Annotated in this window: 110 protein-coding genes and 4 pseudogenes (1 of these 114 running past the window's edge); 62 read left to right on the forward strand and 52 right to left on the reverse strand. The window is 66.3% G+C overall.

Translation table 11 applies throughout. The annotated features are described in order from the left end of the window. Nucleotides 1–211 precede the first annotated feature (211 nt). The 5 genes and pseudogenes from ACIBCK_RS16315 (at nt 212) to ACIBCK_RS16335 (ending at nt 5,564) form a co-directional block, all read left to right on the forward strand. The gene (locus tag ACIBCK_RS16315) at nt 212–430 is read left to right on the forward strand and encodes a transposase (protein WP_399390717.1); all 219 of its coding nucleotides are present in this window, start codon (nt 212–214) and stop codon (nt 428–430) included. A 374-nt stretch (nt 431–804) separates the two neighbouring features. Beyond that, nucleotides 805–3,402: a CHAT domain-containing protein gene (locus tag ACIBCK_RS16320; protein WP_399390718.1), complete on the forward strand. Its 2,598-nt coding sequence runs from the start codon at nt 805–807 to the stop codon at nt 3,400–3,402. A gap of 4 nt (nt 3,403–3,406) precedes the next feature. Continuing rightward, nucleotides 3,407–3,883 carry a hypothetical protein gene (locus ACIBCK_RS16325; protein ID WP_399390720.1) on the forward strand — a complete coding sequence of 159 codons (477 nt, stop codon included), beginning with the start codon at nt 3,407–3,409 and terminating at the stop codon, nt 3,881–3,883. 192 nt (nt 3,884–4,075) lie between these two features. Next, nucleotides 4,076–4,891, forward strand: a pseudogene (locus tag ACIBCK_RS16330) (IS5 family transposase). A 73-nt stretch (nt 4,892–4,964) separates the two neighbouring features. Then, a complete protein-coding gene (locus ACIBCK_RS16335) occupies nt 4,965–5,564 on the forward strand; it encodes an SMI1/KNR4 family protein (protein WP_399390722.1) in 600 nt (199 codons plus the stop codon). Between the two features lie 45 nt (nt 5,565–5,609). Here the strand turns inward: ACIBCK_RS16335 and ACIBCK_RS16340 are convergent, their stop codons facing one another. From ACIBCK_RS16340 to ACIBCK_RS16360, 5 genes are all read right to left on the reverse strand, one after another. Further along, nucleotides 5,610–6,350, reverse strand: a complete 741-nt coding sequence (locus ACIBCK_RS16340) for a DUF6082 family protein (protein WP_399390723.1) — start codon at nt 6,348–6,350, stop codon at nt 5,610–5,612. Further along, complete coding sequence (locus ACIBCK_RS16345) at nt 6,347–6,553, reverse strand: hypothetical protein (RefSeq protein ID WP_399391498.1); 207 nt, start codon at nt 6,551–6,553, stop codon at nt 6,347–6,349. The genes ACIBCK_RS16340 and ACIBCK_RS16345 overlap by 4 nt, the downstream gene beginning before the upstream one ends. Then, the gene (locus ACIBCK_RS16350; protein WP_399390725.1) at nt 6,523–7,041 is read right to left on the reverse strand and encodes a DUF6879 family protein; all 519 of its coding nucleotides are present in this window, start codon (nt 7,039–7,041) and stop codon (nt 6,523–6,525) included. The genes ACIBCK_RS16345 and ACIBCK_RS16350 overlap by 31 nt, the downstream gene beginning before the upstream one ends. Beyond that, nucleotides 7,034–7,198, reverse strand: coding sequence for a hypothetical protein (locus ACIBCK_RS16355; RefSeq protein WP_399390727.1), 165 nt, complete (start codon nt 7,196–7,198; stop codon nt 7,034–7,036). Before ACIBCK_RS16355 ends, ACIBCK_RS16350 begins: the two co-directional genes overlap by 8 nt. Before the next feature lie 242 nt (nt 7,199–7,440). Next, entirely contained in the window at nt 7,441–8,367 is a 927-nt protein-coding gene (locus tag ACIBCK_RS16360) for a hypothetical protein (protein WP_399390729.1), read from the reverse strand. A gap of 155 nt (nt 8,368–8,522) precedes the next feature. Here ACIBCK_RS16360 and ACIBCK_RS16365 point away from each other — a divergent pair, with 155 nt between their 5' ends. Next, the gene (locus ACIBCK_RS16365) at nt 8,523–8,870 is read left to right on the forward strand and encodes a hypothetical protein (protein WP_399390731.1); all 348 of its coding nucleotides are present in this window, start codon (nt 8,523–8,525) and stop codon (nt 8,868–8,870) included. Nucleotides 8,871–9,052: 182 nt separating this feature from the next. On the opposite strand, the gene ACIBCK_RS16370 is transcribed toward ACIBCK_RS16365, so the two are convergent. Genes ACIBCK_RS16370 through ACIBCK_RS16385 form a run of 4 tightly spaced genes read right to left on the reverse strand, consistent with a single transcriptional unit; the run spans nt 9,053 to nt 13,758 of the window. Beyond that, nucleotides 9,053–11,059 carry an ABC transporter ATP-binding protein gene (locus tag ACIBCK_RS16370; RefSeq protein WP_399390733.1) on the reverse strand — a complete coding sequence of 669 codons (2,007 nt, stop codon included), beginning with the start codon at nt 11,057–11,059 and terminating at the stop codon, nt 9,053–9,055. A gap of 26 nt (nt 11,060–11,085) precedes the next feature. Further along, nucleotides 11,086–11,766, reverse strand: a complete 681-nt coding sequence (locus ACIBCK_RS16375) for a PolC-type DNA polymerase III (protein ID WP_399390735.1) — start codon at nt 11,764–11,766, stop codon at nt 11,086–11,088. Further along, nucleotides 11,763–12,812 carry a phosphotransferase enzyme family protein gene (locus tag ACIBCK_RS16380; RefSeq protein WP_399390737.1) on the reverse strand — a complete coding sequence of 350 codons (1,050 nt, stop codon included), beginning with the start codon at nt 12,810–12,812 and terminating at the stop codon, nt 11,763–11,765. Before ACIBCK_RS16380 ends, ACIBCK_RS16375 begins: the two co-directional genes overlap by 4 nt. Nucleotides 12,813–12,870: 58 nt before the next feature. Further along, entirely contained in the window at nt 12,871–13,758 is an 888-nt protein-coding gene (locus ACIBCK_RS16385; protein WP_399390738.1) for a phosphotransferase, read from the reverse strand. A gap of 460 nt (nt 13,759–14,218) precedes the next feature. Here ACIBCK_RS16385 and ACIBCK_RS16390 point away from each other — a divergent pair, with 460 nt between their 5' ends. Together ACIBCK_RS16390 and ACIBCK_RS16395 are read left to right on the forward strand one after the other, a co-directional pair. Next, a complete protein-coding gene (locus tag ACIBCK_RS16390) occupies nt 14,219–15,595 on the forward strand; it encodes a helix-turn-helix domain-containing protein (RefSeq protein ID WP_399390740.1) in 1,377 nt (458 codons plus the stop codon). Further along, entirely contained in the window at nt 15,537–16,238 is a 702-nt protein-coding gene (locus ACIBCK_RS16395) for a 2'-5' RNA ligase family protein (protein WP_399390742.1), read from the forward strand. Before ACIBCK_RS16390 ends, ACIBCK_RS16395 begins: the two co-directional genes overlap by 59 nt. On the opposite strand, the gene ACIBCK_RS16400 is transcribed toward ACIBCK_RS16395, so the two are convergent. The 4 genes from ACIBCK_RS16400 to ACIBCK_RS16415 form a co-directional block, all read right to left on the reverse strand. Then, a complete protein-coding gene (locus ACIBCK_RS16400; RefSeq protein WP_399390743.1) occupies nt 16,213–16,704 on the reverse strand; it encodes a LuxR C-terminal-related transcriptional regulator in 492 nt (163 codons plus the stop codon). The two genes, ACIBCK_RS16395 and ACIBCK_RS16400, sit on opposite strands and share 26 nt — an antisense overlap. Nucleotides 16,705–17,003: 299 nt before the next feature. Further along, nucleotides 17,004–18,530 carry an amino acid permease gene (locus ACIBCK_RS16405; protein WP_399390745.1) on the reverse strand — a complete coding sequence of 509 codons (1,527 nt, stop codon included), beginning with the start codon at nt 18,528–18,530 and terminating at the stop codon, nt 17,004–17,006. A 73-nt stretch (nt 18,531–18,603) separates the two neighbouring features. Further along, nucleotides 18,604–19,545: a hypothetical protein gene (locus ACIBCK_RS16410; RefSeq protein ID WP_399390747.1), complete on the reverse strand. Its 942-nt coding sequence runs from the start codon at nt 19,543–19,545 to the stop codon at nt 18,604–18,606. Nucleotides 19,546–19,757: 212 nt separating this feature from the next. Further along, nucleotides 19,758–19,952 (reverse strand): hypothetical protein, encoded by a 195-nt coding sequence (locus ACIBCK_RS16415; protein ID WP_399391500.1) that lies wholly within the window; start codon nt 19,950–19,952, stop codon nt 19,758–19,760. 1,042 nt (nt 19,953–20,994) lie between these two features. Here ACIBCK_RS16415 and ACIBCK_RS16420 point away from each other — a divergent pair. From ACIBCK_RS16420 to ACIBCK_RS16470, 11 genes are all read left to right on the forward strand, one after another. Further along, entirely contained in the window at nt 20,995–21,738 is a 744-nt protein-coding gene (locus ACIBCK_RS16420) for a hypothetical protein (RefSeq protein ID WP_399390749.1), read from the forward strand. A 4-nt stretch (nt 21,739–21,742) separates the two neighbouring features. Next, entirely contained in the window at nt 21,743–22,408 is a 666-nt protein-coding gene (locus ACIBCK_RS16425; RefSeq protein ID WP_399390750.1) for a dTMP kinase, read from the forward strand. Then, entirely contained in the window at nt 22,405–23,280 is an 876-nt protein-coding gene (locus tag ACIBCK_RS16430; protein WP_399390752.1) for an isocitrate lyase/phosphoenolpyruvate mutase family protein, read from the forward strand. Before ACIBCK_RS16425 ends, ACIBCK_RS16430 begins: the two co-directional genes overlap by 4 nt. Before the next feature lie 92 nt (nt 23,281–23,372). Continuing rightward, complete coding sequence (locus ACIBCK_RS16435; RefSeq protein ID WP_399390754.1) at nt 23,373–23,834, forward strand: NUDIX domain-containing protein; 462 nt, start codon at nt 23,373–23,375, stop codon at nt 23,832–23,834. Between the two features lie 2 nt (nt 23,835–23,836). Then, nucleotides 23,837–24,514 carry a TylF/MycF/NovP-related O-methyltransferase gene (locus tag ACIBCK_RS16440; RefSeq protein ID WP_399390756.1) on the forward strand — a complete coding sequence of 226 codons (678 nt, stop codon included), beginning with the start codon at nt 23,837–23,839 and terminating at the stop codon, nt 24,512–24,514. 51 nt (nt 24,515–24,565) lie between these two features. After that, nucleotides 24,566–25,441 (forward strand): NAD(P)-dependent oxidoreductase, encoded by an 876-nt coding sequence (locus tag ACIBCK_RS16445; protein WP_399390758.1) that lies wholly within the window; start codon nt 24,566–24,568, stop codon nt 25,439–25,441. Further along, nucleotides 25,438–26,355: a nucleotidyltransferase domain-containing protein gene (locus ACIBCK_RS16450; protein ID WP_399390759.1), complete on the forward strand. Its 918-nt coding sequence runs from the start codon at nt 25,438–25,440 to the stop codon at nt 26,353–26,355. The genes ACIBCK_RS16445 and ACIBCK_RS16450 overlap by 4 nt, the downstream gene beginning before the upstream one ends. Before the next feature lie 35 nt (nt 26,356–26,390). Continuing rightward, nucleotides 26,391–28,265, forward strand: a complete 1,875-nt coding sequence (locus tag ACIBCK_RS16455) for a radical SAM protein (RefSeq protein WP_399390761.1) — start codon at nt 26,391–26,393, stop codon at nt 28,263–28,265. Then, nucleotides 28,262–28,975 carry a 2OG-Fe(II) oxygenase gene (locus ACIBCK_RS16460; RefSeq protein WP_399390763.1) on the forward strand — a complete coding sequence of 238 codons (714 nt, stop codon included), beginning with the start codon at nt 28,262–28,264 and terminating at the stop codon, nt 28,973–28,975. The genes ACIBCK_RS16455 and ACIBCK_RS16460 overlap by 4 nt, the downstream gene beginning before the upstream one ends. An 83-nt stretch (nt 28,976–29,058) precedes the next feature. After that, nucleotides 29,059–29,220, forward strand: a complete 162-nt coding sequence (locus tag ACIBCK_RS16465; RefSeq protein WP_399390765.1) for a hypothetical protein — start codon at nt 29,059–29,061, stop codon at nt 29,218–29,220. Between the two features lie 96 nt (nt 29,221–29,316). Then, nucleotides 29,317–30,228 carry an aKG-HExxH-type peptide beta-hydroxylase gene (locus ACIBCK_RS16470; RefSeq protein ID WP_399390766.1) on the forward strand — a complete coding sequence of 304 codons (912 nt, stop codon included), beginning with the start codon at nt 29,317–29,319 and terminating at the stop codon, nt 30,226–30,228. A 43-nt stretch (nt 30,229–30,271) separates the two neighbouring features. On the opposite strand, the pseudogene ACIBCK_RS16475 reads toward ACIBCK_RS16470, so the two are convergent. Beyond that, nucleotides 30,272–30,415: pseudogene (locus tag ACIBCK_RS16475) on the reverse strand (amino acid--tRNA ligase-related protein); the annotation flags it as partial. A 788-nt stretch (nt 30,416–31,203) separates the two neighbouring features. Here ACIBCK_RS16475 and ACIBCK_RS16480 point away from each other — a divergent pair. Genes ACIBCK_RS16480 through ACIBCK_RS16495 form a run of 4 tightly spaced genes read left to right on the forward strand, consistent with a single transcriptional unit; the run spans nt 31,204 to nt 34,607 of the window. Next, on the forward strand, nt 31,204–32,415 hold the full coding sequence (locus ACIBCK_RS16480; RefSeq protein ID WP_399390768.1) for a JmjC domain-containing protein: 1,212 nt from the start codon (nt 31,204–31,206) through the stop codon (nt 32,413–32,415). After that, on the forward strand, nt 32,349–33,203 hold the full coding sequence (locus ACIBCK_RS16485) for an aldo/keto reductase (RefSeq protein WP_399390770.1): 855 nt from the start codon (nt 32,349–32,351) through the stop codon (nt 33,201–33,203). Before ACIBCK_RS16480 ends, ACIBCK_RS16485 begins: the two co-directional genes overlap by 67 nt. After that, a complete protein-coding gene (locus ACIBCK_RS16490; RefSeq protein ID WP_399390772.1) occupies nt 33,200–34,051 on the forward strand; it encodes a hypothetical protein in 852 nt (283 codons plus the stop codon). Before ACIBCK_RS16485 ends, ACIBCK_RS16490 begins: the two co-directional genes overlap by 4 nt. Beyond that, on the forward strand, nt 34,038–34,607 hold the full coding sequence (locus tag ACIBCK_RS16495) for an HD domain-containing protein (RefSeq protein ID WP_399390773.1): 570 nt from the start codon (nt 34,038–34,040) through the stop codon (nt 34,605–34,607). Before ACIBCK_RS16490 ends, ACIBCK_RS16495 begins: the two co-directional genes overlap by 14 nt. A 5-nt stretch (nt 34,608–34,612) precedes the next feature. Here the strand turns inward: ACIBCK_RS16495 and ACIBCK_RS16500 are convergent, their stop codons facing one another. Beyond that, complete coding sequence (locus ACIBCK_RS16500) at nt 34,613–35,080, reverse strand: NUDIX hydrolase (protein ID WP_399390775.1); 468 nt, start codon at nt 35,078–35,080, stop codon at nt 34,613–34,615. After that, nucleotides 35,067–35,837: an XRE family transcriptional regulator gene (locus ACIBCK_RS16505; RefSeq protein WP_399390777.1), complete on the reverse strand. Its 771-nt coding sequence runs from the start codon at nt 35,835–35,837 to the stop codon at nt 35,067–35,069. The genes ACIBCK_RS16500 and ACIBCK_RS16505 overlap by 14 nt, the downstream gene beginning before the upstream one ends. Nucleotides 35,838–35,933: 96 nt before the next feature. On the opposite strand from ACIBCK_RS16505, the gene ACIBCK_RS16510 reads away from it, so the two are divergent. The 5 genes from ACIBCK_RS16510 (at nt 35,934) to ACIBCK_RS16530 (ending at nt 40,247) form a co-directional block, all read left to right on the forward strand. Continuing rightward, a complete protein-coding gene (locus ACIBCK_RS16510) occupies nt 35,934–36,632 on the forward strand; it encodes an HAD family hydrolase (protein ID WP_399390778.1) in 699 nt (232 codons plus the stop codon). A 365-nt stretch (nt 36,633–36,997) separates the two neighbouring features. Next, nucleotides 36,998–37,426 carry a helix-turn-helix domain-containing protein gene (locus tag ACIBCK_RS16515; RefSeq protein ID WP_399390780.1) on the forward strand — a complete coding sequence of 143 codons (429 nt, stop codon included), beginning with the start codon at nt 36,998–37,000 and terminating at the stop codon, nt 37,424–37,426. A gap of 307 nt (nt 37,427–37,733) precedes the next feature. Further along, nucleotides 37,734–38,966 carry a helix-turn-helix domain-containing protein gene (locus tag ACIBCK_RS16520; RefSeq protein WP_399391502.1) on the forward strand — a complete coding sequence of 411 codons (1,233 nt, stop codon included), beginning with the start codon at nt 37,734–37,736 and terminating at the stop codon, nt 38,964–38,966. A gap of 29 nt (nt 38,967–38,995) precedes the next feature. Continuing rightward, complete coding sequence (locus ACIBCK_RS16525; protein ID WP_399390781.1) at nt 38,996–39,526, forward strand: flavoprotein; 531 nt, start codon at nt 38,996–38,998, stop codon at nt 39,524–39,526. A 478-nt stretch (nt 39,527–40,004) separates the two neighbouring features. Then, nucleotides 40,005–40,247 (forward strand): helix-turn-helix domain-containing protein, encoded by a 243-nt coding sequence (locus ACIBCK_RS16530; protein ID WP_399390783.1) that lies wholly within the window; start codon nt 40,005–40,007, stop codon nt 40,245–40,247. Between the two features lie 108 nt (nt 40,248–40,355). Here ACIBCK_RS16530 and ACIBCK_RS16535 read toward each other — a convergent pair. Continuing rightward, nucleotides 40,356–40,513: pseudogene (locus ACIBCK_RS16535) on the reverse strand (phytanoyl-CoA dioxygenase); the annotation flags it as partial. Between the two features lie 464 nt (nt 40,514–40,977). Between ACIBCK_RS16535 and ACIBCK_RS16540 the strand changes: the two are divergent. Next, nucleotides 40,978–42,162, forward strand: coding sequence for a hypothetical protein (locus tag ACIBCK_RS16540; RefSeq protein ID WP_399390785.1), 1,185 nt, complete (start codon nt 40,978–40,980; stop codon nt 42,160–42,162). Further along, nucleotides 42,159–42,656: a hypothetical protein gene (locus ACIBCK_RS16545; RefSeq protein WP_399390786.1), complete on the forward strand. Its 498-nt coding sequence runs from the start codon at nt 42,159–42,161 to the stop codon at nt 42,654–42,656. Before ACIBCK_RS16540 ends, ACIBCK_RS16545 begins: the two co-directional genes overlap by 4 nt. A gap of 366 nt (nt 42,657–43,022) precedes the next feature. On the opposite strand, the gene ACIBCK_RS16550 is transcribed toward ACIBCK_RS16545, so the two are convergent. From ACIBCK_RS16550 to ACIBCK_RS16570, 5 genes are all read right to left on the reverse strand, one after another. Continuing rightward, nucleotides 43,023–43,343 (reverse strand): hypothetical protein, encoded by a 321-nt coding sequence (locus ACIBCK_RS16550; RefSeq protein WP_399390788.1) that lies wholly within the window; start codon nt 43,341–43,343, stop codon nt 43,023–43,025. Nucleotides 43,344–43,410: 67 nt separating this feature from the next. Continuing rightward, nucleotides 43,411–43,620, reverse strand: coding sequence for a hypothetical protein (locus ACIBCK_RS16555; RefSeq protein ID WP_399390790.1), 210 nt, complete (start codon nt 43,618–43,620; stop codon nt 43,411–43,413). Then, nucleotides 43,617–44,666: a major capsid protein gene (locus tag ACIBCK_RS16560; protein WP_399390792.1), complete on the reverse strand. Its 1,050-nt coding sequence runs from the start codon at nt 44,664–44,666 to the stop codon at nt 43,617–43,619. The genes ACIBCK_RS16555 and ACIBCK_RS16560 overlap by 4 nt, the downstream gene beginning before the upstream one ends. Next, nucleotides 44,663–45,091 carry a head decoration protein gene (locus ACIBCK_RS16565; RefSeq protein WP_399390794.1) on the reverse strand — a complete coding sequence of 143 codons (429 nt, stop codon included), beginning with the start codon at nt 45,089–45,091 and terminating at the stop codon, nt 44,663–44,665. The genes ACIBCK_RS16560 and ACIBCK_RS16565 overlap by 4 nt, the downstream gene beginning before the upstream one ends. A 120-nt stretch (nt 45,092–45,211) precedes the next feature. Further along, a complete protein-coding gene (locus ACIBCK_RS16570; protein WP_399390796.1) occupies nt 45,212–45,883 on the reverse strand; it encodes a hypothetical protein in 672 nt (223 codons plus the stop codon). Nucleotides 45,884–46,151: 268 nt separating this feature from the next. Here ACIBCK_RS16570 and ACIBCK_RS16575 point away from each other — a divergent pair, with 268 nt between their 5' ends. Then, complete coding sequence (locus tag ACIBCK_RS16575) at nt 46,152–46,718, forward strand: hypothetical protein (RefSeq protein ID WP_399390797.1); 567 nt, start codon at nt 46,152–46,154, stop codon at nt 46,716–46,718. Between the two features lie 15 nt (nt 46,719–46,733). Here ACIBCK_RS16575 and ACIBCK_RS16580 read toward each other — a convergent pair whose 3' ends face one another. The 12 genes and pseudogenes from ACIBCK_RS16580 to ACIBCK_RS16635 form a co-directional block, all read right to left on the reverse strand. Next, nucleotides 46,734–48,503 carry a hypothetical protein gene (locus tag ACIBCK_RS16580; protein ID WP_399390799.1) on the reverse strand — a complete coding sequence of 590 codons (1,770 nt, stop codon included), beginning with the start codon at nt 48,501–48,503 and terminating at the stop codon, nt 46,734–46,736. Nucleotides 48,504–48,625: 122 nt separating this feature from the next. Next, on the reverse strand, nt 48,626–49,540 hold the full coding sequence (locus ACIBCK_RS16585) for an HNH endonuclease (RefSeq protein ID WP_399390801.1): 915 nt from the start codon (nt 49,538–49,540) through the stop codon (nt 48,626–48,628). 222 nt (nt 49,541–49,762) lie between these two features. Further along, entirely contained in the window at nt 49,763–51,310 is a 1,548-nt protein-coding gene (locus ACIBCK_RS16590) for an AAA family ATPase (protein WP_399390802.1), read from the reverse strand. Between the two features lie 63 nt (nt 51,311–51,373). Then, complete coding sequence (locus ACIBCK_RS16595; protein WP_399390804.1) at nt 51,374–52,948, reverse strand: N-6 DNA methylase; 1,575 nt, start codon at nt 52,946–52,948, stop codon at nt 51,374–51,376. Beyond that, on the reverse strand, nt 52,945–54,252 hold the full coding sequence (locus ACIBCK_RS16600; RefSeq protein WP_399390806.1) for a hypothetical protein: 1,308 nt from the start codon (nt 54,250–54,252) through the stop codon (nt 52,945–52,947). The genes ACIBCK_RS16595 and ACIBCK_RS16600 overlap by 4 nt, the downstream gene beginning before the upstream one ends. 104 nt (nt 54,253–54,356) lie before the next feature. After that, nucleotides 54,357–57,947 (reverse strand): DEAD/DEAH box helicase family protein, encoded by a 3,591-nt coding sequence (locus ACIBCK_RS16605; protein WP_399390808.1) that lies wholly within the window; start codon nt 57,945–57,947, stop codon nt 54,357–54,359. A gap of 224 nt (nt 57,948–58,171) precedes the next feature. Continuing rightward, nucleotides 58,172–59,710, reverse strand: coding sequence for a terminase large subunit domain-containing protein (locus ACIBCK_RS16610; RefSeq protein WP_399390810.1), 1,539 nt, complete (start codon nt 59,708–59,710; stop codon nt 58,172–58,174). Continuing rightward, nucleotides 59,697–60,239 (reverse strand): hypothetical protein, encoded by a 543-nt coding sequence (locus ACIBCK_RS16615; protein ID WP_399390812.1) that lies wholly within the window; start codon nt 60,237–60,239, stop codon nt 59,697–59,699. Before ACIBCK_RS16615 ends, ACIBCK_RS16610 begins: the two co-directional genes overlap by 14 nt. Nucleotides 60,240–60,366: 127 nt before the next feature. Next, nucleotides 60,367–61,890, reverse strand: a pseudogene (locus ACIBCK_RS16620) (methionine--tRNA ligase). Nucleotides 61,891–62,305: 415 nt separating this feature from the next. Then, nucleotides 62,306–62,824 carry a hypothetical protein gene (locus ACIBCK_RS16625; protein WP_399390814.1) on the reverse strand — a complete coding sequence of 173 codons (519 nt, stop codon included), beginning with the start codon at nt 62,822–62,824 and terminating at the stop codon, nt 62,306–62,308. Between the two features lie 13 nt (nt 62,825–62,837). Beyond that, complete coding sequence (locus ACIBCK_RS16630; protein WP_399390816.1) at nt 62,838–64,277, reverse strand: ParB N-terminal domain-containing protein; 1,440 nt, start codon at nt 64,275–64,277, stop codon at nt 62,838–62,840. Continuing rightward, nucleotides 64,274–64,942 (reverse strand): ParB/RepB/Spo0J family partition protein, encoded by a 669-nt coding sequence (locus tag ACIBCK_RS16635; protein ID WP_399390817.1) that lies wholly within the window; start codon nt 64,940–64,942, stop codon nt 64,274–64,276. Before ACIBCK_RS16635 ends, ACIBCK_RS16630 begins: the two co-directional genes overlap by 4 nt. Before the next feature lie 304 nt (nt 64,943–65,246). On the opposite strand from ACIBCK_RS16635, the gene ACIBCK_RS16640 reads away from it, so the two are divergent. The 16 genes from ACIBCK_RS16640 (at nt 65,247) to ACIBCK_RS16715 (ending at nt 87,703) form a co-directional block, all read left to right on the forward strand. Further along, nucleotides 65,247–66,857 (forward strand): DUF2397 domain-containing protein, encoded by a 1,611-nt coding sequence (locus ACIBCK_RS16640; protein ID WP_399390819.1) that lies wholly within the window; start codon nt 65,247–65,249, stop codon nt 66,855–66,857. Next, a complete protein-coding gene (locus tag ACIBCK_RS16645; RefSeq protein ID WP_399390821.1) occupies nt 66,854–68,038 on the forward strand; it encodes a DUF2398 family protein in 1,185 nt (394 codons plus the stop codon). Before ACIBCK_RS16640 ends, ACIBCK_RS16645 begins: the two co-directional genes overlap by 4 nt. Next, entirely contained in the window at nt 68,035–72,354 is a 4,320-nt protein-coding gene (locus ACIBCK_RS16650) for an SbcC/MukB-like Walker B domain-containing protein (RefSeq protein WP_399390822.1), read from the forward strand. Before ACIBCK_RS16645 ends, ACIBCK_RS16650 begins: the two co-directional genes overlap by 4 nt. Further along, nucleotides 72,347–73,546 carry a TIGR02679 domain-containing protein gene (locus ACIBCK_RS16655; protein ID WP_399390823.1) on the forward strand — a complete coding sequence of 400 codons (1,200 nt, stop codon included), beginning with the start codon at nt 72,347–72,349 and terminating at the stop codon, nt 73,544–73,546. The genes ACIBCK_RS16650 and ACIBCK_RS16655 overlap by 8 nt, the downstream gene beginning before the upstream one ends. A gap of 684 nt (nt 73,547–74,230) precedes the next feature. Next, the gene (locus ACIBCK_RS16660; protein ID WP_399390825.1) at nt 74,231–74,560 is read left to right on the forward strand and encodes a hypothetical protein; all 330 of its coding nucleotides are present in this window, start codon (nt 74,231–74,233) and stop codon (nt 74,558–74,560) included. 33 nt (nt 74,561–74,593) lie between these two features. Further along, a complete protein-coding gene (locus tag ACIBCK_RS16665) occupies nt 74,594–74,905 on the forward strand; it encodes a pore-forming ESAT-6 family protein (RefSeq protein ID WP_361843230.1) in 312 nt (103 codons plus the stop codon). Between the two features lie 84 nt (nt 74,906–74,989). Further along, complete coding sequence (locus ACIBCK_RS16670; RefSeq protein ID WP_399390827.1) at nt 74,990–75,382, forward strand: DUF6507 family protein; 393 nt, start codon at nt 74,990–74,992, stop codon at nt 75,380–75,382. Next, on the forward strand, nt 75,379–77,724 hold the full coding sequence (locus ACIBCK_RS16675) for a hypothetical protein (protein ID WP_399390829.1): 2,346 nt from the start codon (nt 75,379–75,381) through the stop codon (nt 77,722–77,724). Before ACIBCK_RS16670 ends, ACIBCK_RS16675 begins: the two co-directional genes overlap by 4 nt. Before the next feature lie 20 nt (nt 77,725–77,744). Then, a complete protein-coding gene (locus ACIBCK_RS16680) occupies nt 77,745–78,206 on the forward strand; it encodes a hypothetical protein (RefSeq protein ID WP_399390831.1) in 462 nt (153 codons plus the stop codon). A 16-nt stretch (nt 78,207–78,222) separates the two neighbouring features. After that, a complete protein-coding gene (locus tag ACIBCK_RS16685) occupies nt 78,223–78,672 on the forward strand; it encodes a hypothetical protein (protein WP_399390832.1) in 450 nt (149 codons plus the stop codon). An 85-nt stretch (nt 78,673–78,757) separates the two neighbouring features. After that, nucleotides 78,758–79,048 (forward strand): hypothetical protein, encoded by a 291-nt coding sequence (locus tag ACIBCK_RS16690; protein WP_399390833.1) that lies wholly within the window; start codon nt 78,758–78,760, stop codon nt 79,046–79,048. 31 nt (nt 79,049–79,079) lie between these two features. Next, nucleotides 79,080–80,444 carry a type VII secretion integral membrane protein EccD gene (gene eccD / locus ACIBCK_RS16695; RefSeq protein WP_399390835.1) on the forward strand — a complete coding sequence of 455 codons (1,365 nt, stop codon included), beginning with the start codon at nt 79,080–79,082 and terminating at the stop codon, nt 80,442–80,444. Between the two features lie 227 nt (nt 80,445–80,671). Beyond that, nucleotides 80,672–81,595: a type VII secretion protein gene (locus tag ACIBCK_RS16700; protein ID WP_399390837.1), complete on the forward strand. Its 924-nt coding sequence runs from the start codon at nt 80,672–80,674 to the stop codon at nt 81,593–81,595. After that, complete coding sequence (eccCa, locus tag ACIBCK_RS16705) at nt 81,592–85,605, forward strand: type VII secretion protein EccCa (protein WP_399390839.1); 4,014 nt, start codon at nt 81,592–81,594, stop codon at nt 85,603–85,605. Before ACIBCK_RS16700 ends, eccCa begins: the two co-directional genes overlap by 4 nt. Continuing rightward, nucleotides 85,602–87,020, forward strand: a complete 1,419-nt coding sequence (locus tag ACIBCK_RS16710) for a DUF6177 family protein (RefSeq protein WP_399390841.1) — start codon at nt 85,602–85,604, stop codon at nt 87,018–87,020. The genes eccCa and ACIBCK_RS16710 overlap by 4 nt, the downstream gene beginning before the upstream one ends. Before the next feature lie 47 nt (nt 87,021–87,067). Next, on the forward strand, nt 87,068–87,703 hold the full coding sequence (locus ACIBCK_RS16715; protein WP_399390843.1) for a hypothetical protein: 636 nt from the start codon (nt 87,068–87,070) through the stop codon (nt 87,701–87,703). A gap of 140 nt (nt 87,704–87,843) precedes the next feature. On the opposite strand, the gene ACIBCK_RS16720 is transcribed toward ACIBCK_RS16715, so the two are convergent. The 13 genes from ACIBCK_RS16720 to fabG all read right to left on the reverse strand — a co-directional run bounded on the left by ACIBCK_RS16720 (nt 87,844) and on the right by fabG (nt 94,185). Continuing rightward, the gene (locus tag ACIBCK_RS16720; RefSeq protein WP_399390845.1) at nt 87,844–88,110 is read right to left on the reverse strand and encodes a hypothetical protein; all 267 of its coding nucleotides are present in this window, start codon (nt 88,108–88,110) and stop codon (nt 87,844–87,846) included. Beyond that, nucleotides 88,111–88,341 (reverse strand): hypothetical protein, encoded by a 231-nt coding sequence (locus ACIBCK_RS16725; protein WP_399390847.1) that lies wholly within the window; start codon nt 88,339–88,341, stop codon nt 88,111–88,113. A 155-nt stretch (nt 88,342–88,496) separates the two neighbouring features. Then, nucleotides 88,497–88,817, reverse strand: a complete 321-nt coding sequence (locus ACIBCK_RS16730) for a VRR-NUC domain-containing protein (protein ID WP_399390848.1) — start codon at nt 88,815–88,817, stop codon at nt 88,497–88,499. After that, nucleotides 88,814–89,092: a hypothetical protein gene (locus ACIBCK_RS16735; RefSeq protein WP_399390850.1), complete on the reverse strand. Its 279-nt coding sequence runs from the start codon at nt 89,090–89,092 to the stop codon at nt 88,814–88,816. Before ACIBCK_RS16735 ends, ACIBCK_RS16730 begins: the two co-directional genes overlap by 4 nt. A gap of 202 nt (nt 89,093–89,294) precedes the next feature. Beyond that, nucleotides 89,295–89,486, reverse strand: coding sequence for a hypothetical protein (locus ACIBCK_RS16740; protein ID WP_399390852.1), 192 nt, complete (start codon nt 89,484–89,486; stop codon nt 89,295–89,297). 17 nt (nt 89,487–89,503) lie between these two features. Continuing rightward, entirely contained in the window at nt 89,504–89,770 is a 267-nt protein-coding gene (locus ACIBCK_RS16745; protein WP_399390854.1) for a hypothetical protein, read from the reverse strand. 34 nt (nt 89,771–89,804) lie between these two features. Then, on the reverse strand, nt 89,805–90,047 hold the full coding sequence (locus ACIBCK_RS16750) for a hypothetical protein (RefSeq protein WP_399390856.1): 243 nt from the start codon (nt 90,045–90,047) through the stop codon (nt 89,805–89,807). 411 nt (nt 90,048–90,458) lie between these two features. Further along, nucleotides 90,459–90,749 (reverse strand): hypothetical protein, encoded by a 291-nt coding sequence (locus ACIBCK_RS16755; RefSeq protein ID WP_399390858.1) that lies wholly within the window; start codon nt 90,747–90,749, stop codon nt 90,459–90,461. Nucleotides 90,750–90,788: 39 nt separating this feature from the next. Continuing rightward, nucleotides 90,789–91,148: a hypothetical protein gene (locus ACIBCK_RS16760; RefSeq protein ID WP_399390860.1), complete on the reverse strand. Its 360-nt coding sequence runs from the start codon at nt 91,146–91,148 to the stop codon at nt 90,789–90,791. Between the two features lie 27 nt (nt 91,149–91,175). Further along, complete coding sequence (locus ACIBCK_RS16765) at nt 91,176–91,400, reverse strand: hypothetical protein (protein ID WP_399390862.1); 225 nt, start codon at nt 91,398–91,400, stop codon at nt 91,176–91,178. Beyond that, nucleotides 91,397–91,723, reverse strand: a complete 327-nt coding sequence (locus ACIBCK_RS16770) for a hypothetical protein (RefSeq protein ID WP_399390864.1) — start codon at nt 91,721–91,723, stop codon at nt 91,397–91,399. Before ACIBCK_RS16770 ends, ACIBCK_RS16765 begins: the two co-directional genes overlap by 4 nt. Nucleotides 91,724–91,846: 123 nt before the next feature. Continuing rightward, the gene (locus ACIBCK_RS16775; protein WP_399390866.1) at nt 91,847–92,809 is read right to left on the reverse strand and encodes a ParB/RepB/Spo0J family partition protein; all 963 of its coding nucleotides are present in this window, start codon (nt 92,807–92,809) and stop codon (nt 91,847–91,849) included. 644 nt (nt 92,810–93,453) lie between these two features. Continuing rightward, a complete protein-coding gene (gene fabG, locus ACIBCK_RS16780) occupies nt 93,454–94,185 on the reverse strand; it encodes a 3-oxoacyl-ACP reductase FabG (RefSeq protein WP_399390868.1) in 732 nt (243 codons plus the stop codon). Nucleotides 94,186–94,532: 347 nt separating this feature from the next. Here fabG and ACIBCK_RS16785 point away from each other — a divergent pair, with 347 nt between their 5' ends. Then, nucleotides 94,533–95,321, forward strand: a complete 789-nt coding sequence (locus ACIBCK_RS16785) for a helix-turn-helix domain-containing protein (RefSeq protein WP_399390870.1) — start codon at nt 94,533–94,535, stop codon at nt 95,319–95,321. A 311-nt stretch (nt 95,322–95,632) separates the two neighbouring features. Here the strand turns inward: ACIBCK_RS16785 and ACIBCK_RS16790 are convergent, their stop codons facing one another. Both ACIBCK_RS16790 and ACIBCK_RS16795 read right to left on the reverse strand, forming a co-directional pair. Next, a complete protein-coding gene (locus tag ACIBCK_RS16790) occupies nt 95,633–96,535 on the reverse strand; it encodes a recombinase family protein (protein WP_399390872.1) in 903 nt (300 codons plus the stop codon). Nucleotides 96,536–96,854: 319 nt separating this feature from the next. Then, nucleotides 96,855–97,040, reverse strand: coding sequence for a DNA-binding protein (locus tag ACIBCK_RS16795; protein ID WP_399390873.1), 186 nt, complete (start codon nt 97,038–97,040; stop codon nt 96,855–96,857). 198 nt (nt 97,041–97,238) lie between these two features. Here ACIBCK_RS16795 and ACIBCK_RS16800 point away from each other — a divergent pair, with 198 nt between their 5' ends. From ACIBCK_RS16800 to ACIBCK_RS16840, 9 genes are all read left to right on the forward strand, one after another. Next, nucleotides 97,239–98,927: a tyrosine-type recombinase/integrase gene (locus tag ACIBCK_RS16800; protein WP_399390874.1), complete on the forward strand. Its 1,689-nt coding sequence runs from the start codon at nt 97,239–97,241 to the stop codon at nt 98,925–98,927. Between the two features lie 212 nt (nt 98,928–99,139). After that, on the forward strand, nt 99,140–99,889 hold the full coding sequence (locus tag ACIBCK_RS16805; protein WP_399391504.1) for a GntR family transcriptional regulator: 750 nt from the start codon (nt 99,140–99,142) through the stop codon (nt 99,887–99,889). Between the two features lie 141 nt (nt 99,890–100,030). Continuing rightward, entirely contained in the window at nt 100,031–101,032 is a 1,002-nt protein-coding gene (locus ACIBCK_RS16810; protein ID WP_399391506.1) for a sugar ABC transporter substrate-binding protein, read from the forward strand. Between the two features lie 125 nt (nt 101,033–101,157). After that, on the forward strand, nt 101,158–102,141 hold the full coding sequence (locus ACIBCK_RS16815) for a sugar ABC transporter substrate-binding protein (protein WP_399390875.1): 984 nt from the start codon (nt 101,158–101,160) through the stop codon (nt 102,139–102,141). Continuing rightward, a complete protein-coding gene (locus ACIBCK_RS16820) occupies nt 102,138–103,199 on the forward strand; it encodes an ABC transporter permease (RefSeq protein WP_399390877.1) in 1,062 nt (353 codons plus the stop codon). The genes ACIBCK_RS16815 and ACIBCK_RS16820 overlap by 4 nt, the downstream gene beginning before the upstream one ends. After that, entirely contained in the window at nt 103,196–104,026 is an 831-nt protein-coding gene (locus tag ACIBCK_RS16825) for an ATP-binding cassette domain-containing protein (RefSeq protein ID WP_399390878.1), read from the forward strand. Before ACIBCK_RS16820 ends, ACIBCK_RS16825 begins: the two co-directional genes overlap by 4 nt. A gap of 141 nt (nt 104,027–104,167) precedes the next feature. Further along, nucleotides 104,168–105,325 carry an ROK family glucokinase gene (locus tag ACIBCK_RS16830; RefSeq protein ID WP_399390880.1) on the forward strand — a complete coding sequence of 386 codons (1,158 nt, stop codon included), beginning with the start codon at nt 104,168–104,170 and terminating at the stop codon, nt 105,323–105,325. Between the two features lie 4 nt (nt 105,326–105,329). After that, nucleotides 105,330–105,968, forward strand: a complete 639-nt coding sequence (locus ACIBCK_RS16835; RefSeq protein WP_399390882.1) for a sugar kinase — start codon at nt 105,330–105,332, stop codon at nt 105,966–105,968. A gap of 53 nt (nt 105,969–106,021) precedes the next feature. Beyond that, entirely contained in the window at nt 106,022–107,320 is a 1,299-nt protein-coding gene (locus tag ACIBCK_RS16840) for a sulfite oxidase (RefSeq protein ID WP_399390883.1), read from the forward strand. Nucleotides 107,321–107,356: 36 nt separating this feature from the next. Here the strand turns inward: ACIBCK_RS16840 and ACIBCK_RS16845 are convergent, their stop codons facing one another. Together ACIBCK_RS16845 and ACIBCK_RS16850 are read right to left on the reverse strand one after the other, a co-directional pair. Next, nucleotides 107,357–108,295, reverse strand: coding sequence for an ornithine cyclodeaminase family protein (locus ACIBCK_RS16845; protein WP_399390885.1), 939 nt, complete (start codon nt 108,293–108,295; stop codon nt 107,357–107,359). A gap of 30 nt (nt 108,296–108,325) precedes the next feature. Beyond that, nucleotides 108,326–108,700, reverse strand: a complete 375-nt coding sequence (locus tag ACIBCK_RS16850; protein ID WP_399390887.1) for a DUF3662 domain-containing protein — start codon at nt 108,698–108,700, stop codon at nt 108,326–108,328. Between the two features lie 217 nt (nt 108,701–108,917). Here ACIBCK_RS16850 and ACIBCK_RS16855 point away from each other — a divergent pair, with 217 nt between their 5' ends. Further along, nucleotides 108,918–109,415 (forward strand): DUF1360 domain-containing protein, encoded by a 498-nt coding sequence (locus ACIBCK_RS16855; RefSeq protein WP_399390889.1) that lies wholly within the window; start codon nt 108,918–108,920, stop codon nt 109,413–109,415. A gap of 102 nt (nt 109,416–109,517) precedes the next feature. On the opposite strand, the gene ACIBCK_RS16860 is transcribed toward ACIBCK_RS16855, so the two are convergent. Then, complete coding sequence (locus tag ACIBCK_RS16860; protein ID WP_399390891.1) at nt 109,518–110,711, reverse strand: aromatic acid exporter family protein; 1,194 nt, start codon at nt 110,709–110,711, stop codon at nt 109,518–109,520. A 227-nt stretch (nt 110,712–110,938) separates the two neighbouring features. Between ACIBCK_RS16860 and ACIBCK_RS16865 the strand changes: the two genes are divergently transcribed. The 4 genes from ACIBCK_RS16865 to pcaC form a co-directional block, all read left to right on the forward strand. Beyond that, the gene (locus ACIBCK_RS16865; RefSeq protein ID WP_399390893.1) at nt 110,939–111,184 is read left to right on the forward strand and encodes a DUF6479 family protein; all 246 of its coding nucleotides are present in this window, start codon (nt 110,939–110,941) and stop codon (nt 111,182–111,184) included. 263 nt (nt 111,185–111,447) lie between these two features. Continuing rightward, on the forward strand, nt 111,448–112,632 hold the full coding sequence (locus ACIBCK_RS16870; protein ID WP_399390895.1) for a zinc-dependent alcohol dehydrogenase: 1,185 nt from the start codon (nt 111,448–111,450) through the stop codon (nt 112,630–112,632). Between the two features lie 237 nt (nt 112,633–112,869). Further along, nucleotides 112,870–114,411 carry an alpha/beta hydrolase gene (locus ACIBCK_RS16875; protein ID WP_399390897.1) on the forward strand — a complete coding sequence of 514 codons (1,542 nt, stop codon included), beginning with the start codon at nt 112,870–112,872 and terminating at the stop codon, nt 114,409–114,411. 239 nt (nt 114,412–114,650) lie between these two features. Beyond that, nucleotides 114,651–115,343, forward strand: partial view of a 4-carboxymuconolactone decarboxylase gene (gene pcaC / locus ACIBCK_RS16880; protein ID WP_399390899.1) — the 5' portion only. The gene runs 606 nt beyond the window's last position; only the first 693 of its 1,299 coding nucleotides appear in the window; its start codon is at nt 114,651–114,653; its stop codon lies off the right edge, out of view.

The raw sequence follows: 115,343 nt of genomic DNA on the forward strand, positions 1-115,343 counted from the left end.
ACCAGTTCACGGAGACGGACAGGCTGGTCGTGGTCGACGCCCACAGCAATGTCGGGGAGGTTGGCGTGTCCCGACTGTGCGGAGGTCTCCCGGCGCGGGTGCACATGAGCCGAAGCACGATAGTTGTCACATAGGCAGGCTTGTAGTCACCAGCGAGGCTGCGGGCCATAGGTGCGACCCCCATGGGTCCGTCTTCAAAGATCATCGAGTGATGGATCACGGTGGGGTGATACGTCGACATGAACCCACCGAGCACGAGGGGGAGTTACTCGCTCCCCTCATACCGCGGGCCGCGACAGGCCGTCCGCGTGTGGAGGACCGGCAGGTCGTCAACGGGATGGTCTACAAGATCCGGACCGGGATCTCCTGGCGCGACCTGCCGGAACGCTACGGCCCATGGCAGACGGTCTACTGGGCAAGATCCGTTTGAAGGCGGACCCTAGAGATGGCGGCTCCCAGCCTGGTGTAGCGGCTCATCGGGCGTTTGACACAGCAGAGGCTGAGGCGCAGGCCGGGCATGAGGTGGTCCAGGAGGCACGGCCGAGCTGCTGACCAGGTGATGGTGAAGCTTGTGCGGTCGGGTGTGGTTGCGATGGCGTGGTGAGGGGCTCCAGTTGATGAGGCGCTGATGCCGAGCGCCTCCCTGACCAGCCGCTGCCGTCGCGATCGGAGGGGCACGCATCTGCTGCCCCATTGATGTCCGCAGCCATTGACTTCAACGGTGATTGGTGGTTCACCAGCGAAATGCGTCGGCCTGCAGTAAATTCCTCGTAGCATCAAACAGGAGGGTGAGGTCAACGGAATGTGTCTCTGATCAAACGGCTTTCCACTGCCCGCGCCCTGCATCGGGCGATTTCCACCGCGTCTGTGCTCTACGACAACCAGCAGTACGAACAGGCGTCAGAAGCCGCCGGACAGGCTGCTCAGTTGGCTGCCTCCGTAGGTCGCCCCAACCGGGCCGCACTCGCGTGGACGTTGCAGGCAAGAGCCTGTCAAGCATTGGGCGATGCGGAATGGCGTGAGCCGCTGGGTCATGCGCTGCGCCAATTATCCGGAATCGATTCGGCGGACCGCCCTCTGGCCGAGTGGTCAGCACGCATGGTGGAAGGTTCCGGACTCATCTCGGAGCAACGGGTGGATGAGGCCGCCCGGGCGTACACCGACGCGATCAACGCGGCAACTCAGCTGATCAGAAGTCAGGGGCGAACCTTCGCCGACCATGCATACCACTGCGTCGACCAGGCCAAGCTCAACCTCGCGGTCCTCGAACACTGGAAAGGTGACGTCAGTACGGCCCTGGCGATCTGTACTACGGTGATCGAGTCGTCACGGCATCGTAAGGACGGCCCTGTCTTTCTCTACGGTCTCGTGGGTCGGGCCTCCATTCAAATACTTTTGGAGGAGTACGAAGACGCCGCTGACTGCATGCAGACGTTCTTCCGCTACTTACCGCAAACGGATTTCAGCGGCACCCATCCCATCGCGACCATGACTATCGTCCTGCGAGCGGCCGTGGAATACGCCAAGGGCCAGGCGCTCGCAGGGTCGTTGGACGAGGCGATCGACAGCCTTGAGCAGGCTTGCGAACTGGCCAAAAGCGTCCCAGGGGCCGCAACAGCCAGGGCGGACACGCTCACCGTGCTGGGACGTGCCTATCTTGACTCGGGCCAGGCTGATCGCGCTGTGGAAGCCAGCCGGACGGCCGTTAGCCTGGCCACGTCCGATCCGCTGGTCGCCGCTGATGCCCAGGTAGTACTGGGCACAGCCCTCTTCTGTGGCGGGCAGGCCAAAGCTGCCTGCCAGGCAGTGCGTGACGGGTTAGACCGTATGCATGGCGTGGACGCCCCTATGGTACGGCTGCAACTCCTGGCGCTCGACGCGGAAATCTGCACCTCGGTTGGCCGACACGACGAAGCCGTGGTGCTGATCCGCGAAGCCGTTGGTCACCTCGCCCTGGCCAGCGGAAGAACCGGCAAAACGGACCACCGGCAGCGCCTGCTGTCCGGCCAGAAGGACTACCACCAGCGATTCCTCGACATGGCGGTGACTGCGGCGGAAGCAGGAGCGCCGAATGCCGGCCGCGCGGCTCTGGAAGCCTCCGAGGCGGCGCGAGAGGACACCCTGGCCGCGCTACTGAGGCAGACTTCCCACACGCTTCATCCGCGACTCGCGGAACTTCTCGGCCAGATTGATCGCCTGAGCGACCTCACTCGCGAACGTCCGGCATCGACCACCAACGAAACGTCAGCCTTCGGGCCTCCTATGGAATATTGGCACAAGCGCCTCGGGGAACTACAGGCCGAGTTGGGCCACATGGTGTCCGTCGAGTTCTCTCGCCTGTACGTGCCCGTACCGTTGGACGCCGACACCCTGATCAGCGCGGCGGGCAGTGCCGCGATCCTGATGGTTACAGCGACCAACAACGGCTCGGGAGGCCTGGCCGGAGTCGTGTCCTGGTCGGTCCCCGGGCTCGATCCGGGCGTTCGTCGTTTCGCGCTTTCCGTCAAGGAGACCCGAACCCTCGAGTCGATCATGTCCAATGGTCACGCCAGACTCACAGAGCATTGGGATGAGGTCCGCTCAGCAGTAGCTGCGCAGCTCATACCCACACCACTGCGCGACTGGCTCCTGAGCGGCACCTCGGTTCGCGAGCTGGTCACCGTCGCCGACGACACCTTGCGTGCGCTCCCAGTGGCGGCACTTCCACTTTCGGCCGATACGGTCGTAGCCGATCACGCCGCCGTCAACCGGCTCCCACTGCTCCGACTTCTGCTGCACAACAGGACCACAACAATGGTTCGCTCTCCGGCCGCCCGACCACGCGTGGTCGCATACTTTAACGTCGACGAACTCCCGGGAAGCATTGAAGAGCAACGAACGCTGAATGAGCTCGCGTCTGCCGGAACAATAGAACTCACGTTGATCCATCAAGCAGAGGAACTAGCTGAAGTTCTTGAACATTACAAGCCCGATGTTCTCGTGCTCTCCACTCACGGCAAAGGCCGAGGATTGGAATACGAGTTCACGTTCTTCGACGGACGCCCTCTGCTCTGCGCAGACCTGCTCGGACTACCGCTCCCCCCGTTCTTCTTCGCTGCTGCCTGCAGTTCCGGTTCCGATGCAGGTGCCGATCCAACCGGCCTGATCGCCACCGCTCTGGCGACCGGCTGCTCGGCGATCGCGGCCGGAGCTTGGCTTCTTCCCGACCGATCGACAGCGAAGATCCTCAAGGCCGTGTACGGCGCCCTCGCAACATCCGGCCGACTTGTCAGACACATCAATGACGCCGTGCGGGCCGTGCACCCGGCACTTGCCTGTGAAAGCCCGGTCCAGTGGGCCGGATTCATGGTCACCGAACTGCCCGAACCTGGGCGCGGGAAAATCGCCAGCAAAGAGGAATAACATCGTGAGCATGCTTAAGGTCAGAAGCGAGACTGCGGTCACCGAGGCCGATCGGATCGCCCTCCATTCCCTGTTCGCTGACCTTGGCCTCGACGCCGACGTAACGGCATCTGGGGAAGAGCGCAGGGATCCCTCGTCATGGGTCCTGCACATCGGAATCCCACTGGGGTATCTGCTGACCAAATTCGTCGATGGATATATGGCTAAGCTCGGCGAGCTGGCAGCTGAAGCCACCGTTGACCCCACCGCCGTGGCCGGTCGACGCCTCCACGGGTGGCTCCAGCAGCTGCGCGCCACCCGCACCGACCGCACTATCACTCTGATCGTCGAGGATCCCGCGACGGACGTAACGGTAGAGATCCCCTCAACCCTCCCAGCGGAGGCGTGCGAGGCACTGTGGCAAGTAGATCCGGACCGCGACGGGGGGGAAGCCCGCTACCTGACATGGGCGTCCGACAACGGTTGGAGTGCTCCCTTCTAACGCAGGGCCAGCACTGGCGGCCGGAGAGCCCCCTGTGCTGCTGCGGTTGTCGGCTCCTGGTCGACAGCGAGGGCTCCGCTGCCCTGCGCCAACAAGACCGCTGAAACAGGTAGTCGAGCCCTTCTCGTTGGCACCGACTGCTTAGAGGTCGTCTCAACTGGCTTGATCACTAGGCTGGCGGCCGTGATGGCGATGGTGGGACGTCTGGTGCCCGACGTGTTGTGGGAATTGTTCCAGCGGGTGGTCCCGGCCGCGCCGGTGCGTCCGCAGGGCGGTGGCCGGCGGCCGCTACGGTGATCGCGAAGTGTTGGCGGCGATCCTGTTCGTGGCCACGACGGGCTGTACGTGGCGGCAACTGCCGCCGGGCTTCGGCCCGTCTGGCCCCACCGCGCACCGACGGTTCACCGAGTGGAGCCGGGCCCGGGTCTGGGGCAAGCTCCACTGCCTGGTCCTGGACGAACTCGGCGCGCGTGGGGAGTTGGACTGGTCCCGGTGCGCGATCGACTCGGTGAACATGCGCGCGACGAAAGGGGGGACCTGACGGGGTCGAATCCCGTAGATCGCGGCAAGAAGGGATCAAAGATCCACTTGATCACCGAGCGATCCGGTCTGCCCCCCCTCTCGATCGGGATCTCCGCCGCGAACACCCACGACAGCCAGGGCCTGGAACCCCTGGTGCGCGGCATCCCACCCGTCCGCTCACACCGTGGACCGCGGCGGCGACGGCCTGCCAAGCTCCATGGCGACAAGGGGTACGACTACGATCACCTGCGCCGGTGGCTGCGCTCGCGGAACATCACCCCGCGCATCGCGCGCAAGGGCGTCGAGTCCTCCCAGCGCCTGGGCCGTCATCGCTGGACCGTGGAACGGACGGTTGCCTGGCTCGCCGGATGCCGCCGCCTGCACCGCCGGTACGAACGTAAGGCAGGGCACTTCCTCGCCTTCGCCGGCATCGCCGCCGCTCTGATCTGCTACCGCAGATTTGCCGAGGTCATTACCTCGACGTGATCCGTAAAGTACGGCTCTATATGGCGCGTCCCAACGGGATGGACCGTGCCGCGTACACACCGTAGAGGAACTTATGCCTGACTACCTGGCTGCCGTGTTGGAGATGCTCGGCCCGGCCCAAAACCGCTATGCGGACCCGGCTGCCTGGGACCGTCTCCACGCAGAGCTCGGCGTAGAACTTCCGCCCGACTACAGGGCCCTCGTGGACGCATTCGCCCCCATCCAAATCAACGGGCACCTGTACCTCTCCCACCCCGCGACCAAACCGTGGAACCTGGGCCAAGACATCCGCAGCACGATCAAGGCGTGGTCCGAGGTACCGTGGGACGACCTCGACCTCGACGCGGATGAGGACCCCCGCCAGCTCTTCGGACTCGACGAGCTGAGCTTTGGCACCCGCAATGGTCTGTGGCCGATCGCAAGCACTGACCGAGGCGAGACCATCTTCCTGATCGCTGCCTCTGAGGCTCCGAGGCTCCTGGTGAGCTATGACGAAACCTGGGCAGAGCACTGCATGAGCTTCGCAGAATGGCTCTACCGCTACCTCATCGGCGAGGACATGAGCGGACCCAACAGTGCAGCCTTCTACCCCGGCCCCGTGACGTTGAAGCGCCTTCCGATGTCCGCGGACGAACGCACCGAACCTTGGTATGGCCCAGAACGCGGCATGTGAGAGGCCACCGCTCCATTCACCGCAGCAACCTAATGAGATCACTTCTTAGGAGTCCCTGCGAGTAGAGCCTTCCGGATCGCCCACACGCGGTGGAATTACTCCCGGAACCCCTAGATCGGGCAGGGCCGGAGCCGTGCGTGGCGGGGTGAGGAGCGCCTGCTCGTAGCGGGCATCCATGATCTGATGCAGACGGCGTGAGCGGCGAGTCTTGGCCGTCGCTATGCGGCTTGCGCGGGCGCGGGCCCAAAAGGAGCGGCCGATCTCGCCGGCGAAGATCTCGTCGGCTGCAGCGGCAACCCACTCATCGGTAAGGTCCCCGACCTCGTACTCCATGGACCAGTGCGAGATCGCGAGATTCACATACATGTGCTGACGGCGCAGCAGCACAGTACGGGTGGAATCGGGGCCGCCCCAGCAGTCCAGGTACTCGGGATTGTCCATGGCCATCTTGGTCAGGTCGATGTGCATGGTCCTGGAGCCTTGCAGCCGTGTCGCCTTCGCTTCACGGGCCTGAAGCACCAAGGACACCGCCACGCCAACAACCGCCAGCGCGGACAGCAGCGCCGACACCGCCCCATAGGCTTGGGCGATCTCGCTGACGTCCTGCCACTCCCTGTCCGTGGCGGGGTCGAAGGCCCGCAGCGCGAACGGCGACAAGACCACGAGGCTCAGAGCGCCGACGATCGCCAGAACCGACAGGGCCAGAAGAGCAGCTCGGGACCGATACCAAGGCCGCTTCACACTCGGGCGCTGATTCACCATCGGTGGGCGCGGGTCCGCAGTCACTTCACACTCTCCGCACACCGGGCACGAAGCACTGGCTCCGTCTCCCGCGCATGGAAGGCTGCAAGATCCTCACCCGCGGAGTACAAGGTCTCAAAGTCTGTCCGGCACGCATCCATCAGGAGTGGATCAGTGTGCCGATACGCGCCAGCCAGAGCACCATCTGGCTTGTACCTCAACTCAAAGAGCGAGTACGTCCCGAGAATGACAAGTTCGGAAACCCAGCGGGGGGGGGTGCTTGAAAGCCGGGTCGGCCCTGGCCGACCAAGACGCGAACCTGCTCCCCAAGATCAACACGCTGCCGCAGCACAGCCATCTCCCACACCACATAGTCCGATACAGGAAGCTCGATATATCGGACACGCCGCAAGCGGAGCCCACGCTGCTCAGCAGCGGAGAACTGCCTTGCCATCTTTGGTCGTTCGTCCATAAGGAGAGCCATCGACTCGCGCCACGCGCCACGATTGAAAGCGTCCCACGAAGCGAACCCCGGCTCCCGGAAATGCTGACCGCACTCCACCTTGTCGACCACCGACACACTCTCGTGCGCGTAGTCCTCCCGGAACGCCTCCAGATAGTCCGAGACGGGAAGAAGCGGGCCACGCTCAGCCTCGGACAGGCCCACCAGGCGACGGATCCCGTCTGGGCCAGCCTCGGCATCGCGGGGCTGGCCCACGTCACCCGCATCACGCATCGGGAATATCCGGCTTGGCCGCAACTACCAGACTCCGCGGAAGAATCACCAGCCGCTCGTCCGGGCCGATCGACGCATCCTCAGGAAGACGCGCAACAAGCTCCGATGGAGCCGCGCGGCCGATCACCGCCACATCACCATTCGACAGTTCCCACATATCCGGACACGTCTCCGTGGAACTCGTCAACCCTAACTCGGCGGGCGAACGCCCCAGTCGGCGAGCAAAACCAGCATCCGGATCCGCTTCCCACGGCCGCCCCATAACCCACCCCGAACTTGTAGCGGTGTGCCTACAGCAAGTGAAGATCGAAGCGAGGCTAACAATCGCCCCGCTCACTCGCAATGGGCTGCCAGGCCAGCTGCCACACGAGGCCACAGCTCCAATCGAGACGCTGCTGGTCACGGGCCGGGCTTGAAGAACTCGGCCACAGGCAGATAGTGGTGCCATCGCTGCTTGAACACCGTCAGGAGAGTAAGGATCCCGGCAGCGGAAACCATCGTCGCTGCCGCCAACTCGGGCAGATGCAGGAGCGATACCGCGACGGCGACGCCAGCTATGACCACTACGGATACCCCGACACGCAGCAGCTCCCGATCCCGAACCGGAGAGAGCCCGGTCAACGAAGCAGCGGGAAGCAGCGCACCAACATGCCCCGCCGCATACTGCTCGGCAATGGTGGCCATGTGGCCCGCCAGCTCCTCGAGTGCATCGCCCGGCGCGCCCGTGTCGAGTTGAGACTCCGCGGCGCGCAGTTTCGCCACAACCTGGCCAGCATGCCGGCGCAGTTCGCCGCGTCGCGGGGACTTGCGGGGAACAGTCCCGCGTAAGAGGTAGGCACGCTGGACGCACTCCTCCACGGTCCGCAGCGAAGCCGACACAGTCCGCAACTCCTCCGTGCGCCGTGAACCTCCCGCCCGGTGCGCCTCGGCGCATGCCTTGATTGCCTCTGTGCAGTGCATCACCACGATGCATCTCCGTGTCCTGACATACGCCTCGCGAGTGGCACCTGCGACGAACGACAGGAAGGCGGCCCAGACGATGAAAGCGACGACGGCAAAGGGCCCAGGGCTGGGATTGTCGCTGAGGACCGCCCCCGCCAGATACACCAGGCCCGTATCTATCAGGAAGACCACTGCGACTACATGAAGGGTCGCCCAAAGGGCAGTACCTACACGCTGGCGAAGGGTGGCACGAACAGCGAGGGGGAGCGGCCACCAGTCAAAATGGAGGCGGTCCAGAGAAGTTCGCAACTCGGCTATCTGTTTGTCGGCCACACGCCGCACCCGGTTGCGCCGCCACCGACCTATGGGCTCCGTGATCGTCATGAACTGTGAGGATGTCACGACACTTCCGCGCGAGGGACCAGCTTCGGCGCACTGCGAAGCGACAGTCCATCAAGACACGGACCTTGCCCATAACCCTCTCTGCCCGTTCCGTCGCAGCGTGCTTGCCCGGGCAGCCCGCTGGCTAGGATCCTGACATGCCGAACAGCGTTGCACCGTACTGGGAAGCCGCCCGAACCCGCTCCAGGCAACTCCGAGGTCTGGACGGAACGCAGTGCGACGTACTCGCGCTGATTTACGCACTCATCGCGATTGACGACGGCACTGCGATCGACGACATCTCCCACTGGGCCGTGCGCTACCGGCTGCTTGATGTCGAGCAGCTGCACCAAGACCTATCGGCCCTGCTGCCCGGACCACTCGACCAGGGCGCGACCACCGTCGAGGGCGGGATCACCGAGCTGTACAGAAGCCGACTTGATGAACTCGTAGATGACCACGGCCAATACACAGGAACGCCCGGCCTGGAGCAACTCTTCAAGTGAGACCTCGAAGCCGTCGTCAGCGAACGCGGCACGCCAGGAGCGTGCCCCGCTGAGATCCACGGGCGGCGGCCAGGGCGTCAGCGCGCCGATGTGCGCCTTGGACCATGCGGCTATCTGAGCGGGTATCGGACTTGGTGGCGCGGGCGGTGTCTGGCGGGGTCGGGGGGAAGAGTGGGGGCTCATCAGCGTGTGGTGGACGAGGGGGCGTCGGACAGGGTCGGGCGGGGCGAAGGGACCGGCGCGCCGTTGGAATTCCGCCCACTTTGAAATTGGGCGGCCTGCAGGTTGTACAGCTCGGCGTACAGCGATCCGTTCTGGGCGAGGAGTTGGTCGGGGCTGCCGGATTCGACGAGGCGACCGCCGTCGAGGACATGGATGAGGTCGGCGTGCCGCACCGACGCGAGCCTGTGAGTGATCAACACGATGGTTTGGCCTGCATCAGCCAGGGCTCGAATTTGACCGAATACCTCCAGTTCAGCGCGACTATCCAGCGCCGCCGTGGGCTCATCCACGATCAACAGATCACCGGCTCTGTACGCTGCTCTGGCAATCCCCATACGCTGCCATTGACCGCCGGAGAGCTCCACCCCTCCGCGAAAGCCACGCCCGAGCAGGCTGTCGAGGCCGCGCGGCAGCTTCGCGATCACGTCCTGGGCTCCCGCATGATCGATCGCGGCCTGAAGCCGGTCGGCGTCCATGGGGAGTTCGGGGCGGCCGATGGTCACGTTGACGCGGGCTGTGAAGACCCATCTCGTGAAGTCCTGCGCCACCATGGCGATCCTTGACGTGAGCTGCCTGCGGGAGGCGTGTGCACTGTCCACGTTGTCCCACAGGATTCGCCCGGAGCCGGGCTGGTAGAGCCCGGCCAGCAACTTCACCAGGGTGGTCTTGCCGGCGCCGTTGACCCCGACGAGCGCGACGATCTTGCCGGTGGGGATGGTCAGCGACACATCCTTCAGGGCCAGTTCGCCTTCGCCGCCTTGCCCGGGGTAGGTGAAGGACACGTTCTCGAAGCGGATCTCATTCACCTGTTCAGGAAGATCGACGCCCCCGGACGGGATGGCCCGCCGGTCGGCCTCGGTGACCAGACGCTCCAGATCGGCGACGTGCAGGGCCTCTCTGTTCAGGGAGTTGAGCTGGTTGACCAGTGTTGTCAGGCTCGCTGCCCCGGTGCGGATGCCGATGATGGCCGTGCCGGCCACCGCGAGAGCCATGGTCCCGGACCACAGCAGAGCGAAGAGGGCGCCGTAGGTGGCAGTGGTGGCCAGCCCGGTCCAGGCCGAGGCGATCAGCACGGTGCGCCCCTCCTGGTGCGCCACGCGGTCCTTCTCGGCCTCGGCCGCCTCCGACATGCCGCGGAAGTGCTTGAGCAGGAACGGGCCGACTTGGTGTACCCGAATCTCCGGTGCCGCCTTCGGATCAATGATCATTTGACCGATCTTCTGGCAGGCCCGGGAGTGCTGGACCCAGGCCTGGAAGAGGCGGTAGCGGCGCTGAGCGGTGACCAGAGCGGACCAGCCGCTGGGCAGCGCCATCAGCACGAGCATCGGCATCAGGAGCGGGTCCAGCACGGTGAGCACGCTGAGCGCGGCCACGAAGCCGAGCAGCGCGTTGATGACCTGGGTGCCCATCTTGATGCAGTAGCGGGCTGAGATCGCCCCGTACTGCGCGGAGTCCAGCAGGCGATGGAACTCGTCGTCTTCGATGGCCGCGAGTTCGACTTGGCAGGCCCGCTCCAGGTATGCCTCGGTCGCCCGTCGCTCTGCTTTGGGTTCGAGGCGGCCAGTCGCGTACGTGGACCGTGCCCGGCACAGTGACGTCAGCACCATGGATAGGGCGATTACTGCGAGAGCCGGGGCGGCAGCCCGGGCCCGCTCCTGCAGGCCGGCACTGGTCATGACGTGCGCCAAGGTCGTGTTGACCGCGAGGAGGGTGACCACGCGGGCGATGCCCTGGACGAGCTCTGCCCCGATCAGCTGCCGTGTGGCGCTGCGGTCGGCGGCCCAGGCGAGCCGCAGGACGGTAGCCAGCTGCGCGGGCAGCTGCTTGATCATGCTCCTGAAGCTGATGTTGAGGCGGGCCTCTTCGTGCCGTGCCCACCCCTGGTCGTAACGCAGCGGCCCGCCGAACAACAACTGCTCAGACTCCGAGGTCTCCGTTGCTTCGATGCCTGGTTTTCGCTTCGCCATAGGGGCTCCTGACACGGGTAGCGGGGCTAGGGCAGTTCGAGCTGTGTCGGCTGGGTGGCGCGCGGCGTGCGGCTGGCCACGCGGACGAGATCGTGAAGACTCGTGATCGCTCGGGGACGCGCGGCCGCGGTGAGCAGGCGGCGGAAGAGTTCGGCGGTCACCGTGACGTCGTCCATGGCTCGGTGCCGTCTGGCGGGCTGGGGAATGCCGTGATGGGCGAGGAGCGCGTCGAGGTCATAGGCAGGCAGATCCGGCAGGATGTGCTTGGCGAGGAGCCGGGTATCCACGATCCGGGTCTGGGCCAGGTGCGGGCATGCGGCCCGGTAGGCGTACAGGATGTTCGCCTCGGTCGGGGCATGGTGCGCGACCAATAGCGTTGGAGTTGTCGGCAGGATGGTGTCCAGAGCGCGTAGCGCGGCTCTCGCCGCGGGGGCTTCAGCGAGATCAGCGGATGTGATGCCTGTCTGCGCGGTGTCCCGGATGGCGAGGGGCGCGTGCTGGGGCGGGCTGATGAATGACTGGTAGGAGAGGCCGCTGGGCATCGGTCCGCGGCCGGGGACGTGCTGTATGCCGAGGGCGGCGACCTCGATGGGCTCTGCTGGATAGCCCTTGGGAGTCGTGCCTTCGAAGTCGATGACCACGAAGAGCACGTCCCGGAACTGTGGATCGTCAGCCAACCGCTCGCGGTACGGCGTGGTGTCGGTCATCGGTGGTCTCCGGGCTGGTCGGCTGAGGTCCTGAGCGCGTCCTCGAGGTCGTCGAAGTTGTCGAGGAGGCGGCGGATGCTGATCTGCCGGTCCTGCCAGTGCTGCTGCAGGTCGACCTCTGCCTCGTGCGGCAGTTTGTAGTCGCCGGTGGTCGCTCCGTAGAGGCTGAACAGCATGTAGAGAATCGCGATCCGTACGCAAGCCAGGACATCGCCCAGGGGCAAGCTGGGGTTCTCCGAGCGGTAGGCGGACACCATTGCCGTCGCGCAGGATGCCCACTGGTCGCTGGTGGAGACGGTCCGGGGATCGAATGCGGCGCGCCCCAATTCCCACGCTGGGAAGGCTTTCGCGCTGCGAAAGCCGATGATGCCGGTGACGACATCGGTGAGCACCAGCATGTGGGGTCGCGTGATGTCCGCGTGGAGTGCCTGCTCCACCAGGTCCTTTGGGAGACCGATCCGGAGCCGGTCGACGTGCTGGGTGAGGTGCTCGCGACGCTGGTCGAGCTGCTCACGCAACTGTGCGAGATCGTTGTGCCCGTGCCGTCTTGCCATGGCCAGCACGGCGTTGCACCTGGACAGGGCATCTTCGACGGTTCCGGTTCGCCACCGTGATTGCTGCACGAACTTCGGGAGGGGATAAGCGGCCAGCACTCGGTGCATGCGCCCGAGGACCATTCCGATGTGCTCCGCGCGGGCGACGCTCATGGCAGTCGTGGCCACCCGGCCGGGGACCTCGTCGGTCACAGCCCACGCGCTGCCCTCGGACAGGGCGACGAGATCGCCGTCACGGTCTGCCCACGTCTTGGGCACAGGGAGATCAGCTGCCCGGCAAAACTCGGACATGTCCAGGGCCGACCGCGCTGCATCCAAGTTGGCCGTCGACGCGTACTCCTTCACGAAGAGCCGCCGCCCGTCGGATGTCAGCACCCGCCGGTTAACGGTGTCCGTGCCCATCGGCACCCGCTCTACCGTTTCGACCGTGATCCCGTACCGCTCAGCGAGCACGTCAGCCGTAAGTTCCTGTTCCCAGTCCGCCTCGCCCATACCGTTCACCAGCTTCTGAGGGGAGCAGGGCGACGGGCGGTGTAGTGGGTGAAGACGCTCATCGTCGCGTGCTCCTCCGCTTGTGGCCGCTGTACTCGGCCTGAAGCTGCCGCAGCATGGTGTGGGCTTCGTCGACGGATTCGATGTCGTGATGCTCAAGGCCCCAGCGCAGGGCGCTGACAGCGTCGAGCGCGGCGTACGCGGAACACGCCTGGTGCTCTTCGACAGCGAGCGTGCGCCCGTACCCCACCTCGAAGGCTGCTTCCAGATCGGGCCGGCCGCGCAGGATGCGATAGCTGAGGCGGGGGAGGTCGCGCCGCGCGGCGGACTCGATGCAGGACCGCTCGAAGTCGATGATCCTCAGCCGTTGTTCAGCCTGGTCCCACAGCCAGTTGCGGGGCATGAAGTCGCCGTGCGACACCACGCGAGGCAGCTTCGCTGGCGTGTCCTTGGTGAGCAAGCGGACCATCGCCGTGTCGTCGGGTGTCAGGTACAGGGCGGCGCTGGCGAGCATCTTCTCGACGCTCTCGTCCCAGCGCACTGTGCTCGCGACTGGCTCAGACTCACCTGGATTCGCGGCGTTGAGCCGGGAGAGGAGCATCCCTGCCTGGCGGTACGCCTCCTGCTCTTCCTTCGCACCCAGCCGGAGACTTCGGACCGGCTGGCCGGGGATAGCGGTGATCACGATTCCGCGGGCTTCGTCGTCCACGGCCTCCAGCACTGGGGACCGGTCTGTTCCGAGCGAGCGGTTCCATCCCTGCTGATAGGCGTGAGCTTCACGGCGATGCAGCTTGGGCCCCTGGTTCTGCTTGGCGAACAACCGGCGCCCGTCTGCGCCTTCGATCTCCCACACGTCGGGACGTCCGGCACAGGGCGACGAGTGATCGGCGACGATGCGGAAGCTGCTGGTCACCGACGCCACCAAGCGGTGCATCGTCTCGGGCATGCCGGCCACAGTGATGCGTCCTCCTGCTTAGCGAAACCAACCTGCGACACCATGTGCGATCAGTCGAACGCGCACGGTGTTGTGCTGTGGGTCTGCAGCTTGCCAACCGCCACTGACAATCCCGCCCGAGCGGCCTCGCAGCGAGACGATCAAGCGCCGTGCCGTGAGATCTGTTCCTTGCGGTGACGGGACATCAAGAATGTGGCGAAAACCCCGCGTTGGCACATCCGCCTGGTGATATCACCGACGTGATTGCGTCCAACGAAGATCCTGACCAGAATCTCGGCCCTGGTGGGAGGCAGCAGTGGCACACGAGGACGACCGTCGATGTACGCAGTGCGGCAGCCTGCTGAGCCGCTACAACGAAGACGCGCGCTGTGCCGCCTGCTCCCGGGCAGCCTCCGTCGCCGAGCCCGCCCCGCCTCTGAGTCTGCCGGACCACGTATGGCAGGACGCGGCAGTGACCGCGGCTCTGGCCGACTGGGACTTCGGTACAGCGTTCCGTCTGATCCGTCGAGCTGCGTCCCTCCGGCAGGAGGACATGTCGGTGATCACGGGCCTGAGCCAGTCGTTTCTGTCCACGCTCGAGTCCGGGACGCGGCGGCTGGTCAACATTGACAAGATCATCATCGTCCTTGAGCGACTGGGCGTCCCCGCGCACGTCGCGCCAGCCCCAGTCCCGGGATCCGCCACTCACAACCCACTCCAGGCACGTGGGCCGCAGCCCACGCTGATTCCTGCTCCCGTGTGGGAGAGCCCGCTCGACATTGCGAAGAGACTGAACGCCACCACCGCCTCCAACACCGACCCCGCCACCGTCGCCATCCTGGAACAAGGCGTGGCGGATCTCGTCGACCGCTACGAGGCCGAAGGCCCCCACCGCATCGCCCCCGAAGCCATCGATCTACGAAAATTCATCCAGGACCGACTGGACGGGCGGCAGCCACCGCGCCAGCGCGAAGCCCTCTTCCGGCTCGCCGCCCAAGCCTCAGGGCTGCTCGGCTACATGGCCGTCAACGCCGGCCGTGAAACCGTCGCCGAGGCGTACTGCAAGGAAGCAGAGGAACTCGCAAGAGAAATCGCCGACCTTGAGCTGATCATGTGGATCCAGGGCACCCGATCACTCAACGCCTACTACGCGGGCCACTACGACCAGGCCGTCCAGTGGGCAGAAACGGGTCTCGCTATCGACGCAGCTCACCCACAGGCCATCCGGCTCCAGTCCAACGGGCTCGCCAGAGCCCTGGGGAAGGTCGGCGACCGCAGCGGTGCCGAGCGAGCGATCGCAGCAGCCGAAGACCTGAGCAGTCGACACACCGTTCCCGTGGGGCTGACCTCCTGCATCTCCTTCGAGCCCTATGGGCTGGCCCGGACGCTAGCCAACGCCGCGACCGTGCACGTCTCACTCGCCAACGCCCCACGTGTGCTCGAATATGCCGATCTGATCGACGAACTTGTGGAGCAGTCCGACTCTGCCTGGAGCCAGGCCCTGGTCCGCTTAGACGTCGCTACCGCGCTCCTGGCGCGTCCGCGCCCGGACGTCGAGCACGCCATGGTCCTGGGCCGGCAAGTCCTCGAAGCTGGTGGTGGGCCACCCATCCGCTCCGTAGTCCAACGTGCCGGTGAACTCTTCGCCGGAGCTGCAGACTGGCAGGACCTGCCCGCGGTACGGGAGTACGGAGACGCCCTCCGCTCCTGGCAGACCGAACCTCACACGAAGGATCTGGCGAAGTCTGCCAAGATGGCACGCCCGACCGAGCAGACGAGAGGGGCAGCGGATGCAGCTCACGGCCGACCCGCGCGTCTTTCCTCCCAGCCCTCCGCACGACATCAATGACGCGTCGATTATCGCGGAACATGACTGGGCAGCTTTCGGCGCCGTCAAAGAGATGACCAACCACTGGGACCGGCCAGGATGGACCGCCACCACCCGCGCCTACTACTGGATGCTCACCTTCCCCGAGGTCCCCGCACTCACCGATCACGCTCGACGCTGCCAGAGTGCACTGCGCGATCTCGGCTTTGATGAGATCGCCGAAGACGGTCTGCATCTGACGCTGGGGCGCATCGGCCACGTCGACGAAGTCACCACGGGGCAGCTCGGCACTCTGATAGCTGCCGTCTCAGACGGCGGGCCTGAGGCGTTCAACATTCAGGCTGTTCCGCTCACGGCATCCCGCGGGGCGATCCGATACAGCGTCGCCCCTTGGACCCCTGTCGTGCATTTGCACGCGGCCCTCGCCGCGGCCGGTACCGCGTCCGGGCTGCCGTCGCGCAAGCCGCCATCGATTCTGCGCCCGCATCTCGGTATCGCCTACTGCAACCGCCCCATGCCCGCACGGGCTGTCCGGGACGCCGTACGGCCTCTGCGTACCCTCGCATCAGTGGACGTGCCCGTTCGGCGGGTTCAGTTGGTGGCGCTCCGGCGCGAAGGGCACGCCTACCGCTGGGACGTCATCCACCAACTCGAACTGCGCTGAGGAAGCTTGCCGGTCTCACCTCGTGCGACTCGTCGAGCCACCCATAGCGCCAGCCTTGCATCACGAGGTGGGCATCGTTTTCGGCACCCACCCGGCCTCGCAACAGCTTCAGGCGGGCCTTCGCGGTGTCCCGTGAGATCCGGCAAACGTCAGCGATCTCCTGGACTGACGCTCCGGAAGCGACCAGCTGCACCATCTGAACCTCGGCATCATCCAAGGCACCTGCGAATACTGCCCGTTCGGGCAGCGGGAGCTGCCGGGTGCGGTACGCGGTGTGGAGGAGTGGGGCACGCCCGCTCACGCCGGCCCGGCGGCCCATGGCCTGCACCTGTGTTCCGAGCGTGCCGGTCGTGATGTCCAAGTCGAGGGCCGCGCTCGCGCTGCTGGCGCCGGTCGCAAGTTTGGCAAGGATACGGATGTGGGCTGGGGTGAATCTGTCGGGAACAGTACTTGAGCGTCTGGTCATGGGCTATCTGCCCCTTTCTGCTGTCGTCTGGGTGCGCTCTGCGTGATCTGTTCGTTCCGAGGGGGAGAGCAGTCGGTAGAGCGAGCGGCGTGCGCAGGTCCCGAGGGTGTCCGAAGCTCTTCTCCGGACTGGTATGTGGCAGCGCGCCCGCGGTACGGCCTCTGCGCTGGCCGTACCGCGGGTTCGTGCCTGGCTGGGCGGGTGAAACGATCTTGCTACATGGATGCGAGGGCTGTGCGTCTTTCAGCCGGGCGTGAGCTACGCCCTTGCGTGGGGAGTTCGCCTGCCCGCCGACTGTGTCATCGGGTCACTCTCTGAGGCGCAGGGGTAAGCGGAGTGGTGTTCCGTGCGTGGTTCGGGTTGAGGAACCACTTGCGTGCGGAGACAAGCCACCACGTTCCGGAGAAGGCGAGCACCACGCCGACGGCCAGGGGTGCGTAGTTGAACGTCTCGATGGTCACCGGGCTGGCTTGGGGGAGCATGAACAAGAGGGTGATGAATGCGACCCAGGCCACCGCGAGAACACCGATGGGCTTGGACCAGTGCCCGAGGTGCCAGGGGCCGCGCTCGAAGTTCTCCCCCTGGCGCAGCCGAAGAAGAGTGGGAATGACGTAGGCGATATACAGGCCGATCGTCGCGATGGAGGTGACGGCGGCGTACGCGGTGGTGTTGAACAAGTAGGGCAGGCCGAGGACGAATGCGCCTCCGGCCGCGAGCCAGACGGCGTTAGTCGGCGTGCGCGTTCCCGGGTGCAGCTTGTGCCACACCGCGGAGAACGGGAGTGCACCGTCGCGGGAGAAGGCGTAGATCATGCGGGAATTCGCGGTGACCGATGCCATGCCGCAGAAGAGTTGGGCGCCGATGACGATGAAAAGCATCATCTTGCCGGTGCTCGCGCCGAGCGCGTCCATGAGGATCTGCGCCGGCGGCACACCGGTCGGGGAGTCGAGGGCGCCGGTGTAGGACTGGATGCCGAAGGTCAGGCCGAAGAGCAGGATGAATCCGGCCACCCAGGAGACGAGGATGGACCGGACGATTCCCTTCGGCCCTTCGACGGAGGCGTTCTCCGTCTCCTCGGTCATGTGGGCGGACGCGTCGTAGCCGGTGAACGTGTACTGGGCCATCAACAGGCCGATCAGGCCGACGTAGACGGCCGAGCCCCAGCCGGTGTTGTTGACGAACTCGGTGAACACGAAGCCCGGCGACTGATGCGTGTCGGGGATGAGCAGGAGCGCCCCGACGATCACGACGACGCCGATCAGGTGCCACCACACGGAGACGGTGTTGAAGAAGCCCACGATGCGCACCCGGAAGGTGTTCACGGCGGCGTGCAGCAAGAGGATGAGGCCAAAGAGCGTGATGGTGTGGCCGGGGGAGGCTGCGTACCCGAACTGGAGGTTCAGGTAGGCGTTGAGGAATGAGGCAGCGCCGAAGTCGATGCCCGCGGTAACGGCGACCTGACCCAGGGTGTTGAACCAGCCGGTGAACCATGCCCAGGCCGGGGCAGACTTGCGGGGAGCGAGTTTGTGGGCCCAGAAGTAGAGGCCGGCGGACGTTGGGTAGGAGGAGCAGACCTCAGCCATGGCCAGGCCGACGAAGAGCGTCATCAAGCCGACGAGCACCCAGCCCCACATGATCACGGCGGGTCCGCCAGCGTTCATCCCGAAGCCGTACATGGTCAGGCATCCGGAGAGGATGCTGATGATCGTGAAACTGACAGCGAAATTCTGGCGCCCCGACATGGAGCGATCCAGTGTCTGGGTGATGCCGAGCTCGGCGAGGCGTTCCTCTTCCGATGGAGTGACGCTCGGTATGTCCAATGGCATAACGGTGCCCTTCTTCTGCTGGTCGTAACTGGCATTTGAATGGGTGGAGTTGGCGTCAACGTGCTCGGAAGGGTCACGGAGCCGATGCCTTGACGGCCCAGGTGCGATGGCGGGTGAATAGCTGCTGAGCGTCTCCGCAGTAGCTCCAGGGCGCGTCCGTGGCGTACGGACCGATGGCGTCAAATACCTCTGCGGCCTGCCTGTGCTGGTTCGCGAAAGACAAGGCGTGGGCCAGGTAGTTGGCGTCTTCCTGGAAGGCGGCATGCGGGCTGAAAGGTGCCCGGTATGTCCACCAGTTCGCCCACGCCTGCTGTGTCGAGGGGTTGTCCGTCCACGGATGCACCGTCAGTCCGTACCGGTGCCCTTCCGTCTCCATCCGGATGCGGTGGGTCTCGGCGAGAGCAACGAGAGGCAGGGTGTGCAGCGGTAGCCCGCGGGGGGCTTGGGCGCACTGCTCCTGCGCCCAGTGGAAGACCTCGCCCCCTATGCCGTGCCAGGTGGGGAACATGTAGGTGAGGAGCTCGTGGTGCGCCTCCCTGTTCCACCGGTCACGCTCCTCGACCTGCTCCCACACCTTCTGCACCGTCGCCCTCCACTGCCGGTCGCAGTGCGGGGAGTGGTAGCGAAGCAGGGCGAGCATGACGACGTACGGAGTCGGATCAGCCGGCAGGGCGTCGCAGGCGGCATCGCACGCCTTCCAGGCCCGTTCCATCGCCTCACTGCTGCCCTCCCCCCGCGGACCAGCCATCGACCGCAAAGCCAGGACGGTGACAAGGAGAGCCAAGGCGTGCGGCGACCGGGGTTCGGCCTGCGCCCACGTATCAGCGAACGTCAGCCGCACTCCGGCGCGAGCGAGGACCTGCAGGCGAAAGATGCGCCGGTCCCAGTCCGTGCCGGTCGCGGTCAACAGTTCACGAGCACCCTCCCACCGGCCCATCGCTGCGTCCTCCGCCACTGCCCGCAGCGCGATGTCATCCCGGGCTGGGTGCCGGTCGAACGCCGGTACGCGTCTCATGACTATCCCGTCACGATCGTCTCGGACGAGTGGGACGGCGCCTCGCCGCGCTCCGTTGCGGCTTTGACTAACACCTTGGGCCTCCGAGGGGCGTCCGCCGTATCGCAGCGGACTTCGACATTGGGGACGCGCCAGCCGTGCGGGACGAGCGCATGGACCGCTAGGCGGAGCCGGACCGACGTGCTGGCGCCCGCTGGCCGTTCAACTCGCAGCTAGAACTTGATCTCACCGATCAGTTGGGCCACGCGCGCTGTCACCTGCGAGATCGTTGGTGCAATCGAGGAACTTGCCAGGTAGAAGCCCAGGAGGACGCAGACGATCGCGTGCCCGGCATTCAGCCCAGCCTTCCGAATGAGGAGAACGGTGATGATGGCCAGCAGTACGACAGCGGAGACGCTAACGGCCACGGGATACTCGCCAGCCACCGAATGATTGGGAACAGGCCGGCGTGAACCAGTGCAGGGCGTCGGCGCTGACCTCTGCGAGATGGCAGATGTGAGCTTCCGACCCCAGTGTCCGAGCCGCCTGGGGGAAGGCACAGCGGTGTAGAGCCTGTTGCCGGGCCCGTGTGGCCTTGCACCGCCTTTGATGAAGAGCAAGCACCCCGATCTCCTGGCGTCTCGATATGACTTCGCAGTCCCCTCGACCACAGGCGCTTCGGTCGAGGCTGGTTGGAGCACAACACTGATCGGTGCACTGCGGTTGCGCACATTCCAGAAGTGATATCGCTGATGTGATTGCCTTGCAGAGAAGTGCATTGAGCCCTCGAACCCTGCACACTTCGGCGGCCAGGCTGCTGCCCGCAGTCGGCTCCCTCTGGGCGAGGTGCTCAAATGCCGGCTCACGCGCCAGCTCGTCGAGGATCACCCGAGGGGTATCGACCTGGCGATGTGCCCGTTGGTGACCTGAGAGCCATCCCCGTGGATGGGGCGCGAACAGCCGTCGGCGACACGCCACGTCCCACGAACTGGGCCGCGCACCGTCGTTCGTGTTGGTGAATCGATCCCGTGGCGGTGGACGGGCACCCTCCGCCTTCATGTGAGGGGCGACGGCCAGATGGGCCGATGCGAGAGGGCCAGGTCTGTCGACACCGCCAATGACGCACCGTGTGCTACTGGATCACTGGAGAGATATCACGGTCGTGATGTGCGAAGTCCCTTCATACGTAGGAGTGTTGGGCCCTGGGGGTGAGCAGACATCAATCCTGCAAATGGGTCACCAGCATGCGAATTGCCGGACTGTTCAAGTCGGCCAGTCCCACGCCACCATGTCGCCCTGCAGCCGCCGAACATTGCCCCTTCACCATCTCAAATCGCCTCGGATCTCGCACAGCGGCGCGTCAGAACGATCGCGTCCATGACCTGGTGCGCAGCGTCCGGCGGATAGCCTGCCCCGGCCCCACGTCCGTTCCACACACCCACCCGCTCCCTGCACCGCGAAGGAGACTGCGTGTCCTCCTCCCCACCCGTCACCAAGCTGCCCTTGTACGAGGCATGGGAGGCGCTAGCCGACGGCCTGCATGTCCAGCGCCTGGCCCTGTACCTCGAACCATTGCGCGAACTGCTCACTGCTACGCCTGCCGAGATCGCCCTTTTCGCCAATGCCAACCCGGCCGCCCTGACGGCCAGCCCGGCCCCGCTCGCCGAGCCGCAGGCCCTGGCCGCCATCGAGAGGGCAGGCCTCGCCCACTGGGTGAGCCTCCCCGGCGCGCACGGCACCAGCAGCCCGGCAGCCAATCCGCTGACCACGACCAGCGACCAGGTCGCCGAGGCCCTCCTCGGTACGGTTGAGGATCAGCCCATCCGCACTGCGGTGCAGGCCGTAAGCGCCGCCTCGGCATGGTGGATCGGATCGTTCGCTGCCATCCGTCATCTTGGCGTCCACCACTCGACGCTTGAGCCGGTCGCCGACGACGTCAGCATGGAAGTCCTGCACGCAGCCACGCGCATGGTGGCGGTCGGCACAGCCACCCGCGTGCTCCAACATCATTTGCGCACAACGGGTGGTGACCAGGAGATCCAGCTCGCCTACTGCCGGGCCGTCACCGAGGGCATCGTCTGTGAGAGCAGCCTGCCCGCGCTGCTGGAAGACCTGAGCGAGCTGCGACTGGTCGACCTAGTGGCCACATCGATCCCCTGGCGCGGACGGTTCACCAAGTACGCCGGGGGCACCGGCGCCGGGCAGGTGGAATAACCCGATGGACCGCTACCCCTTCATCGTCGTCGAGGGCCTGGACGGCACGGGCAAGACCACCCTGCGCAAGGGCCTGTTCCGACTTTTCGAAGGCCTCTACCGGATCACCCCGCTCGCAGTGCTGACCACCAACTTCCTCGCCCCCGACGTCGCGGTCGATCTGGTGGACGGCAAATACCAGCCCACCCCCGACAATCAGGACCGCTACCTGACGGCACTCGCCACAGACAAGCAGGTCACCGCAGCCCGGCTGATCGAGCCGTCGCTTCCCGTCCGCCCGGTCATCGCCGACCGGTGGCTGCTGTCGGAGCTGGCGTTCTTCACCGTCAAACACGCCCGGCCACCCAAAGACACCTACGCCGCACTCACCGAGTACCTCGGCATCGTCCCGGATCTCACCCTCGTACTGGACATCACCCCCGAGGCCGCGATGGAGCGGGCCGCGGGCCGCTCCGGAGACGCCACCCGGCCCGACTGGGATGTCCTCACCATCCAGGCCAAGGTCAGGGACGTCTACCAGTCGGTGACCGAGGCGCCCGCAGCCTTCCCCGCCCTGGGGCCGGTTGTGCGCATCAACGCCGCGCAGGACCGAGCCCTGGTGCTGCATACCGCTTGGCAGGCACTGAAGCAGCACGGCCTGTTGCCCGAGCTGGGAGGAGCCGCGACGTGAGCATTCCCACCGAAACGCACATAGCCCAGCTGGCCGGACGGCTAGCCGAGGCGAACCGCGCGCAGAGGCCGCTGCGCGCGGTCGGCGCCGCCAGCGCGGTTGCGGCCCGGGTTGCCGTGGAGTCAGGGTTCGACGCTCTGTGGGTCTCGGGCCTGGAAGTCTCCACGGCACTGGGCCTGCCGGACGAGAACGTACTCGGCCCACGCGACCTCGCAGATGTGGTTCTCGCCCTGACGCGGACCGCACCGCTGCCGGTGATCGTGGACGTCGATAACGCCGGAGGATCGGTGGCCACCGCCCGCCGGTTCGCCGACGACCTCACCCGGGCCGGTGCCGCCGCACTGTGCGTGGAGGACAGCGCCTACCCCAAGGTCAACTCGTTCGCCCTCCACCGCACCCAACAGCTCACCCACCCGCACCTGATGGGCGAGCAACTGGCCGCTATGCGCTCCACCGCAGGAGCAGACGTACTGCTCATCGCCCGCACCGAGGCGCTGATCTGCGGCAGCACCCTCACCGAGGCCCTGGAACGGGCCGAGGCGTACGCGGTGGCCGGCGCGGACGCGGTTCTGATCCACTCCAAGGACCCCACGGGCCATCAGGCACTCGCCACGGCCGCCGCCTGGACGGGCCCGGTGCCTCTGGTGACTGTGCCTACCGCCTTCTCACACTTGGGTCCCGACCAGCTCGGCGAGGCTGGATTCGCCCTCGCGATCTACGCCAACCAGCTCTCGCGGGCGGCCTTGGCTGCAATGCGCGCGGCCGCGGCCGCGTTTGCTTCCACCGGTTCATTCACCTCCGGTGGCACGGCCCTCACCGATGTCGGTGACCTGCTCAAGGTCGCCGACCCGGCGGCCCGCGCCTGCCTCTAGTACGCGCTCAACTTTGCTCACGCCCGCACCATGAGCTCGCGCGGCATATGGCCGCGCGGCAGGGCCCGATGAGGGAAGGAAGCACCGCGCCCATGACATCTCTGCCCCGCATCAGCGTGTCGGTCAAGGCGGCGATCATCCACCACGATCGCATCCTGCTGATGTCCTATGACGACAGCTCCGGCTTCCACTACAACCTGCCCGGCGGCAAAGCGATCGAGGGGGAGCCGCTGCGCGACGCGGTCGCCCGCAAGGTCAAGGAGGAGACCGGGCTCCGTGTGCGGGCGTCACGGCTGTTGTTCGTCGTGGAGTACGTTCCCGAGCAGTACGACCACGAGTTCGGCACCATCCACAAGACTCAGCACAACTTCCTGGCCGAACTCCTCGACGAGAACACCACGCCGCGCAAGTCCGATCCGCCCGACCTCATCCAGGTCGGCTTCGAGTGGGTGCCGCTCGCGGAACTGCCCGACAAGTACCTGCTGCCGCGCGTCAACCAGCAGATCCTGTCCACACTGGCAGCAGACCGTGACGTGCTCGTGGACCGGTGGTGACCATGCGCGACCAAGCGACGCCCCCCGTCCTAAACGAACTGTCCGACTGGCTGCTGGAACACCACAGCGACACCGTGGACGCCGACCGGCTGCCCGCGATTCGCACCGAGATCGAACGCCTGGTCGTCGATAAGATTCCCGGCGCCGTGGTGGAACTCGGCTGCTTCAAGGGCGCCATGGCCTTATGGATGCGCGCCGTCCTGGATGCCACCGGCCAGCAGCAGCGGCCCATCCACGTCTACGACTCCTTCCAGGGCCTGCCCGAGCGGGGGGAGAAGGACCCGGAACTGTTCGCCGCCGGATTCCTACGCGCGGAGCCGGAGGAAATCCTGGCCCTGCACGACCGCTGGGGCTGTACACCGCCGACCATTCACCCCGGATGGTTTGCCGACACCCTGCCCGAACGACTTCCCGCCGAGATCGCCTTCGCCTACCTGGACGGCGACTACTACGACTCCATCCGCACCTGCCTCGACACCTGCGTCCCCCGGCTCGTCCCCGGTGGCGCGCTGATCGTCGACGACTACGCCGACCTTCAGGCCAACCCCAAGGCATGGGATGGGCTGCCCGGCGTCAAGGCCGCCTGCGAGGACTTCTTCGGCACCCCGTCCCCTCTGGACGTCCTCTTCGGTGACGGTGATCTGGCGTTCGGCCGCTACGCCATACCGAGCGGGCGGTGACCAACTGTGCCTGTAGTCATCGCTATCCGCGGCTCGTGTAACCCCGATCTGTTGCGCGAACTGCTCCCCGGAGCCGAGATCTACACGGTGGCCGATCTGGGAGCCCTCGCAGAGGAAGTGGCCCAGGAGGCGGAGATCCTGGTGCTGCGCTCCGGACAAATCCTCGATGCCCCGCGCCTCAAGGCGTGGCCCGCGCTGCAGCACGTCATCCGGGCCGGCTCCGGCCTGGACGGCATCGACACCACCGCGCTCGCCGCCCGCGGTATCGCTATGCACCGCAACCCGCACCCGGCCGCCAACGCAGTCGCTGAATGGGCCTTAGCGGCGCTGTTGTCGCTGGCCCGCCGCATCCCGTACGGGCAGGCCGCCCTCACTGCTGGCCAACACACCAAGCAGGCGTGTCTCGCGCCGCCGGTCGCGGCTATGCGGCTGGGGATCTGGGGCGCTGGCCCCGTAGGGCGCTCCTGCGCCCAGGCCCTGGGCCCGCACGTCGCCGAAATCGCGTACGCGGCCCGGGCGAGCCTGCCCGACTCCTTCCCCTCCCAGCCTGCGCAGGAACTGCTCGCGTGGGCCGACGCCCACCTCGTGGCTCTGCCACTGACCAAGGAGACCCGCGGGCAGTTCGGCGCCAGCTACCTGGCCGCTGCCCGCCCCCGCCGCCCGATGCTGATCTGCGTCGGACGGCTCGCCACCCTGGACCTGGACGTCTGCCTGACCGCTCTGGCCCGCGGAGACCTGAGCGGGCTCGCCCTCGACCCCATCGAGCAGTCCGACCTGCCGCTGCTGCCTCACGATTCGCCACCGCTGAACCTGCTCGCGACCCCGCACATCGGAGCCCAACGCACCGACGTCCGCGCACACCTCGACGCCTGGGTCGCCACAACGGCCGCTCAGTCCTTGTACACACAAGGGGATGTAGACAGGTGACCGCGCCCTGGCGCGCGAAGCGGCACAGAATCGCCCAGCAGACCGCAGCCGGCCTCGCCGACCAATACCCTGACGCCGAGATATGGCTGGTCGGCGCGCTCGCCGAGCATCTCGCCCACACCCGAAGTGACATCGACTTGCTCGTCGTCGTGCCCACCGCCGAGCCGCCGGCGCTCCGCTCGCGCCTTGTCGCCGACATCCGCGTTGATCTCCGCGCCGTCGCCGCCACCGCGGTGGACGAATGGCGGGAACTACTGGCGGACTTCACCGTGACCCGTGACGACGTGGAGACCTTCCGCCGGGTCCGCGCCCACCTGCCGGATCTCACGCTGCTGCGCACCGCCCGGCAGATGACCAGCGACGGCACCGCCGAGGTCCTGGAGCCCGCGCTCCGTAACGGCTACCGCCGGTGGGCCCTCGCGGACCGCTGTGAGACTGCGGCGAGCCTGGCCGAAGACCTCGTCGGGCTGACCGAGGCGGGCCTGTACCGTCACGCCGACCTGGTCTGGGACCGGCTCACCGTGATCCTCGCCCAAGCCGAGACGGTTGCGGCCGATGCCCCGTTGCTCGGCGAGAAATGGCTGCCCAGCCTCCTGATGCAGTACTACGGCGCCGACGAGGACGCACCCGTCCCCACCATGCCCGTCCCCGACTGGCCGCACGCCGCAACGAGCGGCAGCCCATGGTTCGCGCCGGTCCAAGTCCGCCTCTCCACGGCCTTGTTGTCCCTTTGGCCGCTCACCTCAACCACGCCACCCCATCCGCTCGAGGAGAGAGGGCTGGCCAGCTTCGGTTGGCTGCCGCAGAGGTACACGGACGGTTGGTTCCTGCGCCGCGGCGACGTACGCGTCCCGCTCTCCGAGGGCGAGCTACACGCCTGGCGCGACGCCGTCGCCCGCCAGACCCACTCCTGATCTTCCTGTCCTGCCACTGCGACGAGGAGGCCCTGGTGCCGAACACCCTCACCACCCCTATGACCGGCTCCGATGTGTGGCTGCCGCTTGAGGACTCGGCCGATGACACCGCCGTCTCCGTGATCCTCAAGCTCCGCGGCGAGACCTGCGACGTCGACTGCCTGTACTGCTTCGAGAAACGCAAGCTGGCCCCGGGCGGCGTCCAGATCACCCCCGATCAGGTCCGCCATCTCGGCGAGATCTTCGGTGTCCGTCCGCTCGCGATCGAGCTTCACGGAGGGGAACCCCTCACCGTCGGCAAGCCGGCTATGGCCGCCCTCCTTGACGCCCTCGCTGCCCAGCCCACCGTCACCCGGGTCCATCTGCAGACCAACGCGGTGCGACTGGACGCCGAATGGCTCGACCTGTTCGACGCTCATTACCCGCAGCTGCACATCGGCATCTCAATGGACGGCGACGAACAGGGCAACTCCTGGCGCGTCGGCTACGACGGACAGCCCATCTACCCGCACATCGCCAGGGCCCTGAACCTGCTGGCCGAGCGCGGGCGCACCTGCGGCATCATCACCGTCGTCACCCCCGCCGTCCTCGGCCGCGCCGCTGAGGTCATCGACCACATCGCCGCCTTCGACGCCGTGCGAGCCATCCATCTCGTACCCGCCTTCGACACCACGATCACCCAGCCCCTGAAGGCTGCAGGCGGCCGGCAGAGCCCCAGCCGCCGCCTCCAGACCGATGCCATGACCCCCAACGGTCCGGAGTGGGCCATCACCCCCAGCCAGTACGCCAAGTTCGTCCTCGACGCCGCGGCCCAGTGGATCGCTGCCGGCCACTTCCGTCGGATCAAACTCGACCCGGCCGTCGCCGCGATCCGCCGCCTGAAAGGGCTTCAAACTTCCCACTGCCACTTCTCCCCACTCAAGTGCTCCCACGTCTTCACCGCCTACCCCGACGGCCGCTTCGGCTCCTGCGACGAACTGCCCTGGCCCCGCGCCCTACTCCTGCCGCTCGACGCAGCACAGGGCGAGGCGGACATCACAGCAGCCCAGCACGCCAACCCGCTGCTGAGCAGCGGCCGGGAGTTGATGACCAAGTGCACCTCCTGCGCCTACCGCACCACCTGCGGCGGCGGATGCACCGCCACCCGCTGGCGCATGCACCAGGCCAACGACAGTGACGACGCCTACTGCGACCACCGCGCCCAGATGATCGACGGCCTCGCCCACCTACTCGCCGCCCCCGACCACCCCGCCGGTGCGCACTGCCGACGGGCCCGGTGGCGGCCCCGCATCCCCAACGAGATGGCGGACGCCGAGGCCTTCCTTGCCCATTGGGACGACCCGGGGGCACCCCGCAAGTTCGTACGGCTGCACACCAGTGAGCACGGCAACATCAACGCCGTAGGGTTGCCCGGACTGCACGAGGCCGATGACCTTGACCCCTGCCACCCCCGCTGGCAGGAGAGCATCGAACCCCGCGTATGGCCCCTGATCGACGTGATCACACGCAGCTGGCGCGCTGTCACCTACGACAGCTGCCAGGGCCACCCCTACTCCGGCACCGCCCTCGAACCCGCGACCTTCCGCGTGGGCCTGCTGCCCCGAGACCGTGCCGAGTACGCCACCCTCGCGGCCCGACTGTGCCGCGCAACCGCCGCCACCAACGGCTACCTGCCGCCCACCGTCACCGCGCAACTCGCCCGCACCGACCTGACCAGTACCAGGACCGGCATCCGGCATCCCGCCCTCGAGGTCAGCCTCATCCCCACCAACGGCGCCGCCTGGGAAGGCTACTTCGCCGATCTCGACCAAGCCGCCCGCGTCCTGACGCACGCCGCCCGCCACACCCCGACCAGCCAGCAGTGCAGCTGCACACTCCGTCCACCCCGCACGGCCACGGAGGCACGATGATCCACATCGCCGAGACCCTCGCCGTCGGCAGCATCGAGGGCTTCCTCACCCCCGACGAAGTCCGCGAACTCACCGCCGTGATGGGCGCCGCTGTCGCCGCCGACGGTATCCGCCAGTTCGACACCGAGCGCACCGCCACCTTGCACTCCATCCCCGGCCACACCCTCCAGCAGGCCATGTCTGTTTACGAGCCCGCTGGCCGCCTCGAAATCCATCCCCCACCCCAGGCCGCCGCCACCATCTTGGCCGCCGCCGTCGAACGGGCCATGCCCGCCCTGCGGCGCGCTCTTCCCGCCCTCACCGCCTGCCGGGAGTGGATGTACGTCGAGTACGGTCCCGGCCAGCACATCACCCCGCACATCGACGGCGTCGCCCCCGACCCCTCGGCATGGCCCCGACAGATCGCCGGCATCAGCGTCGTCCTCGAACACGCCGAATCGGGCGGGGAGTTCTACGTCGAGACGACATCCGGCTCCGCCCTGTGGAACGACGAGGTGCCGGGCGAGGACTACCACCCGTCGATGGCGTTCACCCACGATGGCGCCGACCACTCCGCCGATTGGTTCCGCACCATGCCTCGTACCCGGTGGACCGTCGCCCCCCAACCCGGTACCGCTCTCCTCTACGGCTCTCAACTCACCCACGGCACCGAGCCCGTCCACACCGGCAGGGAACGCAAGTTCATCAGCTGGCTCATCAGCGAGAACTGAACCTGCTATGCCCGCCCGCAACCGTGGCCCGCCCAACAACCCCTCCCACCAGGCACATCCGACCACCCCTCCATGGAGGAACGATGACGACCAGCGACACCTTCGACGAGTTCCTTGCTGCAGTGGACGACCTGCACGACGGCGGCGCTGTCCGCCTCACCGCGCACACCGCCAGCGTCTCCGCCGACGCCTGGAGCGAACCGGCCGAATCCGCCCAGGCGGCACCGGTGGCCAGCACTGACTGAGCCGACGACCGCCACCTCGTGCACCACGGAACAGGCCCCGGTGCCGGTGCCCCTCGGCCCGGCACCGGGGCCACGTACCGAAGGAGCCCTTCCCCCATGAGCGACATCAGCGATGCCCTGCACTTCGACGCCGTCCTCGCCCACCAGACAGCACGCACCGCGGACATCCACCGCGTTCTCCAACCCGACAGCGCCCGCCCGGCACCCACAAAGCCCGCTTCGCTGGCGTACGCACTCGCCCACCACCAGCTCGAAGGCGCCGAAGCCGCCGCTCGCCGTCGCGACTCAACAGCCTTGACCTGGTACCGCACCGACGCCTCACGCGACTTCATGCGCTTCACCGTCGATACCTGCTTGGGTCCGCGCATCGTGGTGGCCCCGCCTCAGGAACACATGATCCGCACCCCGCTCGCTGAGACCCCGTACTACGTCCTCGGGCCCGACACGGCCCCCGCCACCAACCACCATGCTGCGCTGGCCAGCAGCGCATTCGCCCACACCGACGATGCCGGGCTCGCAGGACTCACCGCCACGCATGCTGCCGTGGTCTGCTTGATCGGACACCGCAGTCCGGACCAGATCCTGCGTAACTTCACCATCACGCGCCTCCCTGCGACGGTCTTCACTGACCACATCGGCGACCCGGTCGTCCTGGGCCGTGAGCTCGTCCACGAAGCGGCACACAACTGGCTCAACGACGCTCTCGCCGCCCTGCAGATCACCATCCCCGAAGAGGTGACCTTCTTCTCACCCTGGCGCAACACCGAACGGCCCGCGTTCGGGTTCCTTCATGCCTGCTTCGCATTCCCCCTCACCGTTATCTACGCCGCCCATGTGCTCCCGGCCGCCTCCGGACCGGCACATACGGTGCTGGCCGACCATCTCCGTCAACAGCGCGTCCACCTGGCCCGTACCGGCCACGACTTCGCCCAGGCCCTCAAACTCATTGATCACGAAGACCTCCGGCAGCGGCTCGACTCCGTCTACCACCTCGCCCGCACGCTGTGACCCGACCTCGAGACTTTGATCCGGGCCTGGTGAACATGATTCACGCGAGTTCCTCGTCCACGCCGGTGAACTCGATGGCGCGCCGGGACGTGAACGACGGCTCGGCTCGGAAGATGTAGCCGATCTCGAAGACCTTGTCGATGCCGGCGGCGATCGCCATCTGCTTGAAGGACTGCGGTAAGGGCAGAGCAGCAAGGCCTTCTCGATGGGCCGTTGATGTTGGGGCCTGAAAGCCAGTCGGTAACTCGGCTCCCTCTGCGTGGTGTTGCTGGCCGGTCTCCAGCCCTCTGTCGCTTCCTCGGCCGGAGCGGCAGTGCCTCGAACGCTACGCGTAGTGGATATCACAGCAGTAATTCTTGATCGGCCTGTTGGGCGCTACGGTGCCAGAAGAGTCCAAACTTCGGTGCAATTAGGCGAGCTCTCGTCGAGTAATTCGAAGGAAATATTGAACTCTTATCACGTGCGGGATGCCACGGAAGAGCGTGCACGAAATTCTAGTGAAAGGGATCTACGCGGTGGAACGTCTTCTCCGTGTTGGAGGCCTGGTTCAGGTTGTCTCTACCGCGCAAAAAATCCGCAAGCACACGGGCCCACTGCCCCGCACTGCTCCATCTGAACTCCGCCTCTGCATGAATCGCTCTGCTTCGGGCGTAGGGGCGGGTTCTGGCGCCCTGTGTGTCAGAGCGCACCACGTCCACGGAAATCTCCGTTGGGCGAATCGAAGAGGAAGGAGCACATCGTGCCCGAGACGGCGCCGCCGCCCGACGGCGGTCTCCTCGTTGCTGTGGAGGTGCTGGCCGGTGTTCATGACCGGCACGACAGCAGTGCCTCGGACCCTGGCCAGGGTTCCTCTGGTGACGGCCCCTGGCCTGGTGGTGACGGGCTGAATCACTCCGCATAGCAATTAGCCAGATGGCTGGACGGAGGGGCCGTGTACGCGGCCTCTCCGTCGCCGCCTAGAGAAGGGACATGCTCATGGACCACTCTCTGCCGCGCGCCGTCGAGGAAGCCCTGGGATGGGACGGGCCCGGCCAGCTCGGTGTCCAGTTCGCCCGGGGAAGCCTCAGCAACACCGAACTGGTGCGGCGCTTGCTGACACCGGCTCGCTTGCTCGACGTGGTCATGCGCCGCAGCCTTGAGAACCCGCAGTTCCGGTGCTTCAAGGGCGGTGAGGAGCTGCACCCAGACGCGTACCTCAACCCCCAGGTCACACTCCGGGGCCAGACCATCCCGATGGCCAACATGCGCCGCCTGGGCAGCCTTCTGGATGAGGGGGCAACGGTGATCCTGGACCAGGTCAACACCTTCGACCCGACCATGGAAGTCGCCTGCCGAGCCATGCAGTGGTGGGCCCGCGAACACGTGCAAGTGAACGTCTACCTCACCACCAACGACGCCGCGGGCTTCGATCTGCACTGGGACGACCACGATGTGCTGATCATCCAGCTCGACGGTGAGAAGCAGTGGGAAGTCCGCGGTACGTCCCGCCCAGTGCCGATGTTCCGTGACGCCGAGCGGAACAACACCCCCAGCGAGGACATCGTGTGGACGGGCACGATGAAGGCCGGCGACGTCATGCACATTCCGCGTGGCTACTGGCACAAGGCCACTCGCGTAGGTCGAGGCGATGGGCAGAGCCTCCATATGACACTCGGCTTCGCCAAGCGAACCGGCGTGAGCTGGCTGACCTGGCTCGCCGACTGGTCCAGGGAGAAGGAGCTCTTCCGGTACGACCTTGACCGCTGGGGCGGCTCAGAGCGGCAGGAATCGCAGCATCGCGAACTGGCCCAGAAGGCAGCGGAATTGGTTTCGACGCGAGGCCCGGCTGAGTTCTTGGCTCTGCGGGAGCAGGAAGCCATAGCCTCTCGCCACGTGCCGCACCTGAATATTCTCGGCCCGCTCGAAGCCGTCGTGTGCATCACCGAGTTCCCTCCCCACATCGGGGAGAACTCCGAGACCGTCACCGTGCTGGGTGCAGGCAAGAAGCTCACCTTCGCCGCCAAGGCCGCACCCGCCCTGCGCCTGCTGTTGAGCGGCAACCCGGTACGCCTCGATGAGGCCGCACGCGCTGTGGGCCCGGAGGCCGAGCAAGTGGCAAAGATCCTTACCAGGGAGGAACTGTGCGCGAGTCTGACCCCGGAGTTGTCCTTGGGTTACACCGATCTCGTTACGAACGCCACCTCCTGACGGGCGCTCTCGACCTCGGAATCCGCGCCATCGACACCAGCTTCAACTACCTGGGATTCCGCGCCCACGAAGTCCTTGCGAAGGTGGCCGGTGATGTCCTCGGGCAGTTCCGACTCGCCACGAAGGTCGGCTACTTCCCGGCAGCCGGCCGTTCGGCACACTCCCTCGCCCCTGGCCGTCTGCGCACCGCGATCGAGCAGACAAACCGCGACCTGGGCCGCACGCCCGATCTCGTCTTCCTTCACAACCCCGAGGACTCGCTGCACGGCGAGCCTGCTCACGCCCGTGAGACCTTGGCCAACGCCTGCAACGCACTTCAGGAAGCGACGGCTGAAGGGCTGTGCCGAGCATGGGGAGTCGCATCCTGGAAACCCTCTCTTCTCCTCACTACAGTCGACCTCACAGCACCGAGGCCGTCTGTTCTGATGACCCGTGCCGGGCTCCTGGTCGGATCGGAGACCCTCGACGCCTCGGACGCCCTGGCAGGCATTTGGGGCATACGTGACGCAAATCGATGGGGCATGAGTCCCTTCGGTGGAAACGCCACAGACCAGGTATGGACCGAATTCGACCCACGCATCTTTCTGGAAGAGCCCCCGAACCAACTCTCACGTCTTCAGGCAGCGTTCCGGGCCGCCTACAGCCTTCCCAAAGTCAGCACAGTCGCGGTCGGCTCGGACAACCTGGCTCACCTGCGAGAACTTCTCGAAGCCCTACGCTACGAGGTCGACACCGACAAGGTCCTGGACTACCGCGGGCTCCTCCGCGGCCGAGGAGTAGCCACATGACGCCCATCGCGTCCGCCGTATCGACAGTCGACCTCCGCAAGCAGCCGGTCGACGCGGTTCTCGAACGCGTGGAGCGGTCCCTGCAGGCCCGCCTGGACCGTTCCACAGTGGTGCGAAAGCGACGCTCCGTCGGCGCCAGGACGGGCCGCGATACGTGGGTACGGATTGAGCGGCGCCTGCTCGACAAGATCGGCGACCAGGGCTGGAACGGCACCGAGAGCGCGGCCCGACTGACCGGAGTCAGCCAACCCGCCTGGCATCAGTGTGCGGTCTGGCGCGATCCGCACGACGAGGCGATGTGGCGGGCCGACGAGACCGACCTCCTCCCCGGAGCAGCCGTCGGCACCAGCGTGCTGGCCGAAGACCCGAAGCTGTCAGACGAGTGGTGGCAGTCCCTCAACGCCTCGCTGGACGCACTCGCCGCGCATCGCACCGCACGCATCGCAAGCCCGGACACCGTGACCATCACCCAAGAACTGGTGACCAAGACCATCCAAGGCGTCTTCCCCAACGCCACCGATACGATCACAGAACACTGGCAACCAGCTCACGCAGATCTGAACTGGGCCAACATGACAGCTCCCCAGTTCTGCCTCTTCGACTGGGAAGACTGGGGGATGGCCCCCCGCGGACTCGATGCCGCGTCCTTGTGGGGCAACTCCCTCGCCGTACCCGCACTCGCCGACCGCGTACGCCAAGAGCGACGCCACGACCTCGAAAGCCGGGACGGGAAGGTGATGACGCTCTTCATCTGCGCGAAAATCCTCGCCTCAGACGCGCACCCCGAAGATCCACGCCTCGAACCCGCCCGCCATACCGCGGATTGGATCAACCGTGACGGTAGTTGACGTGCAGCAGGCTCACGAGCTGGCCGCCAGCCTGCTGCAGGAGAACCTGCCACGAAGATGGGCGCACACGCAGGGCGTGGCCGCCTGCGCTCGACGACTTACCGTTGTCGTCAAGGACAAGGCTTCGCTGCTCGAAACGGCCGCTGTCCTGCACGACATCGGCTATGCGCCTCCGCTTGTCGCCACGGGGTTCCATCCCTTTGACGGTGCGCGATACCTACGCGATGCCCAGGTCATAGACAGCCGCGTCGTGAGGCTTGTAGCCAACCACTCCTTCGCCTTGCTGGAAGCGGAGGAACGCCATCTCCACACGGAACTGGCCGACGAATTTCCTTTGCCCGACGATCCGTTGCTCGTTGACGCGCTCGTGTATTGCGACATGACCACCACACCGGATGGGGAGAGCACAACGTCCGAGAAGCGCATCGCCGAAATCCTTAGCCGCTACGGCGCGGACAGCATGGTGGGGCGGTTCATCCGCCGGGCCGCACCCGAGATCCACGCCAGTGTGGACCGCGTGCGGGCGGCGGCGGACGCCGCGGGCGTGATGCTCTGAGCTTGCTACCCCAGATACGGATAAGTGCCGGCCAGGTAGTGGCCGATCTGCTCGTGCATGCTGGAATGAATGTCGAGGGTGCCGAGGTCGTCCGGATGAACCCAACGGACGCCGTCTGCTTCGTCGTTGACAGTGGGCTTGCCGCCAACGGGGCGGCCGATGTAAACGACCTCGAACTGCTGGCGGATCTCGCCGTCGGTATAGGCGACGATGTGCGCCGGGTTCGAGTAGACGCCGAGGAACCCGGTGACCTCAGCGATGATGCCGCTCTCTTCCTCACATTCGCGTACGGCACACTGGCCAGGAGTTTCACCAATGTCCTGCGCGCCTCCGGGCAGAGCCCACTGGCCGGTGTCACGACGCCGCTGCAGGAGGATCTCGCCCTCGCCGTTCACCACGAGCAGGTTGCTTGCGGGGATCAGAGTGTTCGCCTTGGGGGCCTTGGGGTCGTAGTAGTACTCAGTCCTGCCCACTGCGGGAGTGCTCCTGACTTTCGGGCGCCCAGGGGCGCGCTGTTTCCCAGACTGCTTCGAAGCTCTCGTCGTACCGGTCGAACCACTCAGCGTTGGCGATGCGGCGCAGATGAAGGAGCGGGTTCGCACTGGCCGGTTGGCCCCAGATGTGGGGATTCACTAGGAGTTGGTCGTCATAGCGGAAGATCGAGTTGTACAGCGTTGTGTCATGCAGCCGAACCTCGCAGCCCAGATAGCCGACGAGAGTACGGTAATAGGTGAGCGACGCTCTGATCTTGGCCGCAAGGGTGTCGCCGATACCCTCCTCAACCCCGCGGACACGTACCGCCTCTCCGGCCGGATCACCGAAGCACAGCCGCACCCGGACACCAGCGTCGGCGCGCTCCTGGAGCATGCGCGCGATGCGCGGGTTGGACTGAACAAAGAACGTGCCCGAGAACACCAGCACATCGATCTGCTTCGCCGAACCCTGCAACAAGGAGATCCAGACGTCACGAGGGACGCTCGCCCGGTTCGGGTACGTCCCGAAGACCTCGGAGTCAGCGGCATCAAAGCGGGACGCCTTCTGGCCCGCGCCCGGCCACAAGTACGCCTCATCAACCTCGACCAGGTTGGCGACGGCCCAGCGGTGGCGGCGGTGAGGGACCCGGCCGCCGACCCAGCGGCTGGCGGTCTTGGGGTCGACGGAGCAGGCTTTGGCCACGTCTTCCATTGTCAGCCCGCGCTGCACGAGTACAGAGCGAAGTCGCTCATTCACTCACGCAAGACAACCGGACAAGCCGACCTCCCGCAAGAGCATCTTCCGCCAACACCATGGCGCAGCGAGAGCGGCGTGTCTGCCTACCCTGGTGACGTGCCACTCATCGTGCTCTGGGACATCGACCACACACTCATCGAGAACTCCGGTGTCAGCAAAGAGATCTACGCGGCGGCCTTCACGACTGCAGCCGGCCACCCTCCCACCCGACCGGCTCGCACAGAAGGGCGGACCGACCGGCTGATCCTCGCCGAGATGTTCCGCGACCACGGGATCGAACCACCGCCGTGGGAATTCAGCGCACGCGCATTACAGGCAGCGGGGGCCCAGAGAGAGGCGGAACTCGCGCAGCGGGGCCGTGCACTCCCCGGTGCCCGCGAGGCTCTGACAGCAGTGGCGGCCCAGCCAGACATGATCTCTTCGGTACTGACCGGCAACATTGCCGCCAACGCCAAAGTGAAGCTTCGGGCCTTCGACCTGGACGTGCTCCTCGACATGGAATGCGGAGCGTACGGTGAGCACTCCGAGGACCGAGCGGCCCTCGTAAAGGTGGCCCGCGACCACATCCAGGAGACCCACGGCCTGGCACACGAAACTCCCGTCGTCCTCATCGGCGACACGCCGCGCGACGTCCAGGCCGCCCACGACTCAGGAGCCCACATCATCGCAGTGGCTTCCGGAGTTCACAGTGCCCAACAACTCGCAGCCGCAGGGGCAACCGTCGTTCTCGACGAACTTGCCGACACACCTGGGTTGTTGACCCGACTGCGGAAGCTCTCTCACGCGTCAGACTGAGAAAACGTCCCGGGACGTCCTGAAGAGGTCCCGCGACGGCGTTCAGAGTCCTTGCAGGTCACGGCAGTCTCTCTGTGTCGCCGACGGCCGGCTACGCCCGGCAGGAAGGCTCACCAGCTACTCCCGGGCCGACACGTGCTGCGTCCCCGCGCAGGCAACGGTCGTTCAGCGCGGTCCCGGACGAGCAGTTGGCGACGAGTGAGGCACCCTAGTCGGGCGTGCCTCGACCCCACGAGGAGACGATCGCCGTGCTGGCCGTGAAGCAAGACCATCCCGTGACTGCGACCATCAGACGATGTGGACGTTGCAGGTGCCATCTGAGTCGCTATAACAGCGGGGAATGCTGCGCCCGTTGCGATCGAGTCATGAATTCCCGAGAGCTTGAGGGGCCGCACATCCCTGCTCATGTGTGGGACCGGGCTGAGGTTCAACAGTCCTTACTCACACGGGACTTCGGACAGCTCTGTTGGCTGATCCGACAGCTCTGCACACTCAGGCAGGAAGACCTCGCCGCAGTGACCGGGCTAAGCCAGGCCTACTTGTCGATGCTCGAATCAGGGTCTCGTCGACTCACGCACATCGACAAGATCATTCGAATGCTGGAGGGCTTGCAGGCGCCAAGGGAACTCGTGGGACCCATGCTGCTGGGTAAAGACCGGAGCAGACACCATCCAATGCTGAGCATCCTGAGCGAGCTACGCCCCATTGGTGGCGACAGCAGTGCACCGCCGACCAGAGATGGAGCTGCCAGGTCCGACAGCGCCTGTACGGCGATACTGCGTGCCGTTCAGTAGTCCTACACCCTCTCGCCGTAGAGCACCCTCGCCAAATGATGAGGCCCATTGGATTCAAGAAGCCTCCTGAAGGATGCGCCGCCACGCAATTAGATCCCCAGGGCATCGAACGTTTGCCCTGATGGCGGACGTGCAACGCTCTGGCTCCTCGTGGACTCGTTGGTGTAGCCGGACAGAGTGTCCGGCCCGTTCTCGGCCCGATAGGGGATGTTGAGCCCGGCATGGCAGCCCGAATCGCTCCCTGATCTCGAGGGCCTGCTTGGCCGCTAACGTGGATGACGGACCAACCGTCGGGGAGGCAGCGCACATGCGTGGTCTTGGGGATCACCTCAGCGTCGGAGAGCGGATCGCGTTCTACCGCGAGCGCCGGGGCTATACGCAGTCTGTGCTCGCCGGGCTCGTCGGGCACAGCACCGACTGGCTGTCGAAAATCGAGAGAGGTGTGCGGAAGGCGCCAAGGATCGACAAGCTCGCCGAGCTCGCCCGTGTACTGCGGGTCCCGCTCGGCGACTTGCTGGGGCAGTCTGTCCTCCTGGAGGACGGAGAGAAGCACATGGACGACGTGCCAGCCGTTCGCGATGCGTTGATGAGCCCTCGGCGTCTGTCCAAGCTGCTGTTCGGTCGTACACCGGAGCGGCAGTTGCCGCGGCCGGATCAGGCGCAGGTCTTCGTCGAACGCAGCTGGAGCCACTATCAGGCCGGCGTTCTTGGGGATGTCATCGCCGCCCTGCCCGGTCTGCTCAGGACTGCCCAGGAGATGGAAGACCTTCCGAGTGGCGATCAGCGCCGACGTGGCCTCGCCGTCTCGGCTCGTACGCATCACCTGGCGGCGACCGCCCTCGCCAAGGTCGGCGAGTCCGACCTGTCGTGGCTCGCGGCCGAGCGCGCCATGCGGGCCGCCGACGAATCCGAGGACCCGCTGGCCCTCGTGTCCGCCGCCCGCTCCGGCACGCACGCACTGCTTGCCAACGGGCGCTACTCGGACGCCCTCGAATTGGGCGATACCGCGGCGGCCTGGCTCGCGGGTCAGGTTCGCGACGACGACCCGGCCGCCTTGAGCCTGCTTGGCATGATTCATCTGCGAGCCGCTGTGGCCGCCGCACGTCACCAGGATCGCCACACCGCCAACTCCCTGCTGGAGAAAGCGAAGCGGCTCGCCGACCGGCTCGGCACCGACGAGAACCACTGGCAGACGTGCTTCGGCCCGACGAACGTCGAGCTGCACCGCCTGTCGATCGAGCTTGACCTGGAGAACATCCCGTACGTCGTCGAGCATGGCAACATCAACGTCTCCCACATGCCAGCGGAACGCGCCGTGTCCCATCGCATCGACTACGCCCGCGGCCTCTGCCTCACCGGTCGCTTCGACGAGTCATTCAGCGAGCTGCGGGAGGCCGAACGCACCTCGCCGCAACTCGTACGGAACAATCCACGCGTACGCGAGACCCTTCGCGACCTGAGGAAACAGTCCCCGGTCACGGGTGGCAGCCACTCATCCGAGCTGCTGGCCATGGCCCAACGATGCAGGGCGGTGCAGTGAGTTCGGTGCGAGGCAAGGTGTTGGGCGTCGTGGGATCGAGCGCCGGCGGGGTCGAGGAACTGCGTACAGGGCTCGTGATCCCGGCGCTCGAACAGGGCTGGACGGTCGCAATCACGCTCACACCGACGGCAGGGCAGTGGCTCCGCGCGAGCGGGGAGACCGCCGAGCTCGAAGGGCTGACCGGCCTCCCCGTCCGCGCCGATCCGCGTCTGCCAGGCGACTCCCGGCCTCATCCGCCAGTCGACTGCTACGTCGTCGCCCCAGCGAGTGCCAACACCGTTGCCAAACTCGCTCTGGGAATCTCAGACAACCAGGCGTTGACACAGGTCAACGAGGCCATCGGGACACTGGGCCTCCCTGTAGTCGTCTGGCCCCGGGTGAACGCCGCGCATACCCGCCACCCCGCATGGGAGGGACACATCAAAGCCCTTCACGATGCGGGGGTGCGGTTGATCCACGGAGACGAGGTGTGGCCGCTCGCCGAGCCGCGGGCAGGGATGCCGGGCCGCCGGTACCCGTGGGAAGCCGTATTGGACGAGGCTGGCAGAGCGGGCGTCTGACAACCCATCAATAGCATTAAGGCCAATAGGAATTGGACCCGGACAGTCTGTCCGGGGCCTTCGTCATGACGGGCGCCAACCTGAGGGCATCACGGACTAACGGAGGCAACCGGTGCCTGATCAGGGACTGAGCACGGCGCTCCCCGGCGCGAAAGCCTTGAGCGACCCATCTAGGAGCTGCCCGAGCGCACGCACGAACGGGACGGCTAGCGGTGACTACTCGTCTCGACGCTCGTCAGAGGCCGCCCTATCGCCAGCAGGAACGGAACGCATTGACGCGGACACCCCCACACCTGCTGGCGGCACCCGGCTCTGCAGTCTCTGCCGATGCCGTCTGAGTCGGTACAACGGGGAAGACTTGTGTGCCGGTTGCAGCCGCGACACACGGCACCAGGCAGGGACCGCGCGCAGCATCCCCAAGGACCTCTGGCAGTTACCCGATGTCCGGCAAGCCTTGGTCAACCGCGAATTCGGGCGCATGTGCCAGCTGATCAGACAGCACAGTGGGATCCGCCAAGACGACATAGCCGCAATCACCGGCCTGAGCCAAGCCTTCCTGTCGATGCTCGAGTCCGGTGCCCGCAAGCTGACCAACATCGACAAGATCATTCAACTGCTGGATGGTCTACAAGCTCCACCAGAACTCACCGGACCGATGCTGCGGCCCAGCATTAACTACCAGCCTCGTGGCTCCGCGACGACGGCTCTCTCGCGGTACTGACCTCGCCGCATTCGCCGCCGCCTGCGAAGACAGCACCACCACCCGGAACCTCGCAGCCAACACAACGCCGTAGCACCCAACCGGGATCCATCCGGTCCCGAAGATTCACTTGCCCAAACCGTGCCGGATGGCGAGCTCCACGGGCGCATAGCGCCCATCCGGGCGTTCGAGCCGATACTGCTCTGCCGGGTAGAGCGGCGGCTGCGCCAGGAACCGCGGGGACATCGCGCGCGGTGAGGCTGGGCAGCGTGCACCAGTGCCAGATGCTCGTGAGAATTCATCGCGCAGACCGATGTACTTCCCTCACCCTGATGGAATGCCGAACACCATCACCCCGCGGCTTCAGTACAGAGCCACAGCAGTGCGCCCGCGCTGGGACGACCTCCCGTAGGACATCCGACGGGTCGTCTCCCGACGCCTTGGCGGTGTAGTGGACGCAACGCTGAGCGCCGGAAGCGGGTTCACCAGCGGCTTCGCCGCCGTGCTCCGTGGAGCTGGCGAACACGAGTTCGTCAAGGCAGTCGACGCCGAAGGTTGTCATGGTGGCTCGTTGCAGCCCCGGTGCGAGCGCACTACCGCCTGATCGGTGACAGTGTCGTTCGGTGAGTGACGGTCACAGACGCGGCTTCAAGCTGAGACGCGGAGGGTGTCCTGCTGCGGTCTACAGATGCGCCGTCGGCTCCCGTATCGTCGCTGAGAGGCCGATGCGCGTGCGGGGGTTGCGATGGGTGTGGTTACCGAGCTCTCTGTAGAGGAGTTCCTAAACCTGCCTTTTCCTTCGTTGTCCGAGGGTGGCTATGCCGGGCTGGTCTTCTTGGTCTCTCGTACTGCCGATGCTCCAAAGCTGCAGGAGAGATTCCTCAGGGAGTGGAGTGACATCCACGACGTCACGGCGCACTATCTCGGAGTCGTCATCCCTCATCCGAGAGGCGCCATGCCGTTGGGCGGCGCAGGAAACTACGAGGCGGTGTTGGTGCGCGGTGTGGAGCGCCTCAGCAACCCCGACAAGCGTCACTCCTGGTACCCGGAGGGACAAGTGCCGCTTAGGCAAGGCTCCGGGGATCATGTCCGTGTGCACACAAGGGCCGCGCCTTCCCTTCCCCGAAACAGGCGCATACATGGGCGCCAGCTCACCCTCGCGGTCAATGAACTGCAGACCTTTTTCGGGATCTCTGAGGTCTTACTGCCCTGCGCAGTGGTGATTTGTCGGCAAGAGCAGAGGGTCATCGCTGTCACGCTGGATAACGACGGCAGCGTGTACAGGCTCCTCAAGGAGGTTAAGTCCCAGCTGGAAGGCCACCTCTCGGACCTTCGGCAATATGCCGCGGCGGTCGAGGAGGTGAAGCGGGAGCTGCGCGCCCACGGCGAGCACGTGGACGCCGTCCATCGCGATTGCGCAGCGGCCCGAAGGGCTTGGGAGACCGAGAGGGATGAGGTCATTGCTGTGCTCGCACGCATCGGAGGGACGCGCACTGACCGTGATGGCCGGCTGTGCAGCTGGATGAGCAGACAGCTCGCCAGTGAGGAACCGCTTGCTGATGACGACCAGGCCGCAGTGCAGGAGGTATTGCGTCTGTTCGAGTCGCCGAACGTCGCATTCCTCAGACTGCCCCACAGGATTCCTCGTGTCCTGGAACAACGCGAGAGGTTCCTGGAGGCTAAGCATCGCCTGGTGGCGGCCGAAGAGCACAGCCGCTCGATAATGGATCGCAAGGACCACCTCACCGCGCAATACGCAGCAGCCGCCAATGCATCCGCGCTTGCGGCCGCTGTGACGTCAGCGGGTGAGGCACTCGGTCTTGAACCCGCAGGGCCACAGCACGGGCTTCTCTCCTGGCGACGCATTGGCTGGCCAATTTCGGTCCTGAAACTGCCGGAGCAGAAGTCACCGACCTTCGGAGTCGTGCGGGGATGACCTCGCAGAGGCGCCAGCCACCAGTTCCCGATGCTGGTTTCGCACCGCTGCTAAGTGATCAGTTGGTGGACGAACGTGCCAGGAAGGACTCACTTGAGCAGCGCGGGATCGCCGTGATTTCGAGCGCGGGAACTCTCGTCGCTATCATCCTCGGCTTCCTCTCCCTCACCCGACTCGGGGATGCGACTCGGATGCCGCCTGCGGCGCTGGGACTCCTCGTCGGGGCACTCGTATCCCTGAGTGTCGCGTCCGCGATGGGGCTCTCCATCAATCTCCCGCGGCATCTGCCAGTCGTGGAAGTAGGTGAACTCGTACAGCAGTCAGAAGCGGCGATCACCCATACGGAGCTGGCATTCCAATGCGCGCTGCTAACTGCATTGCGGAATCAGAACCGTACGCGCGCACAGGTACTTTTTTGGGCGCTGCTCCTGGAAGTCCTCGCCCTCGTCATGCTGGCGAGCAGCGCGCTGCGGACCTTGTGGCCAGCACTCTGATCTTGGCAGCGGCTCGGTCATGCATATTTAGCACGCAGCGTATGAGGCTACGGTGCGCTCCGGTCCGGGGCCTGACGGTTCTTGCGTAGACCCAGCCTGTCCGGCCAGGAGCCGGTCCATGGCTGCGCGGATGCGGGTGCGTTCGTCCTGGTGCTGCTGGTTCATGTCAGGGCCTCGGCGGGTCGATCCCCAGAACAAAGCGGGCCGATCTATCGCGCAGGCACGGCCGACGAGACGCTGCGCCGTCTCACCACGACAGTAAAGAGATCAACAGCGCCTACCGCATACGCCCCCCATGCCGCCAGAGCCTCAACCGAGGCGAACCGGTCAGCAGGATCCCGTGGGCGGGCCGGTCGCTACAGTGGCTCACCGCCTGGGCCGCGCGCACAAAGGGACTGTGGTCAAGAGGTCGTGGGATGTGGCGGGCGGATCGTCGGGAGCTGTCTCATCGATTAGTTGCGCCGCACGGCGTTCCAGGGCAGCGACGTTGGCGGAGTTGTCGATGGTGGCGACGCCGTTGATGGTGACCTTGAGTGGCTCGGCGACGAGTGCGGCGATACGTTCGTGGAGCACCTCCAGGGCGACCGCCTTGGCGGAGTTCAGCCGCTCGTATCGGCTGGTGAGGTCGCGGGCATCGGTGTCGGGCCCGAGCTGGGCCTGGAGCCAGCGCAGTACGTCGCTGTTCACACAGTTCCTCGAAGAGGCGGCGGGGAGGCGCACGACATCGGCCCCTCCCCGCCGCGCGGGGTAGGCCCTAGGCGGGATTTGCCTTCCGGGCGGACGGCTTGCTGGTCTGGGCGGGTGGCTGTTCGCTCTCCCAGCAGCGGGGATTGGTGATCTGCTCGGCCAGGACGGGATCCGACACGTGCTCGCCGGCGAGCAGCACCACGGGGATGCGCTCCACCGGGTCGAGAACATGGACGGTCGCGGCGAGGACGCCGAGCGACTTCACGGCGGCGCTCACAGTACGGTCGCGGTGATGTGGCAGTCCGGCGAGTACAGAACCGGCATCGCCGCGGCGGCGCCCTTGGTCCAAATCTGCACGGGGTCGTCCTGGACGTCGCGGGTTATGACGACGCCGGGGGCGTCTTCCCGCTCGATCTGCGGATTCGTGCCGCGCGACAGAGCCAGGGACTCGGTAGTGGTGCCGTACTGGGTCTGACCCCACTTCACGCGGTCCGGCGGCAGCATGATCCATCGGTCATCCGGCAGGACCCGCTTGGAGACGTCGTCCTGCCACACCTGTGCCTTGTAGAACGTGACCGGTGGAAGGCCGTAGTTGCCGCGCACCGAATTGATCTGCTGCGGGTTGAGCGTCGCGGTCGGCGTCTGCCCACCGGCCGGGGTGCCGTAGTACGCCGCCCGGTAAGACTGATTGCTGGCCAGATGCGACCAGGCCTTACGAGACGTGAGGACCATCTCCGGTGCGGGTGCGCCGATGGAGTCGAGGTAGTCGATCCACCGCAGCTCATCCGCGATCGGATCGGCATCCGGCGCGGACCACGGCTTCGGCGCGGTGGGCATGTTCGCCTGCGGAACGCCGTAGTCGACCTCGACGGTGAGGCCGTTCTCTCCGGCCAGGCTGAACTTGCCGTCCAGCAGCACGTCGCCAGCGGCAAGTTCGAGACGGGAGCGGATGGCTTCGACGTGGCGTTCCACGTCGTCGTACAGGAGCTCCACCAGGCGGTCCTCGTCCGCGCCACGTGAGGCGTCGAGGAGTAGCTGCTCCATCTCTCCGACGAGGAGCTTCTGGCCCAGTGCGGGGAGGGTGCCCTCGGTCTGGGTGGATTCGGCCTGCCGCTTCGCGAACGGCACCGATGCGTCGTAGGCGCGGTAGGAGGCCGTGTTGACGCGCCGCTTGGACTTCCGGACCCGCCACTTCACGTCCTTCACCTGCGTCTCGGCGAAGACGCGCTGGGTGAGGAGGAAGTCGGACGGGTTGGGGATGGATCGGGCGTAGACCGTCAGGTCCGCGACGGATACGCCCTTGAGGAGGTCGGCGACACTCATGCGCTCACCGGCCCGATGAAGCGGATCTGCGCTGCCGCCGGGTTGTAGGCGATCTCCGTCGGGTCGATGCCGCCGGGGATCTTCGCGGTCTTCACAGTGCCGTGCCAGAACAGTGCCGCGGGGACCTTGGTCGTGCCGGGCGTGAACACGGTCTCGGCGTACACCAGGCCGGCAAGGACCTCCCGGCCGTCCTTTGCCGCCGGGTCGTAGGGCCCGTAGAGGCCGGAGGTCGTGATGCGGCCGACCGGAACACCGGACCGCACATAGCCATGCGGCTGCACGGCTGTCGGCTCGACGAAGTGAACGTTCTTGGTGAGCTTGGTCAGGTCGAGGGTGATGGTCTCCGTGGAGTCAGTGCCGTGCCGGGACGCGAGCCAGTCCCGGTCAGCGGTCACCGTCACGGAGGTGGTGTACGGCTGGATCAACGCCGCTTCTCCTGGTGATGCTGGGTGCGGTCACGCACTCACCCGGTGGTGGCACGGTCCACGAAGAGACGGAAGCGGGGCGTGGTCCCCAACGCGGCCCAGGCCGTGGGCAGTCAGCGCCTACTCGGGTGCGGGGAGGATGCCTCGGCGGCGGGCCATCTCCAGCCCGGCCGAACCGGGCTTGCTGTCCGCGCCTCCCGGCCGCGACGGAGGAACAGAGGCCGGGGCGCCGCCAGGAGCGGCAGGGAACTGCTGGATATCTACGGGGACGGTGCCGAACAGTTCGGGGCGCCGTGCCTTCAGCTCCTGAACGGCGTTGGCCAGCGCCTCGCCGTCGGCGTCGTCCGGGGCGTGCAGGAGCGCCACAGCATCGTCCAAGTCATGACCCGTCGCTCCGACACCGGAAAGCACGGCCCTCCGCGCAGCATCACGCTCGCGGGCCAGGGCCGCAGCCTCACGGGCTGCCGCTGCCTTCTCGCGCTCGGCGAGAGCCTGCTCGCGGCGCTCGGCCTCGGACAGTTGCTCCTGCTCAGCCTGCCGGACCCCAACGAGATGCTCCTCCAGCGCCCCGGCATTCGCGAAGCCGAGCTTCTCGACGAGGGTACGGATCGCGGCCCGGCCGCCCTGGTCCTTCTCCCGGGCCATCAGCGTGTTCAGCTGCTTCTGGCTGATGTTGACGGTGACTTCGTCGTTCGACGGATCGTCCGAGGAGGCGCCGAGCATGGGGTAGATCGGACGGCCATCCTGACGGCGACCGAGCACGGTGCGCGGGGTGGGCAGACTGCGGGTCATCAAGTGGTGCTACTCCCACGACGGCCCCGCGCCACTGCCGAGTCTACGGAGGTCAAGCTCACGGCTTGGCTGAGCAGCAGATAGCCGGGCGGCACTCTCCCCCTGCCGGGGTTGGGGATCGTCAGTCCCAGCGACAGCCCACATCCACGTCCGTGTGGACATCACGGCCGCCAGTGCTGGGGCAGGGCGGCAAAGGAGGACGGACAGAGGATTCCATGATCACTTTGCGAGCATTTTCGATACCATGGCCCTCTCAGGACGGGGGCACATGAGCACAGGAAAATCTCGCCGCAGGCGGATCGTCGTAGTGGCGGGCGTAGTCTGCGCCGCTGGGATAGCTGGCGGGGCCTGGTGGATGACCGAGTCACAGGTGTCGGCAGAGGAGTGGGACCGGTCGCTCACCTACTCCGAGAGCACCACTGCCTCTCTGGAAGGCCCCAGCCGCGTTGAGATCTCCTATCTGTCGGTCGATGACGCGACGTCGAACATCCCGAACTACGGAGATCGCACGTACACCCCACACGTCTCGCTCACGGCGTTCAACGACTCTGACGAGAGCCAGAACTACACCGTGACGTTCAAGGTGCTGCGCGCTGGAAAAGACGTGAAGCCCAACAGCAACACCGTGAAGATCTTGGGAGTTGAGCCGGACTCCAAGGGGCTCAGCCAGTACGAGATCTCGAAGAAGGAGTGGGACCCAGACCTCATCGATGACGAGACCGGAGAGACAGGCGCAGAGTCAGAGACGTACATCGACAGCCCGACCGGTAAGGACTTCACCCTGGAGATCGTCTCGGTCAAGGCGGAGAAGCACTACGCCGTGTCCGGGCAGTAGGCGCTGCGGCACTGGTCAGACCGCTTGTTTCCCTTCGTCGCTCTTTGGGACGTCAGGTGTCACCAGGCGTGGTGTCTGAGCGCCATCTCGCCGGCTAAGAATGCGCCGTACTTCTTCGCGCGCATCCTCGATTGGATAGCCAGCGTCTTGCAGCATGCGGATCCCAGTCTCCAGGGACAGCACCCCGGCGGTAACGCCCTTGACGACTTCGTCGAGGATCGCCGTCCGGTCGGTCGGGGTGTGCGGGCCGAACACGATGCGCGCGGCTATCGGCTCCCCTGTGGCCCAGCCGTCGGCTTGGCCAGCTTGGTGGATACGTTGCACCATCTTGAGCAGCAGGGCGTACTTGTGGGCGCGTGCGAGCCGCATGGAATCAACCAGGGAATCCAACGGTCCGAGGGACAGCTGTAGGGCGTAGCCGCTGGGCACGTCGGACGGGTCGACTGTCCCCAGACTCACGGCAGGCAAACGGGCATTGACCGAGGCCCGCTCGCGGATCTCCTCGACTCGAGCGCGCAGCTCGGCGAGCTGCCCAGACGTGTCGAGGACATCCATGCGCCCACCGTCAGCGAGCTGGAACACGGTGCCCGGTTCGACGGCCAGCGGCTTGGGGCGGCCGGTGACGCGGTCGACCTCGGCCCGGGCCCCAGCCAGGCCGATGATGGGCGCCCCGGTGGTGGCGGAGGCGCGGGCGGAGTCGGTGTCTGTCTCGGCCAGTTCGTCCAGGGCCTGCATGACCTTCGCGAGGGTGGACTGCCCGAAGTGTTCGCCGTCGTCGACGGTGTTGCTGATGTGGACGAGTGGGATGAAGTCGAGGTGCAGATCCAGTCGGTGAAGGACTTCGCCGTCGGGACGGATGCGGAAGTGCGCCTTGTCCAAGGGGAGATCGTCCAGGCTCTGGCCATGGCGGAGGTCGTCCAGGAACCATTCGGCGTCGGTGAGATAGCAGGTGGTCCTCGATGGCCGACCGGGCGCCCACGGGTAAGTGCGCTCGATGTGACCGGCTTCCGGGACGTACCGGTCGCCGAGTCCCAGTGCCTGCATGCCAGCCTCGTCGAGGATGGGATGCCGCCCAGCCTGCTCGCTCGTATCCGTGTTGCTGCGGGTCGCCGGAGCCACAGGTCCTACCTCGTAGGTGATCCTGCGGACCCTTGCCTTCAGCCCGCGTTTCGAATCTTCCGGTATCTCCCAGGCCAGGTGGATGCGGCACGGGTAGTCGCCTGGATCGGCATCGTCCTCGAGGACGGGAAAGTAGAAGCCGGGATCGTAGGTCTTGAGCCGGACGCGGCCCTTCTCCGGATCCCAGGCCAGCAGATACAGGCCGTCGCCGAGGAGTACGGCCCTACGTTCCGCGGCCTGCATCCTCAGCGGGAGCAGCTCGGCCTCGCCCCAGTCTCGTAGCCGCTGCTGCACAGCAGCGGCGGCTGCGGTTTCGGGGGACGCGCCGTCGTCTCCTGCGTGCTCGGCGCCGGGAACGATGATCTGTTGCGTCTTCCCGAGCAGATGGGCGAGCGTGGTGTCGACGAATGTCGACGGATCCCCGAACTCCCTACGTTCGGCCGCGGCTTGGTTGCCGGCCAGGGTGGCCAGTTCACCGGCCTGGTTGGAGTCGTAGGCAGCGAGCAGTTTGTACGCGGCCAGACGTCGTACGGCATCGTTGGGGAGCCAGGTTGCCTGCAGCTCGGGTGCGAGGGCCCGGTGCGGGCGTCCATCGTACGTACTGGCCATCACCGGCTTGTAGTTCAGCCACGACCACGCGTCGGTCAGAAGGTTGCGCAGGCCCACAGGACAAATCCGTAACGTTAGCCCCACGCCAGCTCAAGGGTATTGGAGTCGCGCCGAGGAGGTGCGTGGGCTCGGCTTCCGGAACGCCTCCCTGTGTCCATTCGCTTTGGGGTGGGCTGCATTCAGTTTGTGGGTTGGCGCCGGAACGGATCTCTCAGCTCTTCGAGCGAGGTGGCGATGCCATTGACGTTGATCGTCCAGAAAGCCCAGCCGTCGATGTCATGTTGCCCGGTGACTGCCCGAGCGGCCGACGTTGGCGTGGACCAGACGCGACCGGCACAGCTGATTCGCCCGTCAGCGAGCACCGTCGCCTCTCGGAGGTCACTGCCATGTGTTGCTGTGAGTGTGAATCCAGGTTTTAGAACTCCGGCCGATACCAGGAAATCCAGGTCGGTTAGGTCAACTTCATCCCTGAACGCGGGGGCAGTTTGTCCTAGTTGACTCGGGTGCGAGTCGTGACGCGCGAGTGCACCCGCGGCTTGCGGGTGCGTACGAAGGGCTTCCTGTGCTGCGGTGCTCCACTCGGATCGCAGCCCAATCCTGCGTTCGATCATTTCCCGCGCCGCTGGAGCAGAATTGGCACTGGCGAGGAGGGGAGCAAGGCGACTGATGTCGCCCATCGCGGTCTTCCTGTCCTCGATGAGTAGCTCCCGATTCAGATCAAGGATCCGTATTGTCTCGTCCGCACGACACACAGATCGGCTCCTTTCAGCTGCGGAACGAGACGCTCCTGAACGTCGGCGAGCCTGGCCATCCGTGTCGAAACCGAGCAGGCGCGCATCTCGGTCGTCTGCTGGATCGAGGAGAACTTGCTGCTCCTTGGTGTGGTCGCAGTGTTCCCCAGTGGCCCGGGTTGATTCGTCAAGCAAGGGGAAGTGGTTGCTCTTGGTCCGTCGGCCTCTCTGTCCGTTGATCTGTGCACCGCCGCTATTGCAGAAGCCACAGGCCAGACGGTAATTCGACGCAACATAGGCGAGCCACCAGTATCCGGGGCCTTGGACGCCGATGATGGCGGACTTCGGCCGGTAGTGGTCCACGTCAGGGTTGTTCCCGTGGATGGGAGTCTCGCAGTACCAGCACTTAGGGCCTACGAGCTCGACGAGGGCTTGTCTGAGCTGTGGGTCCGTCCAATGAGGTGGGAATTCGGGCTTCGCGCCTGAGGAGACCGCCTTCCGAACACAGTCGGCTGTGTCCGCGGTCTTCTTAATCCATCCGGTAGGAACCACCAAAGAGCTCATGTCAATGTGCCGCATGCGCCCTCACAGTCCACGCGAGAAGCGTTCGTCAAAGAGCAGACGAACCATCTCGGCAACTTCGTGCGGATCTGGAGGCGTGTCGCTACCGGCGGCCTCGATCAGGTCGCGACGTCGGCGGGACAATTCGGCAAGGAATAGGGATACTGTGTGCTCACGACGGGCTGTGGCAAAGCCGAGCTCCTCCAAGACGGATGTAGTTCGCTCCAACTCTGCTCGAGCGTTCACATCTTGCTCAGCGAGCGGCAGCAACTCGTACTGTCTGTCGATCAACTGCTGGGTCTGCTGATTCAACTGTGTTTCGAGTCCATAGAGTTCGCTCGTCAGCAGGCCGCCGATGCCGTGGCCTCGTGGATCGGTCTCCGGCGTGTGCGCAGCAGTCCGGCCGATGGAGGCCCTTCGCACAATCCTGATCTGTTCTCGGGGCACATTGACCACAAGCGTCGGGTCGTGGGTAGCGGCGATGAAATGCGACTGCTGCCCGTCATCGAGCATCTCTCGGACGGACTCGTACCATCGCTGACTCCAGCCGGGATGGAAGTGGGCTGCTGGTTCGTCGAGTAGGAACAGTGACTCACCCCCGCGCTGTAGCCGGAGAAGTCCAAGCACTGTCAGTAGCTGCTGCTCTCCGGCGCTGAGATCGGCAGGGGATAGGACGGCTCCGCCCCGGGTGGTCAGCCGAACGTCAGCAGTCAGCATCCCCAGAGACTGGAGGCGCTCGAGCGCAGCAAACATGCTCAAGTCTGATTCGAAGAGGCTGCAGAATGCATCGACATCCTGGCCAGCGATTGAGATCCGGAAGCTTGTGTAGCGTCCAGGCACGGCTCCATCGGGAACGGGACCGAACCTACCTATCGAGGCGATGCGTTCAAACAGTTCAGCCGTCGCGCCCGTCAGGCCCCAATACGGAGGCCACTGCCTGTCTCGCAGGTGCCGGTGTGTCGCCCATCCTGGACGATGAATCACGAGCTCCGCACTGGCGATTCTCTCTACCCCCGCCGTCTCTGCGGCAAAGGGCCCGAACTTCTCCGCCCACTGAGGCACCAAGGCCAGGAGGATCAATGGGAGTTGGTCAACACGAGACTGGACGAGCGGGCGCAGCTGAAACCCCTCCGGGTTGCCCTCTGCGCGCAGAGTCTCAGCATCGCTCACGACGTGCTGCTGAAACATTGAGTCCCAGGGAGAAGCGTAGATCGCCTGGTATCCAAAGAGATGATCGGGAAGATACCGGGGCCAATCTGCCTTGCGAACCCGAAACTCACGATATCCATCCGAAGCCGTCACGGCTGCGGCGCGCCCTCCCGCCGGCTGGGAGACCGCTACAACGCTCCCGCGGAGCTCGTAGCGGAGACGAAAGGCGAAGTCGGCGTGCTTGCCTAGCCAGAGATTGCCGAAGATCTCCACAAGGGAATGGAGGACCCGAGACTTGCCCGCACCGTTGCGCCCGATGAGTACGGTCACGGGATGTTGGGGCTCATGTAGTCCGTCGGTCAGGTTCAAAGCAAAGTCGCGGAGTCCCCGGTACTCCGGCAGTTCAAGCTCCAGTAGCTCCACGGAACCCCCCCTCGGCCACCGGCCTGTCACCACAGCACGTGATCGAACAAGGAGCCTAGCGGATCACTCGTTACTCACGCCGGGTTCCGTGACGGTTCCCCTTGGGCGGAGCGCCTCGGCCACCGAAGCGAACTCAGAGAGTGCAGCTTCGAGCTCGTCGACGATCTGGCGAGCGAGAGCATGCGGTTCCACGTTCAGATCGGTGACTTCGAGGGTGTTGTCCTTGAGATCTGCACCGAGGTCGAGGCTGACCTTGTCGCGACTCAGTAGTTCTTCAACCGGGTAGGGCTTGAAAGAGGGGGTTGCCCTCCGCTGGTCTCGCGCTTCGCCAGGCCGATACGCCTTGACGAAGTCGTTCAGAGCGTGACGGTGTAGGGGGTTCTGCTTGAGGGTGAAGCGTTGGTTGGTTCGGAAGTCGTAGACCCAGAGTGTTTTCGTGAGGGGCTTTCCGTCGTGGCGCGGAGGGGGCTTTTCAAAGAACAGGACGTTGGCCTTGACCCCGCCAGCGTAGAAGATTCCTGTCGGCAGGCGCAGCAGAGTATGAACATCGCATTGCTGAAGCAGGCGCCGACGGACGATCTCCCCGACTCCGCCCTCGAACAGGACGTTGTCCGGGACGATAACTGCTGCTCGGCCATATGTCTCGAGCAGGGTGTAGATGTGCTGAACAAAGTTCAGCTGCTTATTTGTAGTGGTGGCCCAGAAGTCACGGCGAGAGTAGGTAAGTTCCTTGCGCTCGAGATCGTCCTCTTCTTCGCTGATGATGGTGATGGAGGACTTCTTGCCGAAAGGGGGATTCGCAAGAACCAGCGAGGCGTGCTGCTTGGGCGGTTCAGCCAGGGCATCGCCCACCGTGATGGGTGATGTCTTGGCACTCGACGGTGCGATGCCGTGTAGCACCATGTTCATTGCAGCAAGTCGAGCGGTCGCGTCAACGAGCTCATTGCCCAGGAACGCGCCCGAGGTGAGACGGTCCTTCTCTTCCTGCGAGGCGTCTGCTGGAAGGTGGTGCTGGATGTACTCAAACGCTTTGAGGAGGAACCCGCCTGTGCCGCACGCCGGGTCCATGATCGTGTCATGGATGGTCGGCTGAGTGCAGTCGACCATCGTTTCGATCAGAGCGCGCGGCGTGAAGTACTGGCCCGCCCCGGACTTGACGTCCTCGGCCCCCTTGGCGAGCAGCTCCTCGTAGGCATCGCCCTTGACGTCGGTGTTGGTCCCAGCCCAGACCTCCTTGCCGATGAGCTCCCGGATGAGTCGCTTTAGCTTTGCAGGGTCCTGGATCCGGTTCTGGGACTTCTTGAAGATCCGCCCGAGGACTCCTGGGCGTACCGCTAGTTCGCCGAGAATCTCCGCGTAGCGGACTTCCAGCGCCGCACCTTCAAGATCTAGCAGTTGCTGCCAAGCATCAAAGCCGAGGATGTCAATGGGCATGATTCGCCGGTGCATCTGCTCGTGTGCCATTTTCAGGAACACGAGGAAAGTGAGTTGCTCGATATAGTCGAGGGCGGAGACGCCGTCGTCGCGCAACACATTGCAGTACGACCACAGCTTGTTGACCAGGGTCCGGGCGTCGCTGGACGCTGGCACCAGCGGAGCCGACGCTGATTGAGGCGTTGCCGTCGTAGACGCGGTCACAGCAAACTCTCCTGTACTGCATAGGGCGTGCTCAAGCTCGATCGGTTCCTCTGTCGGGGACGCTTCGTCCCGAGATCGCGTCGTGCGCGGTTCAACAATTCCTCGGCCGGGGCATCGCTGGGATCCTGTTCGGTGAGCTGTCCCTTGAATGCCGCCGACAGCACTACGAGACGAAGATGGGCAGCACGCTTCTGAGCCGTCTTGGCTGCCTCACTGAGGCGGAGTGCATCCTGACGCCACTGGATGATTTCCTCCATCAGTTCCACTTGCCTCTGCATCGGAGGGAGCGGGATGGGACAGCGACGCGCATCTGCGAGATTGAGGGTCTTGCGCGCCACCTCGTTAGAAGCTCGCTCAAGGTGCTGGCGGAAGGTGCCGCTCTGCAGAACAGTCAGCACCCATCGCGGATCAACACGATCTGTATCGAGAGGGAACACCCCAATGGCCCTGGCCACGTTGGCCCCCGCGAGGCGTTCAGTCGCGAGAGCTGCGCGACCGATTGTCCCCACTAGCGACAGGAGCAGCTCCCCACCTGCAAGGGTGGTGCGCGGGTAACGCTGAGCCACATCCGTCTGGATATGCTTCAAACCGTTGTGATTGACCCGGCCGTCGACAAGGTCTCCGACGCGAACGAATGGCACCCCAGCAACGGTGTCTGGACCTGGAACAAGGACCCCGTAGGCGGGCTTCCGCCCAGCGGTTACGAGCTGATCCAGAGCGGTAAAGGACCAGCCTGAGGGAAGCTCGTATCCTTCGACCTTATGTGAGGACTCTACGGAGAAGAGGACGTCACCCGTTGCCATATCCGGGGTGTCAGGGCGAGGCGTAGAGAGAGGCAGATCTCGTAGAGCACGTTCCACGTTCAGACGCTCAAGGCGCTCCAAGATGCGTTGGCTCTTCTGAATCGATTCCGCACCAGAGTCCATCCGTGAAAGATGCTCTTCAAGCGTGCTCACGATTCGCAGCTGCTCGTCTAGCGGAGGGAGCAGGATCGGGTACTCGGCGATCTGCTGCCACTTCACGCGTGGGCGATCTCCGGCATTGAGGCTGACAGCGAAACTAACGAAATCCGGTGCCAGCAGGCGGTACATCAGGAACCGTGGCGCGAGCCAAGGCCGCGGAGGAAAGGTGATGAATTCCCCTGAGCACAGCCCGCTGTAAGCGGCCTCGGTCACTTTGTTGAGGTACGGCCGGAGTCGGCCATAGAGCGTATAGCCGGGGCCGACCACAGGGGAGGCACTGGTGATGCTGCCGGACTCCGACAAGCCCGTCACACGCCCGGTGCCCGACTGGACGCCCTCCATGCCCAGATAAGGGCGCTCGTCACCAGGAACTGGCACCTGCCGCTCCGAGCTAGGCTGCGCAACCTCTCCGAGAGTGGTGTGTACCCATCCCGGCGGGACATAGGTCATGCGGTCAGTTCCCGATCCAGTCGTTCAAGAAGGTCCACGGCGCGATCATCACCGAAGGTGCGCAGGAATCCATCAATCCCACCGCGCTCGGTGAAGGGTACTCGCTCGAGATCCTCAGCATCGAACCGCACGCTGACCGCCATCGTGTCGACGATGCGCTCGAGCCACCACAGCTCATCGGGTGTGAACGTGACACCGGCTTGAGACTGGCGCGCGATGAAGTTGGCGAACCGATCTTCCACCGCAGAGCGGTATGGGCGGAGCTCCTCATCCAGTCCCAGTTCGTATCGGATGATCGAGACCAAGTCGGGAGGGCCGTGCATCGTGCCAGGTGCAGCTGTCGTCTTGCCTAGTTGCTCGTAGGCGCTCCACAGACGGGCGATGGTCCACTGGTGCGGAGGCCGGGCGATACGCGAAGCCAGATCCTTCAACTGCTGGTACGCCTCGCGAGGCGTGATGTCACGACCGGTGTCCCCGGTGAGGGCAATCTGGAGTGCTGTGATCTCGTCTCGGTGATCCTGGATGTACTGCTGCCAGTCGTTGACCACTGCTGGAGCGTTCTCCACATGTGTCGCAGAGATCAGGGTGTCCTGGCTAACTTCGTCGTAAACGATCCGCTGTTCGGTACGGATGTTGATCAGGAGCGATCGCAGATCCCGATTTGACGCGAGCGGCGCAACGGCGTCTTGCACTGCCCAGTAGACGGCATGGTCTGGGTCGTCACCCGCAGCTTCAGCTTCACCGCGCATGGCGACGACCCGGTCTACATCGACAGTTCGCATGATCTGGCCGACGATGCTGTCCAGGCTCTTACCGTCCGCCAGGCGTGCAATTTCTTCTTGATCGTCCTGTGTCATTTTTCGGGAGAGCCGAGTGAGTCGGAGTGCAAGTTCTTCAGCCTCGTCCTCCGTGACCCCGTCTCCAGCAGTTTTCTCCAGGAGTTTGCGCAGCGCAAGGCGCTTGACGTCGCGCTCGTCGGTGATAGATCGAGTCTCGCGCTTGTGGGACTCGGTGACTCCAATGGCGTCGACGACGATGAAGCGTGTCTTCTCTTCTACGTCCGGTGTCACAGCCCGGAGTTCATTGGAGTCGATTACGCGCGATCCTCGGCCGCGCATCTGCTCAAAGTAGGACCAGGACCGGATGTCTCGCAGGAAGAAGACGCACTCGATAGCGCGGACATCAGTTCCTGTTGCAATCATGTCGACGGTGACGGCAATACGTAGTTCGGGTGTATTTCTGAACTCTGAGAGAAGCCTGTCCGGGGCCTTCGCTTTTCCTGTGATCTTCTTGCTGAAGTCATCACCCTTGCCGAAGAGGGTCCGGGTCATTTCTACGACTTCGTCAGCATGATTGTCGTCTTTGGCGAAGATGAGAGTCTTCGGCACCATAGGGGTGCTGTTAGGCCTGGACACTCGGTCCGGGAAGATGACGGATAGGTTGTCACGGAATGCCGAGAGTGCGACACGGAGCTGATCCGTGCTGATCACCTTGGATCCGATTTGCTGTCCGGTATACGTGAAATCGTCGTCTAGCTCTTCGTAGCGCGTACGTCGCGTGCGTCGATTCTTGATTGGCACGAACGTATCAACAGGGATTACAGAGCCCTGCTCTGCAATCTCTGTCCTAATTCGGTATGTGAGGTAGTCGACAGCGACTCCGTCGGCAACGGCTTGCTCGTAGGTGTACTCGCTGACGAGGCCTTCCTCTCCGCCAAAAAATGCGAACGTCTGCGCGACGGGGGTAGCGGTGAGTCCGAGGAGGTGCGCGTCGAAGTATTCCAGTACAGAGCGCCACTTGCCGTAGATAGATCGATGACACTCGTCGATGATGATCAAGTCGAAGGACTCTGGAGGTAGTCGCCGATTGTAGGACACGCCAATAGGTCGGTCCGCATCCTCCCCCTTTTCCTCTGACTCGAAAGCGGAAGGCTCGGTGTAGTCACGCGCGTCGACGTTCTCCTGTCCGGAGAGAATCCTAGAAAGCCGCTGGATAGTTGACACGACTACTTTTGATGATGCGAGCATTCCCGTGCCGGTGAGCTGATCAACGTTATATAGTTCGGTGAACTTTCGCCCGTCATCCGGGGTGGTGTAGTTTGAAAATTCAGATAGAGCTTGATTCCCCAAGTTATTGCGGTCGACCAGGAAAAGGATCCGTTCGGCTTTCGCGTATTTGAGTAGTCGATAGCATGCTGTGACAGCGGCGTAGGTCTTGCCAGCGCCTGTGGCCATTTGAATCAGTGAACGAGGGCCGTTGCGGCGCAGTGCCGCTTCCAGCCCGTTAACTGCGTCAAACTGTGCGGGGCGCAGTCGTCCGGATGCGACTTCAGCAGGGTCAAGCGCAGGTAGCCCCGATCGCAAGCGCGCACGATATGTGGGGGTTTCCCGATTGGCTTCTGCTTCACGCATCCAGCGAGCCACCGTTTCTGGCCGCGGGAAGCTGAAGATGCTACGTGTGCGGGAGTCGGGGTCTTGTGTATTGCGGAACAGAACCCGGTTTCCGTCGCTTACGTAGCGGTACGGAAGTGGAGTGCGCCAAGCGCGCATCGTCTGGGTATTGGTCAGACCCTCTGCATAGCGGTCGGCCTGACCCTGTGCTGCTGTGAGGTCGGCCCCTTCCTGCTTCGCCTCGATAACTCCGACGAGCTTGCGGTCGACGTACAGCAAGTAGTCAGCACGTCCGGCTGCAGTGGTGACCTCCCGGACCGCAACACCTCGTGAGGCGAACAGGTCTTGCTGTCCCTTGGCGTCCTGAACCGCCCAGCCGGCATCGTTGAGCATCTGGTCGATCCGCTCGCGGACCTTGACCTCACTCAGGGGCTCTTGTGCGGCCAGTCGCGCGCGGGAGACGAGTTTCTCGCGCTGCGTCGCGGTGGTTCGTTTGGGCGGCTTCCGTGCCTCAAAGCCTGACTGGAGGAGCTCTAGGTCTGCGTCGAGCGCGCTGGCCTGCGAGACCAGCTTCGGCTGTATCTCAGTCGCCCGCTGCAATTCGATGGCAGCGGTCCGACGTGCTGTCTCCTCTGCGGCAGCACGGTCTCGCTCACGATCTGCAAACGACAGCCGAGCTTGTTCCAGGGCCCTCCGGGACCGCTCCACCGCTGCAAGAACCGTCGGCCCAACGGCGGACGGCGGCTGCGGCGGGATGAACGGGATCTGTTCCCTGTCACCTGTACGAAGGCGGAAGAACCAGACTCCGAGCTGGAAGCAGGTGTGAACGGCCTGGAAGGCAGCATGCTCGACGTCGTCGTGCTCGGCGACTGGTGTGCTGTCAAGCCGTCGCAGGTTATCGAACAGGCCACGGATCCGCGGGTCGAGCACGCCAGCTCGCGTGAGGAGGTGAAGACGGCTCGCCTGCTCCCCACCGGGGAGGCTCACCCCAGCCAGACGTGTGAGCTCTGTGGCGAGAACCTCGCCGAACTGACTGGCCTTACCGAGGGCTTCGCGCGGGTCGGCGTACAAGTTTGCTTCGGCACCGGCCCCGAACAAGACGAGCAGCGGTTCGATTGGCTCCAAGAACCCGAAATTCGCTGAGCTGGCAGCCAGGTCCTTGATACGCGCCTGCGTTTCGCCGCGCACCTGACCCACGTGACCCTCCGCATCTGTTTCCTCGACATCCGTAAGCTACCTGGCCTTGCTCGTTTCCTGCCACCCGTCTCAATACGGGTGGATCCTCTGGGAATCCTGTACCGGCGCCAACGCGATGTTCCTCTCCTGCACAAGGCGATCACGTCCATGCGAGGACGAAGTGGATAATTTGGCGTAAAGGTAGTTCGTCCCACGATTCCGATGGGGTGCCAGTGATTGGCGTGTTATCTGCGTCCATTGAGACGCCCATCGTGGTATGTGCGGGACGTCATCCCTGTGTGTGCTGGATCCGCCAGTTGCGTCAGCGCGTGCACCGCGGCGTCCATCCGGTCGGGACTGTCCATGCCGGCGACCCAGGTCACCATCTGCTGTTCCAGGGCAGGCCATTCGCCAATGTGGTGGACGCGGCCCTGTTCGTAGAGTTGGGCAATCGGCTCGGCCCTCAGCCTCTTGCCGTGCTTCGCGGTCACGGGCACGACCACGGGCATGAGCATGTTCTCGGTCTGCTGCTCGCGCTGGAGCTCCTGCCACGCCTGGTGGAGGATCTGGCGGCTCATGTCACCGCCGTAGTTCGCCTCCACCACGATGGCGTCCGCGCGTAGCTCGATCGCGAGCTGGCAGGTCTCCCGTCCCCACGCATCGGCCCCCCGGTTGCCGGAGCGGTCGTCGAGGACGTAAAGGTGCCCCTCGCGGTCGCTGGCTGCGGCCACGATGCCGGTCTCGTCGCCTACAGCGGACTCTCCGCCCGCTGGGTCGACGGCGACGACGATGCGGGCGAGGTCGATGCCGCGGAACTGGGCTGCGCTGATGCGGTTGTTGGTGATCCACGGCCACTGCCACACGCCGCCGTCTTGCGGGCGGGGCTGCTGCATGTACAGCGACCACCACACGCGCTCGCCGACCGAGCGGCGAATTTCGGCGAGCGCGTTGGCGTCGTACCGCTCGGGCCACAGTGCGGCGCCGACCGGACGGCCGAGGGCATCGTCCTCGGATAGGGCGAGGGCAGGGAGGTCGATGACTGTCCACCGGTCGCCCTCGTCCGCCAGGATACGGCCGGCGAGATCGTCCTCATCCCAACGGGTTTGAATCAAGATCACTGAGCCTCCGGGCTCAATGCGGGTCAGTAGGACGGCCTGCCACCACTCCCACAGCCGCTTCCGCATCGTGGGGGATGAGGCTTCGGCGGCGTCCTTGATCGGGTCGTCCACCACGGCCAGGTGCGCGCCCTTGCCGGTGAGGCCGCCGCCGACACCGGCCATGACGGCACCGCCCTCGGTGCCTACCAGGTCGAAACGGTTCGCGGCGGATGAGCCGCTGCGAAGACTGATGCCGATCTGGGGGCCGTAGTTGAGGATCGCGTCGCGGATCCAGCGGCCGTGATCGTCGGCGAGGTCGGAGGAGTAGGAGGCGATCATCACCCGGTGTTCCGGGCGACGCCTCAGGTACCAGAGCGGTGCCCAGCGTGCGGCCCGGCGGCTCTTGCCGTGCCGGGGCGGCATCGTGAGCAGTAGCTTCGTGGGCCGCCCGGCTGCGACCTGTTCGAATGCGGCGTCGATCTGCGTGAGGTGCGGGGCTTGGATCTCTCGCCCGTCCGTGAGGACGGATGCCATCGCGCCGGGGGAGCGGTCCATCGCCAGCTCGCGCTCGATGCGCACGAGCCGCGCACGAAGCTCGGGGGATGAGGCTGCGGCTATCTCACGGCGGCGCTGTGCGGGAAGCGACCGATAGTGCTGGAGGACCGCGGCCTCGTCAGACCTGGCCACCCTCGCCCCCGGCGAGACTGATCAGCCGCTCCAACTCCTCCAAGCCCGCGGCTTCGACCGGCACCGCTCCGCCGTCCGGACCGGACAGCTCAGTGCGGACGGGGCGGTCCAGGCCCAGGAGGCGGCTGCTGCGCTCGATGATCCGCACTGCTCGGTCTACGGCCTGGTAGTCGCCGTTGCGGATCGCGGCCCGGTAGACGGTGAAGAAGAGACGCTCCAGGCGCTCCACCATGAGCTGCCGGAGCTCATCGGTATTGGCGTCCAGCGCGGTGGTGCGCTCAACGAGGGCCTTGGATACGTCCTTGCAGGCGAGTTCGATCAGCCGCTTGTCTGTTGGTGGTTCTAGGCGGCGCTTGTACTTGTCGATGCCGTACCCCTGCGGGTACGCGACTCGATCTGTGTTGATGGCAGGGTCGGCGGCGAGCTTGCGGCCGATGGTCAGCCAGTCGACGCCGGCGAGTTTCAGGTCGATGGCGTCAGCGCGGCGCTGGGTGATGGCAGCCCGGGTGGCGCGGTTGGGGCGGCCCATGACACAACTCCCTGGGCCCCGCGCCTACCCCCATGATCCCTGACCGAAGGCGCCAGCCCCATCGACCTGCTGTTTCACGAAGGTGGATGCGCGCCGGGCTGGCGGTGACGCGCATCCAGTCGGCGCCCTACTCCGTGTCCTCGCTGATCCGGGGGAACAGCGGGTTCGCCGGGGGAAGGATCCCGTTGATCGCTGCGCACTGATCTGCGACGCGGGAAGCAGCGTCCGGGATGAAGGGCTGCAAGTGGTCCGCCAGCGTGCGGCATGCCTGAACGAGCACAACAAGGACCGTGTCGAGATGATCCCCGGCTTCTTGGTCCCCGCCCTGCTCGGACTTGGCCAGTTCCCAGGGCCGCGTGTTGTCGATGCAGCGGTTGGCTTCCTCCACGATCGTCCAGACCGCATCGGCTGCCCGGCGGAAGTCGAAGTCGGACAGCGCCGCGTCGACGTGGGCCGAGACGGATTGGCAGGCCGTGGGTAACGGGTCGGTCGCTGGTGTGCTCAGGCGGAGGAGGGGCACGCTGCCATGCCGGTAGCGGTGGACCATGGTTACGACTCGGTTGACGAGGTTGCCCAAGCCGCCCGACAGATCAGCGTTGGCGCGAGCGATGAGCCGCTCCCGTGTGAAGTCGGCGTCACCGACTCGGGGGACTTACCGAAGGAGCCACCAGCGCACCGCGTCCGTGCCGAACTCGGCGACGAGATCGGCAGGGTCAACGGTAGTGCCGCTGGACTTGCTGATCTTGCGTCCGTCGACGGTGAGGTAGTCGTGGACCAGGATGTCGGTGGGCAGCGGCAGCCCCGCGGACAGCAGCATGGCTGGCCAGTAGACCGCGTGGAAGCGCACCACCCCCTTGCCCACCAGGTGGACGCGTCGCTCGCTCCTTACCCACCAGTTTTCATAGGCCTCGTCGTTGCCGCCATAGCCGAGGCTGGTGACGTAGTTGCCGAGCGCGTCCCACCAGACGTAGACGACCTGGCCTGCGTCGCCCGGTACGGGGATGCCCCAGCCGCGGGCTCGGGTGTGGGAGCGGGAGATGGAGAAGTCGTGCAGCCCGCTGGTGATGAGGGCGAGGACTTCGTTGCGGCGTGCTGCGGGGTCGACCCGCAGGGTCCCGCTGGAGATCAGTTCGTGCAGGGTGTCGGCGTAACGGGACAGTCGGAAAAAGCAGTTCTCCTCGGCGACCAGTTGGGGTTCGGTGCCGTGCTCGGTACATCGGCCGTCGACGAGGTCGGCCGGGGTGTAGAACTGCTCGCAGCCCACGCAGTACAGGCCCTCGCAGTGCTTGCGGTACAGGCCACCGGACGAGGCGCACTGGCGCCACAGCCGCTCCACGCCGATGCGATGGCGCGGGTCGCGGCTGGTGCGGATGAAATCGTCGAAGGAGAGCGCCAACGGTTCCCCCAGTGTGGCGAACGCCTCGGCATTGCGGTCGACGAGGGTCTGGACGTCGATTCCTTCGGCCTCGGCGGCCAGGACGTTCTTGAGAGAGTTGTCGTCGGTTCCGCTGAGGAACCGAACCTCATCGCCGCGGTGGCGGTGGTGCCGGGCGAGGACGTCTGCCTGCACCAGTTCCAGGGCAAAGCCGAGGTGTGGGCGGGCATTGACGTACGGGATCGTCGTGGTGATGTAGTGGCGTGGTGCGGTCATCGGAACCTCCAGTAACGAGGCGGAGCTCCGAGTCCTTGAACAGACCGAGGCCCCGTCTCGGGGCCTCGGAAACACGCGCGTCCGGTATCAGCAGCCCCGCTGGCGGGGCATCATCTCGATTCGGAACGAAGGCGCGATCATGCGGGAATGCTAGCTGCGGTGCCCGCGTTCGCGGCGAGCATTTCTGACTGGAGGCGAGGCGTCGCCGACCGAGCCGAGCAGCCGAGCTCCGCGGCCGCAGCCGAGATGCGCAGAGCAAGCAGGTATTCGGCATCGGTGATCGAGCTCCGGGCGCAAGGAAGTCACCTGACAGGCTGATCAGGCCCGTCGGACAGGCCGCAGACGTACCAGACCCACACGGCGGACTCGGTGGGCGGCCCGCGATGGCCGGCCACCTCGTCCACCGATCAGCCGGTCAGGCGAATGTCAGTTGCTCCGGGCCGTTCTCGTCTGCATCACCTCTGGGCAGCGGTAGCGCGTCTGGTACGTCGCGGTTGAAGCGCAGCCACCAGGCGAACTGCCAGTTCCTGCAGGTCCGGTACAGCCGGGAACTCCTATTGCCCGCGTCGAGCGGAATGGAGTGCTCGCCCCATCCGAGGATGGGGCGAGCGTTGGTCAGTCGGACGCCGAGGCCTTGCACGAGGGCGTCTCCCTCCCAGGTCTCGCCGGGTGCGTGCTCGAATGCCAGGTGTGCATTGCGGGACCAGTCCCAGGGGATCGGTAGCGCACACAAATACCAGGCGACTGGCGGATTCGCCGCGGGAAGATGGAGTGTCTGACGGCGTTGATGGATGTTGATGTGTGGCCGGTCGCATTCTCCGAACGTCTTGAGGCAGTGCTGTGTCTGGTCGATTTCACGGATTCCGGCCAGCCACATGATGCGATAGCTGTCACGGGCTTCAATGTCTATGCGGACCCTGCTCGAGTCCGCCATCGAATGCATTCCCCTACCCCTCCAAATTAGAACTCCTACCCTCGATCAATTCTAGCAAAATTGCCAGAATCCCGCTGTGCTTATTGTGTCGGAATTCGTCAGGGTAGGGCATATTGAATTCCTCCGAGAATGCCAACCGGTATTCCTCGATCGGCAGGGGCCGTGGGTGCTTGCAGACGGCCTTGACTGTGGCCCTTGTGGTGTCACGGATGTGCACGTCCTCGAAGTACCGGGACAGCAGGCCGCGCAGCGACTCGGGTGTGTGGTAGCGGATGCGCTGCCACTTGCCGCGCACGAACCGCATGTCCACGTTCTCGCTGTCGAGAAACGACAGGCGAGTGGAGTCGCGGCTGATGGAGTGCTCGGACTTCTCGTACGTCAACTCCCGCTCCAAGTTACGCGTCCCGACGCAGACTTGCCCGTCCGCCGCACAGAGCGCGTTCACAGTGGTGAGCACCCAATGCTGGTAGTCGAGGGAGGTGGTGGCGTTGATGACAGAGTCGAGAACCACCACCTCATAGAGGCCGTTCTCCTTCAACTCGCGTTCGATGCCTCGGATCTGGCTCACGATGGTGCGGATGTCGACGGCGTACTTGCCCTTCAGGGTGCGGTACGGCTCGTAGTCGTCGATCTTGTAGCCCTTGCCGCGCAGGTGACGTGCGTAGTCGCCGTGCCCGGAGCCGAAGTCCACCACCCGGTGGGAGGTGGTCAGCCACGGCAGGACGAGGCGCTCCCATACCTCGGACTTGTAGCGGACCTTGTCCGCCTTGGCCTTCGAGGAGTGCTCGCGCAACCGGTTGGGCTGCACGATGTGCTGATTCCATACCGGGGCCTGCTCTTCGAGTCCGGTCCAGTCGTAGACGCCGTACTCGCCGGTGAGGTCCTCAACGAGCTGGCCGGCGTCGAAGGAGGCGCAGGTCCAGGCGAGGATGTCGAAGCGTTGGGCCTTGGCGACGGCCGCGTACTCCGCGTTGAGGACGATGCGGCCCTGGTCGTCGATTACCACCGAGCCCCACGGCCCGTGGGCCGCGGTCATGAAGCCGATCGCCTGCTGGAACGGCAGGTTCTTCGACTCCTCAACGTCGATGGTCTGCCACGGAACCCAGGACCACCGACCGATCGGCCCCGGCTCCGCGTACACCACGGACGACTCGGTCTCGACGCGGTTGTGGAGGAGGTTGAACTTGATCTCGTCCTGCAGCCGGACCTTCTGCGGCAGGATCATCGCCGGCGTCGTGGTCTCGCCGATCGCCTTCAGGCCCTTGGTCCTCTGGTGGCCAGCGACCAGAGTCCCATCTGCGTTCAAGATCACCGGCTTTACGAGGCCATGGCGGCGCAGGGAGCCCTGAAGCCGCACGAACGACTCCTCGGACAAGCGGCGCGGGTTGTAGTCCGCTGGCCGCAGCTTCTCCAGCGGATAGGCGGGGTCGAACCGTACGTCGAGAGGGTTCACGCGACCACCCCCTCTTCCGCACGGTGCTCCTCGTTCAGGACGTGCCAGCCGAATCCGAGGTCGGAATCGTTGTCACCGACGAACTGCTTGTACAGCGTGTCGAGAAGCTCCACCTCGGCCTGAGTGATCCGTACACGGGTGGAAGACCACTGCATGTACCCCCACTGCAGGTAGTCGACCGTCGCCGCGGCCCCGGTATCCGCACCGTCGGAGGGCAGCTCGATCGGTGCGGGGAGCGCAGTCTCGTCCAGGAGTTGGTCGAGCTGATCCTGGTCGTATCCGATGCCCTCGAGGTCGGGGAGCTTCGTGAGGATGTCAGCCAGGAGCACCGTGTCGTACCCGGCAAGGTCGCTCGTGCGGTTGTCGACGATGACGATCTTCGCCGCCGCGTCATCATCGACGTCGAGAAAGGTGACCGCGATCTCGGTCCACCCAAGCCGCTTGGCCGCCTTGTACGTGTGGTTGCCGGCGAGGATCTCGCTGGGGCGGCCGGTCAGGGAGCCGCGGTTGACGACAATCGGCCGGTACTGCCCGTTGACGGACAGCGACTCGGCGATCGAGTCCAGGTCACCGGTTCGCGGGTTGCGGTGGTACGGAGACAAATCGGCGACCGGGACAGCCAGATCTGCGAGCGAGGCCGGTATGCGAGGAGCAGCAGTGGACACGGGACTCCAGCCCCGCGCCCACCATTGAGCCTAGGCGAGTCAAGCCCGGGTGCAACGTTGTTCGGCGACGACATGGACTGTGCGCGCGGGGCTTGTACTGCTCGGCTGTGGGTTCAAGCCAAGAACTTTGGGTCTGCGGTGTGTGGGATGGCGAAGCCAGCCATATCACTCGAGTGATGTCTTGCTCTGATTCCCGTTGGGAAGGATTGCTGATCGCCAGGGGAGGTGACTCGCCCGTTGATTGTCAGTGCCCGTCGCTAGGGTCCCCGGCATGGCAATGGAGTGGCGAAGGAAGGGCCCACCCTTGGAAGATCACGCAACAACCGCCGAATTAACGAACGTTAGAGCGAATTTGGCGGTTCCCAAGCAGCGCGGCGTCGAAACGAGTCCCGTCCCGGAAATCGATGGATGGGCGCTGGCGGGACTTCCGGGACGGGTCACCTTTGCCAGCTACCTCACCGGGCGAAACTCCGCAGCCTTCCGGCTGATCGTCGACGTGCTGCTCGAAGCGCAGGGCCGCTCCCTCACTGGAGTTGCCCGGTCTGAACTGCCCAGACTGCTCCGCGCCTACACGACCGAGCACTACGGTGAAAGTGCGGCCCGGACTCTGCTGCACGAGGACACTTTCGAGCTGGATCAGCGGATGAAGCAGCTCGAGAAGTGGGGAACCGTCGAGAGTTGGCAGGACCGGGCGGAGCGTGAGGCGGACTTCCTGCGCAACCGTGAGCGATACCAGCTGACCCAGCAAGCTGCGGATCTCCATCGGTTCGTCGTCGAACAAGAACGATCGCAGAACGAGACGTCGACTTCGGCACTCCTTGGGCCTGCGCTGATCACCAGCCATCTCCAGGGCTTTCATGCGGCTGTGGGGAACCAGGACCATTCCGAAGCGGACACGTGCTGGGCTCAAGTCCAGCTGACCCTGGCCGATATGCAGCGCGCGGCCCACCGCTGGCAGTCGGCGATGGCGCAGGGCTTGAGCGGAGCGCCCAGTGCCGACAAGATCGCTTCGCTCACGGCACTCCTCCGAAACTACGTCGAGGTCTGGGGCGCCAGTGTCGACATGCATACGCCCACCATCGCTGCGCTGACAGCGCGGGCCGCCGAGGCGAAACAAGAACTGTGGCGTGCCCTCGCATTGCACCGCGTGGGCGCCGAGGCTGCGGACGACGTACTTGGGCAGACCACACATGAACTGATGGATGTTGTGGAGACGCTCAGTACCTGGTTCTGTGGGACAGACAATGAGGCCCGTCGGCTGCGGCGCCAGGTACGGGACGCCGTGCCGGATCTGTTGCGCAGCCACCGCACTCTGCTGGCAGTCGGCGGAGCAGTCAGCAGGCGGGCGGAAGTACTGTCGCTGGCGGGGAGAATCGAGAGAGCCTCTGATGACCGTGAGGCGTGGGAACTGTGGCAGCAGGCGACAGGGCTCTTTCGCCCCGTCCATCTCGCGCTGGCTGTGTCAGAGGCGACAACGTCTGCGCGCACCTCGTTCTGGGACGCGTCGCCAGCCACCGTGGACCGAAGGCTCCGGGCCCGGGGGCACCAGGCCCTGAAGGGAAGCCCAGGAAAGATCCCAGATCTGTCTCACGCTCGTGCGGCTGCGCGGCATGCAGCAGCCAAGGCGCGACGGGAACTCGCCGAGGCGGTGGAGGGAATTCTCCGGCGCGCGGGTCGCCCTCTGAGTGAGTGGGGCGAACTGACCGAAGCGGAAGGCGTGTTCCTGTGGGAGCTGCTCTCCACGGCACGGTCAGGGACACGCCACCAGGACGGCACGCGCACCGGCACAACTGTGGACGGTGGCTGGGAAGTACGGATGATCCCGGCGTCAGCCGACACCCCCTCAGCGATCGTCGCCCTTCCAGAAGGCGTACTCGTGCTCGAAGACGTGACGTTGGAGGTGCACCGCGTGTGAGGGCTCTCACCGTCACCAAACGCCTGGAGGAACAGAGCGCCTTCATCGGGCTCCTCACCCAGCCGCTTGTCACACCGACCAACGACGCCAAGCTCCACCGTCTGGCGATCCGACACCAGCGCCAGCTCACCGAATGGTTCCGCCGCCTCGGATACCGGCTTGTCGTCGCCGGCCAGATCGTACGGCTGCACCGGACCCCGCACGCAGGAATCGTCACCGCGCCCTATACGTCCCGGCCGCCGAAGGGACGGGAACTCGTCCTGACGCTCGTCGCCGCTGCGGCATGCGAAGAGAGCGACAGCACCACCACACTGCAAGCCATATCCGACCACGTGCGCATGATCACGGGAGTCGAAACAAGTCCTGTCACGGCCTACGACCCTGAGTACGGCCCGGAACGCTCGATCCTGCTTCTCGCCGTCCGCCGACTGGAAGCACACGGCGTCCTTGTCCGCCGTACCCGAGACGAAGAGATGCTCAAGGCATGGGAAGCCAACCGAACCGGCATCGGGGCGGGATACGACATAGACCGTGCGGCGCTGCTCCAGCTCCTCGATCCGCACACAGCCGCCCTTGCGGCACCACCAGCAGGTTCCGACAAGACGCAACTGCTGGCAGCAACCCGCTGGACTCGGATGCTCCGCATCCTCATCGAGACCCCCGCCCTTATGTACGGGGACCTCAGCGAAGACGACGCCGCCTATGCCCGAGGAGTGGCGGGGCGCCTCGCTGAAGCTGCCCGGACCATGACTGGCGGAACTGTCGAGGTCCGTGCGGAGGGCCTCGTGCTCATCTTGCCGCCAGACCATCCGTGGTCCGACGACGCGACGCTCGACTGGCCCAAGACCGCAGCGCCGGCGTGGGTCGCTCTCATGCTGTGCGACGCCGCCGGGGCTACCGGAGAGAGGACTGAGACCGGGGCCGTCCTCCTTCTCTCCCACCAAGTGGATTCGCTAGCCGCGGCCCTGCATACGCAGCACCACGCCGAGCTCACCGACTCCTTCCGCCAACGCCCGGAACAGATCAGGCCCACGGCGGAGCGCACCCTGCGCGACGCTGGACTCCTTGAGATAGATAGCAGCGGCAACTGGACCTTGAAGCCAGCCGCAGCCCGGTATCGAGACCCTGCCCCATCCTCACGCTGGTACACCCACACTCTCGCCTCGGAGGACTCAGAGTGACCGACGCCGCACACACGACGGCTGCCACGAGCACCACCCTGGAGACCAAGCCCCTCTCCTTGGAGCACCTGTGCGAGTGGCGGGAGGCGGCGGCTTCCGGAGGACTACCTGAGCCCACCAGATACGACCGCTGGCAGCAACTGCGCGCCGGAGTCGTCAACATGTGGGAATTCGAAGTTGCCGAATTCTGGATGAGCGATGGCCGCGCCCAGCTCATGGGCCACAACGAGACCGGCAAGTCCACACTGATGACGCTTACCACGCTCATCATGCTCGCTGGCAGCACCGCAACACACCTCATCGACACACTGGGCGATGGCCGCAAACGCTTCCGTTACTACGTCGAGCCCACTGACAGCGACAAGGACCGTCGGGATGCCTCAAAGTCGGTGAACCGGGGATGGGTCTGGGTCGAGTACGGCCGGTTGACTCCCACCGGCCCTCAGTACGCGACAGCTCTGCTCCATGCAGAGGCCAGACGCCCCAAGCCTGGCCGCCCGATGCTCACATGGGCGGTATGCGAGGGCCCAGACCGCGTACGCGGGGGGCTGGTCTTGATCAAGGGGTCGACTACCGTCCCCCCATCCGACCTGGAATCGAACCCTGGATGGCGCCGCTGCGACACCGGCGAGGCCTACAAGCAGCGTCTCGCCGAGATCGTCTTCGATGGTGACGAATACGCACTCGACTCCTACGTCCGCATGCTCCGCGTTATCCGGACACCCAAACTCGGAGAGCGCCTGGACCAGAGGTTCCTATCCGAGCAGCTACGCATGGCATTCCCACCGCTTCGGGAACACGAAATCCATCAACTCGCCGACGGCTGGGACCAGCTGGAAAAGATCACCAACGACCGGGACAGCGCCCAGCAAGCCCGGGATGCGCTGAGCGACTTCAACCGTAGAGCCTGGCACCCATGGGCAAGCGCAACGGTCCGCCACGCTGCGGACAACGTTGCGGCAGCCAGCAGCTCCCTCGACGAAATCACCCGGAGAGAACGAATCCAAGGTGAGCGAAAGGGCAAGGCGGACAAGAAACTTGGCGACTTGGATGCCGAGGCGCGGCGGGAAGAAGCGAGCCAAACAGATCTCCGGACAGAACGAGAGGAGATCCAACGACGCGACGCCTACGTTGACGCACAATCCGCTCAGGAACGAGCCCGCAGCCTGGCTGGGGAGGCTGAGCGCGTAGGGGTAGAAGCAGCGCATCAAGCAGACCACGCTCGGGTAGTGATGGGAGAGGCCGAGCAGGCCAAGGCTGAAGCGTCCGAACTCCACACAGGGGTGGCGGAGCACGAGCAGAAGATCCAGGCCGATGCGGAGGAGACCGCTCGACTCGCGGCCATGGCCGGGATCAGCGAGGCCGTTTGCCAATGGATCAACGACGGCGATGATGCACGGCCCCAGGCGGCCTGTGACACGAGACGCGGCCACCTCGCCCACCTGCGTGAGCTCCTCCGGAACTTCCGTAAGGTCCAGCACCGAGTAGACGTCGAGTCCGAGGCGGTTAAGACCCGCAAGGAAGCGGACGGCCAAGCCAAGGCCGACTTGACCAGTGCCCTCGATGGCGCCGCTGCCGAGCGCCAACGAGTGGTCGATGCGATCGGGCAGTGGTCAGTGTCGGTTCCAGCCCCGCGGCCGTCGGGGCAAGACATGCAGCGGTGGGCCGATGCCGTCAATGAACTCGACCAACAGCAACCCGCGCCCGTGCTGCGGCAACTCATTGACCGAGATTTCATCACGCCGCGACGTGAAGAACTGATCACAGCGAAGACCGCAGCCCAAACCGCGGCGACGAGCCTGCGAGCGGAGGCGGCAGAGCTACACGCGGAGATCAAACAGCTGGAGGGCCAGCCCGACCTGGCGCCCACAGCTCCGCGGAGCTGGACACGTCGCAGCCGCCCCGCCTACCCCTCGGCCCTTGGTGCGCCCCTGTGGAGGCTGATCGATCCGCACGAATCCCTCCCCGTAGAGCAGCTCGCAGTCATCGAAGCCGCGTTGGCCGCAGCAGGGCTCCTCGATGCATGGGTGACGCCAGATGGAGCCTGGAGCGAAAGCAGAGATGGCGTAGACGTAGTGGCGAGTAGCGGTCACGAGCGGCCCGCCGGGCCGACGCTCGCCCAAGTGCTGCTGCCAGCGGCCGACTGCGGCAATCTCGCCGTGACCGTCAACGATGTTCTCTCCTCCATCTCGTGGGTCGAAGACGGACGAAACCCAGCGGACGGCAACTTCATCGCGGCCGACGGATGTTGGCGCTCCGCCAACGTTCACGGACTCGTCAAGCCCGCCGCAAAAGCAGCCTGCTACATCGGCACTGCGGCCCGGAGGCGGTGGCGCGAGCAGCGCATCGCTGAGTTGAGTGATCAGTGCGCGAAACTATGCTCCAGCGCGGAAGTGTTCGAGGCGAAGGAGACGGACGCAGCGCACCAACTCCAGCAGCTACGTGAAGCTGTCACTCGTGCGCCCGACGACAGCAACCTGGCCTCCCTGTTGCGGACCGTAGTTGATGCCAAGGAGCGTAAAGAGAAGTCGGCCGGCAAGCTCTTCGCTGCGCAGGAGAAGTTCGATGAGGCAGAACGCCTTATGGCTGAGGCACGCCGCGAAGTCTCATCCTGGCGGGACGAGCACGAACTTCCGCAGAGTGAAGCTCAGTTGGATGCGCTGTCGAAGCAGCTAGAAGCCGTGAGTGAACGCCTTCGGAACCTGCGCAGCGAACGGAAGCTACTCGCTGGCGAATGTGGCGCCGCCGATCGAGCCTCCGCCATCGCCGTGCGGGAAATGGGGCGTGGAACCGAAGAGAAGGCCAAAGCCGACCGGCTCAAGGTCCGAGCGGAACGCCTTGAGGTGCAAGCGCGTACCGCGCGCGAGGCGCTGTCCAATGACGCCCAGAAGCTGCTCGCACGTGTCCAGGAGATTGACATGCTCATCGAGCAGCAGATCGAGGCGGCAGGCGAACGAGCCAAGTCCAGAACACTGCATGTGGAGGAACGAGCAGCCGCTGGAGCGGCACTCGCCACGATTGAACGGGAAAGAACCGAGGCACTCACCGAACGAGAGACAGCAACCCGACAGTGGTGGCGCACCGTCGACAGCGGATTACCAGAAGCCCTTGAGATCCCCGACCCGGATACCCGGTCCACCACGGCGGCGCTCGACCACGCCCGCACAGCACGCGGCAGCATTACTCTTCCCGACTGGCCTGAGCGCGACGCCAGCGCGCAAAGGGCCAGAATTCAACGAACGTGGCGCAAGCTGGCCGAGGAAACCACGCAACTGCGGTCCATCCTGGAAGTCTCTGCGGGCCGCACTGTTCGCATCATCGAGGCCGACGACGATGAAGAGCTCCCCACCGTCGAGGCCGTGATCGACAGCTCGGGCATCGGGTACGGCCCGCGCGAAGCACTCGTACGCCTCGCTCACCAGCACGAAGTGCTGCAACAGGGCTACGACCGTGCCTGGCACGACACCCTGGACGAACTCCTCGGCTCTGCCTTCATCGAGCATCTACGAGACCGCCTGGAGACAGTTCACGAACTCGAGAAGACCATCAACGACACACTCGCCCAGCATCCCACCGGCACCAGTCGCACCACGCTGAGGATCCGCCGCGTCCCGCTCGACAGTGACAGCAACGGCGCCGACGTGCTCGATGCCCTCAGCGAGGACTTCGAACTTCTCAGTGAGGAAGCCCAGGAGCAGATCCAATTCTTCCTCCGCAGCCGAGTAGAAGAGGCGCAGCAGCAGGCCAAAGCCGATGGAGAAACCGACTGGCGTGCCCGGCTGGCCGATGCGTTGGATTATCGCCGCTGGTTCTCTGTGGTCATCGACACTCGCACGGGTAGCGGCCGATGGACGACGCTCGAGCGCGGTGACCACGAAGAATTCTCAGGCGGCGCACGGGTCGTCACGCTCATGCTGCCTCTCGTCGCCGCACTCGCCACGATGTACCAAGGCACACCGACCGGCCCACGCCCCTTGTGGCTGGACGAGGCATTCGACGGCGTCGACGCCCCCAACCGCTCCAGCGTCCTCGGCCTGCTCCACGAGTTCGACATGGACTACCTCCTCGCCGGTCCCGGCCCCCTCGTTACTACAGCCACCGTTCCCAGCGCAGCTATGTACCAAGTCGTACGGGCCCCTCACCCCCTGCCTGGTGCAGATCTGACCCTGATGCTTTGGGCCGCCGGCCGGATGGAACCTATTGAGCTGCCGGACCCTGCCCACCTGGCCGCCAGAGCAGCCGCTGACTCCGTAGCCGAAGCCACCGATCCCATGCCCGACTTGTTCTCGGTGATGGAGGAGTCCCGTGATGAGTAGCGCCATCCCTCAACCCCTGCAAGCTTGGGTCAATTTGGCTGGCCCCGCCAAGGTGATCGCGGAGGTCAGACGTCGGCTTGAAGCCCGCGGTGCAGTCAGCGGTGAAATCAACGTTCCACTCTCCGATGGTGAACGCCGTGAGATCGGGAGGCTCCTCGGGTTGAAGTGGGTGACGTCCGGCAAGAACGTCACTGTCGCCGCCCTGGAGAAGGCGCTGGTTGCCCGGTCTACAACACTGCTGCTGCTCGCGCAGAGCCTGGGATCACTCGACGACCACAGAGCCGACCGCGCCCGGAAAGCAGCCGCACGCCAAGGGGAACTCGACGCTGCCGGGAGCGCCCTTGTGGGCGCCGGTGTACCCGAGCACGTAGCCCAGTGGTTCATCAAACTCCGCAGACGCCCCAAACCCGGAACAGGGAAACTGCTCAGTCACATGAAGCAGGTCGCCTCGGTCTGGACGCAGCTCCCAGAAGCGGAGGATCAACCTCTGTCGCTCGCGGTCTTCGCCGCCAGGACGACGGAGGACCCACATGCTCTGGACAAGGACACTGACCTTGGCCGCGCCCTGGCTCTCCTCATCACCGCTGTCACGCTGCACCAAGCCGAACCGGCTGCTGACCTAGCCGCCCGAATCGTTCCAGGCGCGATCACAGCCAGCGAGACCTGGCGATCTCTGTGGGAGAGCCGAGGCATCGTCTGCGACCAGGTATCCAGCGTCGTCTTGTGCCTCAACCTTCCCCTCGTCGGCCGCGCCCCCGCCGCCACCCTCGCCACGGCCGGGGCGTCCTGCGGGGAGCCGATCTGGCTCACACACCGCTCCCTCACCGGAGAGTGGGCCCCCCAGGCTGGGCTCAGGGCTGTCTACGTCTGTGAGAACCCAGCCGTTGTCGAAGCTGCCGCCGACCGCTACGGAGCGGACTGCGCTCCAGTCGTCTGCACGTACGGCTGGCCTTCTTCCGCAGCCCTCACCTTGCTGCAAGGACTGGAACGGGCAGGAGTGCGGCTCCTTATACGTGCGGATGACGACGCAGCTGGCCAGAAGATCACGGCGAAGCTCCTCACACATACGCCTGACGCCGGGATGTGGCGGTACAGGCTGCGAAGCGTCGGACCGAGCGATACCGCCAAGGAGTACGAAGAGCAGGTCCTCCAGCACCTTCTGGAAGACCTGAAGCAGGTGAAGGTCGAGTGAGCGACCAATGGGTACAGGAAAATGAGTGGTCCTCTTCCTGCCCTTCCTGGAGAGAACAGGAAGAAGCACGGTGAAGGAAGCCACGGTGCTCTACGCGATCGATGATGCCGGGATGCGCGGCAGGGCCATTGGACGGGGCAACCAGGCGCATGGCGGAAGCGCCCGACGATAACGGAGCCGCCTCCTCCAGAGCCATGGGGGAGGCGGTGCGCCTACTTCCCTCCCACGACGCCGGGGTTCTTGCGCTGCCTCTTACCCATACCGGGGTCGGCCTCGTCAGGTCTGTCCAGGGTCGATATTGCCCAGCGGGGGGCGCGCCGTAAGCGCCCTGGCCGACTGGACCAGCATCACACTCGGAGCCGAGCGGCCCGGCGCGTGGCCAGCAACGTGCGGGCCCAGCCACACTGAAGGGTCTACGCGTATCGAGCGTCACTCGGCTTCTGGGCAGCGGGCCGTGCAAGTGCTGGTGGGTGGGCGATCCAGCAGTTGTCTTCACGAATCGGGCTACGTCATGGGCGCGATCACGCCATCTGGTGTCCAAGTGCGTTGCGCCTGCAACGCGGTATAGGGGAAGATGTTCGATACGCTACGTGGCGTGAGTGACGCATGTGCGCACTGTGACTGGCTGATGGGCCTCGTGCGCACCACAGTTGGCGATTTCACAGGGACTTACGGGGTGGGTTCATGAAGTTCGACATGGGAGACACGACTCTCGCGGTGCTGGGGAAGAGCACCGTGGGCTCCAGCGATGATCTCGGCACGTTGATCCAGTTGCTGGTTCAGGCCGCCGAGCCGCTGGAGGGGAAGTTCAACGGAGCGGGCAAGGCGACCTTCGACTCGTTCAAGTTGCGTGCGGATGAGATCACTTCGGATCTGAATGGATCACTGTCCTCGATCCTGGGAGGGCAGGCGGGTATGGACACCGCGTTCGGTTCCGGTGATCAGGAGCAGTCGGACAACGCCCACCAGAACATGGGGGCGGCCAACTTCGACGGTGCCCGCTTCTCCGCCTGACCCGTATACCACTTCGCAAGGGGGCCTTTCGCGATGGCAGGAAATCAAGACCGCCGTTCCTACGACACCGGCGCCTCGTCCGACGTGCAGGGCGGGCTGCAGATCATCATTGGTCAGCTGGAGCGGGTGCTCGGTGACCGCGACCGCGCGGTGAAGGCTGCGATGGCCGACTACCAGGCCGATGGTGTGTCAGACGACTACCACGGCAAGGAAGTCCGCTGGAACAAGGCAGCCAGCGAGGTACGGGAAATTATCCGCCTCGTGCGCACCACGCTGGAGCAGAACGACGGCACCGCACAGTCGACCCTGGCACGGGCGCGCGCCGCGGTCGACAACATTGGCTGACGACCCGCCTTCGGAGGGTTGGCGAGGCGCCCGGCCGTGAACAGCGTTACGGGTGACGGGGATCGGGGATGAAGGGGGCTTGTTGTGACGGCTTGGGACATTGATCCCGCCGGCGTGAGCGGCGTTCTGGAGAAGGCAGGCACGGCCGCCGAAGGGCTTGCCAGTGTGGGTGGGCAGATGCAGAAGACGCTGCCGAGTGCGGCGAAGTCGGCGGGGACCGCAGTCGAGGGCGGGCGCGAAGGCGACGGCACACAAGGGCCGGTGGCGTCCGCCCTGGGCGTGTTCTTCACCCAGTGGCAGAAGGACTTGGCCTATATCGCCAAGCGCGCCGGTAGCTCGCTGAACGGCGCGGGCGAGGCAACGACCGCCTACGTCAAGGGCGATCTGGACATGGCTGCTGACGCTCAGGCTGCCGCGCTGAAGGAACCCAAGATCGACATGCCCGGCGCGGGCACAGGACAGGGCGGTGGGAAGTGAGCGATGCCAAGCTCATCGACTCCGCGGGAATCCCCCAGTTCACCGGGAACCTGGAGCAGCTGGAGCTGGATACGACGACCTTGACCGCGGAGGCGCTCCTGTTCCGCGTCAATGGCGCGCTGGTGCACTCCAACTTCCAGGGGCTGTCCGCCTTCTACCAGGCCCCAGAGGCAGCGGACCTGTTCTCCACCACCGCGCCGGTGGCCACCAAGACGGACGCCTTCGCCGACGACCTGGAGAAGGTGTCGCAGGCCCTCACCACTTACGGGGATGAGGTGCGTCCGCTGGCCGCCAGGCTCAAGAGCCTGCAGACCGAGGCCAGCAGTTTCTACTGCAACGACGTCGCGGGCGACGAGGACTGGCGCGAAGACAAGGACAAGGTCCAGCACAACAACGACCTGTGGCATGACGTGAACACCACCATGGACGCGTTCTGGGCGGCCGAACGCGCCTGCCACAACAAGATCACCGCCCTGGTCAACGGCGTCCAGCTCAAGGCCAGCGACGGCGAGAGCAGCTGCGGTACGTACGGCTACAACGCCGAGGACCTCAATAAGGCCGAGTCGACGCCCTGGGGGGCGCCGGTCGATCGCGAATACACCGGCTGGGCGGCTGTCGGCCACAACATCAAGAGCTTCGTGTGGGACGGGTTCATCGTCGACAGCCTCTGGGGCACGATCAAGGGGCTGGGCACCCTGGTCGGCACGGACGGCTGGGGCGCCGCAGGCGAGGCCTGGACGGGCCTGGCCAAGTTGGCCACGGGCCTGGCCATCACCCTCAGCCCCGCCGGAGCCGCCTACTGGATGGCGCCCAAGGACAAACTGCCCTCCTGGCTGCGCGATTCCCGCACAGCGGTCACGGAGACGGGCAAGGCGCTGGTCGCTTACGACCAGTGGGGCAAGAACCCCGCGCGTGCCGCCGGGGCGGTCTCCTTCAACGTCATCACCACCGTGGCCACCGGGGGCGCGGGAGCCGCCGCCAAGAGCGGTGCTGCTGCGAAGGCCATCTCGATTGCAGGCAAGGCCGGGCGCCTGGTCGACCCCATCACCTATGTCGGCAAGGCTGGCAAACTCGGCGTCGTCAAGGTCGGCGACCTCTTCGGCAGCCTCAAGAATCTCAACACCGGGGCGTACAACGACGTCCTGTCCGGCCAGGGCAGACTTCAGCCTGACGGCACGGTCGTGAAGATCCCTGACCATGTCGAGCTTCTCCCGGACAACACCCTCAAGTACGTGACGGACAAGGGCGAGACCCGCTTCCTCACCCGTGACGGCTCTCTCCTCGACGAGAACCACAAGGTGCTCGTCCAGCACGTCGACCAGGTCAAGGTCCAGAGCGTGACCTCCGAACGTGTCGGCGGGCAAGCCGAGACGCCCTCCCCGCGTGATCCGGTTCGTGAACCGGCAATGGCGGGCGCTCGTGCCGGAGACGGGGCGGCTGGGGCCACCGGCCGGGCTGGTGGTGATCTGCCCGCGGCCAGGGCCTCCGACCTTCCTGGAGGTAGGGCGAACCAGCTGCCCAGTGGCGTGGCAAACGACCTCGGTCGTGGCCCGTCTGCCAACCACTCTCTGCCGGGCCAGTCGCACAGCTCAACTCCCTCTCGGGATGGCAGTGGATCGGGTGGCACGGCCACTGCGGACGCCCATACTGTTGGGCACGGTGTACGTGGCAACGAAGGCTCTGGCGGGGCAGGCGCAGCCGATGACAGTCCGCACGAGCCAGCTCACGGCAACGGCTCAGACGATGCGGATACTCAGAAGCAACACGACGACCAAGCGGCTGCCAACGAACCGGATGCATCGCCTGAACCGCATCAACGCGGCGCTGGGGACGGGGAACCAGATTTCACGCGACCTGCCCTTCCACCTGGCAGAGCAGAACTCACTCTGCGCGAGTTGCGTAACCTGCGCCCCAGCAAATACCGGAATGACGCAGCCGAGGACTACCTTCGAGAGATGCTTGACGGCGGCCCGGAAAGGCACTTTCGAGTGCCGACGAATGACCACCCCTATTACCCGGTGGAGACCCCGGGGGGCCGCAAGGTCGATGTACCTGCGGACCTGCCGAACGGGCGTACGCTGGCTGTTGAGGTGAAGCACTACTTGGACTTCCGAACAGTCACACTCGCAGACGGAATGAAGCAGGTCGTCAAGGGCGAGGTGCCGCTGAGCAAGGGGCTGATGGAGCAGATCAACAAGGATCTGACGCTGAGACGACTAGATCCCGGATATGATCCTCGTTGGGTGTTCACGCACGCACCTCCCTCGCAAGCACTGCGAAATTACCTCATACAGGCAAGAATCGTATTCGTTGAATACGGCCCACCCCCCAAGAAGTCTTAATTACATGGAAGGTGCCAGGAATGGTGAGGGCAGCCGCTCCCGACCCGGACCTCGAACGATGGATCGAGGATTCACACAGGAACATCGTAGGCATCGCCGACATGTTGGGCGTTGCCTCAGATGTCTACACCAGCGACCCGATGAAGCTGGTTCCGGCTCTGCAGGATTATGTATCCCGCCTCCCGTTCCGTGAATTCGAGCAATCAGACTGGTTGACACTGCTCAGTGACCTGATGTCATACGTGTCGGATTTCCTCATCGAGAAACATGGCGCCCGTTGGAATGTCGTGGACGACGCTACGGCTCCACGCGGCTACCGCTACGTCATCGAGGCCGAAGGCCGTGATGGGCAGACTCGCAGAATTGATCCTGCCGATGTCGTCAGGGTCGAATTCGGGAATCTACCGATTGAGGTCACCCGGATGCTGGCCAGTGCGGAGCTCACGCTGCGCCTGACGGCCCAAGTCGACGAAGACGAGTAGCACATGGCCTTCTCATATGAGTGACCTCTATGAACTGCAGCTCGCGCTCAACCTCCCGGACTCGGTGTCCGACCCCGACATTGCCCTGCTTCGTTGGCACTTGGACGGGAGCCAAGAGGCTTCCCAGGCTGAGAACTTCCAAGAGGTGGAGGAGTACCCACTACTCTCCTCCACCGGCTCAGCATCACGTATCGGCGGGGCCCTGGTCGGTGAACTCCAGCGCGGACCGTGTGGGTGGGCCTTGGCAGTTCGCCAAGAGATTCACCCCGACCAGTTCGGCGAGCTGCACTCCCTCTTGATGTGGCTGGCTGCGCGGACGACCACTATCGGGACTATCGGCTACCTCCGCTTTCTTGAGGCAGATATCCCCGACGTTCTGATCGCGGATTCCGGAACTGTGCGTCGCTTGACATCGCCTCCTGTGGGATCCCGCCAATCCGAACTGCTTCCTGGCGGCTGGTGCTGAGGAACAGCCGCTCTCCAGGTCTCGAACTCGGCCACGGCCTAGATCTGCCAGATGCTTGTGAGCGATGTAGCGAGGAGTAGGTGGCGTGGCAGCCCAGGATTACGACAGCCAGTTGCTTGAGTCGGTGTCCGTGCGACGTCGGCGGCTGCGGGATGCCTTGTTGTTCGGCGGGCAGCGGCAGCGGCGGTCGTTGGATGAGCGGTTGGGCAAGGTGTTCGCCGGGGTCGTGATCGCAGCCGTGCTGTGCGCCGGATGTGTGGGGTGGTCGTTCATTTCCCACCGCCTCATCGGTAAGAGTCCGTACGGGTCCTCCGTGCCGTCCTCTTCGCCTTCGGCGCCGGCCTCCTCACCTTCCGTCTCGCCCTCTACCCGATGATTGGTTCGAACGCGTGATATCTGCGGGGCCCATGAGCCGCACGAGCGGTCCGAGTCGTACGGCGTTGAGCCGGGTCACACTCGTTGGCGAGCGGCGGCGGGTAGACCTCGTTCTGCCTTCGCAGGAGCCGATCGGGCGGCTTCTGCCAGATGTCATGCGGCTGTTGGGTGATCGGGTGGATGCGCAGCCGATGCTGCGGCATCTGGTGACGGTGGATGGGTCGGTGCTGGCGCAGGACGGCACGCTGGAGTCGGCGGAAGTGCCGGACGGAGCAGTGCTGCGACTGGTTCGGGTGGAGGACGCTCCGTCTGCGCCGGTGGTGCATGACGTCACCGATGAGGCCGCCGATGACTTGGATGTGCGGGCGTGGCGGTGGCGGCCTGCGGCTCGGCAGGTGGCGGCCGGCGCGGCCACCGTCGGCTGGGCCGTCACAGCCGGGGTACTGGCGAGGGGTGAGTTCTCCGCGTCGCGTGTCGGCACGGTGCTGCTGGCAACTGCTGTGCTTGCGGCTCTTGGTGGGTCCTTGTTCGGGCGTGCCCGGCGGACGAGCCTGGCCGCCACATTGATCGTCGTAACCGGTGTGCTGGGTGTGTTCGGCGCCTGGTCGCTCGGCGATGCCTACGCTTGGTCTGGGGCCCTTCGGCTGGCTGGTGTGGCCGGAGCCTTGATCGTGGCGTTGACGCTGTCGGGGTGGTTCTCGCCGTTGGGGCGGGGCGGGCTGGTGGGCGCTGTGGCGCTGACCGGGTGCGTCGTGTGCTGGGAGGTCGCACTCGCCCTGCAGTCGGGTGGCGGGGCGGAGGTCGAGACGGCTCATGCGGCGGCATTGCTGACGGTCGTGTCGGTGGTGGCGCTGGGTGTACTGCCGCGCCTTGCGATGATGGCGTCGGGGTTGTCGGGCTTGGACGACCGGCGCTCCGGTGGGGCGTCGGTGAGCCGCTATCAGGTGTCTTCCGCCCTGGCGGCCACGCATCGTGGGCTGGCGATCGCCACGGTCGTGTCGGGAGCCTCCGCGGCGGTGGCTGGGGTGTTGGTGTTGCGCGCGGTGTCGGTGTGGACGGTCCTGCTCTCGGTGGCCGTCGCGGTGGTGCTGGCATTGCGGGCGCGGGCCTTTCCGCTGACGGCTGAGGTGGTCGCGTTGCTAGGGGCCGCCGCGGTTGTCGCCACGCGGTTGGTATGGGTGTGGATGGCGCAGGCTGACGTGGTGGGGCCGGTGGCTCTGCTCGTGCTGTTTGCCGTCGTTCCCCTTCTGGTTCTGGTGGTGCAGCCCGCGGAGCACGTGCGGGTGCGGCTGCGACGGGCGGGGGATCTTCTGGAGTCGGTGGGGGTGATTACTCTGCTGCCCCTGACCATCGGGGTGTTCGGCGTGTATGGCCGTCTACTCGACACCTTCGCGTAGGGATGCGGGCCATGGCACAGCCGGACTGGCAGCGAGACGTACTACGGGAGTTGGGCACTGCGTCCGCGGAGTCCACTGCCGCGCTGAGTCTTGCAGCTTCGGAAGCCCCGGGAAGCCCCCAATCGGCTCCGCAGGCATCAGTACCAGCACACCCGCAGGAGCGGTCCGCACCTGCGGCGCAGGCCACGCCGCCCGTGCCCTTCAGCGCCCGCGATCCGCGTGTCCCCATGCCGGCGCCGGAGTCTGTGCCGACCGTCGATCCCCGGCTCGCGCGCGCTCTGGGTACTCCGCAACACGGGGATTCAGCGGTGCGGCGGACCGGACGGGCACTGCGCAGGCTCACCGCTTCCGCTGGGCAGGAGGTCGCCGAGCAGACACGGTTGGCGTGTGAGATTCAGCAGCCGGTCACCACCGGTCGGGTCATCGCCATCACTTCCATCCGCGGTGGAGTGGGCAAGTCCACGGTTTCCGCCCTGTTGGGGCGCACGTTCCAGCACTACCGGCACGATCCAGTGCTCGCCTTGGAGGCCGATGCCGCCCTGGGTACGCTGCCCGTGCGGATGGGCGCGGAGTCAGTGCGGTGGGCGTGCGCCGATCTGGCGGAGATCCTGTCTCCCTCCATGCAACTCACCGACATCACAGGCTATTTGGTGCCGGTGGCTGATGGCGGGTGGCTGTTGCCCGCGGGGCAGGGGCGGGTCGGTGCCCCGTTGGACATACGTACCTACCGGACGGTGACGCTGGCGCTGCGCCGGTATTTCGCGGTGACGGTGGTGGATTGCGAGTCGCTGCCGGGCGAGGTGGCCCGAACCGCGATGGATACTGCTCACGCGCGCGTGGTGGTCGCACCGATGACAGCGGAGGGCGTGAACGGCACCCGCATTGTCCTGGACTGGCTGGCTCAGCTGCCCCACTCCGCCCTGGCCACCACCGTGGTGGCGCTGACGGCGAACTCCCCCGATACGACGCTTGATCTGAAGGCAGCCACCGCGCATCTGCGCGAGACCGGGGTGGGGGTAGTGCCCTTGCCCTATGACCGTCATCTGGCCCAGGGAGGCCCCATCCACACCGGCCTGCTCAGCCAGAGTTCCCGCGAGGCCGCAGTTCGATTGGCCGCGGAGGCGATACAGAAAGCCGTAAGAGTGCGATGACCCAGCATCTTGTACACCGACCCGCCCGCTCCACCCGTCCCCTGGCCCCGGCGGAGCCGCGCACCATCGAACCGCCGCCCAATCTTCCGGAGGGCAAGATGGGCACGGCGGCGACCGCTCTGCTGCCGATGGCCGGTGTCATGGGCTCGGTCGTTATGATGACCGTGATCCGCAACAGCCAGTTCGCCGCCCTCGGCGCGATCGTCCTCGTCTTCGCCCTGTTGGGCGCGGTCGCGCTGTTCCTGTCCCAGCGCGGCAAGGCCCAGCGCACCCGGCGTACGCAGCGTGAGCGGTATCTGGAGTATCTGGAGGAGCAGCGCGAGGAGCTGGGTGCCGTCGAGCGGGCGCGGCGGGAGACGGCCCGGCTGCTGTCGCCAGCGCCCTTGGCGTTGTACGACTTGGTGCGTGATCCGGCGAGGTTGTGGGAGCGCCGACGTGCGGACGCAGACTTCCTGCGCGTGCGAGTGGGAAGCGGGAACGTGCCCGTACAGGAGTTGGCGATCGGGCAGAACTCCGCTGGGGGAGTGCTGACGCCGCCAGATCCGTTCATGCTCAACGAGGCCCGCGCTCTGCAGGCCCGGTTTGCCGCGACGGCGGATTGTCCGCTGACGGTGCCGCTCGACCGGGTTGGGAATGTCAGCATCGTGGGGGACCGCGAGGGGGTGCTGCGTGTCGCCCGTGCGCTGTTGACCCAGGCCGCCGTGACGCACGCGCCGGACGATGTGGCGATCGCCCTCGGGGTGCCCGGAGACCAGCTTCCCGAGTGGGAGTGGGCGAAGTGGTTGCCGCACGTCCTAGGTGACCAGGCGGGCGAGGCAGCGGGAGCTGCCCCGGTAGCCGCCAGGCGGATCGCGCCAGCACTTTCCCAGCTGGCCCGGCTCCTCGGCCCGGACCTGCGGAGGCGGGCATCGTACGCAGCCGAGGTACGACGCGGACTGTCCGGCAAGGACGCGCTGAAACTTACTGACCGGCTCGTGGTGCTCAGCGATGAGTACGGGAACAACGCCGTCGAGTTTCCGCGGCCCGATGCGGCGGTCGGCCTGGCCGAAATGGGTGTAACAGTGCTGCATCTGCTGGAAGAGCAGGTTCACGAGCCGGACGAGGTGGGCGTGCGGATCACCGTCGACGGCCACCAGGTCGCCGTCGAGGATCTGCGCGTCCCGCACACCCAGGCCGCGAACGGTACTGCGGATGAACTGAGCGTCGCAGGGGCGGAAGGGCTGGCTCGGCTGTTGGCCCCGCTGCGGCTGTCAGCCGAGTCGGCGGCCGAGGGAACACCGGTCTCCGGGCCGGTGGACTTTCCAGCCCTGCTGAGCATCGAGGACCCCGCCGCGCTCGACCTGGCCCGGTTGTGGGCGCCGCGCGGCGAGCGGGACTTCCTTCGGGTGCCCATCGGGGTCAACGACCGGCACGAGCCGGTGCTCCTGGACCTGAAGGAGTCCTCCGAACTGGGCATGGGGCCGCACGGGTTGTGCGTGGGCGCTACCGGCTCCGGGAAGAGCGAGCTGCTGCGCACCCTTGTCCTGGCGCTGGTCACCACGCACTCGCCGGAGGATCTGGCCCTGGTCTTGGTCGACTACAAGGGTGGTGCCACCTTCGCCCCGTTCACCGAACTCCCGCACGTCGCCGGTGTCATCACCAACCTGGAGAACCAGGCTGGGCTCGTCGAACGTGTCCACACCAGCCTGGCGGGGGAGGTCAAGCGCCGCCAGCAGGTCCTCAAGGATGCCGGGAACGTCGCCGACATCGGGCACTATGCCGCCCTGCGCGAGAAGCAGCCCGAGCTGGAGGCGCTGCCTCATCTGTTCGTCGTCATCGACGAATTCGGTGAACTCCTCACCGCCAAACCCGACTTCATCGACCTGTTCCTCTCCATCGGCCGCATCGGCCGCTCCATCGGCGTGCACCTGCTGCTCTCCAGCCAACGCATCGAATCCGGCAAGCTCAAGGGCCTGGAGACCTACCTCTCCTACCGGCTGGGCCTGCGCACCTTCTCCGCCGACGAGTCACGCACCGTTCTGGACACGGTGGACGCCTTCCAACTGCCGCCGCTGCCGGGCTTCGGCTACCTCAAGGTCGACACCTCCACCTACGAACGCTTCAAGGCGGGTTATGTCTCTGGCGCTCACCGCGGCCCGGCCCTGCGCGAGCAGGCGGACGCGGAGCCCCTCGCCTGGGCCTACCCCGTCTTCAACACGGGCCGGGAACCCAAGACCGGCGTGCCGGAAGAGCCCCCGATGCGGGAGCGGGAGACCGGCCCAACCGTCCTAACGGCGATGGTCGACCAGCTGTGCACCGCCGCCCCTCCGGTCCGCCGCATCTGGCTGCCGCCTCTGCCCGACGCGATCACCCTGGATACCGCCGCCGGGCCCGTGCAGGCCTCGGAGCGAGGCCTGCATCTGGCCACCAGCGCGAGCGCCATGCAAATACCTCTTGGCGTGCTGGACGACCCGGCCAAGCAGTGGCAGAAGCCCTGGATCCTGGACCTGACCGTTGCCGGCGGCCACGCCGCCGTCATCGGCGGCCCGCAGTCCGGCAAGACCACCCTGCTACGCACCCTCGCACTCTCCCTGGCCCTGACCCACACGCCCCATCAGGTCGCCGTCTACGGCCTCGACCTCGTTGGCGGCGGCCTGACCGCGTTGGCCGGTCTTCCGCACGTCGGCGGCGTCGCGGGGCGCGCCGACCACGAGCGTGCGGCTCGTACCGTCGCCGAGGTCCGCGCTCAACTCGCCGTCCGCGAGGAAGCCTTCCGCGAGTACGGCATCGACTCGGTCGACCAGCTGCGCCACATGCGCGCCCAGGGCCGACTGACTGAGCTCGGCTCCACGGATATAGTGTTGCTCATCGACGGATTCGGTGCCCTGCGCGACGAGTTCGCGGGCCTTGACGACACCGTCGCCGATCTTCTCAAGCGTGGCAGCGGCTATGGCATCCACATCGTGGCGGGCATGTTGCGCTGGAACGACGTGCGCATCGCCACCCAGTCGATGTTCGGCACGCGCGTCGAGCTGCGCCTGAACGACCCCTCCGACTCGAGTGTCGACCGCAAGCTGTCCGAGACGCTGAGCGCCGAGACCCCGGGCCGCGTGCTGACCGACGGTAAACTCTTCGCCCACGCTGCCCTGCCCCGTATCGATGGCCAGCCCACCACTGGCAGCGTCGGTGACGCTTTGGAGGACGCCGCCAGCAGGATCCGCGCCACTTGGCACGGCGAACTCGCCGCCCCCGTGCGCGTCCTGCCCACCGTGCTCCCGGCCTCCAAGCTGCCCTCGCTCGCCGCCGAGCCGTCGCGCATACCGCTCGGCGTCGACCAGGATGCCCTCGCCCCGGCGCTAGTGGATCTGGTCGGACCAGACCAGCACCTGCTGATCCTCGGTGACAACGAATGCGGCAAGACCAACCTGCTCAAGCTGATCACCCAGCAGCTCATCGACCGCCACAGCGATCAGGAGCTGGTCTTCGGCGTCTTCGACCCGCGCCGCGGCCTGCGCGGCGTCGTCCCCGAGCCGTACCGCGGCGGCTACGCCCACAACGCCAAGCTCGCCACCGCCCTGGCCACCGGCATCGCGGGCGAACTGGACAAGCGCCTGCCGGAGACCGCCGACCCGGACGCGATTGCCGAGGGTCCGGCCTTCACCGGCCCGCGCATCGTCATCCTCGTCGACGACTACGACATCCTCACCACCGCGGGCCAACAGCCCCTGGCCGCCTTCCTGCCCTACATCTCCTCCGCCCAGGACATCGGCCTGCACTTCATCGTGAGCCGCCGCGTCGCCGGATCCTCCCGCGCCCTGTACGAGCCCTTCCTCACCACTCTGCGCGAAACCGGCGCCACTGCCCTCCTCATGACCGGCGACCGCACCGAGGGCCAGCTCTTCCCCGGCCTCTACGCCTCCGCCCAACCACCAGGACGCGGCACCCTCGTCCGCCGAGGCCGCCGTCACCAGCTCATCCAAACCGCCCTGGCCGAAGACGCCGCAGCACCGGAAGAGACACGACACCCGTGACCAAGGACGTCATCGCCCTCACCCCCAAGATGCCCGACACCTGGGCTCTCCTGGCGGGCCTGTACGCGGGCGGCCCCGACCTCGACGTCGGCACGGCCCACGACGGCGCGGTCGTCCAGCTCCGCACCCTCGCCGGCCGCCCCCTCGTCTCCGTGGAAGCCCCACTCCTGGTTCACCTTCCGGGCGAGGCTCAGCGCCTCCTTGGCTCTGAAGTCCCCATCCCCGAGGTCCCGTTCTGGTGGACCGAGGCCCGCGCCTCCACCGCCGTCCCCGAAGCCGAAGCCCTCGCAGGATCCCTCTGCGGCCGCCTCACCACTCTCCTCGGCGGCGCTACCTGGCCTCCGTCCGCGGCCACCACCCAGGTGGTCCACACCCCCGACGACGCGGACGAAGCCGTCACCGCGCATCCCGCTCCCGAGGGCACCCTGCCCGCCGTCGACGTGCTCACCGACTCCACCGCCGTCGTCATCGCCGACCGTCCGGTGATCCCGCTGACCGCCTGGCTCTCGGACGTCCTGCGCGCGACCACGGCATCCGGCCGTGCCCTGCACATCGTCACCCCACACCGTGCCCGCCTCAGCCTTCCCCTGCGCACGGCCCTGACCGGAGCCCCCAACCGCTGGGTGGTCCAGCACCCCGACTGCGGCTACTACGACGGCCTCTCCGGTGCCATCCTGCGCTGGCAGGACGGCACTTTCGCGCCGGCCCTCACCGCCGAGGGCAAGGCCACCGTGGCCACACCCTTCACCCAGCCCGGAGCCGGCACCGAACGCCAGCTCATCGTCTCCCTCCGCACCCACCACGAAGCGGATGCCGACCTCGTCCTCGGCTGCCCCCTCGACACTGCCTGGCACCGCCTCACTGGCACACCCCCCACTGGTTGGGGCCCCGCCGAGCCCATCAACCTCCCGTGGTCCACCCGCCAGTTGACCGAACTTGCCCGAGGCCGTGCCCCTGAACCCACCCACGTCCTGGCCGTCGGTGACCCCGACCGCGCGGCCATCGCCACCCTCCGCATCACCCGTACCAAAACCGGCATCGCCCAGGACACCACCCTTGCCCTCGGCTACGGCGAGTGCGAAACCCCGCCCCTGGACACCGTCGAGGCCCTCGCGGAAACCCTCGCAGCCGAGCACGGACTGACCACCATGCTCACCTCCGTGCGCCGGGCCCGCCGAGATCTGACCATCCCCCCGCAGTTCGAGGCCCCGCCCATCCCCACTGCCTTCACCCTGGGGCCCTCCGAGGTACGCGACATCGGTCTCACCCACGCCCGCCGCCCACCCCTCAGCCTCCGCCCCACACAACTCGGCACCACCAGCAACCCCGCCCTCCACTACCTCCTGGGTGATGGCACCGACGCCCAGGCCTGGACCACGCTCGACCAGCTCATCACCCACCTCAAGAACGCATAGAGACTCACCCGGTCTGCAGTCCTTGATCACCGTTCGAAAGGCGAATAGTGCACGAGCCTGACAGACTCCCGGACGGGCCTATCAAGGCGCCCTCGGCCTCGCCCCTATCCGGTGAGGAGGCGTTCAAAGGCATAGATGCCGCGGTTATGGACTTCTGGCGCTTCGCCATGTCCGACCTTCGGACAAACACCTTGCGTGGCTACCTGGCAGAATTCTTGGTCGCCCGGGCGGTGGGCGCGACCACGAACCGCGTGGAGTGGGACGCTTACGACGTCCTGACTCCCGACGGCATCAAGATCGAGGTTAAGGCAGGCGGTTACGTTCAGGCGTGGACACAACCTCAGGCCAGCAAGGACCCCCGGTGGGCCGTACCTCAGATAGTGCCCGTTGACCCGGCCACCGGAAAGTACCTTCCGCCAGAGGCGCGCGGCTTCCAGGCCGACGTCTACGTCTTCGCTGTCCACAGCGTCCGCACACACGACGAGTACGACGCCCTGGATCTCAGGCAGTGGACCTTTCACGTACTCAGCCGGCCCCAGCTCATGGCTCTGCCCCGAGGCAGCAAGGGCCACGCACTGGCTACGCTGCGACGTGTCCGTGAGGCCTCCGTGCCCGTGGGGTATACGACACTCGCTGAACACATCCGCAAGGCCGCCCAGGCCGGAGCGGATCCGTCGGTCTGACACGCCACGCGCCTCACAAGCCAGAGCACCTCACTCTCGCTGTCGCAGATCAACAGCCCCCGGAACCCCGCGGCCGTGTCCTCGGTGGCGCTGTCGAGTACCAGATCATCCCCAGGCCGCGGTGATCGCCACAAAAAGAGCTAGCGCCGCGCGGCGCTGTTGAAGCAGGCGTAGACGCTGGCCGTGCCGTCGTCGGCGAGGCGGGCGGTGGCATCGAATGCGCCGGCTGGGCGGAAGGCACTGTGGCGGCCGGTCCGGATGCGGTACGCAAGGTTGGTTGCCCGGTTCAGATTCCCGAGGTCTTCGATGTGCGCCCACTCGCCTGGGCGCTCGCGGAGGGCCTGGGCGGTGTCGTGCGCCTCCTGGCTGCGGGTCGGCGCGGGCAAGGGTTTGAAGAGGGCGTGCATTCAGCGTTCTCCGGCGGTGGACAGGGCGGTCTCGGCGAGCTCCCGGACGCGGGCTGCTGTGTGCCACTGGCTATCGGCAAGGTGCTCGCACAGCTCGTTGGCAAGGCGTGCGACTTCGGCGAAGACCAGCTCGGCGCCGGGGCACGGCGTGGGGGTGCTCTGCTCGCGGTCCGGGACGGTGGGCGCGGCGTGCGCTGTTGTGTGGTCGGCCGTGCGGGCAGAGTGGTCCACGACGGTTTCCCCGGGATGGTCAGCGGTAGTTGCAGCGGCAGGTGTTGGTGATGGGATTGAACCAACTGTCGCAGGAGTTGCACCACGTGGCGCCGGGCATCGGAGGGACCTCGGAGTGCTGCTTGGTGTGGTCGTGCACGGGTCTGTTTCCTTTGTCAGAAGTTGTCGGGGAGCTGGGCGCGGGGTCCGTCTGGGGCTAGGACGTTCACGATGTGGTCGAGGTCCTTGGGGCGCCAGAGTGCGGTTTCGAGGCCACAGGCGGCGAGGTGATTGAGCCAGTCGCGCTGAGCGGGACGTATCCGGCCGGTGTCCGCCTTGAACTCGGCGAAGATGATGCGCTTGGCACTGGGGTGTCCGTAGACCTCGTCGGGCCATCCGGCGTCACTGCGCTGCGAGTTGTGGGTGTGGTAAGCGAGGGTCCAGCCGCGGAGGGCAGCGAGCTTGCGTACGTGCTGGCGGAACTGTTCCTCGGTCACGCGGCACTCCGGCGTCGGCGGGGCGTGTCGGCTTCGAGGAGGGCTGCGCGGTGGGCGGCAGCATCCCGGTCGGGCCGCGGCTGACGCCGTTTGGGCGCGTCGGGGAGATGAGGGCGGCGGTGGCGTTCCTTGAGGAGCTCGGGCAGCGGGTGCCGGGTCTCCTCCCACAGGATTTCGTGGAGCGGGCGGCCGTACTGCTCCAGGACGAGGGCCTGGTGAAGGGCGTCGTCGTGGCTCGTGAGCTGCATGTCGTCGTGGGTGTTCGTGGCAGGCATGTCTGGTTTCTCCATGGGTTGGCCGGAACCCGCAGGGGGTGCGGGTCCCGGCCGGAGGGTGGCTCGTATTGGACGAGCCGTTCCGGGCGGGCGGGGCGCGGGGGGTCGCTGCCCGTCCGGAGGTCGGGTGGATGGTTGGGCCGTGCCAGGGCCTGACATCACTCAGAATCTAGCACGAAGATGTGTACTGGCCTATTTATGGTTAGTCGATGATGGCGAGTTCGTCGGGCTCGTAGGGAAGGGGCTTGGGTGCACCGGGCCACTGCACCATCACGAGCCTCTTGCCGCTGAGGGGGTCGGTGGCGTGCCCGCGAACTTCTCCGAACGGGCGGAGCAGGCCCTTGGGCGCGGGCTGGGCGAGCGTCACGCCGGTGTACCTCTTGAAGTCTTCCATGAGAGTCTCCTTGCTGTTCAGATAAGGGAGTTGAGGGCGGTAAGGGTGAGTGCGCGCCCCCAATGTTCGGTGATGGGTTCGTTGAAGATGAAGCCCGAACCCGGAGCTTCGAGCTCGGTGGCACGCCAGTCTGCGCAGGTGGTAGCCGGCGGGCGTTCGAAGTGCTGGACCGCGCCGTCGGGCAGGGTCACGGCCAGGCGGATCGCGCCGCCGGGGCTGATGGTTGTGTTGGTCTTGCTGCCCGTTGACAGGGCTTCCTGAGTGAGTGAGTCGCCGAGGATCACTGAACGCTCCTTTTAGGTATTGGCCTATTTAGGATCAGGTGAGTGCTGCGAAGCCATCGCAGGTGGTGCAGGTGTCGCCCGTGATGGGGTTGGTGCCGTCGGTACATGCGGGGCAGGGCAGGCATCGTCCGGTGCCGTGGCAGGTGTCGCATTCGCGAGTGTGCGCGCACGGCCCGTGTATGTAGGTGACGGCGCCGCTTCCTTCGCAGTCGTCGCACTCGGGGGCGACGCTGTCGGTCACGGTGACAGCTTCGGCGGGCGTGAAGAGGGTCAGCATGGAGGGCTCCTCGGGTCCTGGGCGTGGCGGGTGATCGGGCGGGCTCGGCGGGCGTATCTACCAGTCGCCGCAGGCGGCGCACCCTTGTCCTGAATCGCCCTGATCCGCTTCTCCTTGGCGGCCAGCTGGGCCCTCTGGCTCGCCGAGTGCTTCTCGATGGTGGTCATTGCTGTGATTCCTCGCGGGGGTTGTCGGTGTTGGCGTTCCCCCTTCACCGATTGAGTTAATTCTACTATCCATGATGGGGCTGTCCAGTCCCGGAACGTGATCTCCGGTACACACAACTCGCCTGCGGTGAAACCTGCCTGGGGCTCCACGAGCCACCTGCCTCGTTCACCTACGGGGCGAACAACCCCTCCTGCGCAGGTTCCGTCCGCGCCGGCGCATCACCTTCGAAGTGTGTAGCGGTCATCAGAGGTCGCCGTTCCATTCAAGTTGCCGCTGCAGATGGACCGCGTACAGGCCCAGCGCCTGGCGGAACCAGGCGCCGGTGAGCTGCGGCTGCTCGCCGCGGCCGTGCGCTTGGCGGTCGGCGACGGGACGGGCGGACTCCCACGCCGTGTATTGGGCGGGAGAGAGAACAGGTGCGCGGCGACCCGCATAGCGGTCGTCGAGCTCGTCGGTCATCACGCGCAGGCGGGCGAGGTCGTCGGGGTGTTCGGAGAGCAGCTGACGGATTGTGTCGGGGGCGTGGTCGCTCACGGTTGGGTCCTCGTCTTTCTCGTACAGGAGATGTGAGAGTCAGCGGCTGGTCTGCTTCTCGCCGGGATGGAGGATGACGAGAGCGGCGAGGGCGCGGCCGGGCCGGGTGTGGGGGCGCTCCTCGTAGAGCCGTCCCACGATGAAGTCCCGTTCCAGGTGGCGCTCGAGGTGGCGGAGCCAGCCTGCGGCCACGGATCCGGCGCTGTACTCGGCCATGTGGGCGTGGTAGTCGGGGACCTTCACGCCGCGCCAAGTCAGGGTCACGGCCGGAATGCCTTCCAGCAGGGTGGGCTGGGCGCGCCAGCCCGGGCGGTCCTTTTCCGGTGAGTGGGACCAGATGCGGCGCTGGTGCAGGGCGCTTCGGACGTCGCTGAGCAGCGTTTCGGTGCTCACGTTCACGGACTTGCTCCTTGCGGAATGCGGGTGTCAGAACAGTTCTTCTTGCCCGTCGGCGTCGCCCGGCCGCTCACGGGCCTCCCGGCGTGGGCCGGAGTCGGGGACAGGGTCACCGAAGAGAGCAGCGGTGCCGAACCGGTCAGGTGTGGCAGCAATCCGTGCGGGCCCTGCCGGTACAGGAAGCTGGTTGGGGGCCGCTTCGTCGAAGTCGGCACGGCCCATGCCCATCCAGTCCGTGCCGACCTCGGTGCTCACTTCGTCGTCTCGGTGGCCGGGGCCGACAGCGTGTCCGGCTGCTGCGTGCCGTTTGCTTCGAGGACGGCGTCCGCCCAGTCGAGAACGAGCGCGGTACCGGCCCGGCCTGCAGCCTCTCCCGGCCGGTGTCCTTCCTCGAGGGCCTTCAAGTAGCGGCCCGCGGTGACCTCCAGGGCATTGGAGGACGTGAAAGCCTGCATGAGGCGGTCGATGTTCACGCCGTGCGTGTGGTTGAGGGCTCTGGCGGCGAAGGCGACGATCATGCCGACGTCGTGGCCGAGCTGCTCGGCCTGGGCAGGGGTGAGGGGCATGGTGTAGCGCATGACGGAGCTGTCTCCTGTGAGGTAGGTGAAGTGAAGGAAGGGCCAGCCGCTGGACGGTGCGTCCGGCCTTTGGCGCTGGGGTGCGCGGGCGGGGTCTGCCCGCGCACCCCAGGGCTGCGGCGTTCAGGCCGCGACGGGCTCGCGCTCCGTCTTGTCCGCCTGCTCGGTGCTGCTGTCGGCTTCGGCCGCGGGGTTGACCGTGACCAGCGACTTGGCCTCGGCGTGTGCCTTGGCCTGCTTGAGCTGGAAGCGGGCCTTCGTTAGCGAGTCAGCGACCCGGTCGAGCTGCTCCAGGCGTGCCCCGACCTGCGTTTCGAGGATCTCGGCGAGCTTTAGCGGCTCGGTGCGGGCGATCTCGTCCAGCAGCCCGCGCACCTGCTCGATCTTGTCGAGCGTGCTGCGGGTCTTCTTCTGCGCGGTGGCGCGCTCGGTGCGCTGCTCCTCGGTCATCTCCTCGACGACCATGAGGACGGCCTGGTCCTGCTGCTGCTTCATCGCGTAGGCGAAGTGCACGATCTCGTTGTCCGAGGCGAACTCGCCGCGCACGAACTTGCTCAGGACGGAGCCCTGGTTGGCGAGGTTGAGCGCGGCGATCTGCACAGCGGCCTGCGTGCCGATCTTCCCGTCCTGTACGAGCTGCTGGACCTCGATGCGCAGGTCCAGCAGGGCGAGGCGCAGCTTCACGTAGGTGGTGGTCTTGGCGAAGTCGGCCGCTACGGACTCGATGGTCGCGTCCTCCTCCTCGTCGAGGATCCGCTGGTAGCCGTGGGCTTCCTCGAACGGGGTCATGTCCTCGCGGGTGACGTTCTCGCTCATGGACCGCTTGAACCGCTGGAGTTCGTTCTTCTCCGAGGTGATGGTGACGCGGATCTTGGTGCGGCCGAGGATCTGGTGGGCGCGCCAGCGGCGCTCACCGGCGACGATCTCGTAGCCGCCCTTGTCGTTGTCGGGGCGGACCTCGATGGCCTGCATGAGGCCGTAGTTGTCGATGGACTTGGCCAGCTCGTTCAGCGCGTCCTGGTCGAAGTGCTCGCGCGGCTGGCGCGGGTTGCGGTGGACCTGGGACATCTTGAGGACGCGCTGCATGTCGGGCTCCAAGTGGTGCTGGTGAGGTTTCTTTCTCCCTCACCTCTTGAGTTAATTGTACTATGGATGGAGGGGGTGTCCACTCCCGGAATCCCCCGCCAACGTGACCTCGACCACGCTCCTCTATGCGGGTGTTGACGTGCGAAGACGCCGGTGGGCGCCGAGATGTTCTCGGCGCCCACCGGCGTCACCTGTCTACTGGTCGTCCACTCGCTCGCGCCACGCACGTACCCGTACAGGCGCACCCGCCTCCGGGGTCGAGAAGCAACCGCTGCGGATCGGGCATCTCCCACACACCCGCGCCGCGTCGCGGCCATCCTCCGGCACTTGGGCCTCCGTGCTGTGCGCGCTTGTTACGCACCGTGCCGCCGACCAAGCCACCGGACCCGTCGGCGCAGTGGATCCCTTCCCGCCCCCGGCCAGCGCCACCATCCGCTCCGCATCACGTCCCCGGCCTGCGCCCACGCGGGCCGGCTCCCGGACCAGCGCCAGGATCCGCTCAGCGTCGATCACTCCCGCCCCCTAGCCCCGGCACAACATGGACAGGCCGCCGCTCTTCATCCGCGGTGCAGCTGCTCGCGCTCGCTGCACCGCCGCCATCCCCCGCAGCCTCAAGAGGGCTGCCGCAGCATCCGATCACCGTCTCAGTGCCCCATTCCCGCCCCGCCGTCCACGGGGATGACCGCGCCCGTCACGTAGGAGCCGTCCTCAATGAGGAAGCGCACCGCGCGCGCGATCTCCTGTGGCTGCCCCAGACGGCCGAGTGGGATCTGCCCGAGCAGGCCCTTGATGCGCTCCTCGGGCAGAGCGGCGGCCATGTCGGTCGCGGTCAGCCCCGGCGCGACGACGTTGGCCGTGATGTTCCGCGAGCCGTACTCACGGGCGACCGACCGGGCAAGCCCGATCAACCCCGCCTTGGACGCCGCGTAGTTGGTCTGCCCGGCCTCGCCGTGCATCGCGGTTGCCGACGAAATGAACACCATGCGGCCGCTCTTGGCGCGCAGCATGCCCGGAAGGGCGCGCTTGGCCACCCGGTAGGCAGCGGTCAGGTTCGCGTCCAGAACCGCGGTGAAGTCGTCCTCGCTCATACGGGCCAGGAGCCCGTCGCGGGTGATGCCCGCATTGGAGACGAGAGCGGTGATGGGGCCGTGCTCCGCCTCGGCCTGCTTGAACGCGGCGTCGACCTGTCCGGCGTCCGTCACGTCGCAGCGAACGGCGAGGAAACGGCCCCCGCAGTGCTCTTGGCCCGGCTGATAGGAGTCCGCGGGCGGCTCCCCGGAGCGATAGGTGACAGTCACGTTGAAGCCGGCCTCGGCAAGCTCCTGGGCTATGGCGTACCCAATGCCTCGGTTGCCGCCGGTGATGAAAACGCTCATGTCTGGACACCTCTCGGATCGTCGATGATGAGGCGTCCGCTCACGGCGGCCTGACGAGGTGGGGGAGGCGCAGCGTGGCGGACTGCTGCCGTAAGGGGATGGCCCTGGGCAGCGGTGCCACACCTTGCCCCGTTTCGGTGCTGTTAGGCCGGTTGTGGCGGTGTCGGTAGCAGCAGTACCGACACTGCGGGTGCGGGTTACTGCCCGCCCTGTGAGTGGTTATGCCCGAAAAGATCCCTGCATAGGTGGTGTGACGGTTAGTCACCCCCAAGTCAGACAAAGGTATAAACTGCGTTAAGGTCTCCTGATACTTTTACTTTTCTTTACTCAGGGGAGTCTTGCCTTTTATGTGCAACCTGCCGCCGATCACTCGGATGCTCAGGACCTGGCGCGAAGAGCGCGACCCGCACGCCGTGCCCGGATTCACCGCCCGCTACGGCTCCCGCCACCGCAAGGGCCTCACGCAAAGAGGCCTGGCAGAGCTGACCGGCGTAACCGAAGGCTGGTACGGCAGGCTGGAGCGCGGCGTACTCGACCACGTCGGTGACGAGTTCCTGGAGAGGATCGTTCGCGTCCTCGGCCTGGACAGTGCGCAACGCGCACACCTGTGGCTGGAGGCCAACGGCAGCGAGCCGCCGCCGCTCCCACGCGCGGACGCCAGCACCATCGACCCTGTAGGCGCGGCCATAGTCCACAGCCAGAAGTACCCCGCCTACACCTTCGACCACTGCTGGGACGTACGTGTCTTCAACGAGGCCGCGGCCCGCGACTACCCGTGGATGATGCACGGCATCAACGTCATGATCTGGGCGCTCACCTTCCCCGAAGCGCGCCTGCAGCTCATCGACTGGGAGGAGACCTGGGCCAAGCCCATGGCCTCACAGCTGCGCCTGGCCCACAAGGCACACCCGGACGACGTACGCCTCAACGGGGTCTGCGATCACATCAGGCAGGCCGATCCGGTCGCCCGCAGAATCCTCGACGACGACGTCACCACGGTCGCCCACCCTGATGGAGACAGGCGGCGCCTCTACCTGCCGCACCAGCATGAGGAGACCGAGGTCGAGTTCGTGGCGCTGGCCCGACTGCGCGACAACACCCGACTCATGATCGTTGCACCGGGCGACATCGCTTAGATGCGGTGTCCCATGACGTCGATGCCGTGGATTGGTCCTCCACCCAGCAGACGCCAACTGCTCATGGTGATGCCGCGGGGGACGAGTGACGCCCCGGCGGGCCGGGGAGAAGGCCCGTCACCCGCCCGCGACGGGTGCGCCGACAATGCAGGGTGTCACCCCTTGACGTTTAGGGGTGCTAAGCGGCCAGCAAGGGGGAGAGGCTGGCCGGGCCTCGGTGCACTCAGGCTTCAAGCGCGGACCGCCTTCTCTGGGCAGCCCGCCCTGAATACCAACTGGCAGACAAGCCGGGGCGGATAGTGCGGTGTTGTTCAGGCGGCCGGCTGTCGCCAGTCGATCAGAACCCGCTTCTCCGGAGCCTGGCTACCCTCGACCCGCCCGACCCGCACATGCTCGACCTCCAGCAGCACCAGCCCCCGCCTTGACGCGAACGGGGCCGCACGCCACCAGGCCACCAGGTCGTGCACGTCACCGATCGGCAGATCGGTCATCTGCTCCAGGTACTTCAACCGCAGCTTGGAGAGCCGCAGGTCTTCCTGGCTGGCCTTCTGTGCGGCGATGAAGGCGGCCTTCACCATCAGCCCCCGCCCGTACAGATCGCCGATCCCGGCGAACCGTTCGTCAGCACCCGCGATGTGCCCCTTCAAGCGGGTGATCTCCGCTTCGATGTCACACTCCAACTTCTCAAGCCGCTGACGCGCCTCCGGCTTCAGCAGCTCGGCCAGGACGTGCTCGGCCACGAAGTCTTCGAGCTTCTCGGCGTTGATGCGGGTCTTGCCGCAGCCGTCACACTTGTAGGACGGCGGAGCCTCGGCATGAACGCGACTGCCGATCATGCCCTCCGTGCACTCGTCACACACGGCGCACCCGCCCGACATCAGATAGTCGTGGGCGTCACGCGGCTTGCCGCGCTTCTCGCTGCGTTCCGTGAACAACTCCTGCAGGCGCAGGAAGACATCCGGTTCCAGGACCCGCTCATCCCAGCCGTCGATCGGCTCACCGTTCTCGTCCAGGCCCGCGAGCCGCGGATTGGTCAGCAGCCGGTGCAAAACTTCGCGGCGAAACTCGTTGCCCCGCGGGGTCAGCATCCCCTTGCTGGTCAGCCACCGCGTTGCCTCGGCTTCCGGAGTGCCACCGAACAGCAGCGTGACGGCCTGCCGCAGCAACGGTGCCTCCTGCTGATGCACCACCCCTGCACGCACGTAGCCCGACAACCGTCCCACGCAGCTGACTCCGATCAATCATTCGCATCTGCGACCGCTTCGCGTCGACATCACGTTAGGGGCCGCTTAGACCTGACATAGGCCAATGTATATCGGGGGCCAGGGTGAACACGCATAAGATCCGGAAAACTGGCCAGCGCCAAGGCGATACTTGCAGGCCAGCGCCCACCCGCCGCTGCAAGGTGTGGCACGGCTCACAGCAACCTGTACGGGTCATCCTCCATCTTCAACAATTACGTGCCCGTCGAAATGGGCACGAAGAAGGGCCCGGACGTCCGCAAGGCGCCAAATATCCGCGCTGCATAGGTGGCTACACATCCGAAGCGATCCCCAGGGCCTTCCACAGGCTCGCCGTCGACACCTTCTGCGTCTGCCCCAACGGAATCGTCTGCGCCGGGAAGGCCCCACTCTTGATCAACTCATACGCCTTGTCCGAGCCGATCCCCAGCGCCCGAGCCGCCGTCACCACACTCACCGCAGCGGGCAGAGACCTCACTTCCTCCACCGACATCCCGCCACGACGCCCCTCAGAACGAGCACGCTGTGCGGTCATCACAGATGAGGACAAAAGTGGTCACATCCCTCTTCCCCGCGCCATCTGACCGGAATCATACGGCGCCCAAGGAAGCGCCCCTTTCGCTACAGCATGATCAGGACACGTAAGGACGATCCAGCCCAAACCAGGGGGCCCCGCGTGTTCAACGGCAGCACCTACCGCCGATGCAAGTGCACCGAGCCAAAACTCGACGAGCAAGGCCAACCGGTCCTCGCCGCGAACGGCACACCCAAAGCCCGAGAACTCGGCTCAGCGTGCCCGCAGTTGAAAAAGCGCGACCACGGCTCCTGGTACTACTACCTCAACCTCCCCGACGGCCCAGGCGGCGAACGCCGCCGACCCCGCAAAGGTGGTTTCCCCACCTCCAAGAAGGCCCAGGAAGCAGCACAGAAACTCTGGGACGAAGCAACTGACGGCATCGACGTCGACTCCAAGGAGACCGTCGCCGCCTATCTCAACCGCTGGCTCGACAAGCGCGTTGACCTCAAGCGCGGCACCCGCGAGGACTACCGCATCACCATCGACCACGCCTTCATACCCGCACTCGGCCACCTCACCATGCGCGAACTACGCGAACGCCACATCCAGGACATGTTCAAGGAAATCTGGGCGTCCAACACGGTCAAGAAGGCCAACCGGATCGCAGCCCAGCAGGCCAAAGCCGAATGCGACGACGCCTACCGAGCATGGAAGCAAGCCCCAGCGCCCCGCCCCCGCCACCTCCGCCAACGCTGGGACACAGCCAAAACCGCCCTCAAAGAAGCCCGCACCAAACCCCGCCAGGACACCGGCCCCGCCACACAGAAGAAGTACAAGAACACCCTTGCCTCAGCCCTCGGCGACGCGGTCACCGAAAAGCTGATCACCGAGAACTGGGCGAAGAACGTCACCCTCCCCAAGTACCAACGCCCCGAAGCCCTCGTCTGGACAGACGAACGCATCGCCCGCTGGAAACTCACCGGCGAAAAGCCCAGCCCCGTCATGGTGTGGACCCCCGACCAGACCGGCGAATTCCTCGACGCCGCAGCCGACCACCCCATGTACATCATGTGGCACCTCATGGTCTTCCGCGCCCCACGCCGCGGCGAAGCGACAGGCCTGCCCTGGACCGAAGTCGACATGACCCACGGCACCGCCAGGATTGTCGAGCAGCTGTCCACCAACACCGCCTACGAGGTATGGGAAGACACCCCCAAGAGCCGCGCAGGCAAACGCAGCCTCACCCTCGACCACGCCACCTTCGCCCTACTCAAAGCCTGGCGCGACGTACAGAAAGCCCAAAAAGCCGAGTGGGAACAAAAACACCGCGACAACCCCGCCAAGTACGGCCCCTACATCAACTCCGGCAAGGTCTTCACCCAAGCCGACGGAAGCCCCTGGCACCCCAACAACGTCTCCCAAGCCTTCGAACGATTCATCAAACGCCTCGCCCTGCCACCCATCCGACTCCACGACCTACGCCACTGCGCCGCATCCCTCAGCCTCGCCGCCGGCCTGTCCATGAAGGCCATCCAGGCCCTACTCGGCCACAGCAGCTACCAGCTCACCGCCGACACCTACACCTCACTGATGCCGCAGTTCGAACAGGCGGCAGCCAACGCACCCGTCGACCTCGTGCCGCGCCGCAACGCAGTTGAGCAGCCCACCCCAGAGGAGCCCTTCGCCGCAGCCACAGAGATGGATGAGGAACCTGCTGCTACCGCAGAGGCAGAGATGGAGCAGACGGCGCCCGAAGCCAAGGAGCCTGATCAGCGCGGTGAAGACAGCCCTCATCTTCGCCTTGTCTTGCCTGCTGTGGCCCCAGCTGAGGCATCGGACGCCGCCTGACGTGCTGTCCCCCGCTTGTCCCCCGAGCCACGAAATAGCTCCCATGGAGATCATCCTGAGGGAGCTATTCGATGCTCCGTTGCTGGTCAGGGAGGTGAGCGCGGACCGTACAGCGGTCCAGAGCTTGTCCGGACAACAGAACTTCAGAACTTCCCGTCATCATTCCTTGCGACTACGCTCGCCACGTGCCCAAATCAGCCGCCAAACCAGCCGTGGACCCGACCGTCTCGCTCCAGCTCGGCGTCGACCGCAGCAGCCCGGTGCCGCTGTACTTCCAGCTGTCCCAGCAGCTGGAGGCGGCGATCGAGCGTGGTGCCCTGACGCCGGGCACCCTGCTCGGCAATGAGATCGAGCTCGCCGGCCGTCTCGGGCTCTCCCGGCCGACCGTCCGCCAGGCCATCCAGTCGCTCGTCGACAAGGGGCTGCTCGTGCGCCGCAGAGGCGTCGGCACCCAGGTCGTGCACAGCCAGGTCAAGCGCCCCCTCGAACTCAGCAGCCTCTACGACGACCTGGAGGCCGCGGGCCAGCGCCCCGAGACCCGCGTCCTGCGCAACGCCGTCGAACCCGCGTCCGCCGAGACCGCGGCCGCGCTCGGTATCGCGGAGGGCGACGAGGTCCACGTGGTGGAGCGGCTCCGCCTGGCCCACGGCGAGCCCATGGCCTACCTCCGCAATCACATCCCGTCCGGGCTGCTCGCCCTCGACACCGCACGCCTGGAGGCCACCGGCCTCTACCGCCTGATGCGCGGTGCGAGCATCACCCTGCACAGCGCGCGCCAGTCCGTGGGCGCCCGCGCCGCCACCGCCGATGAGGGCGAGCGGCTCGGCGAACCCGCAGGGGCCCCGCTGCTCACGATGCAGCGCACGACCTTCGACGACACGGGCCGCGCGGTCGAGTTCGGCTCGCACATCTACCGGGCGTCGCGCTACTCCTTCGAGTTCCAGCTCCTCGTACGGCCGTAGGTCTCGACGTTCCAACTCGCTCACAGTCGTCAGAATGTTCTGACAAAGCCATTGACGCTGCCGCGGGCCCGCCGCTAGAACTCCCCCAGCCGCATTCGGGCGGCCGGGAGAAGAGGTGGTCCCACCATGCGCAGTCCCACCATGCGTACAGCGCGCACGGCAGCAGCTCTCGTAGCGGTGATCGCGCTCGCGGCCGGCTGCAGCAGCTCCGGCGGCAAGGACGACGAGGACAAGTCGGGTGACGGCGGGGGAGGCGGCAAGGGCGTCAGCACGCCCCGCCTCAAGATCGCGATGGTCACGCACTCCGGTGAGGGCGACACCTTCTGGGACATCGTCCAGAGCGGTGCCAAGCAGGCGGCCCGCAAGGACAACGTCGAGTTCCTCTACTCCAACGACAAAGAGGCCAAGGGTCAGGCGGAGCTCGTCCAGTCGGCGATCGACAAGCAGGTCGACGGCATCGTCGTGACCCTGGCCAAGCCCGAGGCGATGAAGGCGGTGCTCGGCAAGGCGGAAGCCGCGGGGATACCGGTCGTCACGATCAACTCCGGCGGCGAGTTCTCCGCCGACTTCGGCGCCCTGAGCCACATCGGCCAGGACGAGTCCGTGGCGGGCGAGGCCGTCGGTGACGAGCTCGGCAAGCGGGGCAAGAAGAAGGTGCTCTGCGTCATCCACGAGCAGGGCAACGTCTCGCTGGAGCAGCGCTGCGCGGGCGTCAAGAAGACCTTCAAGGGCTCGGTCGAGAACCTCAACGTCGAGGGCACCAACGCGCCGAACGCCCAGTCGTCCATCAGCGCGAAACTCCAGGCCACCAAGGACATCGACGCGGTGGTCACGCTCGGCGCGCCCATCGCCGCCCTTTCGGTGAAGGCCAAGGAAGACGCCGGAGACGCGGCCAGCAAGGCCGAGGTCGCGACCTTCGACCTGAACGCCGAGGTCGTCAAGCGCCTCAAGGCCAAGGAGGTCGGCTTCGCCGTCGACCAGCAGCCCTATCTCCAGGGCTACCTCGCCATCGACGAGCTGTGGCTCTACAAGACCAACGCGAACGTACTCGGCGGCGGCAAGCCCGTCCTCACCGGACCCGCCGTCGTCACCGAGAAGGACGTCCCGAAGCTGGAGAAGTACACCGCCCGCGGTACCCGATGAACGCATGCGTGATCCGCGTGGTCGATACTTGGGCGGCTGGGGCCGGGGATCCGGACCGGCCTCACCGAGGAGCAGAGCTAGAAGGGCACGGCGTCGTGGCAAGGGTTAAGACAGGGGTACGTGCGGTGGGCGCCGTGCTGGTCGCGGCGCTCGGGGTGTCCCTCGCGGGGTGCAGCAGCACCGGCGGCAAGCGCGCCGAGGACGCACGCAAGGCGGCGACGGCACACGGCAAGGCCGCGGTGAGCACGCCGAGGTGGACGTTCGGCATGGTGACCCACTCGGGTGACGGTGACACGTTCTGGGACATCGTCCAGGAGGGCGCCGAAGAGGCGGCCCGCAAGGACAACATCAAGTTCCTGTACTCCCACAACGCGGAGGCCCAGCAGCAGGCCCAGCTCGTGGACTCGTACATCGACAAGGACGTCGACGGCATCATCGTCAGCCTCGCCAAGCCGGCCGCGATGAAGGGCGCCCTGGCCCGCGCCAAGAAGGCCGGTATCCCGGTGATCACCGTGAACTCCGGCTCAGCGGAGTCCAAGGAGTTCGGCGCGCTCACCCACATCGGCCAGGACGAGACGATCGCGGGCGAGGCCGTCGGCGAGGAGCTCAACAAGCGCGGCAAGAAGAAGGCGCTCTGCATCCTGCACGAGCAGGGCAACGTCGGGCACGAGCAGCGCTGCGAAGGTGCCAAGAAGACCTTCGACGGCAAGATGCAGAACCTGTACGTGACCGGCACGAACATGCCCGACGTGCAGTCCTCCATCGAGGCCAGGCTCCAGTCCGACAAGTCCGTCGACTCCGTCGTCACGCTCGGCGCGCCCTTCGCGGACACCGCGGTGAAGGCCGCCGACAGCGCGGGCAGCAAGGCCGAGGTCGACACCTTCGACCTGAACGAGAAGGTCGCGGCCGGCCTGAAGGACGGCACGCTCGGCTTCGCCGTCGACCAGCAGCCCTACCTCCAGGGCTACGAGGCCGTGGACCTGCTCTGGCTCTACCTGTACAACGCCGATGTGCTCGGCGGTGGCAGGCCGGTCCTGACCGGTCCCGAGATCGTCACCAAGGACCAGGCCGCCGAGCTGGAGGAATACGCGAAGCGAGGAACGCGATGACAGCGACCGCACCCGCACCGGCGCCGTCGCCGGACACCAAGACGGACGAGCGCCTCCTCAAGGCCTCGCCGCTGAAGAAGCTCATGGGCAGGCCCGAGCTCGGCTCCGTCGTCGGCGCCATCGCCGTCTTCATCTTCTTCGCGGTCGCCGCGGACAGCTTCCTGCAGGCCACCAGCCTCGCCACGGTGCTCTACGCGGCGTCGACCCTCGGCATCATGGCGGTGCCGGTGGCGCTCCTGATGATCGGCGGCGAGTTCGACCTGTCGGCGGGCGTCATGGTGACGTCCTCCGCGCTGATCTCCTCGATGTTCAGCTATCAGATGACGGCGAACGTCTGGGTAGGCGTGTTCGTCTCGCTCCTGGTGACGCTCGCGATCGGTGTCTTCAACGGCGTGATGCTGACGCGCACCGACCCGCCGAGCTTCATCATCACGCTCGGTACGTTCCTGATGCTGACCGGCATGAACCTCGGCTTCACCAAGCTGATCAGCGGCACGGTCTCCACGAAGTCGATCGCCGACATGGAGGGCTTCACCTCCGCCAAGGACGTCTTCGCGTCGACGATCACCATCGGCGGCGTCGACTTCAAGATCACGATTCTCTGGTGGCTCGGCCTGATCGCGGTCGCCACCTGGATCCTGCTCCGCACCCGCGTCGGCAACTGGATCTTCGCGGTCGGCGGCGGCGAGGACGCGGCCCGCGCGGTCGGCGTCCCGGTCGCGGCGACCAAGATCGGCCTCTACATGGGCGTCGCCTTCGGCGCCTGGATCTCGGGCCAGCACCTGCTCTTCTCGTACGACGTGGTGCAGTCCGGCGAGGGCGTCGGCAACGAACTGATCTACATCATCGCGGCCGTCATCGGCGGCTGTCTGATCACCGGCGGATACGGCTCGGCGGTCGGCGCGGCCGTGGGCGCCCTCATCTTCGGCATGGTCAGCAAGGGCATCGTGTTCGCCGAGTGGAACCCGGACTGGTTCAAGTTCTTCCTCGGAGTGATGCTGCTCCTGGCGACCCTGCTCAACCACTGGGTCCGCAAGCGCGCGGAGGCGACGAAGTGACCACCGACACGACCGAAGTCACCGACGCGGTGCCGGAGCCGGGCCGCGCCCCGCTCGTCGAGCTCGACGACGTCAGTAAGTACTACGGCAACATCCGCGCCCTCGAAGGCGTGTCCCTGGAGGTCCACGCGGGCGAGATCTCCTGCGTGCTCGGCGACAACGGCGCGGGCAAGTCGACCCTCATCAAGATCATCGCGGGTCTGCACCAGCACGACGCCGGAATCTTCCGGATCGAGGGCGAGGACGCGAAGCTCAGCACACCGCGCGACGCGCTGAACCACGGCATCGCCACGGTCTACCAGGACCTCGCCGTGGTCCCGCTGATGCCGGTCTGGCGCAACTTCTTCCTCGGCTCCGAGCCGACGAAGGGCGTGGGCCCCTTCAAGCGCCTCGACGTCGACCTCATGCGCGAGACGACCCGCGCGGAGCTGCTGCGCATGGGTATCGACCTGCGCGACGTCGACCAGCCCATCGGCACCCTGTCGGGCGGCGAGCGCCAGTGCGTGGCGATCGCGCGCGCGGTCTACTTCGGGGCCAAGGTCCTGGTGCTCGACGAGCCGACGGCGGCGCTCGGCGTCAAGCAGTCGGGCGTCGTCCTGAAGTACGTCGCCGCGGCGCGGGACGCGGGCCTCGGAGTGGTCCTGATCACCCACAACCCGCACCACGCGTACCTGGTCGGTAACCGCTTCATCCTCCTGAAGCGCGGCACGATGTTCGGCAGCTACGGGCGTGACGAGGTCACCCTGGACGAACTCACCCGCCAGATGGCAGGCGGCTCCGAATTGGACGACCTCCGTCACGAGCTGGAGGGTGGGGGCACCCCGTAACCGGTCGCGCCCTGAAGGGGCGCGGGGAACTGCGCGCTCAGCGACAGCGAACCCGCAGGTGAGAGACGGACAGGCGGCAGCTACGCCGAGCCATGGGACACCGGTGAGCCACAGCGGCAGCGGAATGGCAGAATCGCCGCAATGAGCACCTACCGCGATCTCGCGCACCGCGGCTCCGCCCGAGCCACCGTCCTGCGGACCGTGGGCACGCGTGAGCGCCGATCACATCTGACGGCGCCCCGCGTGCCCACCGTCGGCATCGACATCGGCGGCACGAAGGTGATGGCGGGCGTCGTCGACGCCGACGGCAACATCCTGGAGACCCTCCGCACGGAGACCCCGGACAAGTCCAAGAGCCCCAGGGTCGTCGAGGACACCATCATCGAGCTGGTCCTCGACCTCTCCGACCGGCACGACGTGCACGCGGTGGGCATCGGCGCGGCGGGCTGGGTCGACGCGGACCGCAACCGCGTCCTGTTCGCCCCGCACCTGTCCTGGCGCAACGAACCCCTGCGTGACCGTCTCTCGGGCCGCCTCGCGGTCCCGGTGCTCGTCGACAACGACGCGAACACGGCCGCGTGGGCGGAGTGGCGCTTCGGCGCGGCTCGCGGCGAGGACCACCTGGTCATGATCACGCTCGGTACCGGCATCGGCGGCGCGATTTTGGAGGACGGCCAGGTCAAGCGCGGCAAGTTCGGCGTCGCCGGCGAATTCGGGCACATGCAGGTCGTCCCCGGCGGTCACCGCTGCCCGTGCGGCAACCGCGGCTGCTGGGAGCAGTACAGCTCCGGCAACGCGCTGGTCAGGGAGGCCCGCGAGCTCGCCGCGGCCGACTCCCCGGTCGCGTACGGGATCATCGAGCGGGTCAAGGGCAACATCCCCGACATCACGGGCCCCCTGATCACCGAGCTGGCCCGCGACGGCGACGCGATGTGCGTGGAGCTGCTCCAGGACATCGGCCAGTGGCTCGGCGTCGGCATCGCGAACCTCGCGGCGGCCCTCGACCCGTCCTGTTTCGTGATCGGCGGCGGCGTATCGGCCGCCGACGACCTCCTGATCGGCCCGGCCCGCGACGCGTTCCGCCGCCAGCTGACGGGGCGCGGCTACCGCCCGGAGGCCCGTATCGCCCGCGCCCAGCTGGGCCCCGAGGCGGGCATGGTGGGCGCCGCCGACCTGGCGCGTCTGGTGGCCCGGCGCTTCCGGAGGGCGAACCGCCGCCGCGTGGAGCGCTACGAACGCTACGAGCGGTTCGCGGAGGCGCGCCGTACCAACGACCGTACTTCTCAGGGAACTCAGTAAGCAGATGACCGTCCCCCGCCAGCCTTCGTCCCCGGACTCCCCGGACTCCCCGGACTCCCCGGGCTCTCCGGGCTCCTCGGGCTCCCCGGAATCCGCCGACGGAGGCGGCGGTCCTCGCGAGGACCGCCGCCACATGATCCGCCGCCGCTGGCTGACGGCCACGATCATCGTGCTCCTGATCGGCGTACCGGCCGGCTATCTGGTGATTTCCGCGAACCAGAGCCGCAACAGCGGCCGCGACAAGGAGGCCAAGTACTCCGCGACCGGCCTCACCGCGGGCTGGCCGTCCAGGGTGCAGCGCCGCCTCTACGACGTACCGATCCCCCCGTACTCCAGGGAGGTCGCCTACTACGAGACGAACAACTGGCGCACCAGCCGCCTGTACGCCCAGTTCCTGACGAGCAACAAGGGCCTGGACAAGTTCCTCAAGCGGATCGGCACGAGCACCGGTGAGCTGAAGAAGAACGACATCACGATCAGCAAGCGCGACCGCAAGGTGGTCGGCTGGGAGTTCACCGACCCGGGCCCGTGGCTGGGCCTCACCCATGTGAAGAAGGACCCGGCACCGACCCTCGACGTGGTGGTGAACCGCGCCAACTCGGAGCACCCGATGGTCTATGTAGTGTCTACGACAACCCCGTAACTGGCGTGTTTCATCGGTGAGTTGCCCGATGGGCGGCTCGTACGATGACGCCCATGATCTCCAGAGAGACGTCCGAAGAGGCATCTGAAGAGGCATCCGAAGAGGAGTACGACAGACGCCGGCACGCGCAGTGGTGCGCGGGGGAGGCGCGGGCGGACGGGGTGGCACGCAGGGACATGCTGCGGCTGCTGGCGGCGGCGGGGGCCGCGGCGACGCTGCCGCCTGTGCTGGGAGCGCCCCGGGCGCAGGCGGCAGGTGGCGCCGTCGCAGCAGGGATCGTGAAACCGCTCCCCGCCGACCGCTTCACGATCCGCGGCACGAACGCGGAAACGAAGTTCGAGGCGCTGGCGCAGACAGGCTTCCACACCCCCGCATCGCACTTCTTCGTGCGCAACCACACCGCGACGCCACGCCTGGACGCGAAGACGTGGAGCCTGAAGATCTGGGGCGACGGCCTACGGGGCGCCGGAACCAGGGAGTTCACGCTCGCGGACCTCAAACGCCTCCCGTCGACGACCCGCACCGCCTTCGTCGAATGCGCGGGCAACGGCAGAAGCTTCTTCACGACCCAGCAGGGCGGCGAGGTCTCGGGCACGGCCTGGACCCTGGGAGCGATCGGCAACGCGCGCTGGCGCGGTGTACGCCTGTCCGAAGTCCTGCGCAGGGCAGGCGTATCGCGCCACGCGGTGGACGTGCTGCCCAGCGGCCTCGACGCTGAGTACGTCACGGACGACGGCACGAACCTGGGCAGGGTCCGGCGCCCGCTGCCGCTCTCCAAGGCCATGGACGACGTGATCCTGGCGTACGAGATGAACGGCGCCCCGCTCCCCGCGGACCACGGCTACCCGGTGAGGGTCCTGGTCCCGGCGTGGGTGGGCATAGCGTCGATCAAATGGGTGGGCGACATCGAGGTCTCGTCGACGCCTCTCTACTCGCCCTGGAACACGCGGTTCTACCGCCTGTTCGGCGATCAGTACCCCCCGGAGGGCAGCGCCCCGCTGACCCGGCAGACCCTGAAGTCCGCCTTCGAACTCCCCTGGAACGCAAGCCTCCCGGCGGCCACGACCCACCACCTCACCGGCCGCTCATGGTCGGCGGCGGGCGCGATCACCCGCGTGGACATCAGCGCGGACGAGGGCAGGACCTGGCACAGGGCCCACCTCAAGGACACTCCCCACCGCGCCACTTGGACCCGCTGGACCACCCCCTGGCGCCCCAACACCCCGGGCCCGACAACACTCCTGGCCCGCGCCACGGACACGACGAACCACACCCAGCCGGAGACGACGGCACACAACACCCAGGGCTATCTGTTCGACGCGGTGGTGCGGCATGCGGTGAGGGTGGTGTGAAGCCGTCGCGCCCCGGACGGCCAGGGAGTTCCGCGATCAGCCGAGGCTCGACCACCGCTCGTACGCCGCCGCCCCCACTCCCAGGTCCTCCCAAGCCATCCCCGCGGACTTGAACAGCCGGGGCCGACCCTCGGTGATCTCCACCTCGCCGCGCACCAACTCGCCGAGTGTCCGCAGCCGTTCCGGGTCGAAGGCGCCCGCGGCCACCGCGAGTGCGATGTCGCCGCACTCCCGCAGCGCCACCTCGTGCGACTCGGCCACCACCAGGCCGCGTCGCAAAAGCTCCTCGTCCACCTCGCGCGCGTCCGGTTCGTGCGAGCCCACCGCCGCGACCGTCGCGTGGGCCGGGAGCAGTGCGCTGTCGAACAGCGGCTCGCGGGCCGTCGTGCAGCAGCAGACGATATCGGCTCTCGCGACGTCCGCCGCAGTCGCGGGCGCCGCGGACAGGCCCGTATCGCGGCAGCGGTCGACGAAGGCCGCCACCCGCTCGGGATTGCGCGCCACCACGTCCACGTGAGCGAGCGTCGGGCGTACCGCGCGGACCGCTTCCACGTGCCCCCAGGCCTGAGGGCCGGTCCCGAAGACCAGCAGGCGGTGGGCGTCCGGGATCGCCAGATGCCTGATCGCGGCGCCCGACACCGCGGGGGTCCGCAGGGACGTCAGCGCGATGCCGTCCAGCAGGGCCAGCGGTGTGTGGGTCGTTCCGTCCAGGAGGAGGTACACGCCCTGGATGCGGGGGAGGTCGCGGGCCGCGTTCCCCGGGGTGACCGTGGCGATCTTCACCCCCGTGTACGACGTCGTGGAGGACGGCATCAGGAGGAGCTGGCCGCCGGGCACGCCCACCACGCCCCGCGGCGACTCCGCCTCCGGGTCCAGGCCCGCCTTGAGTACGGCTTCCACCGCATCGACGGCCGTTGACATCGGGACGAGCCGGGCGATCGCGTCGGCGTCGATGTAGGGCGGGGCCTCGCTCATGTCAGGTCCTTTCGGGGCTTGGGCCGCGGTTCAGCGGGGGGCGATCCGGCTGCGGACCAGGAAGCGGCCCACCGACTCGTCGCCGGACGGCTGCAGGGCGACGGCGACGGGTCCCGCGAAGGTATATCCGTGTTCGGCCGCGTGACGACACACGTGCCCCACCAGATGGCGCGACACCTCGTCGGTGTGCGCGGTGAGCCGGCGGTGACTCTCGGACGGCAACTCGACGACGAACGCATTGGGCACCAGGACGCGCTGCCGGTCGAGGATCAAGGCATTGTCGTCGCACTCCCGTTGGAGTATGGCCACCACCTCACCGGGCCGCCGTGGCGACGGAATCACGCGCGCCCACAGGGCGGAGGTCCAGCGTTCCATGGTCTGTTCGACGGTGCTGAGGAGTCCCATCGAAGTCGCCTGCCCCACAGCGGCTTCGGCACGCTCACCCATACGAGTAAGCAGTTGTTTGCAAGTCGCGTGAAACGGGGTACTCCGGCGGCGCACGATTTCCACCAGAGCGGTGGAGCCCGTATCAGGGACACATCGACAGGAACATCCGGCGGAGGCTGTTGTGTACCAAGAGGAACCCGACGAGGAGCGCCGTACAGGCCGGATCAGGGGAGCGATGCGACGAGTCGGTGAAGCCTATGCCCCGGAGCACCAGCACCAGGACCGGCTCAAAGGGCATCTCGCGGCCGTAGTCGCGTTTGGCGCGTACACCGCCGCTTGGGGGACGGTGGCCGCTCGGCGAAAGAGCAAGGCCCCGGACAGCTTCGCGCCCTGGGACGTCCTGCTGACGGGAGCGGCCGTGTTCCGGCTGAGCCGGCTGCTCAGCAAGGGGTCCGTCACGAGCCCGCTCCGGGCTCCCTTCACCCGTTACGAGTCCGCCGCGGGCCCCGCCGAAGTCAGCGAGAGCCCGCGGGGCGGGGCCGTCACGTCGACCGTGGGAGAGCTGGTCACCTGTCCGTTCTGCCTGAGCGTCTGGCTGACGACCACCTTCACCGGCGCTCGCCTGGTGTGGCCGCACGCCACGCGCACCGTGACGGGGGCCCTGACCTCTCTGGCGCTCGCCGACACCTTGCAGTTGGGATACGACGGTTGGCAGCAGAAAGCCGCGGAGTAGCCAGATCTCTCCCGAGCGGTGGCTCGCCCGGCGAGGGGGGAGTCTTGATCTGAACCGCGCCGCTCGGTCCTGCCATCCTGCCCCGCGGCTTCCTTACGGGGCCTATGCTTCGACCCAGGTGTGGAGGGTGTCGCTGGTGTACTGGACTTCTTCCATCAGGCGGGTGGCCTCGATGACCAGGACGCCGTAGGGGCGGGTGGCGTCGGCCAACGGCAGCCCTTGGGCCTCGGCTTCGTCGGCGACCTCGCGGCGCCGTGTCTGGGCGTCACCGGCCAGTCCGGCCAAGCGTTGGGACTGCTGGGACAAGGTCGTCTCGTCCAGGGTGCTCAACGCCAGGGCGAACTCCGAGACCGCCTCCAGGAAGGCCGCGTACCGGTCGAGGAAATGGCGGTACAGGTAGTCGTTCTCCGCCTCCTGCCACTGGTCGAGACTCCGCGTCAACGAGGCCAGTTGGTGCAGGGTCCGCTCCAGAGCGTTCAGCACCGTGTCGTACCCCTGGAAGGTGAGGTGTCCCCGATGGCGGCGCAGCAACCGTCGGGGGTTGTACTGAACGCTCTCCTTCGCGGTGGCCACGCCGGCCCTGGCCTGAGCGATCAAGTCGTCGGTCTGGGCGGCCTGTTCGCGCCACCGCGCGATGGTGTCCGCCTCGGGCGCACCCTCACGCAGGGCAGGGGGCATGTCGGCGCACAGGTCGTAGAGCGCGCGGGCGAGGATCTGGACGCTGTACTCGGCGCTGCGGTAGCGCATGGGTGGGGCGATCGTGACGTTGACCGCGGTGCCGATGGCACAGCCGATGAGGACCAGCAGCACGATCTCTCCCAGCTGCGTGATCCGGGTCGCGTTGTCGCCGGCGCTGCTGTAGGTGGAGAACGCGAAGAACGCCGCGGTGGCCACCTGCGGCCCCTGCACCCCCAGCACGTGCGACCGCCCGATGGACAACGCGATCACCGCCACCAGTACGAAGGTCAGGAGATCCGGGCCCGCGAGGAAACCGAGCGCGGCCTGAACGGCCACTCCCGCCGCGACCGCACCGGCGTAGCGCAGGGACTGCGTCACCGACTGATAGACCGTGACGTACATGATCGTCACAGCGGAGAACGGGGCGAACGCGGGTGACGGCGCGTCGAGGGCGTAGTAGGAGACCATCCAGGCGAGCGTGGCCGCCAGGGTGCTCTTGCCTGTCAGGAGCAGTATGTGGCGTTCGGAGCCGTCGTAGTGAAGGGCCCGCCCCCACCACTGCCGCACCCGTGCGAGCCACTCCGTCCGCTCCGTCCGCGCCTGGGCATCCGCCGCCATGCCGCAACCACTCTCTTTCTGGATCAACTGCCGGTGCGCGAGAGGCGCCTGGCCCCGGGAACGCCGGACATGTGGGTAACCCGCGCCCCTCACGTGTAAACCCACTGCTCCGCAACCACCACGCCAAACTCGGAGGTGCAGCGGGCCGCAGGCAGGGCGGTTACTGCGGTCACCGTGTTGGTCGCCCGTTCATGCAGTTCGCGCCATCGATCGGGTACACGTGGGAAATGCACACTCACAGCCATACAGTCCTGGCCGCCTCCGGCGGCGCTTCACTGCTCCTCATCCTCGTCGGCGTGGTCGTGGTCGTCGGCCTCCTCGCCATGTTCATCGCCGGACGGCGCCGCGCCGCCCGGCGCAGCCGAAGCGGCCCGCCCACGCACGGAGCCAACCCCACCGGCGGCGAGGCCCAGCGCGGCACCGGCTGGCAGACCCCCGATGACGACCCCGACCAGGGGAACCCGCACCGCTGACCAGCGGCCAACGTCACTTCGCGCGGCTCTTCCGCGTAGACGCCGGATACCGGGGCACAGAGGGATGTGTTGCGGGGGCGGCAGAAGTCACTGGGGAGTGTCGGGCCGCCCCCGCCACTTCCACCTCCGACCCTGTCTGCACCCTGCCTGTGGGAGAGGCGGCGTGCGGGGCCGTGCGTATGCGGTTCCGCCGTGTCCTGCCTACGGTGGTGGTGTAGCCGGCTCAGGAGGCCGAGCGGCACGCTTACCGGAGGTAGATCCTGATGCGAGCACTCACCTGGCACGGCAAGCGCGACGTCCGGGTGGAGACGGTCCCCGATCCTGTGCTGCGGGACCCGACCGACGTCATCGTGCGGGTGACCTCCACCGGCGTCTGCGGTTCCGACCTGCATCTGTACGAGGTCCTTGGTCCCTATCTCGACCCCGGCGACATCCTGGGGCACGAGCCGATGGGCATCGTCGAGGAGGTCGGCCCCGGAGTCACCGAACTGTCGGCGGGCGACCGGGTGGTGGTGCCGTTCAACATCTCCTGCGGGAACTGCTTCATGTGTGACCGAGGCCTGCATTCGCAGTGCGAGACCACCCAGGTCAAGGAGCGCGGCACGGGTGCCTCGCTCTTCGGGTTCAGCAAGCTCTACGGGCAGGTGCCCGGCGGGCAGGCGGAATTCCTGCGGGTGCCGTTCGGCAACACCCTGCCCATCAAGGTGCCCGAGGGCCCCGCGGACGACCGGTTCGTCTTCCTGTCGGACGTGCTGCCCACTGCCTGGCAGGCCGTGGAGTACGCCGACATTCCGCCGGGCGGCACGGTGACCGTCCTCGGACTCGGCCCGATCGGTGCCATGGCAGCGCGCATCGCGCTCCACCGGGGCGCGAGCCTCGTGGTGGGCGTGGACCTGGTGCCCGAGCGGCTGAGCCGCGCTCACGCGGACGGTGTGAAGGCCCTGGACCTGCGCCGGTACGGCAAGGACCTCGGCGACAAGATCCGGGACCTGACGGACGGGCGCGGCACGGACGCCGTCATCGACGCCGTCGGAATGGAGGCACACGGCGCGCCCCTGGCGAAGGCGGCCCACTGGGGCGTCGGCCTGCTGCCCGGTGCCGTGGCCGAAAAGTTCATGGACCGCGCCGGCATCGACCGGCTCAGCGCTCTTTACGCGGCGATCGACGTCGTCCGCCGCGGGGGAACTATCTCGGTGGTCGGTGTCTACGGCGGCGCGGTCGACCCCATGCCGCTCCTGACCATGTTCGACAAGCAGATCCAACTCCGCATGGGGCAGGCCAACGTCAAGCACTGGGTGGACGACATCCTCCCGCTCCTCACCGACGAGGACCCGCTCGGCGTCGACGACTTCGCCACGCACCACATGTCCCTGGAAGATGCCCCGAAGGCGTACCAGATGTTCCAGGACAAGGAAGACGGCATGATCAAGACGCTCCTCAAGCCGTGACGGGGACCGGCTCGCAGTACGGCCAGACGTCGGTCCCGCAGCTGTCGGGACCGGCTGCGCGGTCGAAGACGTTGCTCAGGGGTGTACCCCGGGTCGGCTCCTACCAGCGGAGGACAGGCAACCGCCTTCCCCCGCAGGGGGGTTGAACAAAAATCGGGCTTTCCGGATGAGTCGCTCAGCGGCGCGGCAGGACAAGATCGTCCATGTCGATCACGCCGTTCGGAAGGACCGCCCCATATGCAAAGACGTGTACTCGTCCCCTTGCTCGCCGTGAGCGTCATGGCGGCTCTGGCGCCCGGCCTCGCCGCGACCGAGGCCGCCGCGAGGCCAGGGGCCCGCACCGCGCCCGCAGCTACTTCGGCCGACGCTCTGCGCCCCTTCACCCAGCAGAAGCCGGTCTGGAAGCAGTGCGGCTCCGAGACCCCCGCCGCTTTTCAGTGCGCGACCCTGAAGGTTCCGCTGGACTACCGCGCTCCCCGCGGCAAACGGATCGACGTGGCCATCTCCCGGCTCCGGACCAGCGCGCCCGGTAAACGTCACGGCGTGCTGCTCTCGAACCCGGGCGGCCCCGGCAACCCCGGACTGGAACTGCCGATCGAGCTGAGCAGCCGACTGCCCCAGCAGGTGACCGACCGGTACGACCTCATCGGGTTCGACCCGCGCGGCATCGGCAGGAGCAGCCCCGTGCGGTGCGGCCTCGACCCCGAGGAGAACACTCTCCTGCGCCCACTGCGGACCTTCGACAAGAACGTCGCCCTGGCCAGAGCCACCGCCGACAAGTGCCGTAAGAAGGAGGGAAGCACCCTCCGGCACATCACCACCCGGAACACGGCACGCGACATGGACGTCCTGCGCGCCGTCCTCGGCGAGCGGAAGATCTCGTACTTCGGGACCTCCTACGGCACCGCCCTGGGCGCCGTCTACACGCAGATGTTCCCCCGGCGCGCCGACCGGTTCGTCCTGGACAGCGCCGACGACCCGCAGCGGATGTGGCGAGGGATGTTCCAGGTCTGGGGTCCGGAGGTGGAGCGGGCGTTCGAGCGGTGGACGAAGTGGACTGCCGCGCACGATGCGACGTACCGCCTGGGCGACACACCGGCCGCGGTGAGCAAGAGTTTCTGGGACGTGGTCGCCAGGGCCGACCGCGATCCCCTCCTCGTCGACGGGACCCGGCTCGACGGCGCCGGGGTGCGCGACCTGACGCGCAGGGACTTCTACACCGTGCGCGCGGGAGCTCAGCGGGTCGTGCAGCTGAAGGAGGCCGCCCAGGGGAGCCCGGCGGGCCCTGAGGGCCCGGCGCTGCCCCGGTCCCCGCGACAGCCCGACGCATCGGGCGCCCTCACCGTGGCGTGCAGCGATGCCTCCTGGCCGCGCGACATCCAGACGTATCGCAGAGACTCGATCCGCGACGCGCACCGCTACCCCCTCTACGGGGACTTCGTCTCCGGGGTCACGCCCTGCGCCTTCTGGGACAAGGCCGTTGAACCCGCCACCGTGGTGGACAACGACGTACCGGTGCTCATCGTGCACAACGAATGGGACTCCCAGACCCCACTGGTCACCGGACAGGCCATGCACCGCCAGCTGAAGGGCTCACGCATGGTGACCGTCGACGAGGGCGAGGGCCACGGCGTCCACGGCACGAACCGGTGCGCGGACGCCGCGGTCAACTCCTACCTGGCCACCGGCAAGATGCCGGCCGCCGACGTGACGTGCCGGGCGGACGCCGACAAGCGGCGGACGCCGTCCATGCTCCCGGCGCCGGGGCCCTTGGGCTGACCACAGGGCCGCCGGCCTGTCCTGAGCGGCCGACGGCCGTGCTCCGCCCTCGGCATTGACAGGGCGATCGGCACGGGCAGGATGAGACGCGTGCCGTCCACCGACAAACGCATGGGACGGTTGCTCGACCGTCGGGGCCGCGCCCAAGCACGGGGCGATCACCGCAGCTCCCGACGGTCCGGTACCGCATGACGACCCCGCTCATAGGGGCTGTCGTGACAGATGAGAGGGTCGGGCGAGTGAGCGAGACACCGACGAACACCCTGCAATACCGCTTTGACGGGCCGGAAGACGCCCCGGTCCTGATCCTGGGCCCTTCCCTCGGGACGACCTGGCACATGTGGGACCGGCAGGTGCCCGAGCTGGTCAAGCAGTGGCGCGTGTTCCGTTTCGACATGCCCGGTCACGGGGGCGCGCCCGCGCACCCCTGCGGCTCCGTCGGCGAGCTCGCTCAGCGGCTCCTCGCCACGCTCGACGAGGTCGGCGTGCAGCGCTTCGGTTACGCGGGCTGCGCGTTCGGCGGTGCCATCGGCGCCGAACTCGCCCTGCGGCACCCGCAGCGCGTCGCGTCCCTGGCGCTGATATCCGCCTCGCCCCGCTTCGGCAGCGCCGACGAGTTCCGCCAGCGCGGAGTGATCGTGCGCAGCAACGGCCTCGACCCCATCGCGCGCACCTCCCCGGAGCGCTGGTTCACGCCCGGCTTCGCCGCCGCGCAGCCCGCCATCACCGACTGGGCCGTACAGATGGTCCGCACGACCGACCCGGGCTGCTACATCGCCGCCTGCGAAGCCCTCGCCGCCTTCGACGTGCGGGCCGAGCTGGGGCGGATCGGGGTGCCCACGCTCGTCCTGGTCGGCTCGGAGGATCAGGTCACCGGGCAGGGCGAGGCCCGCACCCTGGTCGCGGGCATCCCGGACGCGCGCCTCGCCGTG

This window comes from Streptomyces sp. NPDC051218 (assembly GCF_044455475.1).
Lineage (GTDB): Bacteria > Actinomycetota > Actinomycetes > Streptomycetales > Streptomycetaceae > Streptomyces.

Excerpts from the sequence above, each read along its gene's own strand:
- eccCa (WP_399390839.1), top strand. The coding sequence starts at position 81,592 with ATGACCCAGCATCTTGTACACCGACCCGCCCGCTCCACCCGTCCCCTG.
- ACIBCK_RS16350 (WP_399390725.1), bottom strand. The coding sequence starts at position 7,041 with ATGCGTGATGCGGGTGACGTGGGCCAGCCCCGCGATGCCGAGGCTGGC.
- ACIBCK_RS16660 (WP_399390825.1), top strand. The coding sequence starts at position 74,231 with ATGAAGTTCGACATGGGAGACACGACTCTCGCGGTGCTGGGGAAGAGC.
- ACIBCK_RS16835 (WP_399390882.1), top strand. The coding sequence starts at position 105,330 with ATGACCGTCCCCCGCCAGCCTTCGTCCCCGGACTCCCCGGACTCCCCG.
- ACIBCK_RS16385 (WP_399390738.1), bottom strand. The coding sequence starts at position 13,758 with ATGCCCGAGACGATGCACCGCTTGGTGGCGTCGGTGACCAGCAGCTTC.
- ACIBCK_RS16400 (WP_399390743.1), bottom strand. The coding sequence starts at position 16,704 with ATGACCAGACGCTCAAGTACTGTTCCCGACAGATTCACCCCAGCCCAC.
- ACIBCK_RS16700 (WP_399390837.1), top strand. The coding sequence starts at position 80,672 with ATGCCGGCGCCGGAGTCTGTGCCGACCGTCGATCCCCGGCTCGCGCGC.
- ACIBCK_RS16380 (WP_399390737.1), bottom strand. The coding sequence starts at position 12,812 with ATGGGCGAGGCGGACTGGGAACAGGAACTTACGGCTGACGTGCTCGCT.
- ACIBCK_RS16860 (WP_399390891.1), bottom strand. The coding sequence starts at position 110,711 with ATGGCGGCGGATGCCCAGGCGCGGACGGAGCGGACGGAGTGGCTCGCA.
- ACIBCK_RS16365 (WP_399390731.1), top strand. The coding sequence starts at position 8,523 with ATGCCGAACAGCGTTGCACCGTACTGGGAAGCCGCCCGAACCCGCTCC.
- ACIBCK_RS16830 (WP_399390880.1), top strand. The coding sequence starts at position 104,168 with ATGAGCACCTACCGCGATCTCGCGCACCGCGGCTCCGCCCGAGCCACC.
- ACIBCK_RS16850 (WP_399390887.1), bottom strand. The coding sequence starts at position 108,700 with ATGGGACTCCTCAGCACCGTCGAACAGACCATGGAACGCTGGACCTCC.
- ACIBCK_RS16875 (WP_399390897.1), top strand. The coding sequence starts at position 112,870 with ATGCAAAGACGTGTACTCGTCCCCTTGCTCGCCGTGAGCGTCATGGCG.
- ACIBCK_RS16750 (WP_399390856.1), bottom strand. The coding sequence starts at position 90,047 with ATGCTGACCCTCTTCACGCCCGCCGAAGCTGTCACCGTGACCGACAGC.
- ACIBCK_RS16615 (WP_399390812.1), bottom strand. The coding sequence starts at position 60,239 with ATGGGCCGCCCCAACCGCGCCACCCGGGCTGCCATCACCCAGCGCCGC.
- ACIBCK_RS16680 (WP_399390831.1), top strand. The coding sequence starts at position 77,745 with ATGGTGAGGGCAGCCGCTCCCGACCCGGACCTCGAACGATGGATCGAG.
- ACIBCK_RS16655 (WP_399390823.1), top strand. The coding sequence starts at position 72,347 with ATGAGTAGCGCCATCCCTCAACCCCTGCAAGCTTGGGTCAATTTGGCT.
- ACIBCK_RS16685 (WP_399390832.1), top strand. The coding sequence starts at position 78,223 with ATGAGTGACCTCTATGAACTGCAGCTCGCGCTCAACCTCCCGGACTCG.
- fabG (WP_399390868.1), bottom strand. The coding sequence starts at position 94,185 with ATGAGCGTTTTCATCACCGGCGGCAACCGAGGCATTGGGTACGCCATA.
- ACIBCK_RS16315 (WP_399390717.1), top strand. The coding sequence starts at position 212 with ATGGATCACGGTGGGGTGATACGTCGACATGAACCCACCGAGCACGAG.
- ACIBCK_RS16460 (WP_399390763.1), top strand. The coding sequence starts at position 28,262 with ATGATCCACATCGCCGAGACCCTCGCCGTCGGCAGCATCGAGGGCTTC.
- ACIBCK_RS16600 (WP_399390806.1), bottom strand. The coding sequence starts at position 54,252 with ATGGAGGGCGTCCAGTCGGGCACCGGGCGTGTGACGGGCTTGTCGGAG.
- ACIBCK_RS16520 (WP_399391502.1), top strand. The coding sequence starts at position 37,734 with ATGCGTGGTCTTGGGGATCACCTCAGCGTCGGAGAGCGGATCGCGTTC.
- ACIBCK_RS16515 (WP_399390780.1), top strand. The coding sequence starts at position 36,998 with ATGAATTCCCGAGAGCTTGAGGGGCCGCACATCCCTGCTCATGTGTGG.
- ACIBCK_RS16370 (WP_399390733.1), bottom strand. The coding sequence starts at position 11,059 with ATGGCGAAGCGAAAACCAGGCATCGAAGCAACGGAGACCTCGGAGTCT.
- ACIBCK_RS16735 (WP_399390850.1), bottom strand. The coding sequence starts at position 89,092 with ATGCCTGCCACGAACACCCACGACGACATGCAGCTCACGAGCCACGAC.
- ACIBCK_RS16335 (WP_399390722.1), top strand. The coding sequence starts at position 4,965 with ATGCCTGACTACCTGGCTGCCGTGTTGGAGATGCTCGGCCCGGCCCAA.
- ACIBCK_RS16490 (WP_399390772.1), top strand. The coding sequence starts at position 33,200 with ATGACGCCCATCGCGTCCGCCGTATCGACAGTCGACCTCCGCAAGCAG.
- ACIBCK_RS16810 (WP_399391506.1), top strand. The coding sequence starts at position 100,031 with ATGCGTACAGCGCGCACGGCAGCAGCTCTCGTAGCGGTGATCGCGCTC.
- ACIBCK_RS16560 (WP_399390792.1), bottom strand. The coding sequence starts at position 44,666 with ATGAGTGTCGCCGACCTCCTCAAGGGCGTATCCGTCGCGGACCTGACG.
- ACIBCK_RS16355 (WP_399390727.1), bottom strand. The coding sequence starts at position 7,198 with ATGTGGGAACTGTCGAATGGTGATGTGGCGGTGATCGGCCGCGCGGCT.
- ACIBCK_RS16665 (WP_361843230.1), top strand. The coding sequence starts at position 74,594 with ATGGCAGGAAATCAAGACCGCCGTTCCTACGACACCGGCGCCTCGTCC.
- ACIBCK_RS16465 (WP_399390765.1), top strand. The coding sequence starts at position 29,059 with ATGACGACCAGCGACACCTTCGACGAGTTCCTTGCTGCAGTGGACGAC.
- ACIBCK_RS16870 (WP_399390895.1), top strand. The coding sequence starts at position 111,448 with ATGCGAGCACTCACCTGGCACGGCAAGCGCGACGTCCGGGTGGAGACG.
- ACIBCK_RS16625 (WP_399390814.1), bottom strand. The coding sequence starts at position 62,824 with ATGGCGGACTCGAGCAGGGTCCGCATAGACATTGAAGCCCGTGACAGC.
- ACIBCK_RS16440 (WP_399390756.1), top strand. The coding sequence starts at position 23,837 with ATGCGCGACCAAGCGACGCCCCCCGTCCTAAACGAACTGTCCGACTGG.
- ACIBCK_RS16405 (WP_399390745.1), bottom strand. The coding sequence starts at position 18,530 with ATGCCATTGGACATACCGAGCGTCACTCCATCGGAAGAGGAACGCCTC.
- ACIBCK_RS16865 (WP_399390893.1), top strand. The coding sequence starts at position 110,939 with ATGCACACTCACAGCCATACAGTCCTGGCCGCCTCCGGCGGCGCTTCA.
- ACIBCK_RS16410 (WP_399390747.1), bottom strand. The coding sequence starts at position 19,545 with ATGAGACGCGTACCGGCGTTCGACCGGCACCCAGCCCGGGATGACATC.
- ACIBCK_RS16575 (WP_399390797.1), top strand. The coding sequence starts at position 46,152 with ATGAGCACAGGAAAATCTCGCCGCAGGCGGATCGTCGTAGTGGCGGGC.
- ACIBCK_RS16375 (WP_399390735.1), bottom strand. The coding sequence starts at position 11,766 with ATGACCGACACCACGCCGTACCGCGAGCGGTTGGCTGACGATCCACAG.
- ACIBCK_RS16545 (WP_399390786.1), top strand. The coding sequence starts at position 42,159 with ATGACCTCGCAGAGGCGCCAGCCACCAGTTCCCGATGCTGGTTTCGCA.
- ACIBCK_RS16360 (WP_399390729.1), bottom strand. The coding sequence starts at position 8,367 with ATGACGATCACGGAGCCCATAGGTCGGTGGCGGCGCAACCGGGTGCGG.
- ACIBCK_RS16820 (WP_399390877.1), top strand. The coding sequence starts at position 102,138 with ATGACAGCGACCGCACCCGCACCGGCGCCGTCGCCGGACACCAAGACG.
- ACIBCK_RS16395 (WP_399390742.1), top strand. The coding sequence starts at position 15,537 with ATGCAGCTCACGGCCGACCCGCGCGTCTTTCCTCCCAGCCCTCCGCAC.
- ACIBCK_RS16570 (WP_399390796.1), bottom strand. The coding sequence starts at position 45,883 with ATGACCCGCAGTCTGCCCACCCCGCGCACCGTGCTCGGTCGCCGTCAG.
- ACIBCK_RS16720 (WP_399390845.1), bottom strand. The coding sequence starts at position 88,110 with ATGCACGCCCTCTTCAAACCCTTGCCCGCGCCGACCCGCAGCCAGGAG.
- ACIBCK_RS16845 (WP_399390885.1), bottom strand. The coding sequence starts at position 108,295 with ATGAGCGAGGCCCCGCCCTACATCGACGCCGACGCGATCGCCCGGCTC.
- ACIBCK_RS16425 (WP_399390750.1), top strand. The coding sequence starts at position 21,743 with ATGGACCGCTACCCCTTCATCGTCGTCGAGGGCCTGGACGGCACGGGC.
- eccD (WP_399390835.1), top strand. The coding sequence starts at position 79,080 with ATGAGCCGCACGAGCGGTCCGAGTCGTACGGCGTTGAGCCGGGTCACA.
- ACIBCK_RS16785 (WP_399390870.1), top strand. The coding sequence starts at position 94,533 with ATGTGCAACCTGCCGCCGATCACTCGGATGCTCAGGACCTGGCGCGAA.
- ACIBCK_RS16770 (WP_399390864.1), bottom strand. The coding sequence starts at position 91,723 with ATGCGCTACACCATGCCCCTCACCCCTGCCCAGGCCGAGCAGCTCGGC.
- ACIBCK_RS16855 (WP_399390889.1), top strand. The coding sequence starts at position 108,918 with ATGCGACGAGTCGGTGAAGCCTATGCCCCGGAGCACCAGCACCAGGAC.
- ACIBCK_RS16775 (WP_399390866.1), bottom strand. The coding sequence starts at position 92,809 with ATGCAGCGCGTCCTCAAGATGTCCCAGGTCCACCGCAACCCGCGCCAG.
- ACIBCK_RS16530 (WP_399390783.1), top strand. The coding sequence starts at position 40,005 with ATGTGCCAGCTGATCAGACAGCACAGTGGGATCCGCCAAGACGACATA.
- ACIBCK_RS16740 (WP_399390852.1), bottom strand. The coding sequence starts at position 89,486 with ATGGAAGACTTCAAGAGGTACACCGGCGTGACGCTCGCCCAGCCCGCG.
- ACIBCK_RS16435 (WP_399390754.1), top strand. The coding sequence starts at position 23,373 with ATGACATCTCTGCCCCGCATCAGCGTGTCGGTCAAGGCGGCGATCATC.
- ACIBCK_RS16470 (WP_399390766.1), top strand. The coding sequence starts at position 29,317 with ATGAGCGACATCAGCGATGCCCTGCACTTCGACGCCGTCCTCGCCCAC.
- ACIBCK_RS16480 (WP_399390768.1), top strand. The coding sequence starts at position 31,204 with ATGGACCACTCTCTGCCGCGCGCCGTCGAGGAAGCCCTGGGATGGGAC.
- ACIBCK_RS16840 (WP_399390883.1), top strand. The coding sequence starts at position 106,022 with ATGATCTCCAGAGAGACGTCCGAAGAGGCATCTGAAGAGGCATCCGAA.